Below are 115,343 nucleotides of genomic sequence, written 5' to 3' on the forward strand. Positions count from 1 at the left end.
TGCGGTAACACGTGGGAGAGTAGGTCGGTGCCTAAACCTACAGCCCCCCTTCAGAAATGATCGGGGGCTTTTTTGTGAACCAAAAAATCGGAGAACAGCGGAATGGAAGACAGTGTGCTAAACATTCGCACTGGCTGTTTCTCTACTTCAAAATCGGGTAATAAGTCTATTTATTTGTTTTTGGACTTAAATAGTTAGCTTAAAATTTGATTTTCATCATTATTTAATATTAAAATTCTGTAATTAAATGGATAGATTCCTCTATGCCATATAATTTGGTTATCTTTGTAGATTATAAATCATATACACATAGATGAGTTTTTTTGTTGAAAAGAGAAGGGAAGTAATGCAGCATATTGAGAAATATATGCTAGAAATGATGCCTGAATATCTAAAGCCTATTGATGAAATTTGGCAACCGTCTGATTTTTTGCCAGATGCTAGCAAAGAGGATTTTTTCAATAAAGTAAAAGACTTACAACAAAGTGCAAGTGAATTATCTTATGATTTGGTTGCAGTGTTAATTGGTGATACAATTACTGAGGAAGCCTTACCTACATATGAATCATGGTTAGCTATGGTTGATGGTGTAAGTAGAGACGAAGAAGGCGGTTGGATGAAGTGGAACCGTCACTGGACAGCTGAGGAAAATAGACACGGAGATTTATTGAATAAGTATCTTTATTTATCTGGCCGTGTTGATATGCGCCAAATGGAGATGTCTACTCAGTATTTGATTGCTGATGGTTTTGATATTGGTACAGGTCACGATCCTTATAGGAATTTCATTTACACATCTTTTCAAGAAATGGCTACAAATGTTTCTCATAGACGTGTAGCTTCTTTAGCAAAGAAAGATGGTGATACTTTACTATCTAAAATGTGTGGAGTAATTGCTTCTGATGAAGCTAGGCATGCTAAAGCTTATAAAGATTTCATTAAGCAGATTTTTGCAGTAGATGCAAATGAAGCAATGCTAGCTTTTGATGATATGATGAAGAAGAAAATTGTGATGCCAGCTCATTTCTTAAGAGAAGTTGGTTTGCCTATTGGACAAGTTTTTGGTCATTTTACGGATGCAGCGCAACGTTTAGGAGTTTACACAGCTGTTGATTACGTGGATATCTTAAAACAATTAATCGTTGATTGGAATATAGAAGGGGTAAGGGAATTAAATGAAGCTGGAGAGAAGGCTAGAGATTATATCATGAAACTTCCAGACCGATTATTGAGAGTTGCTGAAAGAATGAAAAATCCAACTATCGATTACAAGTTCAAGTGGATTTTAGCATAAGATACTAACAAGAAAGCCTCGAGATTTATTCGAGGCTTTCTTGTTAGTAATAAGATTTTCCTTGTTCGGCCACATTAAATTTTTGTCGCAATGTATGCCTTTTCGCTTCTAATTGCCTCATTAACGGATTGGTATGATTAAAGTGGATGAAATGTATTTTACGCGTAATTGCTTCACCCTCGTTTTTAAATAATTGAATTGTTTCCGAAACAAATGGATGTGGAACTTCAGCGATTGGCCTATTGTTTAGTTCTTTGTTATCAAAAAAAGTTGCGTCTAAAAAGGCATAATTAACTTTCTTAACTTCTTCAATTATACTTTTATTCCATTTGCTCCATTTATCTATATCTGGTATAAACAACACTTTTTTATCATTTAAATCTATATTAAAGCCAACTGTTTCAGAGTATTCATCACGATGTGGTACTGTTAGTGCAGTAAATTGGATGTTATCTAAGTTTATTGGAGTACCATTAGTAAGTTCTACTAAATTGATGTTTTTTAAGTTTACCAATTGACTCCAAGGGCCATTCGTTTCCAAAAACTTTTTGAATTTTGGCATTACATAAACTTTTAACTGTTTTGTATTCATCACTTCTTTACCAAAGTGCATTAAACCAGTATAATGACCCATGTGTGCATGAGTCAGAAAAACTCCTTCTGGTAGATATGGATACTGGTTATCAGTAAGCCTTTGGAAATCATTTAACTGAAATTTAATATCTGGAGTTGCTTCTAATAACCACCATTTTTTAGAAGAAGGGTTTACAACTGCTAGGGCGGTAACATTTTTTCTAAGTTTTAAACTTGACCAAGCTTGCGTGCAACATACTTTTTGGCAACCAAGGTGAGGATATCCGCCATCTTGTGCCACACCTAAAACTATAATATACGGTTTGGTCATTTGTGCATAGATACACGTGACGAAAGCAAAAAATAAAAGAAGGGTATATGTGATTTTTTTCATATTACATATTACGTCTGTATTGCCCACCAACTTCATATAACGCATTGCTGATTTGACCTAATGAGCAAATCTTGCAGACTTCCATTAGTGTTTCGAAAATGTTCTCGCCAGCTATGGCAGCTCTTTGTAGATTTTTTAAGGCTTCTGACGCTTGATCATTATTTCTCTTTTGAAATGCTTCTAGTGTGGCTATCTGAAATTGTTTTTCATCCTCTGTAGCCCGAATAACTTCGCCTGGTACAATAGTAGGAGAACCGTTTTTATTCAGAAATGTGTTTACACCAACAATTGGAAATTCTCCCGTATGCTTTAGTGTTTCGTAATAAAGACTTTCCTCTTGAATCTTACCACGTTGGTACATGGTTTCCATAGCTCCTAAAACACCACCTCTGTCGTTAATTCGTTTAAATTCTGCCAATACAGCATCTTCTACCAAATCAGTTAGTTCTTCGATAATAAAGGCACCCTGTAAAGGATTTTCATTCTTTGCTAAGCCTAGTTCCCTATTAATAATCAGTTGTATGGCCATCGCCCTGCGAACAGATTCTTCTGTTGGCGTGGTAATGGCTTCGTCATAAGCGTTAGTGTGTAATGAATTGCAATTGTCGTAGATGGCATAAAGTGCCTGTAAGGTAGTTCTGATATCATTGAAATCGATCTCTTGAGCGTGTAACGAACGGCCAGAAGTTTGAATATGGTATTTCAGTTTCTGTGACCTGTCATTTCCTTTGTACTTATTCTTGATTGCTTTTGCCCAAATTCTTCGTGCTACGCGACCAATAACAGCATATTCCGGGTCGATTCCATTGCTGAAGAAAAATGATAAGTTTGGTGCAAAATCATCGATATGCATTCCTCTACTTAAATAATATTCTACGAAAGTGAACCCATTACTTAATGTAAAAGCTAATTGTGAAATTGGATTTGCTCCAGCTTCTGCAATATGATAACCAGAAATAGAAACTGAATAGAAATTTCGAACTTTCTCTGTGATGAAGTATTGCTGAATATCGCCCATCATCCTCAATGCAAACTCTGTAGAGAAAATACACGTGTTTTGAGCCTGATCTTCTTTTAAAATATCTGCTTGGACTGTACCACGAACGGAACTTATTGCCTTTGCTTTAATTTGTTCGTAAATATCTTGCGAAAGGACTTGGTCACCAGTTACACCCAAAAGAAATAAACCTAAGCCATTATTTCCTTCGGGAAGTGCTCCGTTGTAGCTAGGTCTAGTAATTCCCTTTGTTTGGTATATTTTATTGATTTTATCATTAACTTCTTGTTGTAAGCTATTTTCGATGATGTATTTCTCACATTGTTGGTCTATGGCGGCGTTCATGAAAAATCCTAATAGCATTGGTGCAGGTCCATTAATGGTCATAGATACCGAAGTACTTGCAGCGCAAAGATCAAAACCTGAATAGAGTTTCTTTGCGTCATCTAAAGTGGCAATACTTACACCAGAATTACCAATTTTACCGTAAATATCAGGACGTAAATGTGGATCTTCTCCATATAAAGTCACAGAATCGAAAGCAGTAGATAAGCGATGGGCTGGTTGACCTAAAGACACATAGTGAAATCTTTTGTTGGTTCTTTCAGGTCCACCTTCGCCAGCAAACATACGGGTAGGATCTTCACCATCACGTTTCAATGGGAATACGCCCGCAGCATACGGAAATTCTCCTGGTAAGTTTTCTGTAAGTAACCATTTTAAAATATCTCCCCAATCTTCGTATCGAGGCAAGGCAACCTTCGGAATTCGTAATTTAGAAAGAGATTCGTAAAATAAGGGTTGTTTAATTTCTTTGTCTCTTACTTTATAAATGAAATTATCTTGTTGATACTGATGTTTTGTGTTGGGCCATTCACGCAACAATCTTCTGCATTCACCATCTAATTGTTCTTCTTGATAATTATAATGTTGTTCTAGGTTTTCAATACTTGAGTTTTCATCTTTTAACAATTGAATTACGCCTCGCAATTGATACATTTTACGAGCTATACTCACTTGCTTTTCTACCCATTCATTGTATTGCTCGCTTGCTTCAGCAATTTCTGAAAGGTATCTTGTTCTCTCCGGTGGAATAATGTAAATTTTCTCAGATTGACTTGAAGTCATCTCCATTTTAGCAGCGAAATCTACTGTTGTTTTTTCTTGGATTTTATTGATCAAAGCAACAAACAGGTTATTCATTCCGGGGTCATTGAACTGAGATGCCATAGTTCCGTAAACCGGAATTTCTTCATCTTTGGCATCGAAGATGTTATGATTACGTTTATATTGCTTTCTTACATCGCGTAGTGCATCCAAAGCGCCTCGTTTATCAAACTTATTGATTGCAACTAGATCAGCAAAGTCTAGCATATCAATTTTTTCCAATTGAGTTGCTGCACCAAATTCTGGCGTCATTACGTACAACGAAACATCGCAGTGTTCTGTAATTTCAGTATCTGATTGTCCGATACCAGAAGTTTCTACAATCACTAAATCAAAACCGGCAGCTTTACAGATATCAATGCTTTCTTGAACATTTTTAGAAAGGGCTAAATTTGCCTGACGAGTAGCTAACGAACGCATATAAACTCTAGGATTATTAATTGCGTTCATCCTAATCCTGTCGCCAAGTAGTGCGCCACCAGTCTTCCTCTTCGAAGGATCTACTGAAATAATGGCAATGCTTTTATCTTTAACTTCAATGAGAAATCGTCTAACCAACTCATCTACTAACGAAGATTTACCTGCGCCACCTGTACCTGTAATTCCCAAAACAGGAGGATTGAATTTTTGATTTTTCTGTAATTCTTTAAGTACGTTGTCAAAATCTTCTGCATTGTTTTCTGCAGAAGATATCAGTCTAGCTATTTTTCTATTCTCTTTTTTTATCAGATTTTCTTTCTCATCACTCAAACCCTTTACAGTTATGAAATCGGTTTTTGCAAGCATATCGTTAATCATTCCTTGCAAACCCATCTTTCTACCGTCGTCTGGTGAATAGATTTTTGAAATGCCGTATTTCTCTAATTCCTTAATTTCATCAGGCAAAATTACACCACCACCGCCAGCAAAAATCTTGATATGACCGGCATTACGTTCCTGTAGCAAATCGTACATATACTTAAAGTACTCTATATGGCCACCTTGATAAGATGTCATTGCGATACCTTGAACATCTTCCTGTATCGCACAATTTACTACTTCGTCTACAGAACGGTTGTGTCCTAAATGAATAACCTCAGCGCCGCTTGATTGCAAAATTCTGCGCATAATGTTAATTGTAGCGTCATGACCATCAAACAATGCAGCAGCAGTTACAAAGCGTATTTTATGATTAGGTTTATATATTTCGATTTTATCCATATAGATCAGATTTCCAAAAGGAAACTATTTAAAAACAATGTTGGTTAGCGTATCAAAGGTAATATTTTGGTACTTCAAAAGGCGATACTCGAAAGTAAAAATAGCGTGGTGTTGTTGTGAAAATCGTATAAAAAAAGCTTGAAAAATAAAAAATCCTCAATTCGACTTATTGAATTGAGGATTTTTTATTGATTTGGTAAATCTATTTCATGAGTTCGGTAATTACCTTGCCGATAGCACCACTAGGTTGTTGGATGCGCAATAAGGCAGACACCGTAGGAGCAATATCAGTCATGTAATATTCTTTGTTGGTTTTGCCAGGTTTAACACCCCATCCCATAAATACATTAGGGATATGACTATCGTAAGGATTCCACGCAGCGTGGCCAGTTCCTGGATTTAAAGTTGGATACCATCCTGCATCTAAAATGATATAAACATCTCCGCTTCTACGTGCATTGTAACCATTTACAATTTTCATCTTTAAATCGTGAGGAAGGCTTGCATTACCTAAGTTTTTTATATCAACTGCGTTTAAAACACCTTCTTGTTTTACTAAATAATCGATACTGAATTGTTTGATTTTGCTATAATCTGCATTTGCTGCTTTAATCGCTTCATTATCAAAAATCAGCTGGTTATTCATTAAAGTAAAAATGGCATCTTTAACTTTAAACTCTTTTAAAATCAAACTATCTAGTTCATTTTTATATTTTCTGGGGTTTAAACCGCCAGCTGGCAATTTATTTTCTTTCGAAAAACCAGGTACATGAGTTACACCATGGTCGGCAGTTAAGAAAAATAAATAGTTTCCTTTGCCAATAGTTTTATCCAAGTAGTTAAAGAAGTCTTCTAAATCTTTATCTAATCTTAAATAAGTATCTTCTAATTCAATAGAGTTTGGTCCAAACTGGTGACCAACATAATCTGTTGATGATAAGCTTACTGCCAAGAAGTCTGTATTTCCAGATAGGCCTAGTTTTTCTGCTGGGATGGCGGCCTTTGCAAATTCCAAAGTAAATGTGTTACCTTGAGGCATGCTACTCATCATCGAATAATTTTTGTTGGCGTATTGTTTAAATAGATGTGGGAAAACTGAGGCTTTCTCATCTTTAAACAAGCGCTCATAGGACTTATCATCAGCTGTGCTTTCTGTGTAAGTTGCGATTGGGTATAAGGTATTCCAATCTTCTGCAAAATACTTATTTGGTAGTTTTCTGGCGTTGAAATCGTTTACCCAGCTTGGCAATTGTCGCATATAGTGCGTGCTGGTAATGAAGCTGCCAGTAGAACCATCGTACCAATAAGAACCGTTTGATGTATGCCCGCCCGGAAGTACTGCACCTCTATCTTTTAGGGAAATGCTAATAACCTTACTTCTGAAATTGGTGGCCATCCTTAACTCATCTGTTACCGTGGTTACCAATAGATTTTTAGGCGACATTAAGCCCGCTTTACTGCTACTGCCAACTGTACTCACACTTTTATCTTCTACACAATAAACATCTCTACCCAGTTGAGGATCGAACCAATTGTTACCAATGATACCATTTATGGCGGGAACTGTACCTGTATAAATAGCAGAGTGACCGCAAGCTGTTAGCGTTGGTGTATAGGGGATTAGGGTGTTTTCGGCGGAAAAACCTTCGTTAACTAGACGTTTGAAACCTCCTTGCCCGTAGCGATTGTAAAAACGATAAAGATAATCCCAACGCATTTGATCTACCACCATACCAACTACTAATTTTGGTCGGGCTATAGTTTGGGGATAAGCAGATGAAGGAGTATTATTTTTTTTCGCTTTTTGAGCATCTACATTATTAGCGAACAAAATTGCTAATGAGAGGTATAAAAATCTAACTTTCATTATGTGTTTGATATGTTTTTGTAAAGGTATTAAATGGATGTTAAGATAATGAGGCGCTATTGTAAATATTCTATATAATTTCGGCAACAACAAAGGTACTTCCGCCTACAAAAATCAAGTCGTCATCTTTAGCATGAATTTTTGCGGAAGAAAGTGCTTCCTCAACGGTATTAAATGTTTCTCCTTTAAGTTGAAAATTACTTGCTTGTTCTGCTAATTCGGTTACAGATAATGCTCTTTCTAGATTTGGCTGACAGAAATAATACATGGCATTTTTCGGAAGTAGCGCTAATACAGCACTGATATCCTTATCCTTCACCATACCTATTACCATATGTAGATTTGAGTATTCAGTCTGTTCGATATTTTGAACGACTTCGCTAATTCCGGCTTTGTTATGACCTGTATCACAAATTATTAAAGGCTTTTTAGCTAATGTTTGCCATCTGCCTTGTAAGCCAGTCAGTTTTTTTACGTTTTTTAAGGCTTGATAAATAGCTTCATCAGGTATTTGATAACCAATTTTCCTCAATTCTTGCACGGTTTCCATCACCGTGAGGATATTTTTTAGCTGATAGGTTCCGGTTAAATCTAATAGTAAACTTTTGAGTAATACCCGGCCTTTTTGGAGGATATCTAGCTTTAAAGTATTGGCTAATTTTGAAATATGATTTGCGCTCAACTCATCTTCCGCAAATACCAAATGAGCATTTTGCTCCTTCGCCTTTTTGATAAAAACAGGATCGGTCTCTGGATGACGTTCTCCAATAACTACAGGTGTGTTTTGTTTAATGATACCTGCTTTCTCGAACGCAATTTCGCCAAAAGTATTCCCTAGCATATTGGTATGATCTAGGCTGATATTGGTAATTACAGATAAGTCTGGATGGATGATGTTGGTAGAGTCTAGTCTACCGCCCAAACCCACTTCGATAACTGCGACGTCTACTTGCGCTTGTTCGAAGTACGAAAAAGCCATTCCAACGGTTACTTCAAAGAATGATGGTTCTATTTTGCTAATTAACTGTTCTTGTTGCTTTACAAAATCGATCACAAATTTTTTAGAAACCATTTTACCGTTTACACGAATACGTTCTCTAAAATCTTTGAGGTGAGGGGAGGTGTATAAGCCCGTTTTATATCCAGCTTTTTGTAAAATAGCAGCTAACATGTGCGATGTTGAGCCCTTCCCATTTGTACCACCAATATGGATGGTTTTGTATTTGTTTTGAGGATTGTCTAAAGCGTTGCAAAGTGCAAGGGTATTATCTAAATCTTTTTTAAATGCAGAAGCACCAATGCGAGTAAACATTGGCAATTTACTATATAAGAAGTCGAGTGTTTTTTGATAGGTCATTTTGTATGCAATATTCGCTAATTTTTTGGCTTTCTTGGTTCAAAATTTTCAGGTAGCATTGTAGAGAGATTATAGAAATCTGAGAAAAATCCTTCAAGACCAATTCCAGCGTTTACGCTATTAATGGTTGGATTTATAACATAAGCCACATTTGACTTTAATTTGAAAACTGATTTTACGTAACCTTCTTTCGTCTTAAAATTTCTACTGAAGCGATCAATTACATTGGCTAAAGGCTGTTTATAAATTACAGAAAACAACGAGTCTTTAGAAGACAAGATCACCTGTCCATTTTTGTTCGTGGCCTTTAAGTCTTCTGCCTTAACGATATCTTTTGATATGATATCGGTATCTGGCTTTAAGATTACAGCTCTAATATGTGAACTAGAATCTCCAAAAAGGCTATTATCTTTATTAATTATGAAGTTTCTTAGTTTATTGTCACCTATTTTTTCACTATCTAATACTTTCAAATATCTCTTTTTCTCAGGGTTTACATCACGTAAAATGCTTCTAATTTCAAAACCTTCTGGTTCTAAATTATTATGATAGAGGGATCTTAAAAAATGTATTATCGAACCATAATAGGCTGCTTCTCTCAGCTTAATTTTTGAGTTGGAAGGTTGCTTCTGTTCTAATTCTGTGAAAAAGGCTTTCCCAAAATACTTTCTATTGAAACCTTTCGCTTCGTAAAATTGCAGATCGTATGCTATAACGTATCCCAGTGCCTGATTTACAATAATGATTGGATTTTTAGCAACCGCATTTAATACAGGTACTTCTCCATGTCGTTCAAACAATCGCAGCTCAATATCCTCTTTGTTTTTTATGATACAACGGTCTGAAAAAGGAGTGATTCCAATGAAAGTTCTCAAAAATGTATTCCAATATTGAGGGTCGTTAGAGACAACTTTGTATCCGCCTTTTATTACAATCTCATTGAGCTGCTTTGATTTTGGTTTGAGTCTAAAATCAATTTTTAAAGGTAACTGAGTAGAGGAGAACGAATAAGAAATTGTTTCATAGCCAACATAACTTATTACTAATTCTTGTTTTCCAATAGGAATATTTGAGATATAAAATAGTCCATCTTTATTAGATGGACTTCCTATGGTTGTGTTGTTGATATAAACATTTGCACCAATGATAAGCTCACCTGTTTCGTTGTCAGTAATTTTTCCAGAAATGGCATTTTGAGCAAATACAACATTACAGAAGCTACTGAATACAACTAAAATAAGAACTCTAACCAAAGTCATAAGAAGTGTATTGATACTTGCGAAGTTACGTTCTGTTAACCTTATTTTACTGTAAACTTAAATGGTACGTAAAAAATGCGAATATCTGGACCTTTTGTGATGGGATTTAAAGAAGCGTTAAGCATAGACCTTTCACATTTATCTTCTAAAGCATTGTTTCTAAACGTACTCCCTCTAGCCCCAGCTTCTGCATTTATGATTCTTCCAGATTTATTCACTTGAATCTTTACCATAATAGTTCCAGTTTCCTGACCATCATCATCGGGTTTTACCAAATTTCTGAAGTTGCTCAATGGCAGCGGTTTATTTCCAAATCCAGAACCTCCTTCACCGTAAAAAGGTGCCAAAGGATCTCCATCTGGATCACCTTGGTTGCCTGGAGTGCTACCTGTACCATCGCCGCCACCAGTTGCGTTGTTCTTTTTGCCCTTGTAAAGTGCATTCGGATTTACAGCTGGCTGTTCAACCTTGTTATCTTGTGTACTGCTTGGGTTAGCATTACTTTTGGTTTCCTTGGTATTTACACTTACTGCTTCTTCGCTATCTTGGGTGGTTAAGTTCTTATCGCTAAGTTGCGATTGGGTACTTTTTGTAGTAGGATCTGGCGTAATCTGGTCAGGTCTTTTGTTGTTGGCATCTGGAGCCATCGAAGGTTCTTCAACACTGGTATAATCAGTTCCCATGCCTTCAACAGAAGTACCATAATTTACCACCATTCCACCCATTCCCAACTCTTCGTTAGGTTCAAACTGCCCAATTATCCATAAAAAACTAAGTGCAATAAATGCACCCATTAGTCCGGTAGAAATGGCTAATGCTTTTGGATAATTATTTTCTTCTTGATGGTTTTGTGCCATGTTTATTTCATCTGTGTATAATATGTTTTTATGGGTCAGATGGCTCTTACCATAATTAAAAATTATGGACGGGTCTTTTGCTCTACAGCCAGAACAACTTTCAATTTCAATTTGTTAGCTACGTCAAACACCTTCATCGTATTTTCTATAGATACACCTCTGGCTACGTACAATACAATAGTTAAATCAGTATCTTGTTGAATTTGACTTTCGATCTGACTTTCCATTGCTTCTAAGCTTACAGGTTTTTTGTCTACGAAATAATTCAAATTTTCATCGATACTTACTGTAATAGATTTTTGGTTATTAGCCTGTTGGCCAGAAGAGGAGCGAGGCAATAACAACTTTACTACTTGCGGATTTACCACAGCAGAAGCCAAGAGGAAAAACAGCATCAAGAAAAACATGATGTCGTTTAAAGCTGCCGTATGCACCTCTACATGACCCTTTTTTCTGTTTTTTAAATTCATTATTTCCCTGGTTCTTCTAATAGATCGATAAAATCAATTGCTTCGGTTTCCATTTTCAGGATGATTTTCTCTACCATCATATTTAAGATATGATAAAGTACATAAGCCATAATACCGATAATTAATCCGGTTGCCGATGTAATCATTTTGGTGTAAAGACCGTCGGAAATTGTACCGATTTCGATAGCTCCTTCTGCAGCCACACGTTGGAAGATTGTAATTACACCAATAATAGTACCCACGAAACCAAGCATTGGTGCAATACCAGCAATGATACCTAAGATGCCGATGTTTTTCTCCAGTTTTGCTACTTCTAGTTTTCCTGTATTTTCAATAGCGCCTTCTATATCTTTAATTGGGCGGCCAATACGTTTTAAGCCTTTCTCTAACATACGAGCCAAGGGAGAAGGCGTATTTTTACACAAAGCGATGGCATTTTCCAATCTACCGTCCTTGATGTTCTGTCTAATTTGGAAAAGTAAATTGGTATCGTCTTTAGATGCCTTACGAACTGTTAAATATCTTTCGGTAAAAATTACCAACGCCAAAAAAGCTAGAAGTGCTAATGGGATCATTACCCAGCCACCTCTAAAAAGTAAATCAATAAAGTGGATTTGCTCTTGCGTTTTAACTGCGGTAGTAGTAACAGCTTGTGCCGTGTCGATCAAATTTTGAGCGGTGTCTTGTAAATTGGCCTGTAATAATATCATTGTGTGTTAGTTGTTTTTAATTTTTTGGACGTAGATTTTAGTGTTTTTAAGCTGCTTGCGAAATTTAACAACGTTCTTTTCTGCAGAATCTATATTGTTGTAAGAAGCAATGCTAATTTTTTTATAAATTTTGCCTGGCATGTTCGCTATTTTAGCATCAAAGCCTCTGCTTTTCATGTAGGCAATATACTCGTCTACTTCAGATTGCTTTGCAAAAGCGGCCGCAATAATGTCGTAGGTGATGGCTGGTTTTGCTTCTGTCTTAGTAGTAGTTACCTTTAAAGTATCTTTTGCGGGTTTTACATCTAAACCAACCTTTTCAGCAGTTTCCATAATGCTATCCGCAAAATCTAAAGAGTCTTGCTGTGTTTTGAGGTTACTGCGTTCAATGGGCACTGCTATTTTCTGATCAGGATTTGTGGTGTTTCTACTGAAGTCTTCAAACAACTCTGGTTTAGCTACATAAGCTATTGCTAATCCTGTCAACAGAATAGCTAAACCAATTAATAACTTTTGATAAAAAGGCATTTTCCTTTCATCTTCTGCGTCATTCGCTATTTCATTCTGATCAAATTCGTTTACTAAAATAGGTTCTTCCTTGATCTTTTCGTTTTTGACGCTGTCGAAATTCCAATCGTGTGTGGTAGAAGTTAGTGTGAAATCTTCAGCAGCTTTGCTAGGAGTATGTTCAGGATCAACTGTATCTTCAGTTTCTTCTTCATTTTTCTCTGGTTCCTGTACATCTTCTTCCGAAACCACGTTTTCTCCATCAAAATCCCAGGTATCGTTGTTGTCTTTCTGCTGTTCAGGCTCAGCTTCAACGCTAGTAGTTGCTGCATTTACTTCCGAAATTTCTTCGAAAACTTCTTCTTCAGTAGCTTCTGGTTGGCTTTCCTCTTGGTTGTTTTCAGAGGTATTATCTACCAGCTCCTCGTTAGTTTCTTCGTTTGTATCGGCTGTGCTTACTTCTGTGATCTCTTCAAAAACTTCCTCTTCAGCAGTTTCAGGCTGGCTTTCGATTTCCTTGTTCTCCGAAACCTCATCTTCAACTATGTTGTCCTCAATTACTTTCTCCGTAAGTTCTTCTTCAACCGCAATTTCTTCTTCAGCAGATTGATTAACTCTACCAATCTCCTGCTCAAATTCTGGAACTTGTACTTGTTCTATCTGAGGCTCTTCCGCTACATTTGGTTGCTCGTTAGTTTCTTCTTTGTTTTGTACAGGTTTTTCAACTTTCGGTAACTCTGCATTTACCGCTGGTAGTGCAAAAAAGTCGAATCCTGTGTTGATATTTTGGTTAGGCGTAAAACTTAATTGATCGTTTACTTTAGCTAATACACCTAAATTTTCTAGAGTGTATTCGCCTTGTTTTAAACCATTATGAATTTCGCCAACAAATTGACTAATAAAATACTTGGCAGAGTCTTCCGAAATACCCCTTTTGTTTTGGATATATTGTACCAGATTGGTATGCTCCAAAACATCATCAGTAAATTCTAATGTATAGCTAGGAGGCAAAAACGAATGTGTCTCTGCATCGTACCTTCCTGGGGTTTTCTTTTTATATAAAGTACCTAAGCCTTCAATTCCAATTTGCTTACGGGTTTTTAAAAGCTCTATCAGGTATTGTAATATATCCATTTGGTAAAATTATAAAATCTAACCTTTTAAAAAGAATAGGTTAAACCGCCAAAGATATTAAATCCATTTAGACGATAATATAAAAATCTGCTGTAATTGGTGTTTAAAATATTATTTGCTTTGGCAAAGGCCGAAAATTTGTTGTTGATTTTGTAATTGGCCCCAATACCTAAATCTACAAAACCTTTTACATTCACGATAGTTTCGTTTGCAAAGTTTGGCGTAGCTGGATAAGTGCCATCTGGGTTTAATGGGTCAGCAGTAAATACTTTTGCTTTGCTATCGTCTTGTATAGCAACAGAAGCATCAAAAGTGAATTTCTTATTAAACACGTACATAAAGTTAGAGCTTACACGCATTTGTGGTCTAAAGTAGCTTTCTCTTTCGGCTCCAGCTTCGTAATCTTCCATGTTTAATTTACCAGTCCATTTTAGGTTGTCGCTTACTTGCACACTTAATTCACCTTCTAAACCTATTACTTTGGTAGTTCCGAAATCGTATATCACATCAAATTTATTAAACGATGCAAAGTTGTTCACGAACAAAGGCATATCCGTAATTTGTTTGCTGTAGAAACGAGCTTTGTAGCCGAAACCTGGTCCGCCAGTACCTTTAATACCACCGCTGATACTTAGTTTTTCTATGCTGTTTTTGATGAAGATGTTATTGTTCAAGAATGGGTTTTCGTCTGTTAAATCTTTCAAAGTATTTCTATTAACGTCACCTTTAACTTCGCCAAATACCTGTAGAAAATCTGGGATAAGCGTAAAATCTGCAGTTACAGCTGGGAAAATTCTGGTACTTGTATTGCTGCCGAATTCTTGTGCAATGTTAGCACCTGCAATAATTTTTACACCACCAGCTTGTATTTTAATGTAAGGATTTACCCTCAGCAAATTGTTTGAAACACTGGTGTTTCTATCTTTAGTACTTCCTAGTTCAGCCGAAGCAGCCAAACCTAAGTTGAAAGTTCTGATACGTTTATTAAGGTAGCCAGTTAATGTTAACGAGTTTTCTTTGGCGCTAAACCTGTCGTTAAACAAATAACCATTCACTTTTGCGGCATAGCTTAAAGCATCTGGATCTGGACTAAATTTGCTGATAGCTTCTCCTTCAACCTCAAAAAAGTTAAGTACTTGCCTTTCAGGATTTGGGTTTAAGCTCAAGTCATTTTCATTGATGCCATAAAAGTACAAGCCGTGTCTTTGGTAGTTTAATTTACCGTTTAAAGTAGCTCTATCGCCAATGCTACGGGCAAAAACATTTAACTGCTGACGGTTTTCATCTTGTTTGTTCAGCTTACCAGATTGCCCAAAGTGCCTAAAGAACGCACCTGCTTGCAAAGCCGGATCTTGACCCATGCCTACATAAGCTTCTGCCAAGAATGTACCTAAATTTCCAAATCCGCCTTTTGCGTAATTGTTCAATAATTCTGTTTTACGTTCATCAGCAACTTTTTGTGCCTGTAACTTTTGTATGTCGGTGTTCAGCTCAAGCTTTCTATCTGTAATTTGATAATTGAATTTAGCCTTGTACGTTTTAATGTTATCTAAATCAGGGCTTCTTCTCAATTTAACCGCCTCAGCCAAAACTGGCTTGTAAGGACGAACAATTTCAATTTCCTCACTTACAGTTTTTTCCGTTTTCTCTGGCGGTTTCACTTCTTGTGCACTTAAATAAGTTGCACCAAAAACTAAGGCAAGCGTTAAATATGTTGTTTTATGTAGTGTCATTGTGTGTTTTCTAGTTGATTTTTGCCAATTTCTCTTTTGCCGTTGGTACAATATCGTCGTTTCCTTCGTAGTTGTCTATGATACTTAACAAGGTGCTTTTCGCTTGCATCTTATCTTTTAAAGCCAAATAATTATCAGCTAAAAGGATGAAAGATTTTGCCACCCAATAATCGTAAGAAGGCATATTGTTAATTAAATCAAAACAAGTTTTTTGTGATGTTTTGTAATCGCCTTTGGCATATTGTAAAAATGCTAGGTTGTACTTGGCCTCTGCGGCAGCTAAAGTTTTTGTTTTGGCTACAACATTATTAAATGCTTTAACAGCCGATGTAGTATCTGCTTTTAGCAAGAATGCTTTTCCAGCATACAAATCAGAGCTGTTTTTCTCTTCTTCCGATGCTTTGTCAGATGTTTTGATCATGTCGGCATACTTCAACATATCATCTGGCATGTTCAGCTCATTGTAAGCTTTAATCAAATTATTGATAGCGTAGCTATGGTGAGCTTTGTAATCTGCAGTAGTTTCTAACCTCTTCAAATAAACTACAGCTTCGTTGTATTTCTTTTCTTGCATTAGCACCTTAGAAACACTCATCAAAGAGCGTTCGGTGTATTCGCTGGTCCAGTCGTTCAAAATGTAATCGTAATCTTGGATCGCTTCTGCCGAACGGCCCAATTTCACCAAAGATTCTGCTCTAATAAATTTAGCTTCCTTGTCGTGAATTGGTTTAGGGAACTTATCTAAATATGCATTGATCGCTTCATAAGCGCCTTTTGCATCGCTACGTAAGTAAATGTTATGCGCCGATTGGAACATGATGTTGTCCTGCTCACTTAACGAGTAATTGCCCAATGGCGTAGTTGCAGCATAGCTGATGAAACCTGTAGCATCACCACGATCTACATAAATGTTTTTGATCGACTCTAACGATTGTTTTGCCTCTGGGGTACTTGGATAATCTCTAATTACTTTCTTGAAAGATTCTAAAGCCAATTCATCCTGGTCTTGATTGTACTGCACCAAACCGATGGTTAATAAAGCTTTTGGAACATAACTACTTCTCGGATATTTAGCAATTAAGCCAACCAAATCTGTTTTAGACTTTTCGTGGTCACCTTTGTTGAAATAGGTATAAGCAGTTTCGAAACCAGCATCATCTGCGTAGTTAGAATTAGGGAATTGTTTCAACAAGTCTTGCATCGTTGCAATTTTAGCATCATCCTGTTTTTGCAAACCCTGTATCATGCCACGTTGGAAAAGTGCATAATCCTCGCCAGTTTGTCTATTAGCGATGATACGATTGTAGTACACTAAAGCATCCCCGTAATTTTTATTTACGAAATATGAATCTGCCAAACGTATCACAGCATCATTTACTGTTTTCGCATCTTTATCGGCACCTCTTAAGAAACGTTCGAAGTAGTTGGCAGCTTTTGCATATTTTTCATCTTCAAAAGCAGCGTAGCCTAAAGCATAATTTGCGAAGTTGTACACATCTGTTTGTTTCGCTTCTTCCATTCCTAAGAATTTCTCGAAAGTGCTTACCGCCTCACCAAATTTACGTAACTCGTAAGCAGCTTCGGCTCTCCAATAGGTGCTCAATGCATAAATTTCTTTATCTTCCTTAAAATTTTCAGAACGAAGAAACATTGATAAAGCGTTAGGAAATGCTCTTTCGTTGTAAAACTCTAATCCACGGAAATAAGTTACTTTTTGATAAGCAGCTTTGGCTTCTGGCGTTTTATTTGGTATTGGCTCTAAAATGTCAATAGCAGCTTGATAGTTTTTGCTGGTCAATAAAATTTCACCTAACAAGGTTTTAGCTTCATTAATTCTTCTAGAATTAGGGAAGGTTTTAAGGAAGTTTTGAGTTGCCTCTAGCGCTTGTTGGTTAAATTCCAATTCGTAGCTCAGCTTTGCATAGCTCATCCAAGCTTCTTCCTGTAAATTCTTGTCAAAATCTAATCGAGACGCTCTGAAAAACGCACTTCTAGCTTTTTCCTTTAGGTTAAGTTTTAATGCCGCTTTACCTAAAGTGAACATACCGTTTTGTAGATAAACGTCGTCTGTATTTAATTTTTCTAATACATTAACGGCTTCTTTGTTTTTCCCATTTTGGAAAAGCGAATAACCATACTGGTATACAAAAAGATTGTTTTTTACCTGATTTTTGTCTTTCTCATAATAGGCAGCAAAATATTTTTCAGCATTTTTAAATTCCGATTTTGAGAAATAGGAAGCAGCAACCAAGCTCAGCATTTCTGGTTCATATTTTTGCTTGGTTTTTTCCATCATCGGGATAGCGTAGTCAATTACATCATCATAACGCTCATCCAAATAATACATAGAAGTAATATAATATGGATAACTAGCTTCGTAAGTTGGCGAACCTTTTAACTTTTCGAAGTTGGCCAAAGCAGTTTTATATTCCTTATTTAGATAGTTGATGTAGGCAAAGTAGTAAGTAGCACTTTCCTTAAATGGCGAATCTTCTTTTTTAACCGCTTCAAATAATGGTTCTGCTTTATCAAAATCGTTCTGCTCAAAATAGGCATATCCTTGTTTAAACTGATATTCTAAACGTTGTTTGCCCGATAATGAAGTAGGGTCTGCTTGGTTAAACCATTCTAATGCCTTGGTATAGTTTTTCTGCCCAAAATAAGCCTTACCCATATAAAAGTAAGCTAATTTTGTATTTGGGTTTAAAGGATATTCCCTGATAAACTCTTGGAAAAGCGCTTCCGAATCGTCGTTGCCCAATTCTATAGCACAAACAGCTGCATAAAACTTTGCATTTTCTTTAAGTGTAGTGAGTTCGGCATTGCTTAATTGTTGCGTGCTGGGTTTATTTCTAAACTGCTCAACCATTTTAAACTGTTGTGCCGCGGCAACATATTTCTCGTTTTCTAACAGCTCTAGGCCACTTTGGTAATTTTGGTTTAACTTTACCAACGGACTAATTTGAGCATAGCCAAAACCATAACCACTGGCAACAAATAGGGGAACCAATAAGTATTTTCTCTTCATTTGTGTATATTCTCTTTTAAGTAGCCTTACAGCATTACTCTAAATAAAGCCCTGCCGAAACTTATGTGTGCGTTAGTTTCAGATTGGGTTGGTACTAAAATAGAATTAATGCAATTAGCTATCAACATAAGAAATTAACATCTGTTGATAACAGACATTTAACGAAGCGGATATCAGCTTGGTATGAAGTGCTTTAAAAGTTTTAAGGGTGATGCATAAAAATCATTTAAAACGCATACGTTGTTTTAAATTACGTTCAGCAGACAATTAAATAAAAGATATTTTTGTCTTTTATTTGAAAATGCATTTACTTTGCTGTGTAAAAGAATTAACCATGTTTTCAAAAACTTGCGAGTACGCTATTAGAGCAATGATTTATATCGCCCATAGATCGAAAGACGGAAGTAGGGTAGGTATAAAAGAAATAGCGCAGGGGATTGATTCTCCAGAACATTTTATCGCGAAGATTTTGCAAGATCTAGGTAGGAGAGGACTGGTTCAATCTGCTAAGGGACCAACTGGAGGGTTTTATCACGATCAGTATTCGTTAAAAAGATCTTTGGCAGATGTTGTAAAAGCTATTGATGGAGATAAGATTTTTACAGGTTGTGGACTTGGTTTAAAAGAGTGTTCAGAAGATCATCCTTGTCCAATTCATAATCAATTTAAAAAAATTAGAGGCGAGATGAAATTGATGTTGGAAAATGCCAAAATGGGAGAACTTTCTGAAGAACTAGAACAAAGTTTAACCTTTTTAAAACGATAATTTTTTACAACAATAAAAGATAAAAAGGTATTTATATCTTAAAAATATTAATCAATTAAAATAGAGTACAATGAACATTACAGAACAAACCATTGTAGGCGATTTGGTAGCAAAAGACTACCGCACTGCATCAGTATTTAAAAAACAAGGTATAGATTTTTGCTGCGCTGGAAATAGAACCATCGCAGAAGCTTGCGCTAAGAAATCGATTGATCCAGCTTTGGTAATTGAAAACCTAGAGGAAGTGACAAATAAGGTTGGCAGTGTGGTAGCCGACTATAACACGTGGCCGTTAGATTTACTGGCAGATTACGTTGAAAAGAAACATCACAGGTATGTGCAGGAAAAGATTGTGGAGATTGTACCGTTTTTAAATAAGGTGGCAAGCGTACATGGCGGCAGTCACCCAGAGTTGTTGGAAGTGCAAGATCTATTTAGAGGTTGTGTAGAAGAACTTACAGCGCACATGCAAAAAGAGGAGCAGATTTTATTTCCGTTTGTACGTAAAATGGCTGCTGGAGATACTGTTGCTGCACCGTTTGGAACTGTTCAAAATCCGATTAACATGATGATGCACGAGCATACCGCAGAAGGCGAGCGTTTTAGAAGGATTGCAGAATTAACCAATGATTATACACCACCTGTAGATGCTTGCAATACGTACAGAGTTACGTTGGCGTTTTTACAAGAATTTGAGGAAGATTTGCATTTGCACATCCATTTAGAGAATAATATCATGTTCCCTAGAGCTATTGCGATGGAAGTAAAAAATAGTGGTGCAAATCGTATTGCTACAGTTTAAGTAAGTCATAATTCACACATTAAAAACAAAAAATAAAACAATGAAAAAAGTAATCTATTTATTAGCAGCTGCAGCTTTTACGGTTGCTAGTTGTACAAGTAATGAAAAGCAAACTGAAGACACAGCTACTACAGCTCCGGTTGAAGAAACTACGCCTGCAGCATCAGAAGAAAATGCAAATGAAGCTGTAATTACACTTAACGCCGGCGATGACATGAAGTTTGACCTGTCAGAAATTAAAGTGAAAGAAGGACAAACTGTGAAGTTGACTTTAACGCACACTGGTAAAATGGCCAAAACTGCGATGGGACATAACTTCGTATTGTTAGCGCAAGGTGTTGTTTTAGCAGACTTTGCTGGTAAAGCCATTGCTGCTTCGGGCACGGACTATATCCCGGCAGGTAGTGAAAAAGAGGTAATTGCGCATACCAAATTAATTGGTGGTGGCGAAAGCGATACCATTGAATTTACTGCTCCAGCTAAAGGTTCATACGAATTCTTATGTTCGTTCGCTGGTCACTCTGCTTTGATGAAAGGTACTTTTATCGTAGAGTAAAATTCTAGAAAACTTGCGAAGTTTCATGAGACTTCGCAAGTCTTAAATAACAATCTCAAAATCATTCTTATGCACATCGATTACGATATTTTGATTACCTATGGAGGCGTAGCTAGAAAATTTGCCAAAGGCGATTTCCTTTTCTATGAAGATACCATGCCTTACTATTATTATCAGTTGGTTTCTGGAGATGTGCGTATGTTTTCTACCAATGCCGAGGGAAAAGAATTGATACAGGGAGTTTTTAAAGCTGGCGAAAGTTTTGGCGAACCTCCCTTATTATTGGGCAAGGTTTATCCGAGTACTGCACAGGCAAATACCGATGGTGTTTTGGTGAAAATTAGGAAAGAGCATTATCTAAGCATTATTCACGATTATCCGGAGTATTTAGAAAGAATGATGTACACTTTTGCCGAACGTATTTATAAAAAGGCTTCGGCTGTGCAGGTTTGGGTGCAACAAACTCCTGAAGAAAAAATAGCACAGTTCTTAAACAACAACAAGGCTAATTTTAGCGATTGTGTTAACGAACCATTGCCTTATACCAGGCAGCAAATCGCAGATTTTACTGGCTTGCGGGTAGAAACGGTCATCCGCACATTGACAAGGATGAGTAAAGATGGGAAAGTGAAAATTATCAACCATAAACTTTATTATCATTAATGGACAGCAGCATTAAAAGGTGGTTGGGTTGGGGCTTATTCAATTTGGTGATTGTAGCACTTTATGGCGTGGTAATGCGCTATAAAATTGCATTCGATTTTCCTTTTTTTGACCAAAAGAATTTGCTTCACGCCCATTCTCATTTTGCTTTTAGCGGCTGGATTAGCCAAGTTTTATACGCAGGGCTGATGTGGATTAGCTTCCCATATTTAAACGAAATTAAGTGCAAAAAATATCATTGGTTAATGGCTCTAAACCTAATTGCTTCCTTTGGGATGTTGATTGCGTTTACGGCACAAGGCTATAAAGCAATTTCCATCTCATTTTCTACATTATCTATTTTCATCGCAGTAGCTTTCGCCATTGTTTTTATTAAAGATTTGAAGTATTTGCCTAAGCCACATCCTGCAAAACGATGGGCAACAATGGGCTTGCTTTTAAATGTGGTATCTGCTGTAGGACCATTGTTTCTAGCCTACATGATGGCCAGCAAGAACATTGACCATAATTATTATTTGGGTTCTGTTTATTATTATTTGCACTTTCAATATAGCGGTTGGTTTTTCTTTGGTAGCATGGCTATCATGGTTAATTATTTGCCAGCCAATTTTCCATCGTTAAATAAATATTTTAATGTGTTTACAGTAACTGTAATCCCAACTTTCTTTCTATCCATTCTATGGGGTAAGCTTCCTGTTTGGGTGTATGCTGTTACGGTTTTGGCTACTTTTTTACAGCTAATTACCTGGCTGATTTTGCTACTGCAGTTATTCAGATATTTTAAACCTTTAGCTAAATCTGCTGCTTGGTTTAAATGGTTTTTCTACGTTGCGGCTTTGGCATTAACACTCAAATTTACTTTGCAAGCAGTTTCTGTGGTGCCTTCTTTAAGTCAGCTGGTTTTTGGTTTTAGGCCAATTGTGATTGCCTATTTACATTTGGTATTGTTGGGCGTTTATTCGCTTTTCCTTCTGGGATTTTTATTTGAACAAAAGGTAGTTCAACCTACAAAACAAGCAAAGCTGATGGCTTTTGTGTTTATGTTTGGGGTTCTGTTTAACGAATTCTTTTTAGGCATACAAGGTGTGGCATCTTTTGCTTATATCGCCGTTCCTCTAATTAATGAACTACTTTTTGGCGCAGCTGTTGTTTTATTGCTCGGTGCTGCGGGAATGTTTGTAGCAAAGGTTGCCCAACGAAAATCTCTGAATTAAATTCCTCCGTATCTCACAAAAGAGCCTAACACCAACATTGTTACGCCAATTAAGGTTACGGCGATGACATGTACTGCCATTTCAATTAGCTTTTTAGGGTTGCTTTTAAGTTTTGGGATTACCCTAGTTTGTGCACTAATGGCTAGCAGAAAGGTGCTGAAAAGTAGTAGTAGTTTGGTAGAGGTCACTTTTTCTATCGGATTGGAGAACGAAAACCATTGGTCTAACGAAATTCCAAATTGTAAGGTCATCCAGATTCCGGTAATTATCAATAAAGCCAATGCGCTCATTCCAAGAGGTTCGTAGCTTTTCTCCATCGCTAAAAGTTCAGTGCAATCTTTTGATTTTAAAATCTTCGGCAAAACACGGATGGCGATGTATAAATGTCCGCCAACCCAAATTGTTGCTGCTAATAGGTGGATGATGAGGAGTAGGTGGTGGTTCATTTATCAGTATTTAAGGATTTTCTGGATTGATTACTTCTAATGTTGGCGTGCCCGCCAACCACAACACAAAGCTTTTAAACTACAACTTCTGCATCATCACCGTAGCAATAGATTTAGAATGTGCTTTCATCTTTTCTGCGTTTGCACCTGCAAAAAGTTCATCAACTGTTTCGTCAAAAAGCTCCATCCATTTATTAAAATGTTGGTTTGTAGTGGCATGTTGTTGGTTAAGCTTTCGATGTGTGACAATCGGATTTCCTTCATATTCGCCAGTAAAAAGCAATACGTTTTCCCAAAAAGCACACATTTTGGGTAGGTGCTTATCCCAATCAATTTTGATTACTTCCGAGAAGAAGAAGCCTATGGTTTCATCAGTTTTTACTTTCTCATAGAATGATGTCACAATCAATTCTATATCTTCTTTGGTTGAAATATCTTGTTTCATATTATTGGTTTGGGTTAATAGAAAATAGCTTGGGATTTTTATGTGGTTCAGTCAATTACAAATCTTTGCTTTTAAATTTTCTAAGTGAAAGGTAAAACGGCACCAGTGCCCAAAATGCTAGCAAGGCAAAGGAGAAAACCAGGCCCCAGTCGCTACCGAAAGAGTTTTTAAAGACTGCTCCAGTGTAACCCAGCATAGCCGATACATCTAATTTCAGTAGAATTAAAATCCTTGATAAATCGATAGGACTTAATGCACTCAGAAAAACCACCGCTTTTTCAATGGGATAATCGGCAAATTGGAAGAAGAGAAACAATACCAATCCATCGAATAACAAAGCAAAATACAGCCACAACATAATTGAGGTACCAATACCTTTAGCTTTATCTCTTGTAATGATGCTACTTAAAAATGCAATGGCTACAAATATTACCGATAGGAGAGAACCTACGGCAATCGTCATTAGGGCAATATCCCCTTCGGCAAAAAGAAACAAAGGAATTCCCGCACCAAAGACATAAGCCGCTACCATGGCCAGCGATAAACCAATGAAAAGTGCTTTCCAGATTTTGCTCCGTTTAATGGGATGGCTTAACAATAATTCTATAAATTCGCTACTATTGTAAACATAAATAGTTGCAAACAAAACTGACATTAAAGGCACAGTAAGCAATACGATATTTAGTACCGTTAACAAACCTTTTGCAGCGTTATCTTCCAAGCCAAAAGCGCTCCAAGAAAAAAGTGCAAGCATAATGGCGTAGGCGATAATGATTTTGTTCTTGATGATATCGAGTGCTACGTATTTTAAAATTCGCATCATAACGTTTCGGTTTTAAGGAGATGAACAATAGAGCGGGCAATGGTTTGCTGACCAGTGGTTGCTTTCAATTCTTCCGCATTTTTGTGAAGAATTAAATTTCCTTCCTGCATGAAAATAATTTGGCTTACAATATCTTCCAGCTCACTTAACAAGTGCGAAGTAATGAGGATTAGGCAACCTCGTTCTTTTGCATCAATAATTTTTGCTTTCAGTATTTCGGCAGCGATAGGGTCTAATCCAGCTGTAGGTTCATCTAAAATGAGCACTTGCGGTTTAAACAGAAATGCCAAGGTAGCGCTCACTTTTTGTGTTGTTCCGCCACTTAAGGTGCGCATCTTTTTATCGAGCATTTTTTCAATATTGAAGTGTTCGTAAAGGTCGTGGTCTAAAACTCGGTTGCTATTTCTGATGCCTTTAATCATGTCGATTACCTGTCCAATGGTCATATTTTCTGGGTAACGACCAATCTGCGGCATATAGCCGATATTGCTTCGGTAATCGTTGTCGTTTTTGATGCTTTTGCCGTTAAACAAAATCTCGCCGCTACTTGGCAAAACCATACCCAAAATAGATTTAATGAGCGTAGTTTTTCCACAACCATTTGGACCAATCAAAGCAATACATTCTCCTTTGTTTAGCTCCAAGTTTAAGCCATTTAAAGCCTTCAACTTTCCAAAATTCTTCGTTATGTTCTTTATCTCAATCATAAGTTATAAGGGCTCATTCTAGGTTTGTTATCAACGAAATTTTCGGGTGTTAAGCTGGGTAGTACTTTTTCCGATTTATCTAAAAGGCTAATCATAAAGCTTCGGTAAAGTAACATTGCCGGCGGATTTTTCTCTACAATTACCGCATACAAGCTGAGTGGATGATAAGGTACATCGCCAATTTTATCTTTATCCAAATCGTAACCTTCGTATTTATCCCAGTAGTTTTCGAAAAATTGATTAAGTGTGAGCGAACCGTTGGTAGTAACGTCGAAAGTGTTGCCCATAAAGTTGTTGTGCGATATGGTAATGTCTACACAATTTGCTTGCATTCGCATACCCCAACCGTTTCCTTTAAACAAATTACGTTCGGCGGTAATGCGGTTACTGCCATCGAAATATATGCCGGTTGTGTTTTTAATGAAGCGATTTCCCGAGAGGTAGCAGTCAGACAATTCTTTAAACAGTACACCATAAGTTGCATCGCCCCAGTTTTCTTCAAAGGTGTTGTTCATCATCACTACTTTTTTGGTAAACATTACCGCCACGCCAGCACCATTGTGTTTGAAGTAGTTGGTGATGTAAGCATTGTTGTGCGAAAACATGAAGTGCAAGCCATAGCGAAGGTTGTTCTTAGCAATGTTTCTCCAAATGACCGAGTGGGTAACGAACTCAAAATAAATACCGTCGCGATGTCCTTCTATCTTATTGCCAATAATTTGCAAACTGTCACTTTTCCAACAATGCACACCGTTGCCAGATTGGTTTTCTTCTTTTTGCGAAGCTTTGATAACGTTGTTTTTGATGACACAATTTGCGGCGTACTGTAGATAAATTCCGAAGTAATTGTTGGTCAAAATGTTTTTTTCGATGGTTACGGTTTTCGCGTCGTAAACTTTTATGCCGCCTGGGTCGCTCATTGCCGTTCTGCCCGAGTTCTGGATGCGAAAACCACTGACGCTAACATTATCACTCTTTATCGAGATAATTTCATGTTTAAGTTCGCCATCTAACGTTGGATAATCTTTTCCTACAAAGTGTAAAGGTTTATCAATAATGATGTTTCCTTCTTTGTAAATCCCTGCGTTTACAATAATCGTATCTCCACTTTGTGCAGCAGATAAGGCTTTTTTTATGCTAGTAAATACCTTTCCATTACCCACATAAATGGTTTTTGCAAAGCTATTTTCGGTGGTGAGAAATAGGATGCAAGCAATAAAAAAAATGAAACGATAATTAATGCGAATGTCCATGATGAGAATTCCCTTCTGCTGGTGCTGCTTTAGCTAAATCTTTCCACTCTATAATCTCCACTTGGTTTTTGCTAGCGTAATCTGCGGCTGTTTTCTGTGTAGTAAATGCAGCAGTATTTCCACCCATCGGACTACGTACACTTTCATGTTTTACGAAAAATGCAGTAGTGGCATCAACGAGTTTGCCATCCTCCAAAAAGCTGCCAACGTAATAGTTTTTTACCGCTACTTCTTTGTTGCTAGCATCATATTGTAAAAGGCATTGCAAGTCGTCGAATTTGTAAGCTCGACCTTTAACCGTTATTAATTCGGCAGCAAAGCGACTTTCTGAGATAGACATCTTACAGAAATCGCAAGCATCTTTATTGTAATTGATAGGTTCTGGTCCGCTATTTCCACAAGAGCTGAAAAACAGAACGATGGCGAAGATTGCTACAAATGTTTTCATATTATTTACGAGCTTTTTTAATTTCGATATAAGACGCAGCAACTAGTAATAAACCAGCTCCTACAAACAACCAACCCCCAATATTTGGAATAGAGTATGCTCCGAAATTCAATAATTGTTTAAAGCCAATTAATGGAGGTTGATAAGCCATTCCGGGTACTTTTATAGCTGCATTTGGGTCTAAGTTGTGCCCATAATCGTACTCCCATAACCAGAAATCTACCATGGCGGCAATGCCGAATACGATAAATGCAGCTAGTACGAAGTAGAGGAATTTTCTCTTCGCCACTTTGGCTGCAAAAAGAAACAATAAAGCATAGGCGCTAATGATGTAGGGTAGCAGGGTAAACTCTATAAAATCTTCGGTATGTAGCGTTTTCATACCAATGTAGTGGTTCAAACCATTAATAATATCTACATCGCCAGCTATTTTATTAGCCCAAATCTTCAAACTTAAGCCTTCGGGATACTGAGGCGCATCTAAGTAAATACTCCAAATTGGAACAAAAAGAGAGATGATAAGAAAAACGGCCGCAATAATTAGCAGCGATTTTGAAAGAGGAGTGATGGTGTTATTTTTCACTAGCATAACATTTTGTTTTTTAAGATGAAGCTGCCTAACTATCGGATAGCTCCACGAAATTTTACTATTCTAGGTAAGTAATAGGTACTAGCAAAGGTATTGGGCGTAATCATAAAGCTTTATGATTTCAGTCATAAAGAGCGTCAAAATCATCCACTAGATTTGTCCCAGTAAACTAAAATCAATTTGTTAGGATGTCGGTGTTACGTAGAATAGTTGCTTTGCTTTTGCTTTTTGTGATGATGTTTTGCATCACGAAAAACAGCGTTTTGCATACATTTTACATACTAAACACTGATGGTTTCATTTCTCTATTTTGTGAGAACGTAGAAAAACCGGCGTTAAAATGTAATGGTAAATGCCAGCTTTCTAAAATGGCAAAAGAGCAGCAGAAAGAACAAGCTGAGAAAATGCTGTTAAATTTGCAGCAAGAAGTGTTTTTGTGCCATCAAATTAATTGCACCGAAGATTTTTCGTTAGCATTTGTAAGTCAAATTACTATTGCAGCCACAATGTTTCCAAAAAACCATTACGCTTATCTGTACTATTTTAGGAATGATAAACCACCTCAATTTTTAAGCTGATTTTCATTTAATTAATGCATTCCGTCACCTCGTGTCGAATGCTATCGTATTTAATCGCTTAAAAAAATAATCATGAATTTTCTAAAATACACCAGCATTTTTATGCTGATAGTTCTTGCTATGTCTTGTAAAAAAGATAGTCCGATAGATAATACTGCCGAAACTGCAGGCTTAACCTTAGTAAAAACTGTAGCTAGCGGCTCGCACAATATTAAAATTTATACCGAAAATGGTAAGCTGCAAACTGGCTATAACAAAATTTATCTTCAGCTAACAAATGCTGATGGTAGCTTGATTAACAATGCTCAATTGACTTGGAAACCGCTAATGCATATGATGAGTATGCAACACGCTTGTCCGTATTCTCCAATTACTAAAGTTGCCGATAAAAATACTTTGTACGAAGGTTACATTGTTTTCCAAATGGCAGGCAACGCTTCAGAATATTGGGAACTGCAATTTGATTACACCGTTGGCAACACTACTTACACTGCTAGCTCGAAAATAGATGTTACTGCAGCCGCAAAGCGAAATTTGGTATCCTTTACGGGAACAGATAATACTCGATACGTTATTGCGATGGTAACGCCAACTACACCTAAAGTTGCAATAAATGATATGCAAGCAATGGTTTTTAAAATGCAGGATATGATGACCTTTCCAATAGTTGATGGTTATACAGTTAAAATAGACCCACGTATGCCAGGAATGGGAAATCACGGTTCGCCTAACAATGTGCATTTAACTCAAAACAGTGCCAATAAAATTTATCAGGGTAAGCTTAGTCTAACTATGACTGGTTATTGGAAAATCAACTTGCAATTGGCAAATGCTGCGGGGACGGTTGTTAAGGGCGAAGAAGTTACAAACAGTAATGAAGGCAGTTCAATTTATTTCGAGGTAGAGTTTTAATCAGTCGCTATCCTCTTATTCAAACTAAGTTATATCGTCATTTCGACCGCAGGGAGAAATCTATTTTTGAGTACTATTGAACTTAAAGATTTCTCCTCCTCGTAAACTCGTTGTCGAAATGACGACCGACTTGGTGTTTCACAAACTTACTTATCCTTATGAACAGATTTTCAAAATTTGCGTTCGTATTTATATTAGCGCCCTTCGGTGTTTACGCACAAAATTCTCAACCAGATAGCCTGAAACAAATACAGCTTTCTAGCGTGGTAATTATTGGGCATCAACGTGTTATCAATAAAAACATTAAAGTTTTATCTTCATTAGATAGCTATTTAGAAACCAATAGCGCCATCAATATGATAAAACGTGGCGCTTATGCTTGGGAACCAATGCTTAACGGAATGGCAACCGAACGTTCGATGGTTACTATCGATGGAATGCGTATTTACGGTGCCTGTACCGACAAAATGGACCCGATAACTTCTTATGTGGAAGTCACCAATTTAAGTCAGGCTAATATTCACAGCGGACAAGCAGGTGGTGCCAACGGAGCTACCATTGCCGGAAGTATTGATTTGATTAGACGACAATCGGGTTTTGGTGGTAAACCTTTTGCAGGAAGTATTTTTCCGGGCTTAGAGAGTGCCAATTTCCAGAAAATTGCAGGTGCTACTTTGCAGCATAGCTCGGCGAATTTCTTTGCAGATGTAGATTTTACCTATCGGGATGCCGATAATTACAAAGCTGGTGGCGGTAAAGAAATATTGTATTCTCAGTTTACCAAGTATAATTTTTCTACAACTGTAGGATATCAGCTAGACCCGCACCAACAACTAAAAGCATCTCTTATTTACGACAAAGCAACAGATGTAGGTTACCCAGCCTTGCCAATGGATGTTTCTAAGGCAGAAGCTTTTATTGGTTCGCTCCAGTACGATAAACACATAGGCTCTTCCTTGGTTGATTATTGGCAAACCAAACTTTACTACAACAAGGTTACGCACATAATGGATGACACCAAACGCCCAGATGTACCCCTTAGAATGGATATGCCGGGTTGGACAAATACAGGTGGTTTTTATTCTAAATTAAATGGAGAAATAAACAATCATAAATGGACGGCAAACCTTTCTGGACATTACAATACATCGATGGCAGAAATGACAATGTTTTCTAATAATCCAAACGAGAAAGATATGTTTATGCTTACTTGGCCAGGCGTTCATACTTTATATACGGGGCTGTTTTTAGAAGATAAAATCAGCCTAAACAAACAATGGACAGCATCAGTTTTGCTAGGTTCTGCATTACATCACAATGTGGTTAAAGATGATTTTGGCTATGAAAGTTTAAAGATATTTTATCCTGATATGCAGCGTAATAAATCGAGATGGTTGAAAAATACGGCTGTTAAAATGAGTTACCATAAGGAGAAATGGCAATTTGATTTTGGTACAGGTTACGGCGAGCGGGCTCCATCTGTTTCAGAAGGTTATGGATTTTATTTGTTTAACAGCGCTGATAAATATGATTATGTTGGAAATCCAGAAATGCCAAACGAGAAATCTTTGGAGTTTAATGCTTCGGCTGCGGTCAGCAAAGCTGATTTTTCTATAAAAGCCCAATTGAATTATTTTAGGATTTACGATTACATCATCGGCTTTAACCGAACTGATTTTATTCCCATGACTATTGGTGCAAGTGGTATAAGAATGTACGGACAATTGCCAGTTGCTAATATATTTAATGCTGGCTTGTCCCTCGGTTATAACATCACAGAACACTTACAATGGTCGGGAAATATGGCTTACCGAAGAGGTAATTCTGGCGATTTAAACCTGCCGCAAATACAACCATTTAGTTATGGTAGTGCTTTTAAATACACCAACAAAACTTTGATAGCAGAAGTAAGTGCAAACGGAGCTACAAAACAAACTGCCTTCGGTACCGCATTTGGAGAAGTTCCTGCCGCTGCCTACACAGTTTTTAACTTTGCAGCTTCTAAACAGTTCGATTTATCAAAGCAGAAAATCGTGGTAAAAGCTGGTGTGGAAAATGTTTTTGATAAGTATTACAGCACTTTCGCAGATTGGAATAGAATACCAAGAATGGGAAGGAATGTTTTTGTGAATGTGGTTTTTGGGTTTTGATGCTCAAGCTTTGCGGAAATGCTCAATTAAAGCGCTTCAGCTCCGCTTTAACTTCGTTGAGCTCGCAAGCTCGGTTTAGCAAACCTTTGTTGTACGATGTTTTTTAATCCCACCAAAGAAAAAAGCTTTTCGTTTCTTTAAATGTTTTCTCAAGTTCTTTTAAGCTTCCAACTCCTTGATCAACAATATCGGGGCAAAATTCATACATTTCTTTTGCGAATTCTCGAACATCGTTCGGTTGATTTTTAAATTCCCCAGAAACAAAATCAAATCCAACTCCGTATAATTCTATTCCATATTTTGATTCCCAAGTTTTTAACTTTTCTATTATTTGTGGAGTATAAATATCATAATTTACAGCATTTGTAGCTTCAAATAACAATGGCTCATAATTATTTTCTGATTGAAGAATAGTAATAACATCATCTTCATTTCCATAGTTTTCAGCAGATTTGTATATAATTAATTTCTTTGTTTTCAGCTGTTTTCTGAATTTTTCAATAATTTGATTTGCATTTTCAGCTTTTGCATTTATTTTTATTGCTTTGGGAAGATTTTCAGCGTAATTTTTTAGATTTTCAAAGTCTTCAAAAAGCATTTGTCTATCTTTATGACCTGTTGATACTTCAAAATTTCCTGTAGCGTTTTGTTTTATTTTTTCGGCGGTTTCTTGGTCTAAATTTATTTCTTTTATCAATCTAATTTCTTCTACATTTAGTTTTTCAGTTTGTCCATTACAAGAAATTAATCCTAAGAAACAAAGTATGGAAGTAAAAATATTTTTCATTTGCGTATAGTCTGTTAAAAATGCCGCCTAACTCTCAAATATACGCAACTCATCAACGTATTTGTAGAATATCATAATCTTAAATGTTTATGTTTAGTGTGCTATTTGCATGTATTTAAAATGCGCAACTCCCCCATTACTTTTCAAATAACCTATAGTCTCATTAATTAACAAAAAAGCAGCACACTTTTACATGCACTGCCTTCACTTATCTAATTTGGCTTTATTGCTATTTTGCTGCTTTAGGTTTTTCGCCTAAGCTAAATTTAATTGGCACATTACTGTTTTTAGGAGATACCCTAACATATCCAGACATTTCCTGGTGTAATGCAGAACAGAAATCTGTACAATAAATAGGGAACATTCCAATACGGTCTGGTACCCATTTCAACGTTAAGGTTTCGCCTGGCATAATTAGTAACTCTCCGTTATTGGCCCCTTTAACACCAAAACCATGAGGTACATCCCAGTCTTGCTCTAAGTTGGTTACGTGGAAATAAACTTCATCACCTAATTTCACACCCTCAATGTTATCTGGAGCAAAGTGAGAACGGATAGAAGTCATGTAAACATGCACTTGGTTTCCTTTTCTTTCCACTCTAGCTTCAGCTTCGCTTTTCGTAGCAAATGGATGCTTGTTCTTGTTAATGTCGTAGAATTTCAGTTGTTTATCTTTTATCAGCTCTGCTGGAATAGCTTGTGCATAATGCGGCTCGCCGATAGTTGGGAAGTCTAAAATCATCTCCATTTTCTCACCACTAATATCATACAACTGTGCACTTTGAGACAATTCCGGACCAGTTGGTAAGTAACGGTCTTTAGTGATTTTGTTGTAAGCCACTAAGTACTTGCCGAAAGGTTTTTTAGTGTTACCGCCTGGTATCATTAAGTGACCAACCGAGTAATAAGTAGGTTTGCGGTCAATAATTTTCAAATCTTTGATGTTCCATTTCACGATTTCAGAAGAAACGAAGAAAGAGGTATAAGCATTTCCTTTGTCATCAAATTCGGTGTGTAAGGGACCTAAACCTGGTTTTTGAACTTCGCCATAAAGTGCAGCTTCGTATTTAATTACAGGTAAACCCGCATATTTTTCTTTCTCGAAGTTTTTATCAGCAATAGCTTTTTGGATTTTATCGAAGCTAAACACAGGCAACAACGCAGCTAATTTGCCACTACCTACAATAAATTCTCCTGTTGGGTCTACGTCGGTACCGTGTGGCGATTTAGGACAAGGAATAAAATAAACTAAATCTGGATACTCGGTGATGTCTAAAACTGTTACTTCGTTTTTCATGGTAGAAGTAGCATTATGCGTTTCTTCGTTGTATTTGTTGTGCGCATATTTTACCTTCTGCTTTTTGCCTTTTCCAGCTTTCACATATTCCTCAGCTTTTTTCCAGTTTACCGCCATGATAAAATCTTTATCTTTTTGCGATGCGTTTACTTCTAGCAAAGTGTTAGCTTGCTCAGAGTTATAGCAGCTAAAGAAGAACCAGCCAGCAGATTTGCCTTTACCAGCACGAGCTAAATCGAAATTAATACCTGGAGTTTTTAGTTGGAAAGCCAAGTTCATTTCTCCGTTATTTTTATCGATGCTCACAAAGCTAAGGTGACCTTTGAAGTTTTGTTTGTAAGTGTCAATTGGCACATCGCCGGCATCGCCATCTTCTGGAACACTAAAACGTGTACCTGCAACAATGTATTCAGAATTTTCTGTACCAAATGGCGAACTGTGGTTACCCGCACTGTTAGGTAATTCAATAATCTCCGCAGTACGGAATGTTGTCAAATCTACACGAGCTAGGCGAGGGGTATTGTTTCCGTTTACGAAAACCCATTTTCCATCGGCTACGCCATTATTCATAGACATTTCTACATGGTGCAAATCGTCCCAAGGCACAAAACCGTGAGAGGTATTTAGCATAGGCTTGGTTTCTTCGCTATAGCCCCAACCTTTTTCTGGGTCTACAGAAAATACAGGGATTACACGTAACAAACGACCACTTGGTAAGCCATAAACACTTAACTGTCCGCTGAAACCTCCCGAAACGAAGTTATAAAACTCATCGTACTTGCCAGGAGCAACATAGGTTTTTGCTGCTGCATCGCCACTTACGGCACTACCAGCACCTTTTGGTTTACATGAGCCGAGCTGTAAAGCGGCTACCGCTAATATGCCGACTGCAATTCTTTTACTTATCATATATTTAAGAATTAATTGATGTTCTAACTGTACGAATTATTTAGCACCGTCGTTTTTACGCATGTACTCTACCACTGCTCTCGCTTCTTCTTCAGAAAGGTTCTGATTTGGCATACGAACCAAGCAAAGTTCCAATTGAGCCTGTACTTCAGGGTCTTTGTCAATCATTGGGTCTGGGTTGGTAATGAAGTTCATAATCCAGTGTGGGGTTCTGCGTTCGGTTACACCTTTCCAACCTGGTCCAACTAATTTCTCATCAGTGGTTTTGTGGCAAGAGAAGCATTTAGTACTCGAAATTCCATCTCCTTTTGTAGCCATAGCTGCATCTAAAGCACCTACTACAATGTTGCTTTCGTCATATTTTCCTTCACCACGTTTAGGGTCGTAAGAAGAAGCTTCGGCAGTAGCGCCAGCAGGTTGGTCTGTTTGTTGGGTTCCGGTAGAAGATTGGTCTCCACCACCACAAGCGCCAATAAAAATGGCAGCTGACAAGCATAGTGTTGTAATGACTTTATTTTTCATCATAATATAATTTTTTAAAGGTTATGAAGCTGTCATGAGTTCGGCTTGTGCTGTGAATGTAAACTCATGATAGTTTCATTCTGTAATCGTTTTGTTAGTTCAAATGTAGCCCAAGCACAACGCTGCTGTTTATGATTGAAATCATACAGTCAAAAATTTTTGAAGAAAAATTAAAAAGGAAAAATCGTCCTAAAAAGGGAAGAAATTAGAACTAAAAAGGGAGGTGATAAGCGTGCGAACTATTGCAATTTGTTAGCGTTTTTACGCAGAATGCTCCAATACTTGCCTTCGTTATAGTTCCAATTGGTAAAACCAGAGCCCATAATAATCAGTACAGAAAGTATAAGAAGATTTAAAAGAAAAGTAAAAAGGTGGGTAAAAGTGAAAAACGTATATTCAGTATCGCCAATAATAAAGTAATTCACTAAATCAATCAGAATAGCAATTGGTAAAACAATGGTAACAAAAGTTTGGTAAGTGTGCTTTTTCCAGCTCCACTTTTTCCGCTTTTCTGTCCAGTAATCTACAAATTGTTTTTCCTGTGGGGTCATTGTTATTTATCGTTCTGGCTCGCCAAAAGATAAAGCACAGCCATTCTTACCGCTACTCCGTTTTCTACCTGATTTAAAATGATAGACTGTTTGCTATCCGCTACATCACTTGTAATCTCTACACCACGGTTAATTGGTCCTGGGTGCATCACCACAATTTCTTTGTCTAAACTGTCAAGTATTTGCTTGTTCAAACCGTACATCATCGAGTACTCTCTACCCGTAGGGAAATACTTGATATCCATACGCTCTAGCTGGATACGCAACATATTTGCCACATCACACCAGTTTAAAGCTTTCATTAAATCATGCTCTACTTTAACACCAAGCGCAGCAATATGTTTCGGAATTAAGGTTGTAGGACCACAAACCATCACTTCTGCTCCCAATTTTTGCAAGCAAAGAATGTTCGAGATAGCCACACGAGAGTGCAAAATATCACCCACAATTACCACTTTTTTACCAGCTACGTCGCCCAATTTCTCACGGATAGAGAAAGCATCTAGCAAAGCCTGTGTTGGGTGTTCGTGAGCGCCGTCGCCAGCGTTCACAATTTGTGCGTTAATATGTCTGCTCAAAAACTGACCCGCACCAGCGTAAGGATGACGCATCACCACCATATCAACTTTCATCGCTAAAATGTTGTTTACGGTATCAATTAGCGTCTCGCCTTTACTTACTGAGGAAGAAGAAGCTGCAAAGTTGACCACATCTGCCGAAAGCCTTTTTTCGGCCAGTTCAAAAGATAATTTGGTACGAGTAGAATTTTCGAAGAAGATGTTCGCAATGGTAATATCTCTTAAAGAAGGCACCTTTTTAATCGGGCGGTTAATCACTTCCTTAAAATTATCAGCAGTTTCGAAAATCAATTCAATATCATTCAGGTTAATATCTTTAATGCCTAAAAGATGTCGGGTTGATAATTTGTCTGCTGCCATTTTACTGTTTATCTGTTAATAAAATTACTTTGTCTTCGCCTTCGTTTTCTTTCCAGCTTACTTTTACTTTCTGCGAATCTACAGAGTCTACCTGTAAACCAATGTAGTTAGCTTCAATAGGTAAATGTCTCGAAAATCTGCGGTCAATTAGCGCCATAAGCTCTACGCTTTCTGGTCTGCCGTAAGCCAAAAGTGCATCCATTGCCGCACGTATGGTACGTCCAGTCCAAAGCACGTCATCAATTAAAATAACCTGCTTGCCTTCAATAATAAAATCAATGGTATTACTGCTGGCTGTAACCAAACCATCTTTACGTCTAAAATCATCCCTAAAAAAAGTAATGTCTAAATGACCTTTTTTAATGTTGTCGGTTTTTAAAATTTCCGAAAGCTCCTGATGAACCCTATCAGCAAAAAACGTTCCCCTTGGCTGTATGCCAATTAAAACGGTATTACTAAAATCGATATGGTTCTCAATTAGCTGATGACAAAGTCGCTTAATTGTGATTTGAAGTTTTTGGCCGCTGAGTAGAGTTCTCTTTTGCATTGCACTTGGATTGCACAAATATAGATAAATGTTTTAAGGTTGTAAAGTTGAAACGTTGGAAATTTGATGTCGGTTAATCGTTTAACTGTTTAATTGGTTAATTGTCAGTTCATACCGTTTAAAGGAAATATTTTAATGCGTTTTAATATTTGGAAAAGCAACCGCCTGCTAAAATTGACGTTAGTCCCGCTATACGCTACAATCTTTTTGTGTTCTTGTGCCGTCATTTCGAACGTAGAGAGAAATCTAAAAGATAAACGCATCTATGTAACAGATTTCTCCTCGTTCCTCGTCGAAATGACGCATCAAAAAGTATTTCCGCTGCTATCGGGTTTATGAAACTCAAACTTTTGCACAGCACTTGCATTTTAAACCCGACATAAGCGAGCACGTAGTGGTAAACCTATGTGTTTACCATGTAGTAAAGCGTTTGGCGGGGCTTGCATAAATAGCAATTCGAGCCTTGCCTTTCTAATAATTATTAATCATAGCCAACAATTGCTCACTTAAAGCAGTTGTGATTTTTCCAGGTTTGCCATCACCTATTGCTTTGCCGTCTAAACTTAAAACAGGTAAAATATTTTTGGTAGAGCTGCTGATAAAAGCCTCATCAGCATTTGCAAGTTCCTCTAAACTAAAATCCTGTTCTTTAATGCTAAGGCCATCGAGTTTAATGCTCAAGATTTTGCTACGAGTAATTCCACGTAAAATATCCGTGTTCGGCGTAAAAACTTCATTGTCTTTTACCATGAAAATGTTAGCTCTTGGGCATTCTCTCACTTCGCCATTATTGTGGTACAATAAGTCGTCGGCTTGTTTCAGTTTAAGTAACGGCTGCAAACGAATAGCTTGTAGGTAATCGATGGTTTTAACCGTTGGCAACTGCCTTTGGTAACTGTGCGATAGTAAATTTAATCCCTTGCTGAAACTAGATTTATCGTACTCGAAAGGAGCTTGCACAATCACTAAATTCGGTTTTGCAATTTGATAACCATCGTCAGAATAGCCGCCAGTTAGAATAATCTTTAAGCTTGCATTGGCGATGCTGTTCTTTTCTAAAAGCGAGTTGATGGCTTTCAATAATTCAGTCCTATCCAAGCCGATATCTAAGTGCATCTCGTTTGCCGAGTTGTAGAAACGGTTAAAATAATCTTCAATAAAAATGGGCTTACCGTTTATCGTTTTCAGGAAATCGAAAATGCCGTAACCACGCTGTACCGCTAAATCGGTTACTAAAAGTTTAGCATCGCTATCTGAAACTATCTGACCGTTAATATAAGTGTATCTATTGCTCATTTTATTATTATTTATCTCTAGAGTTTTGCAAACGCGAAAAGGACCGAATGTTCTAACCAAAGTTTGAAATAAAAAATAAAAGAATGAAACTAGATTGATAATTTTTTTAATGACAGCTTTATCAAATTGCCTAACTTGCACTATGCCAAAAGAGGATGTCATATTTTTTGATGGAGTTTGCAATTTATGCAATGGCGCTGTGCAATTTGTAATTGAACGCGACCCTAAAAATCGTTTCAAATTTGCGGCGTTGCAGAGCGATTTTGCAAAAAATCAGCTTTCTAATTACCAGTTAGAGGTAAAGCAAGGAGACAGCTTTGTGCTTTTAGAAAATGGAAAAGTGTACGAGCAATCTACCGCTGCGTTACGTGTGGCGAGAAAACTCAATGGTTTATGGCCTTTGCTGTACGGTTTTATAATTGTTCCGCCATTTATTAGAAATGCGGTTTACAAGTTCATTGCCCGTAATAGATATAAATGGTTTGGCAAGCAAGAAAGTTGCTGGGTGCCAACACCAGAATTGAAGAAGAAATTTTTGGGTTAAAGATTTGCTGGTTTCAACATAATCGTTTAATTTACAATGCCAAACAAACTAAACGTCTCTTATGGGAAATCTGTCAGAAGATTTAGCGAGCCAAGAGTTTAAAAACGCTGCTCGTAAAGCAATTTTTGCAATTGTATTTTTTATCATCTCTTATTTTGTACTTCTGTTATTTGCTATCGGCCTAGCTGTGTTATGCGGATTTTTAGGCATTGCATTAATCGAATTTCAGGCGCATTGGATTACATTATTAATAGGTTTAGGCTTAATAGGTATGGGCCTTTTGGTAGTATTTTTTTTAGTGAAGTTTATTTTTAAGCGTCACAAGGTTGATCGTTCGCATTTAATTGCACTAAAGGAAACAGATGCACCATTGCTTTATCAGGAAATTAGGGAAATTGTAGCGAAAGTGCAGACAGATTTCCCGAAAAAGATATTTGTGTCTCATGAAGTAAACGCTTCGGTGTTTTACGACTCTACGTTTTGGAGCATGATTTTTCCGGTGAAGAAGAATTTGCAGATTGGTCTGGCTTTGGTAAACAGCGTTTCTAAAAACGAATTGAAAGCCATTTTAGCACATGAGTTTGGCCATTTCTCTCAGCGATCTATGAAGGTGGGCAGTTATGTTTACACTGTAAATCAGATCATCTACAATATGCTATATGATAACGAAGGCTATGGAAAGCTGATACAACAGTTTGCAAACATTAGCAATTTCTTCGCATTTTTTGCTACGTTGGGTATAAAGATTATTGAAGGCGTGCAATGGGTATTAAAAAAACTTTACGATCTGGTTAATCTACAGCACTTGAAGCTTTCTAGAGAAATGGAATTTCATGCTGACGCCATAGCTGCAAATACTGTAGGCAAAAAGCCGTTTATCACTTCGATGATGAGGCTAGACTTATCGAACAATGCATTTGACAGGACGATAGGCTATTATGAACAGAAAATTGATTTGAATGTAAAACCTGAAAATATTTATCCGCAACATCGCTTTGTAATGAATATTCTTGCGCAAGATGCGGGAATTGAGTTTGTGAACGGTTTTCCAAACGTGACTAATGAATATATTAATAGGTACAACAAATCTAAGTTGGTAATCAAAAACCAATGGGCTAGTCACCCGAGTACCGAAGATAGAATTGCTGCAGTTGTCATGGGGGATTTTCCAGAAGGGGAAGACGACGGAGAACCTGCAACAGTTTTGTTTGCCGATGGTGCGGCCATGCAAGCAACCGTCACTTCGCTTTTATTTAGCAATGTTGAATATAAAGGTGAAGTAAGATCTGACAATATTGATTTGTTCAAAAAAACTTATGAAGATGATTTTAAAGCAAATGGTTTTCCAGCAATTTTTAACGGCTACTATGATAATCACAATCCAATAAAGGTTGACTTGGAGCAGTCGACCGTAAACGATACTCCGATAACTTTTGATCAGCTTTATGCCTATGATAAGACAGATATGCTCTATATTGCCTCGTCACTCGAATTAGATATTCATAGCTTAAAGCAGATACAAACTCAAGAAACTGACATTAAATCTTTTGAGTACGATGGTAAGAAGTACCAAAAATGGGAAATTGCTGAACTGCTACCTAAGTTAGAACTTGAACTGGAAGAGTTAAAAGCTTCGATAGCTGTAAATGATTCTGTAATTCATGATTATTTTAGGAAGGTAGCATTGAACAATGGCAGCGCTGATGTATATTTAGAGAAATACCGTACACTTATTGCTTTCGATAAAACTTATGAGGAGGTGATAGAGGTGTACTCTAGGGCAGTTGAACAAACCCAATTTATACAGTATACTACGCCTTTTGCCGAAATCACAGCAAATTTTGAAGATTTTGCTCGTACGGAGATTAAGCTTAGGGAACATATACAAACGTTGCTCGCCCTGCCGCTTAGTGTGAAGGTTAGTTCACAAGCAAAAGAAAAGTTAGAAAAGTATCTTTCGAAGGAAAAGCCATTATATTTTCTAGTAGATGAATATATTAACAGTGAACTCGAAATACTTTTCGATGCTTTAAACGCTACAAGAGATATGATGTACACATTGTACTTCGAATCTAAAAAAGCGCTATTGGAAGAAATGGAGTGCTTAAAACTAAACGGCAGCAAGGAAGTAGTGGCGTAACTTACCTGTTTTAAGAATCTCGTTTTGGATGTGCATTGTTGCCAACACTTTTGTTGTAGCCCTTACTTGAGTTCTTGAAAAATGCGCCGTAAACAATAATTAAAACGACGATTAATGCCCCCAAAAGTAGGAGAGTGTAGCCACTTTTAACAATCTGGTCTATACTTACAATGTAGATACCCCAAATTCTTAAAATTAAAATGCCAATTAGCGATACGCTGAGCAAAACAATAAGCGCTCCTATAAAATTTTTCATCTTATTCGTTTTAAAATTTACTTAACCATTCTTTTTTCTTCGCGTCAAATTCTTCTTGCGTAATGATACCTTCGTTTAGCAACAATTTAAGCTGTTGTAATTTGGTAACTGTATCTTCGGCAGGTGCATTTAATTGTTCCTGCTTAGCAAGGTCAAATGTTTTTCCAAGTTCCATGCCTACGCCCAAATGCAAGCCTGCGCCTGCAAGCCCACCTTCGTTACGAGCAGCATCTCTCAAAGCTTTTAGTTTTTCAAGCTCTACGTAAGTTAAACCGCCCTCGCTTGCAGCCATAGTATCTGCGGTGATATCAGATACTCTGTCAATTCTTTCCTTCGTGCTTTCGTCAAATATGGTTCCGTTAACTTTAAAATCCGTTAATGCTAAACCTAAATTTGCTGCTTCTTCATTTAACAGTTTTTTTACGTTAGTGGCGATAGTTGGCAACTGCGCATCAATTTGTTGGTAAGATAAGGCACTTGTGGCCAAAACCGAAGCAATTCCCTGTGGAAAACGACTTTGCAACAGTTGCTTCGCTTCGTTAACGGTGTAGGTATCTTTAGAGCCAATAATGTTGGTAAACAAATGTAGCGGGTCAGCAATTTTAAAAGAAAAGCTGCCATTTGCACCTAGTTCTATCGGTATTTTATAAACTGGGTCCATGTACTTTATAGCTTGCGATGTTCCCCAATGTAAGTTTACATTTTCGGCAGTTCTGTAAAAATAAACTCTCAGTTTGTGCTCACTTTCAAAATTGGTACGCAGTTTTAATAGCGTGGTAATAAAGGGATGATTATCCGATTCGATATCGTAAATCCCATTCTCCGTAATATGGTCCGCCACCTTGCCTTCGTAAATTAAAATTGCTGCCTGGCCAGGAGATACAATCAATTTACTTGCGTTTTTCAACTCGTCATTACTAGATGGAAATTTGTAGACCAATACATTTGTGTCCTGGTTTTTCCATTCTATTACTTGCGATAACTGTCTTTTAAAAAAATCTCCTAATCCCATGTTAATCTAATTTATAGGTGCTTTTTACGTTGCCTTTTTCATCAAATAAGGTAAGTTCGTTAGAGTTGTTAACACCTACATAACCTTCTTTATATTTTAGCAACGTTTTAATTTTTTTACCATCGTTCGTATTCACCGTCCACTCTGCTATACCCGTTTGTTTGTTTAGCTTCTGTAATTTAAAGGCACTTTTGGTATTCGCATCGGCTCTAAATTGTATCAATAAATCCGTACTGTCATCAAGTGCAACTGAAGGCTCAAAGTACAGCCTGTCTGGAGTAAGGTCTTTCCAATCTAAAATTCTAGAGGTTTCTTTCTCCCATTTTGATATCAAGACTTTTCTATAGGGGTCTCTATCTGTGAAAATGCCCGAGCCACCAAAATCTTTTCCCCAAGATAATCTATCTGCAACATCTTTAGGCCCAGCACCATTATCTTTATAAGTGAGCTTAATTAATTGCAATTTGTCTTCAGGATAATCGGAACTCTGAGAAGTGAAAACGTAGATGGTTTTGTCTTTCGCAGTAGGTAGCAAATTGTTAAAACCTCTTTTGGCATTGTTGTACTCCTTTTCTGTATATAGCTTTTGTATTAAAGGATAATAATATCGTTTCTTGCCATCGTTTGTTAAAAGAAGTAAGCCATCTCCATAATCATCATAAACAAACTCTATAGTGGCAACGCCAATTTGCAGTTCATTATTCGCTTCAAAAAATCCTTTCCCAACATCTTCAGTCTTTAAGGTTTCTTTGTTTAATCTAAGTAATGATGTTTTATTATTGAGGATGTAAATGTGGCCATCAGAAAAGGTTCTGAATTTTACATCAGATGAAGAAAGGGATTCATCACTTAATTTATCTTCGGCTATCATTTCCTTTTTTATTGGATTGTAATAGGCTAAATAAGTTCCTGTTTTACTCTCATGAGCATTTGAGTAATATCTTCTGCTTTCTAAGGTCATTACTACAGGCTGATTGCTTGGCTGTAGAAATATAAGGTAACTGTACCTACTTGCACTAAATCTTTCGTCATCGTCTTCCTTAGGCGCAGTGTAGGTATTATAGTTTTTTGAGGTTGATTTATTGCTTTTGAAAAGACCTGTAATAACAGACATGAGTACAAAAAAACCAATAATACAGCCAATAACAATAGCAACAGTTTTTATGGTTTTACTATCAAACTGGTTGTTGTTATTAAAATTGTGGTTGTAATTGATATTGATATCATTGTCATCCAAGAAATATTCGGTTTCGCAGCTGCTGCATTTGTAGAAATGTGGTTTTAGTTCTACTTTATTTACACTACCACAGTTTGGACATTTGATAACCTTAATCTCTTTTGCCATTTAAGTATGCTAGAAAATCGATGAATTGAAAGGGTTAATTAATTTGCTTGTGTTTAAGTTTTAACAAGTGCAAAATTCATGCTAAACTCATAAAATAGAGCTTTGCTGTTTGCTTTACACTAATAACGATTACATTAACCTACTGTTTTAAGAAAGTTGCATATTAACGACCGCTATTAATAAAGCAGAATTTAGATTTTAGGCAAACGGAGTTTGGGAGTAGCGTGAGATTTAGCCGTAAATGATCTTAGATTGCTAAGTATAAGGCGATTTTACAGTCGCTGCACTATTTTTCTGCTAGTGCTACATAGAATAGCCTTTCAACTTCATCACCAGCCTTGCTTCTAATTCTCTCAGTAAACGAGCTGATATCAATAATTTTAAATCCAGCTATATCAGCTAATTTATAAATACGCTCTTTGCTGTACAAATCAAAACCGTAGGCAGTAAAAGGTAAGCTTTCCATGAAATCCTTATCGGCAAATCCAATAGCAAAACGGCCTTGGGGTTTTAATACACGATAAATTTCTTGAATAAAAGCTTCGGGGTTTTCCCAAAAATAGATGGTGTTAACAGTTAAAATTTTGTCAAAAGTATTTTCTGAAAATGAAATGGTATTGCCATTATACAAATGAAACGAGGCTCTATTGCTTTGTATAGCTGCAACATTATTTTCTGCAGCTTGCTTTTTCATCAGTTCTGAGATTTCTAAACCATAATAAGAAGTGTTTTCTGCTTGGTTTAAAATTTCTGAAAGATGCTTGCAATTGCCATGACCTAGTTCTAAAATTAAATCACCTTTGGTAATATTTAAAGCAGCAATTGTTTTTCTGGTCATGCCGATATTGCTATCGTGCATCATGTTTGCAACTTCAATGCCTTCTTCATTTTGCGGGCAGCTGAGTTGAGTAGCAAGTTTTTTTAGATGTTCATTATCTTGGTTCATCATTTTCTAATTTAGATTTAGGACGCCATAACCAGAAGTTTAAAATTAGCAATGGAATTACAATACTGAGACTGGCTAATTTCAAAAAGTCTCTGTTTTTTGCAATATCGGCTTGCGACGTTGTGAAGATAAAGATTGTCTCTTTGATTAACCACAACGTAATAATTGTAACTATCGCAGCTATGATCTTACGCAACATATTCGAAAATAATTTGAACTCAAATATTAGGCTTTTCTGCGGATTTTGCTAATAAAATTGAAAAGAGGATGCTGTAATGAGAATTAGATGGATTTGAAATTAGCCACAGATGCACAGATTTTATCGCTTTTTATCGGTGTATCTGTGGCTAACAGATAATTATTCAGCTATTTGCAGCACAATTCTGCCGTCTATTTCGCCTTTTTTCATTTGTTCGAAAACGTCATTAACATCTTCTAACTTAGCTGCGGTAACATTGGCTTTTACCTTGCCTTCTACCGCAAATTCAATGGCTTCAATCATATCTTTACGTGTGCCAACTATAGAACCTCTAATGGTAGTTCCGTTTAGTACGGTATCGAAAATAGAAAGGTCGAATGTGCCAGGAGGCAAACCGTTTAGCACCATCGTACCCTTTCTACGCATGGTTTGTAAGCCTTGTTTAAATGCAATAGGAGAAACTGCAGTAATTAAAGAGCCGTGTACTCCACCAGTTTCTTTTTTGATCACTGATGCTGGATCTTCATTTTTGGCGTTAACAACAATATCAGCTCCTAATCTTTTTGCTAGAGCTAGCTTATCATCTGCGATGTCGATTGCAGCTACGTTCATTCCCATCGCTTTTGCATATTGAACCGCTACGTGACCTAAACCGCCAATTCCAGAAATGGCCACCCATTCTCCTGGTTTAACTTCAGTTTGTTTTAAGCCTTTGTAAACGGTAACCCCAGCACAAAGTATGGGTGCCATTTGTAAGAAATTAGTGTTTACAGGTAGTTTTCCAACATATCTAGCATCAGCGATAACATATTCAGCAAAGCCTCCATCTACACTGTAGCCACCGTTTTGTTGGCTTTCGCAAAGTGTTTCCCAACCAGTAATACAATGGTCGCAGCAACCACAAGCGCTATATAGCCAAGGCACCCCAACGGCATCTCCTTCTTTAACATTCTGTACATCTGGGCCAACAGCAACCACGTAGCCTACACCTTCGTGTCCTGGAATTAGCGGCATTTTTGGTTTAACTGGCCAATCGCCTTCTACAGCATGTAGGTCTGTATGACATACGCCACTGGCAATAACTTTTACTAAAATTTGATTTCTGCCAGGTCTCTTTACCTCAACTTCTTCGATTTGCAGCGGCTTTCCGAATTCGCGAACAACGGCTGCTTTCATGGTGTTTGGAAGCATAATGATTAATTTAGTGAACGGATTATTGAGTTAATTTAAAGATAGATGAATGCGATAGGTGATAGTGTGATGCGTATCAGGTTAAAATGAGATACTGACTACAACTGTTGGTTTTAAAAAGAAAGCCAGCAAGCCAAAGCGGCTCACTGGCAAATCAAACCAAAATATAAACTAAGATTATTGTGCTGTAGTTATAGGCTCTAGATTATTCAGTTCCTCTTCGGTAAATAATCTATAATGTATTTTAAAGGTTTTGCCAAGAGGAGTTTCTAACGAAAATCCCCCGACACCAAACCCATCTAATACATCGAGCGTAAAATGCGAGTATTTCCAGTATTCGAATAGATCTTTGTCTACCCAAAACTCACAATCTTCTATGGTTCCTAGTAGGATATCGTTCATGCGAACATAAAAGCCTCCCTTTTCGAAACATTGTGGTTGGGTGCCTTCGCAGCAGCCGCCAGCTTGATAGAACATCAATTCGCCATGTTGCGCTTTCAGTTCTTTAATCAAGTCTTTTGCTGTTTCTGTACTATCTAATCGCTTAACCATTTTTCCTCCTTTCGTTTTTAAGTTTAACAGATCTTTCGCTGTGCTCAGGATGACAAACTGGTTATGTTAAAAGAAGCCTAATTTGTTTTTGTTGTACGAGATTAACATATTTTTCGACTGGCGATAGTGACCTAACATCATTTTATGATTTTCTCTACCTACACCAGATTGTTTGTAGCCTCCAAACGGTGCACCCGCTGGATAAGCATGGTATTGGTTTACCCAAATTCTACCAGCTTGGATAGCTCTCGGTACTTGATAAAGTTCGTGTGCATCTCTAGTCCAAACACCTGCTCCTAAACCGTACAAAGTATCGTTGGCAATTTCAATAGCTTCTTCTACGGTTTTAAAAGTAGTTACTGCCAATACTGGCCCAAAAATTTCTTCTTGGAAAATGCGCATTTTATTGTGCCCTTTAAAGATAGTTGGTTTAATGTAGTAGCCACCGCCAAGTTCATCAGACAATTGATTAATATCGCCACCAGTTAATACTTCTGCACCTTCTTGCTTCCCTAATTCGATGTAAGATTTAATTTTCTCGAACTGAATTTTAGAAGCTTGTGCACCCATCATCACTGTTTTATCAAGAGGGCTTCCAACTTTAATGGCGTTAGTTCTTTCAATTACTTTAGCGATGAATTTGTCATAAATATCTTCTTGTACCAATAACCTCGATGGGCAAGTACAGATTTCACCTTGGTTCAACGCAAATAAAACAGCGCCTTCAATGGCTTTGTCCAAGAAAGCATCATCTTCATCCATTACGGAATTAAAGAAAATGTTCGGAGACTTACCACCTAACTCTAAAGTTACTGGAATGATGTTCTCTGTAGCATATTGCATCACCAAACGTCCCGTTGGAGTAGAACCTGTAAATGCAGCTTTGTTAACTTTCGGGTTAGTTACCAAATGACGACCCAATTCTGCTCCAAATCCATTCACAACATTTACTACTCCTGGAGGCAATAGGTCGCCAATTAGTTCCATTAAAACTATGATAGAAGTAGGGGTGCTTTCGGCAGGTTTTAGCACTACAGTATTTCCAGCGGCTAAAGCTGGCGCCAGTTTCCAAATCCCCATCAATAAAGGAAAATTCCAAGGGATAATTTGAGCTACTACACCAATTGGCTCATGCACAATTAGAGAAACAGTATGTTCGTCTAACTCTGTGTGAGAACCTTCTTCGGCGCGTATTACACCAGCAAAATATCTGAAGTGATCGATACCCAAAGGTAAATCGGCATTCAAGGTTTCGCGTATCGCTTTTCCGTTATCAATGGTTTCTACTGTAGCCAAATATTCTAGATTGTCTTCCATACGTTGGGCAATCTTGTTCAAAATAATGCTTCTTTCGGTAGATGATGTTTTGCTCCAAGTTTTGAAAGCTTCCGCCGCTGCGTTAACTGCCAATTCTAAATCTTCTTTTGAAGAATGTGCAGCTTTGGTGAATACTTTTCCATCGATAGGAGAGATGTTGTCGAAGTATTTTCCATTTACCGGTGCTACAAACTGACCGTTAATATAATTGTCGTAGTGAGATTTAAACTCTGGTCTTTTTACTATTTGTTCCATGATTTTAAAATTTGGTTATTACAAACCTATGATTCATAGAAGCTAGACGATAGTAAAATAGTTGCAAATGATAGCATTATCGTTGCAAGCAATGTAATAGATTTGAAATAATTCTATCTTTACTTTAACAACATAGTGGAATATTACGTTATTTAACCAAAGCATAAAATGATGAACCACAAATTGGATTTGGTAAGCCTTAGCAACGAATCTAAGTTGCAAACTCTAGTCGAAAATAGAACTTCGTACACTTTGGAGCGTTGCGAGTTAAACGTGTTTGAAACCTATACGCAATCTTACAAAGTGCCATTAACTTTCGATGATTTTGTAATTACAAGCATGTTGCGTGGTAAAAAGGTGATGCATTTGAACGAGAAGAAGGAGTTTGAATATTTGCCTGGCGAAACGGTAATTGTTCCTCCATCTGAAACCATGCGCATCGATTTTCCAGAGGCTACAGATTTAAATCCAACGCAGTGTATCGCTTTAGCAATTGATAACGGACAGATTAAACAAACCATCAGGTATTTGAACGAGTATTTCCCAAAAGAGAGCAACGACGAGGAGTGGAAGTTGAATTACGATGAATATCATTTTTATAACAACGAAGAGATAGCTTATTTAATTAACAAAGTGATAAAAGTTTGTTCTGATACCTCAAGAGAAAAAGATGTATTGGCAGATTTAACTTTAAAAGAGTTGTTGGTGAGGATTATGCAAACTCAAAACCTAAATCTTTTACAGAGCGAAACACTAAATAACAATCCTTTAGCTTATGTAATTGGCTATATCAAATCTAATCTCAATGAGAAAATAAGCATAGAAAGTTTGAGCGACAAAGCTTGTATGAGTAAAGCTACGTTCTATAGATTGTTTAAACGTGAATTAGGGGTTAGTCCGAATGATTTTATATTGGCAGAGAAGATGAAAAAAGCCAAGGAGATGTTACTTAAACCGGGAATAAAGATTGCGGCAATTAGTTATGAGTTAGGTTTTAGCGATGCCAATTATTTTACCAGAGCCTTTAAAAAGATAGTAGGCATCACTCCAGGTGCTTTTCAATCGCAAGGAATGATGCCGAGGTTGGTTTTGTAGATAAAGGCCAAGTAGCAGTAGTTTTGTATTTCGTCATACCCAACTTGATTGGGTATCGTAATGCTTTGGTAAATCAATTAAACTTTTTTTGCTTTACGATTCCCGCCTACGCGGGAATGACGAGCTATTAATACTATGTGCCTATGTGGTTCTATCATCAGCAAATTCCCCAATCTTTGCCTTCAAACTTTCAATTTGCTTTTTGAAAATGCTGCGGTTCATCAAATTGCCCAACAAGATAACCAATATCCCCAACGGTAATAATAAGGCTAAGTGCAAGTAAATGTTTGGTAACTCAAACACGTTAGCAAAGCTTTTGTGGACAGTTAGTTTATAACACAAAAATCCAATTGGCCCAGCTAAGGGGGCGGTTATGTATCCCCAAATATTTTCTATCGAAAGAATTTTAGTGATTGCTTTTAAATTGCTCTCTAACACTTCTTTTGTGCTAGAGGAGTAATCTACACTGGTTTTAATTTTCTGGAATTCCTTTGCGCCAAACCATCTTGAAATCTCATAGAGTGCAAAAACACCTAGCAATAAAATCTTCAAATCTCTGTCTGCAAATAAGGCAATGGCTAAAATTGGCAGATCAATGATTCTTACCCATCTTAACTTCCATTTCAGTTTAAATATCAAATCTTGAAGCAGATCTTTAGATTGTACATCTAGGTTGAATTTCGAAACTTGGGCACTTTGCTCGGAGTTCATCAGCTCTGCCGACATATTTTGCCATTCTTGTTGTAAATCCATTTTATTTTTTGTTTAAAATAGTAGTGAGTTGTTGTTTAATACGATGCAGTTTAACGTTAGTATTCCCTTTAGATAAGCCTGTAATTTCGCTAATCTCTGTATTGTCGAAACCATCCAAATGCAACATGATGATACTCCGGTCAACTTCTGCCAGTTGCTTAATTGCTCTGTACAAAAAGTCTGCTCTTTCCGATAGTTCTTTTGGTTCGTAGCTAATTTCTGCATGACTACTTTGCTTAATGTTTGTTGCTTTCTTCTGCTTATTTAAAAAAGTGAGCGCAACGTTTAGGCTAATTCTGTAAAGCCAAGTAGAAAATTTCGAGTTGCCTTCAAACCGATGATAGGCACTCCAACTTTGTAATACAATTTCTTGATACAGGTCTTTTCTGTCTTCCAAATCATCGGCATAAAGGTTCACCACTTTAAGGATGATACCTTTATGCTCTTCAATTTTTTGGAGATAGATTTTTTCTGTCATTATTTATTGGCCTTGTCTTTTTTTGCTTGTGCTATTTGTTTGGTGGCATCTTTTGCAAAACCAAAAAGTAAGTAAAGAAATGCAGAAATCGATATTACTAGCAAAGTATATTTTAAATATGGAGGGACATCTCTAGTACCAATGACCATAAAGGCCATTCCAATAATCATTAAAATGCTGTTTTTAATTTGGTTGGTTGTTGTTTCTTGAGTTTTCATAGTTGATTTTTTAATGAATTGATTTTGATGATGAACGATTTTCCTTAAACTCATGGTACAGATGAACCGCCACAATAATAAAAGAAATAGTTGCGATGGCCAACATTGGATATTTCAACAATGGAGGCATTTCTGTAGTAGAAAGAATAAGAATGAGAAAAGCGGTAGTCGCTATACTTACGGTTGGTTTTTTTTCTGTCTTGCTCATTTTTAAACTGTTTATTTGTACAGTTAGTAAGCAAAGGCTCCGGAAAATTACAGGGAAGTAGAAATATTTTTTAGAAATATAAAAGCCACAGATGCACAGATATGTTTTTCATAAAATCTGTGCATCTGTGGCAAATAATAACCTGCTTATAAAGGGAAATTTTTTAGGGGGTTGCAGTCAAATATCGCTTGCTATAAGTAATCCCCATTAAATCGTAGCGCTTAAATTGCGTCTTTAATCTGTTGAGAAAATCTGGGTAGTTTTTTTGAGCTTTTGGCGACCATTGAATTTCGCTCAGTGCATCCATACGAGGAAAAATCATATACTCCACTTTAGCTGGGTTGCCAATGTATTCTGACCATAGATTTCCCTGTGCTCCCCAAATGTACTTCCCTTGTTCAGCATTTAATTCTGCAGGTACAGGCTCGTAATTGTAAACCGTTTCCAGAGGTAAGAATTTATTGGCAGCCAAGCTATCATCTTTCATAAATTGCTTATGGTTAAGGTATAGCTTTTCTTCTGGCGACATAATTACTCTTTGTTTAACCTTTGCTGCGGCAATGCCACCTTTTTCGCCACGCCAGCTCATTACAATGGCATTTGGCGCTAATCCGCCATCTAAAATCTCGTCCCAGCCAATAATGGTTTTGCCTTTGCTGTTTACAAATTTTTCGATACGATGAATGAAATAACTTTGTAAGGCAACTTCATCTTTAATGCCTTTTTCCTTCATAATTTTCTGCGTCTCGGCAGATTGCTTCCACCAAATTTTAGAAGCTTCGTCGCCACCGATGTGAACGTATGGGGAAGGGAATAAATCCATTACTTCTGTCAGTACATCTTCTAAGAAGCCAAAGCTCTTGTCAGTCGGTTGAAAAACATTGTTGTATTTGTTCATCATTCCCCAAGTTTCGGCTACTTTGTAACCACTTTTTGAGTCTGTACCAAACTCAGGGTAAGCTGCCAAAGCTGCCATGCTATGAGCAGGCATTTCAATTTCAGGAATTACAGTGATGTATCTATCGGCTGCGTATTTAATTACTTCTTTCACTTCGTCTTGTGTATAAAAACCACCGTGACGAATGCCATCTGTTTTAACTACTGCACCAGCTGGTGTAATTTTTACATCGTTTGGTAAAACCTGATATTTGATGTGCTCGTTCCCTTTTCCTGGCCATAAACCTACAATACTGCCATTTCTCCAAGCACCAACTTCCGTTAGTTTCGGGTATTTTTTGATTTCAATTCTCCATCCATGGTCATCAGTTAAATGCCAATGGAAGTAGTTCATTTTATGCAATGCCATGTAGTCAATGTATTGCTTAATAAAAGCAACGTCAAAAAAATGGCGACTTACATCTAAGTGCATGCCACGGTAATCGAAACGGGGGTAATCGTTAATGGTAACGGCGGGAATAATTAACTCATTGCTTTTTTTGGTTGGAAGTAGTTGAATTAATGATTGCACACCATGAAAGACACTAGGTTTAGACGTGCCAGCTATAGAGATGTTTTTTGAAGAGCTATTTAGTAAATAAACATTACTAAATTCGCTTATGCGAGTATTAACAACTAAGTAGATGTAGTTCTCTGATGGCTTAACGTTAGTTATGGTAAGCTTAAACTGAAGATATTTCTCTAAATAATTATTGAAGAAAACTGCTGAATTTTTCAACGAATCATTTTCTATAACGATTTTGGTTTGCGTGTTAATAGTAAAACCTTTTTGCTGTGCTTCTTCTTTTAAATACACAGGCTTTGGAATGATGTTGATTTGAGCTATTGAAAATAAGGTAGAGCTTATCAATAATGCTGTGATTACAAATTTCTTCATATCCAAAAATAGCATTTATTTATAAAGCTCGCAATTACAATATGAATGTTCTTGAGTTTTTATGCTGTTTTTTGCGTTAATTATTTTTGTTAATAGACTTAAGAAGTTTCAAAAACTTCATAAATCTTAATTGGATATGTTTTAATTGCCAAGAAACACATTACGTTATTAACTAAACCTGATTGAGCGGATTAGCCCACAGGTGGAGTGTAACGAAACCGAGGACTATAAGCGAAAGCAGGGCAGGAGTTACCGATGAGAGCTTACTTTCGTTTTCAAATTATTGAACCATGTAAGGTATTTAAGTAAATATAAGTTAAGGCTTCAATGGACTTATACGGTTGAAAAAGAAATTGCTTCGTCATTCTTCCTCGCAATGACGAGTGTATAACAAAAAAAATCCCGATAACTTGCGCTATCGGGATTTAATATTTGGAATAAGAATTAAGGATTAACCTTTTTTCTCATTGCTTTCCATTTGTGACTTCAATTGAGCTAACACATCAAGATCTCCTAATGTTGATTTCTCTACTGAATCTTTCACTTTTTTAACTGCTGAGCTAGCTGCTTTCGCATCTTTTTTCTTAGTTGCTCTTTCTTCAGCTACTACTTCAGCTTTAGCCTCTTCCCAGATACGGGCGTGAGAAACAACGATACGCTTAGCATCTTTGTTAAACTCGATGATTTTGAAATCAGCAGTTTCGTCAGCTTTTAAAGTAGTACCATCTTCTTTAGCCATGTGTTTTGTTGGTACAAAACCTTCAACGCCATATGGTAATGCAATTACAGCACCTTTATCAGTTACTTTAATTACTGTACCTTGGTGAATTGAATCTAAAGTGAAAACAGTTTCGAAAGTATCCCAAGGGTTTTCTTCCAATTGTTTGTGACCTAAAGATAATTTGCGGTTATCAACATCAAGTTCTAACACAACAACATCTAAAGTATCGCCAACTTTGGTGAACTCGTTAGGGTGGTTAACTTTTTTGCTCCAAGAAAGATCAGAAATGTGGATTAATCCGTCAATTCCTTCTTCAATTTCAACAAATACACCGAAGTTAGTCATGTTTTTAACAACAGCTTGGTGTTTGCTTCCAACTGGATATTTCTCTGCAACGCCGCCCCAAGGATCTTGAGTTAATTGTTTGATACCCAAGCTCATTTTGCGCTCGTCTCTATCTAAAGTTAAAACTTCAGCTTCGATTTCATCACCAACTTTTAAGAACTCTTGTGGAGAACGTAAGTTTTGTGACCAGCTCATTTCTGAAACGTGGATTAAACCTTCAACACCAGGGATGATTTCTAAGAAAGCACCGTAATCTGCAACAGTTACGATTTTACCTTTTACTTTAGAACCAACAGCTAAGTTAGCATCTAAATTCTCCCAAGGGTGAGCAGTTAATTGTTTTAAGCCTAATGCGATACGTTTTTTCTCATCATCAAAATCTAAAACAACAACATTGATTTTTTGATCTAATGCCAATACTTCTTTTGGATGCTCTATGCGGCCCCAAGAAATATCAGTGATGTGTAATAAACCGTCTACGCCACCAAGATCGATGAATACACCGAAATCAGTAATATTTTTAACAGTACCTTCAAGTACTTGTCCTTTTTCTAATTTAGAAACGATTTCAACTTTTTGCGACTCTAAATCGTCCTCGATCAATACTTTGTGTGATACAACAACGTTTTTGAACTCATGGTTAATTTTAACCACTTTGAATTCCATTGTTTTACCAACATAAACATCGTAATCGCGAATTGGTTTAATGTCGATTTGAGAACCTGGCAAGAACGCCTCAACACCCATAATGTCAACAATAAGACCACCTTTAGTACGGCTCTTAACGAAACCGTTAATGATTGTGTCATTGTCAAGCGCAGCGTTGATAGTTTCCCAAGAACGTTGAGTTTTTGCTCTCTTACGAGATAAAATTAACTGGCCATTTGCATCTTCAGGTGCTTCTACAAACACGTCAACTGAATCGCCAATTTTCAACTCAGGAAGGTCACGGAACTCAGAAGCAGAAACTAAACCGTCAGATTTGAAACCTACGTTTAATACTACGTCTTTGTTGTTAATTGATACTACAGTACCAGAAATGATCTCACCTTGAGTGATTTGATTGAAAGTATCAGTATACATTGCTTCAAACTTTTTACGGTCTTCGTCATTGTAGTTACCAAAAACTTTGTCGTCTGCATCCCAGTCAAAATCTTGATCTGGTGTTGCTAATTGTGATTTGATCTGTTCGATCGATACTGAATCAGCTTCTGACTCAATAGTTTCCTTTTGGTTCAAACGGGCGTCTGCACCTTGCAATTCGGCTTCTTTAGCCTTTAGTTCTTTTTCTGCAACTTGTTTTTTTGCCATTAATTAATTATCTCCTTTTTCCCTGTTTAGGGACGGCAAAGGTACGGATAATATTAAAAAAACAAAACTATTTTTAAATAAATATCGCTGATATTTAATGGGTTGAATTTTGGTTTAGTGTTTTTTTTATAAGCTCCCTGTCATCTTGAGGGCAGCGAAGTATCTATTACAAACTTAGTAGGTGTTCTTTTAAATATGGAGAACGTTGGTGATTTTTTATATTTTGGAAAAGAACGATTGTGCAACATGGTAAATGCGGCCCCGCTATCTGCTACTCCCGATAAATCGGGATCCGCTACTATCGGGTTTAATTAACCTAAACCTGAGCAAAATACCTACTTTGCGACCTTTGCGTAACTCTTATTTCATCTTTGCGGTTAAAGTTTGGCGAACCGCAAAGGATTTGAAGTAATCGCAAAGAACGCGAAGGCTTGTATGTTAACTTTGCCAATCTTGTATAAGATATCTAGTTAAGATTGACAAAGTTTAATATTCTTTTCGGGAATAATTAAGGTTTGTAAGGATTAATTTCAAAAAAAACGGTTAGTTTGCCTTTATTAATTTCTCTAACTCGAGCCAATCTTTTCCAATCGAATATGCGATTAAAATAATCCGTTATTTTAACTTTCAAAGCCTTATCATCTTTAGTAAGAAAGAATATTTTTTTGATTTTTCCTTCTTCACCTAACCTAACGCCAACAATACTAAAATAATTGATAGAAGCTAAATTGCTTGTTCTCAAAAAGTCTGACGGATAAATTGCCGCTTCGTTGTAAATTATGATGGTGTGCTTCTGGGCAGAGCGTTTTAAAACATTTAGTTTTTCCTCAATTTGGTCTCTTTTATAGTACGATTGTTGAGGTTTGTAGTGTGAAGTGCATAAATAAGTAGTGACTAACTTTTCTGCATTAACTTTTCCAAAGACAAGTCGTATTTCTCCTTCACTTATAAATGTACCGCAAGAGCTGTATGACTTGCCGCCATTTTCGCCAAGTACATACAAGTTTTTTATAGCCTTGCCTTTGTACAAATTTAATACTTCAACATCCGCCCTGTAATATTGATTTGTATCAGGATAGTTCTTATGGTTTTTTAAAATTTTAACTACGCCAACAAAATCCGAAGTTTGATAGTAGCTGGTGATTGTAGATGATAATGAGCAGCTACACGCAAAGGCACTTATTGATAATGATATCAGAAGTAAGATGATAAAAATTCTTTTCATAAATTGAAGATGTCTGTGTTAAATAAATTCCATACTATTCCTTCCTCAATCTCTCCAAAACCTTCTCCAACTTTTTCTCATCCTTTGCATAAGGCTGCAAATCAAAAAGTTTTACGGTTCTAAACTCAATAGGGTGACTTTCACTTTGTAAAGCAATATATCCGCCAGTTAAGCGCTTACCATCTTCTTTAACTTTAGAATTAAAATTAGCCACATTGCCACCATCAATTTTAGGTTTGGTGTAAGTTAAAACCGTGTCTTTATTAATGATGTGCTTAATCACCGAATCACCTAGGACTAAAAACTCTGCCGTAACCCACTGGTCGCCATGATAAGTTTTAGAGGTGCTATTTAAGCAATGCGGAGTAAATAAATTGTCTTTGATTTCTATCGTAGTTCCTGGCGTGCAAACATTGCCAGTTGGTCTTTCATCTTTACCATTACCCCCTAAAAACTGTGCTTCTACAGAAATAGGGAAGTCTTGGTCTTTCAACATGGTAGCTGGATCTTGACAATGCAACATGGCCCCGCTGTTTCTTAATGCCCAACCTTCGCCACCTTTGGCTTGTTCGCCTACAAATCGGTATTCTACTTTTAATAAGTAATAAGAGAAAGGTTTTTTATAGAAAATATGCCCGTATTGTTGGTCAAACTTTTCGTATCCGTCGTACTTAACCTTCATTAAGCCGTTTTCTACATAAAAGGTATTGCCGTAATTTTCATTGTAATTATGTTTGGCAATTTTGATATTCCAATCCTTTAAATCTTTGCCATTGAAAAGGTTAATCCATCCTTTTTGGGCAAAGCTATTTAAGTTAAGTATGATAAGGGCTAAAAATAGTGCTGTCTTACGAATGTTCATTATCTATAAAAGTGTATAGATAAAACTAGGAATTTTTTTAGAATTACCAACTACCACCGGCACCGCCACCGCTGCTGCGGCCGCCGCCCCAACTACCCGATGAGGATGAAGATGATGAAGACGACGAAGAAGAAGAACTGCTACTACTGGTAGTTCTAACCAACTTGCTAAGTACGACCATTCCTAATGAAATTCGATGATTGCAAAATTCACAGCTTTGATAGCGCTCTGCTTGGCCTGCACTGCTGTAAGTAGCCTGACTGATGGTTTTTAACTTGGGTTTGGTCATTGTGCTGAAATGACATTTCTCACATTCAGAAAAATCAGCACTACTTTCGCCCGGCCATGCCACAATTTGAATTTCATCAGCTTTGCTGCCTTTCCATATCTGGTAGGTTTTGGCTTCTAAACGCTCTTCCTTAATTTGACCACTGTTTAAATAAGGTTTACCATCCTTATTAGTGCTTCTGTCTATTCGATGATAATGTTCAAATCCTACTGGTGCGACCAACTGTTTGCTGAGGCGCTTGTTTTCGAAGTATTGCTTTAATATACCAATCACAGTTAATGGAGCAAAAGGCACAAATAGAGCAGTTTTTCCTAAATAACTTTTTACTGCAGATAGATAGCTAGCAACATCGCTGTATTCCTTTTTAATGGCTCGCCGTCTTGTATTAATTTGCATTGTTAGAAATAACGAAGCTACGGCTGCAATGGTCCAAGGTAAATATTCTGGTTCAATAATATTGATGTTGAATAAACTTGCCGCAAAAACGCCAAAGAAAATTCCGAAAAACATAATACCACATCCTACTAGAATATTTTTTTCTAGTCCATCGTTTTTCTTTTTAGAACTTGCTTTATTGTTTTTTCCAAAACGTTTGAAGAGTTTGAATACGCCGAAATAGGCTAAAATAGTTGCTAAAGCAATAAGGAGATGATTGCTGTTTTTTTCTATAAAGGTCTTTTCCCTAGGAATTAGTGTATTTAATTCTGCAATACCATCTGGAGATCCTAGGGTTTTTTCAATTACAGATGCAGCGTTCACAATGCCTTTGCCATAATTTCCTTCCTTAAATGCAGGTACCAAAACCCGCTCTCCAATTTGTTTTAACCTGATATCTGGCAGCAAGCCTTCTATGCCAGAGCCGGTAATGAAACGATATCTTCGCCTATCTTTTGCCACTAAAAGCAACAACCCGTTATCTGCATCTTTTTTGCCAATTTCCCAAGCATTAAACAACGCATAAGCAAAAGTGAAATCATCATCTTCTTGGGTGAAATCATTAATCACCACCACGGCAAATTCCACTTTTCCAGTAGCTTCAATTTGTTTGGCTATTTGGTTAAGTTCATCAACTTCCGAGCTTGATAGGATACCATCAGGATTACTGACAAAATAGTCCTGCCCTTGCTTTTTAGGATCTGGAATGGAAGAAATGCTGTGCTGCCTAGCGCTAACAGTTGTAAAGCTGACGAAGCTTAAAATTATGATCGAAAGGATTTTTATTCTAAGCATCATCATTAGGTTTTAGACGTGTAAAAATGGCTCTACTTTCTCTAACGCAAAAGCCAGTTGTTCTGTTTCAGTAATATCAGTATTGTCTAATATAATCGCATCTTCTGCTCGAGTAAGAGGACTTTCTTCTCTGGTTGTATCGGCGTAATCGCGGTGCGCTAAATTTTCGAATACTTCTTCTAAAGTAATGGTATTATCGCCTTTGGCTACCATTTCTTTGTGTCTGCGTTCTGCTCTGATTTTTGGATCAGCAGTCATGAAAAATTTTACCTGTGCATCTGGGAAAACAGCGGTACCAATGTCACGGCCATCCATCACAATGTTTTTAGACTTGCCCATACGCTGTTGCTGTTTTACCATTTCTTTGCGCACTTCTTTAATGGCAGAAACAGGACTTACAGCTTCCGAAACAGGCATTAACCTAATTTCATCAGAAACTTCTTCTCCGTTTAGAGTAATGTGAGATTCGTAATCTTTAGAATGAAAATTCAGTTCGATTTGTTGTAGTGCTTCTTCAATCGCTTCGTGATTTTCTAAATCAACGTTGTTACGCAAAAAATATAAGGTAATTGCTCTGTACATAGCGCCACTATCGATATAGATAAAACCTAACTTTTTCGCTAATGCCTTTGCCAACGTACTTTTTCCGCAAGATGAGTAACCGTCTATCGCTACCACTATATTTTTTCTCATACGCGGCAAATATAATACAGTTAGGGAGACATAATGAAATAAAAACTACATTTGTGTATGTTGCCAGATCAATCGGAATTATTAAAAGCAGTTAGCTTTAAAACCTCAAGAAGTGGGGGCAAGGGCGGGCAAAATGTGAACAAAGTTTCTAGTAAAGTAGAACTGATTTTTAATATTGATGATGCGTCATTTTTTAGTGAGGATGAAAAAGCCCGTTTGAAAGAAAAATTAGCTTCGAGGTTAGATAGTGAAGGCTTGCTTCATGTTGTTTCGCAGGAAGATAGGAGTCAGCTCTTGAATAAACAGAGAACGGTTCTAAAGTTGATGGCAATTTTAAAAGCTGGTTTGGAAGTGCAAAAAGCAAGAAAGGCGAGTAAAATTCCTAAGGCGGTTAAAGAAAAACGTTTGGCTAATAAGGCTGCAAATGCGGAGAAGAAGAAAAATAGAAGGTTCTCAGATTTTTAAAAATCTAAATTTTATACCCAACAAATCTTTTACTTGGCAATGTGTGAGATTAGGTTTTGAAGTTTATATTTGTTATTACACACAAATGAAACGATAGTATGAAAAAAACGCTTATGTTCATGGCACTCATCGCCATAATGGCTTCTTGTAAAAAGAATGAAGCCAATCTGCCAACGCCCGCAGTGAAATTGTCAGAAGATATTCTATTTTCCGTAAAAGGGGCTACTCAAGAAAGTCAACCTTTACATCAGCCATCTAAAAAATATGATTTTTTAGGCTATGGGTACGATGTAACAGATCGATTTAATGATCAAGCTTCTATTAGGGCAAACATAATAGATATTCCATTGTATGCTGCTAGTGGCACTTCTAGAGTGAATTCTAGTGGAGGAACGGAGGGTTCTTGGACCACTTTTCAAGCTAAAGATGCAGTCGCATTATCAGAAAAGTTTTCTAATTCATTTGAGGCTACTAAGGGAAATAAGCTTTTTGGAAGTACAATTATACATGCTTTCACAGAAACTGTTGCCGATGATAAGAAGTATGTTTACGGGTAATATTCTAATTATATGATTTGGAAAAGATACACCATCTATTATGAACAAGAAGTGAATAATTATTTAACAACCGATTTTAAAAGAGATATCACTTTGTTAAATGCTCAAGAACTAGTCAGTAAATATGGAACACACGTTCTGACACGTATAAAAATTGGTTCAAAATTCGATGTAGTTTATCAAGCTGCTGCTCCTAGCGAAGATGAGAACAGGGAAGCTATTAGCATGGAAGGATTACGTTACACTTTAAAAAGAACGTTTGGCTTGATGACAGGATACTCAGATGATCCGAATTTAAAGAACTTAAATGCGAATTCTTCTGCAAAGATTTACTATAGTTCCGTTGGTGGTAAATTTAGTGAGTTGAAGACTGAAACTATAAATAATCGATTGATCTTGAATCTTAATAACTGGAGAGCTTCTACTACAGAGGACAAGGCTAGATTTATTGGTCCTTCAAACAATGGCTTAGAGCCTCTTCATAAGTTTATCGATAACGCCGCTAAAAAGGAATTGGTTAAAAACTATATCGAACAATATTTTACAGCTAAATCTGTTAAGCTAAAAAACTAATATCATCTATTCAAGTTCATAAAAAGGTCGGGATTAATTATTCCGAACTTTTTATGAATAGCTTTTTGCAAAAGTTCTCTAGTTTTCTAAGGCCTAATCTCAATCTTCGCATTAGGCACAACAGCAGTATAAAGCTCATCAATTTCACCATCGGTAATTGCAATGCAACCATTCGTCCAATTAGCTAAGCGGTGCAACTTTTTGATAATCCCAAAACCACCATTTTTTAAACCGTGTATTTTAATATCGCCGCCTGGCGATTTGCCTAGAGCCTTTGCTTTTTCTCTGTCGGTATCATTTGGATAGGATACGCCTAAATTTTTGTGGTAGTCGCTATTCGGATTTCTATCATTGATACTGTAAATGCCTTCTGGAGTTTTTTGGTCGCCTTCAAAAACTTTATGACCAATTGAGTTTTTACCCACAGTAATTTTGTACGTTTTAAGTAACTGCTTGCCTTGATAAGCTTTCATAGTCTGCTCAGACTTTTCTACCAACAGGTAATCGATTTTTGAGTTTTCTGCAAGTCGTTTTTCTGGCCAAAGATTATAAATAGCGCAACTGGTAAAAACTATCAATATGAAATAAAGACATAGAATTGCAGCTTTCTTCATCGCCTATTAATTAAAACGATAGTACATAGAAATACTACCATATTGGTGCGCCCTGGCATTACTCTTAATCTCCTTAGATAAAAAGATCAAGCTGTAATCGATAGTGAAACGCGGAGAGCTGTAGTTGAAGCCCATTGTCTGCGAAAAAACTATAGGCTTTACTCCAAACGTAACAGGACTATAAGTATCATAAAGCAGGCTTCCTTGAATTGTAGCATCATAAGCTACGTAGTTTAACTGAGGCTTAGCATAGAAATAAAACTCTTTCTTTTTCAGTTTTTCCGTTTTACTGCCATTGCTGATGCTGCCATTATAGTGAACAGAATTGAAGAGTTGGTTAATATCTCCAGCCCTAAAAACTACAGCAACTCCCGCTCCATTATAAATTGTGCCTAGATTGGCATAGCCATCTAATGTAAAATCCAATACATTATCACTACTTCTATGCAAAAGCTTTGCATATTTTGCGTTTGCATTAACAGCAAAATCATTGGCAATTTGGTAATCCCAGCCCTGCACTTTGTAAAATCCAACAATGCTATGTAGTAGATCTTGTGCTTCTTTGCCTAGGGCATTGGGGCCAACTGTACCAACATCTAATCCAATTTTAACTACACTTTCGTTTTTGTGGAATAAGCCAACTTTAAAACCACCGTATAAATATCCGGCAAATGGTCTGTCGTGGGTTGCAGGATCTGGTCTAAAGCCAGAAAGAGGGTTAAACATTTTTTGCCCTACGGATATTTCATAAGTGAGCTTTTCGATATCCATAGCTTCGTTTTCGGGTATTTTCATGGCCCGTCTAAAATAGACAAACAGACCATTGGTGTAATAACGGTCTTGTCCGTACCAAAGATAGGCATCGTTATCACTTTTAAAACCAAACTCGTTCTTGTACTCTTGCGCATAAGAACCATAAACAATAGCTAAAATGGCAAGGGTAGCCAGAACGAGTTTCTTGTACATCTATTTATCGGTACTAGGTTTTGTTTTTATCGTTAAATCAATCGGATTTTTAACCTTATCCTTTGTTAATGCTAAGTTAATCACTTCTTGCATTTCTGTCACATAGTGGAATTTTAAATCCTTAATGTAATCTTCCTTAATTTCTAAAATATCCTTGCGGTTCGATTTACATAGAATGATTTCTTTGATGTTGGCACGTTTGGCAGCCAAGATTTTTTCCTTAATTCCACCAACAGGCAATACTTTTCCACGAAGTGTAATTTCACCAGTCATCGCTAAATTTTGTTTCACTTTACGTTGTGTAAATGCCGAAACTAAAGCCGTTAACATGGTAATACCCGCAGAAGGTCCGTCTTTTGGCGTAGCACCTGCCGGAACGTGAACGTGTAAATCGAAGTTGTCGAACAATTCGTGGTTAATGCCAAATTGCGAAGCATGTGCTCTAATGTATGCCAGAGCAATTACTGCAGACTCTTTCATCACATCACCTAAATTACCTGTTAAGGTCAATTTACCTTTACCCGGACTTAAACTCGCTTCGATGAAGAGGATATCGCCACCAACTTGTGTCCAGGCTAAACCTGTAACTACACCAGCTACTTCATTGCCTTCGTAAGCATCTTTATCGAAAATAGGAGCCCCTAAAATTCGTTCTACATCGTCATTGCTCAATGTTGGCTCGTAAGCTTCTTCCATGGCAATTTTAGTAGCAATGCCACGTACCAAAGAACCAATTTTTTTCTCCAAACCACGTACACCACTTTCCCTCGTGTAATCTTCAATTACTTTCTCAATTAATGAATTTTTAAGCGTGATTTGTTTGTTGTCTAATCCGTGTACCTCTTTTTGCTTAGGTAACAGATATTTTTTAGCGATTTCGATTTTCTCCTCAATCGTATATCCATTTACCTCGATAATTTCCATACGATCTAACAAAGCAGGTTGTATGGTGCTCAAAGAGTTTGCCGTAGCGATAAAAAGAACATTAGAAAGATCATATTCTGCCTCTACGTAGTGATCGTTAAACGCATTATTTTGCTCAGGGTCTAAAACTTCAAGCAAAGCTGATGAAGGGTCTCCTCTAAAATCAGAACCTACTTTATCAATCTCATCCAAAACAAACACAGGGTTGTCTGCGCCTGCTTTCTTGATAGATTGAATAATACGGCCTGGCATTGCTCCAATGTAAGTTTTACGATGTCCACGGATTTCCGCTTCGTCTCTTACACCACCCAAAGCCATACGCACATATTTACGGTTCAAAGCCTTTGCAATAGATTTACCTAAGGATGTTTTACCAACTCCCGGAGGACCTACTAGGCACAAAATAGGTGCTTTCATATCACGTTTTAGCTTTAAAACAGCCAAATATTCGATGATACGTTGCTTAACTTTCTCTAAACCAAAGTGATCTTTATCTAGAACCCTCTGCGCTCTTTTTAAGTCGAAATTGTCTTTTGTAAATTCATTCCAAGGTAACTCTAAAAGCAACTCCAGATAGTTCATTTGAATTGAATAATCTGGAGCAGCAGGGTTCATTCTGCCTAATTTTTCTAGTTCTTTATTGAAATGCTCTTTAACTTCAACCTTCCATTTTTTCTTTTTACCTCTGTTTTGTAAGGCTTCAAATTCTAAATCGGTAGAGTTTCCAAGTTCTTCTTGGATCGTTTTTAATTGCTGATTTAAGAAGTAATCGCGTTGTTGCTTATCTAGATCAGTCCTAACCTTAGATTGAATTTGATTTTTCAACTCCAACATTTGCAACTCTTGCGTTAGCAAATCCATCACCATTTCTGCACGCTTGCGCAAATTGCCCATCTCTAGCATTTTCTGCTTGTCGGCCATTTCAGCGTTCATGTTCGATGAAATGAAATTAATCAGAAATGAAGTGCTTTCGATGTTCTTTAGGGCAATTCCAGCTTCACTAGGTATGTTTGGAGAAAGCTGTATAATTTGGCTCGACATCTCTTTGATTGCCGCTACCAAGTTTTTAAATTCTTTATCGTTTTTATGCTTTGTTTCGGTAAACTTAGCCACAACTGCCTTAATAAATGGCTCGTTTTGTACCTCATCTACCAATTGGAAACGTTGCTTACCCTGAATAATTACGGTAGTATTACCATCAGGCATTTGTAGCATCTTGATGATGTGTGCAACAGTACCAACATTGTGCAACTGCTCAAAAGTAGGATCTTCAATAGAAACATCTTTCTGCGCAACAACGCCAATTACGCGGTCTCCTTTGTAGGCATCCTTAATCAATTTAATTGACTTATCTCTGCCAACAGTAATTGGAATTACTACACCAGGAAAAAGTACTGTATTTCTTAAAGGAAGTATAGATAATATTTCTGGAGTTTCTTCGCTATTCATTTCATCCTCGTCTTGCTGAGACATTAGCGGAAAAAACTCGGTATCTTCATTTATGATTGGTAGTGTATTAAAATCAAATGGGTCTTGTTTGCTCATTCAGTTTTGTATTTATAAGGTAGGCGACAATATGACAGCATTGCCGCTATAAGTTTATGAAATAATTATGCAGCTTGTAATTTCAACTCCTATGCCAAAAATCATTTTTAAACGGTAGTGGAAACTTGATCTGCTTAATTTCGCTGATTATCTTTAATTAGAGCCTAAAGAGGCTATTTTTTAAATTCAAATTAATCGGCCTTGTTATTGAAACACTTTCAGACAAAATAGGTTTTCGGTAAAAACGTCATATAAATAATCGTTTGCTAAAATCATATTTGCAAATATTATGCGTTAACTTGTATAATTGCACATAAAAGGTAAATTAGCGTTTACATTTTGATTAAAGAAATGTGTAAGTTTATATAAAAACATTTTTAATGAAATTTCTTAGCAAATCTTATTTAGTATTATTAGCTATTTCAGTTAGTTTACAGGTTCAGGCACAGAGTAATTTTGAGAAACAAGGTACGCAAGCATGGATGAAAGGTGACTTTAAAACTGCAGTGGTACAACTTGAAAAAGCAGAAGCTAAAGATCCAAGTAATGCAAATGTATTAAAGATGTTGGGCTATTCTTATTTCCAAAATGGAGATTTTGAAAATGCAATTGCCGCTTATACTCGTTTAATTGCACAAAAACCTGCTGATTATTCGGCCTACTATTATCGTGGTAAAGCCAGATTAAATATTGCCAATGCACCAAAAGAATCTTTAAACCAAATGCGTGATAGTTTTTACAGCACGGCAATTAAGGATTTTTCGAAAGCTATGGAAATTAGTGGTGAAGAGGATATCCAAATCTTACAAAATAGGGGAGTTGCCTACAAGGATTATGGGATTTTCAAATCTTATAAAGCAAAGAAATCTGTAGATAAAAATGCTTGTATTGCTTTGTTCAACAACTCAATCGCTGATTTTCAGAAAATTTTAACCATGCAACCGCTGAGGAAAGATGTAATGTCGTTGATTGATTATGTGAAGGCGCAGTCTGCAAGTATGAAATAGCAGTAAGAACTACTACTTTAACTTTCCGATGATCTTATAGTTTTTTGAACTTAATAGTTTAACCTTCTGCTGGTTTTGGATAAAGTATAAACTGTCGGGATAGTAAAGTAGCGTATCTGTAGAATTGTAAAGGTAATTCTCGGTCGCTTTGAAAATCTTTATTCCAGTAATTTTTTCACCAGCTTTAGTTATTTCTATTTTTTTAACGGGTATTTTCGGATTTTCAGTGCTATAGCTGGTAACAGTGCCATTTTGTATAACTGTAAATTCTCCTGCCCATGCCGCTTTGTTAATATCTGAATTACTAAAGCTTACCAACTCGGTTTTCCAGTCGCTTATCGTTGTTGACCTTTTTTCGGCTTTACCTACAGCAATTACATCCTTAATAATAGTTGGATTTGTTTTTTGCAAACGATTAGCCTCGTTTGTAAAATATCCTGTAATATCAAAATAAGTAGGCGCATTTGCCTTTTTACTTTCCTGCTGAGCGCAAGAAAATAGAAATAAGACAAATACACCTAAAATAAGTTGTTTCATTATACTAAACAGTTTCCTGTCATAATAGCAGGAGCTTCTAAGCCCATAATTTTTAAAACGGTTGGTCCAATATCACCTAATTTGCCATCAGCAATAGTTTTGTAGTCTTTATCAACCAAAATACATGGTACAAGGTTAGTAGTATGGGCAGTGTTTACAGAGCCGTCAGCGTTTAGCATAAATTCGGCATTGCCATGATCTGCCAAGATAATAAATGAATAACCGTTCGCAATTCCAGTTTCTACTACCTTGCGTGCACAACTATCAACTGTTTCTACCGCTTTAACTACTGCTTCAAACACGCCAGTGTGTCCTACCATATCTGGGTTAGCAAAGTTTAGGCAGACGAAATCTGGCCATTTGCTTTCTAACTCCTTCACTATAGCTTCTGTAATTCCTGCAGCACTCATTTCTGGCTGTAAATCGTAAGTAGCTACTTTTGGTGAAGGCACCAATATTCGTTTCTCATTAAAAAATTCTTTCTCTCTTCCGCCAGAAAAGAAAAAAGTAACATGCGGATATTTCTCCGTTTCGGCAATTCTGATCTGGTTTTTATTGTTTGCTTCCAAAACTTCGCCTAATGTGTTGCTCAGATCATCTTTTGTGAAAATTACGTTTACATTTTCGAAACTTTCATCATAGCTTGTCATGGTAACGTAGTACAAAGGAAGTTTGCACATTCCTTGCTCTGGAAAATCTTTTTGGCAAAGCGCTTGGGTAATTTCTCTACCTCTATCTGTACGGTAATTGAAACAGATGACCACATCTCCTTCCTTTATCGTAGCCGTTGGGTTGCCTTGATCATCAGTAATTACAATTGGTTTAACAAACTCATCAGTAATTCCCTGAGAGTAAGAATGCTGTATGGCAAGTTCAGGACTGCTAAATTTTTCACCAATGCCGTTCACCATTACATCATAAGCCAGTTTTACCCTTTCCCAACGATTATCTCTGTCCATAGCATAATACCTACCCACCAAACTTGCAACTTTACCTGCTGAACTTGCAAGATGCTCATCCAATGCGGCAATGTAAGCTAAACCTCCATTTGGGTCTGTATCTCTGCCGTCTAAAAAAGCATGAATAAACACATCTTTCAGTTCATTTTCTTTGGCAATATCGCAAAGTGCCTTTAAATGGCTGATGTGTGCGTGTACACCACCATCGGAAACTAATCCAATAAGGTGCACAGGTTTATTGTTCTGTTTTGCATAAGCAAATGCTTCGAGCAAAGTAGTATTTGTATTCAAAAACTTCTCAGTAATGGAGTTATTGATGCGTCCCAGTTCTTGGTAAACTACTCTTCCAGCACCTAAATTCATATGTCCCACTTCCGAATTACCCATTTGTCCCGCAGGTAAACCTACTGCTTCGCCTGAAGCCTCTAGTTTTGAGTTAGGATAATTAGCTAATAATGAATCGAAAAAAGGAGTATGGGCAGCGTAGGCGGCATCAGAATTATCTTTTTTGCCGTAACCCCAACCATCAAGAATTAGTAGTACCAATTTTTTAGCTTCCATCTGATATAATTTTGTTGTGTTTTGTATTACGTTATTTGCAAATATACGCTAAATTAAGCCCTAAACCCAATATTTTAGATTTAAAAATAGGTAAATGGCATAGTTTTGGCTGTAAGTTTGCTTTAGCTTTTAAGGATCATGTTTAAATCTATACTTGCGCTCATGGTTATGTTTCTGCATTTTACGCCTCAACAGGCTATGCAGGTAGATATTGCCGATGATTTAGCGACAAATTTTCGACAAGGAAACTCTAAAGAAATTGCTAAAAGTTTTGCGCCGTCTATAGAACTAATCATCATAGATCAAGAAGATGTATATAATAGAGCACAGGCTGAACAAATTCTTAAAGATTTTTTTCTGAAAAACCAGCCAAGTAAAACAAGTATTATTCATAAGCTCAGTAATAGTCCAAATTATAGGCTCACTATTCTCTCTTTAACAACTAAAACAGAAAAATTTAGGGTTACCGTTACAATGAAAAAAACTGGTAATGCTTTTTTAATCACTGAGTTAAGGATAGAACCTGAGAGATAATTCCATATTGATGCGCATTTTGCTATTTTTGTGGCAAATTATATCGCATTGGATAAGCAAATCATAGATCAATTTATTAAAAATGCAATTGCCGAAGATGTTGGCGATGGAGATCATACTTCATTGTCTACCATACCTGAGGGCACGCAAGGAAAAGCGAAGTTAATTGTAAAAGAAAAAGGTATTTTAGCAGGGGTAGAACTTGCATTAGAGATTTTTCATCAAGTAGATCCGCTTCTTAAAGTAGATGTTCTTCTAAATGACGGACAAGAAGTAAATCCTGGAGATATTGCGCTCACTGTTCACGGTAGTACACATGCAATATTGCTGGCAGAGCGTTTGGTCTTAAACTGTATGCAGCGTATGAGTGGTATCGCCACTAAAACAAATCGTATTGTAAAGAGTTTAGAAGGGTATAAAACTAAAGTGCTTGATACTCGCAAAACTACGCCAGGATTAAGATATCTTGAAAAATGGGCAGTTAGAATTGGTGGCGGCGTTAATCATCGAATTGGTTTGTACGATATGATCTTAATTAAAGACAATCATGTAGATTATGCAGGTGGTATCCATAATGCAATCAATCAAGCTAAAAGTTATTTGAAAGATACTGGTAAGCAATTACAAATTGAGATAGAAGTACGTAACTTAGAGGAGCTGCAACAGGTTTTATCAATTGGCGGAGTAGACAGAATTATGTTAGATAATTTTGAGCTACCACGTTTGAAACAAGCTGTTGAAATGATTGATGGAAAGTTTGTAACTGAAGCTTCAGGAGGCATTATTGAAGAGAATGTTACTGATTATGCTGCTTGTGGAGTAGATTACATTTCAATGGGTGCATTAACACATTCGGTAAAAAGCCTAGATTTAAGTTTAAAAGCTTTTTAATAACCATAATTTACGAAACCGTTTTTTTTATTATCATTGTAGCTAAATGATTTCAATTTATTCCATTTCTGCGCTAATTGCAGCTTATCTTCTGGGGTCTATTCCTACAGCAGTGTGGCTAGGGCAGGCATTCTACGGTATTGATGTGAGGGAGTACGGAAGTGGAAACGCTGGAGCTACCAACACATTTAGGGTTTTAGGTAAAAAGCCAGGTATTATTGTAATGACCATCGATATTATGAAGGGATTTACAGCTACCAAATTAGCATATCTAATAGGACTTTCTGTTACAGGACCAAAATATTCTGCACAATTTGTAAACTACGAGCTTGCACTTGGCGTAATTGCCGTAATGGGTCACTTATTCCCAATTTTTGCTGGTTTTAGAGGTGGAAAGGGAGTGGCTACTTTGTTCGGTATGGTGCTCGCTGTTAATCCTTTGGCAGCGCTTTTATGTGTAAGCGTTTTTGTAACTGTACTTCTCGTTTCTAAATATGTTTCCTTAAGTTCTATCTGTGCCGGATTTACTTTTCCGTTGGGCACAGTTTTTGTTTTTCAATCGTCTGTAAAAGCGGAAGTGCTCTACAGCATTTGTGTATGCGTTCTGATCTTGGTAACGCATCAGAAAAATATAGAGCGTCTGCTAAAAGGAAAAGAATCTAAAGTGTATCTATTTAAGAAAAAACAAGCTTAGCACAAAACTGCAAACAAATTTGCTTGCAAAATAGTTATGTGTTGGGTGATAAATTTACAATGATGAAAAAAACAATGATTTTTGGTCTGGCAACTGCATTACTTGCCATTTCCTCGTGTTCAACTGTTCCATTAACTGGGCGTAGCAGGTTAAGTTTGGTAGACGATAGCCAGCTGCAACAGCAAGCAGCAATTGGTTATGCTCAATTGTTAAGCGATCCGCAAACTAAAGTGGTATCTTCAAGCAATGCCAATGCTGCTATGGTAAAACGTGTAGGACAAAAAATTGCTACTGCCGTTACTCAGTATATGAACCAAAATGGCTATGGAGATCAAATTGCCAACTATAAATGGGAATACAATTTAATTGATAGTAAGGAAATTAACGCTTGGTGTATGCCAGGTGGTAAAATTGCGGTTTATACGGGTATATTGCCCGTTACAAAAGACGAAGCTGGTTTGGCTACTGTAATGGGACACGAAGTGGCTCACGCCATTGCGCAACACTCAGCAGAAAGAGCGTCGCAAATGACAGTTGCTCAGGGCGTTGGTACTGCGGTGGGTGTGGCTAGTGCAAACTCTAAATATGCCCAGTATATCAATACCGCTTATGGTATTGGCGGGCAGTTAGCTATTTTGAGCTATGGCAGAAATCAGGAATTGGAAGCTGATAAAATGGGATTAGCATTTATGGCAATGGCAGGATATAATCCAAACAACGCTATTGGATTTTGGCAGAGAATGGCACAAGCGAGCTCTGGTTCTCAAAAACCACCAGCATTTTTAAGCACCCACCCTTCAGATCAATCTCGTATTGCTCAAATACAAAAAGCATTGCCAGAGGCGATGAAATATTATAAAGGGAAATAACCCTTAGCCCCTAAATGGGAGTTTTTTTGAAATAGTGCTTTGTAAGATTTTTGCAAAGCATTATTTTTTTGCTCCAAATTCGGAAGTCCCTTTAGGGGGTTGGGGTTAATACGCTCATGATTGCTGAGGCTTTCACTAGGCATTCTTCATATTCCTTTTCCGGATCAGATTCATAAGTGATAGCGCCACCTACTTGGAACGATAAATAAGCACTTTCTTCATTATAAAGAATACTTCTAATGATTACGTTAAAATCAAAATCACCGTTCGGGTTGATGTAGCCAAAAGAACCAGAATAGGCACCTCTCTTACTTCTTTCATATTCATCAATAAGTTGCATGGCACGTAATTTTGGTGCGCCGGTCATAGATCCCATTGGGAAGGTATTCTTGATAGCATCTATAAAATGCACATCCGGAGATAATTCACAACTAATGCTAGAGATCATTTGGTGTACTTGTGGAAAAGTATAAATTCCAAACAACTCATCTACTTTTACCGTACCTTTTACCGCACTTTTCGTCAAGTCGTTTCTCACCAAATCTACAATCATTACATTTTCTGCTTGTTCTTTTTTGCTGTTTTTTAAATCCGCTTTGATGCGTAAATCTTCGTCAATATCAATGCTTCTTTTAGCTGTTCCTTTAATCGGTTGCGAAGTCAGGATATTTCCACGCTTAGATAAAAACCTTTCTGGCGTAGCCGATAATATATACTTGTTGCCAATTTTGAAAAAACCTGCAAATGGAGTAGGGGAAATAGCAGTTAAATGATGATAAACTGCCAATGGATTAATCATTGCATTTTCTGAAAAAAACTCTTGGCAAAAATTCATTTCATACACGTCGCCGCGTTTAATGTGCTCTTTAACCTTTTCAATACTAGCTACATAATCTTCACGAGTAAACTTCTGTTCGATATGTATATCTAAAGTAACTGTATTGTTTTCTAAACTTATTTGATCAATTTTTTTAAGGATATCTTTATCACCTTTTAAAACTTGAATCTCATTGCCTTTAATAGCTATTAAGCTATAAGGAACAAAAAAATAAAGATCTGGAAAGTATAATTTATCACTTTTTGAATTCGGAATATCCTCCATTTCACCTTTTAAATCATAAGTGAATAGACCAAACATCCAAGTTTTGTTCTCGTCAACAAATGGTTTCAGGAGTTTAAATGCATTGCCAGTAGAAGCAGTAAGCTCTTGGTCTTTTCCAAAAGCAATTAAACAATCGTGCTTGCCATACTTGTCTTCGTATTTGTGAGAATCTAAATAACAACAAACCTCGAAGCTTGAAGCGTACTGTAATGCTTTTTGTTTAAAATTAGAGATCTGCTGGTGGGTCATTTTATTACAAGACAAAGGTAAAAAAATGTAATAGAAGCAATCTTATAATTTATATCTTTCCAACTTAATTATTAATCATTTTTATGAAGAAAAATATCTTAACGCTTTGCTTGCTAATTGGAAGTTGTTTTGTAGCAAATGCCCAGAAATCGGCAAAAGCCAGCTATAGCGAATTTATGGGTTACAGAACAGGCAAGGGAGATGAGAGTAAAATTAAGAAAATCACAGCTCTGCTAGAACAGAAAGATCAGTTGTCGGTAAAGCAGGTAGCTAATCTTGAATTTCAATTGGGAAGGATGTACGAAGACATTAAAGATCCTGAAAATGCATTGTTACATTATTTAGAGTCAATTAAAGGCGAACCAAATTATACGGTGATCCATCGAGCAATGGGTTTTATTTATCTGGACAAAACTAAGCCCATTATAGCTGAGATGAATGAAGCTAAAGCAACAAAAAATGCTGTAGCAAATGCAAAAGCTTTTGAGAAATATAAGGCAATGGTAAAAAAGGCTTTGCCTCATTTCGAAAAATATCAAGCTTGTGAGACAGATGAGGAGACACAAACCATGATTTCTAATCTTTACAAAAGCATTAAGGAACCACAGGCAATCACCACTTTACCAAATCGTTTGAAACCTCTAGCACAAAATTGTGTAACGTTGTTAGAAGACGAATAAAAGTAAAAAAGCTCCGAAAATTTTTCGGAGCTTTTTATTTATCTAAGCTTTGTTTATTTCAAAGTCAAAGTTTGTGTTCTGTCTGGACCAACCGATAAAAATTTGATTGGCACTTCTAGCTCTTTTTCCAAGAATTCGATATAAGCATTTAACTGTGCAGGGATTTGATCAGTGGAAGTGATGCCAGTTAAATCAGTTTTCCAGCCTTCAATAGCTTTTAAAACTGGTTTCGGCGCTACTGTGATGATATCGTAAGGCATATAATCGATCGTTTGACCATCGTGCTCATAATGAGTACAAGCGTAAATAGTGTCGAAACCATCCAATACGTCAGCTTTCATCATAATTAATTCGGTAACACCATTTAACATGATGGCATATTTCAATGCTGGAAGATCAATCCATCCGCAACGACGAGCTCTACCTGTAGTTGCTCCGAACTCGTGACCCACAGCACGTAATGTTTCTCCAGTTTCGTCGAATAATTCAGTGGGGAATGGACCACCACCAACTCTAGTGCAATACGCTTTGAAGATACCATAAACATCACCAACTTTATTAGGAGCAATACCTAAACCGGTACAAGCGCCAGCAGTGGTTGTGTTAGATGAAGTTACAAATGGGTAAGAACCAAAATCAACATCTAACAATGCACCTTGAGCACCTTCTGCCAAAACCTTTTTGCCTTCTTTTAGGTAGCCATTTACAAAATGCTCACTATCTACATGAGGAATAGATTTGATGAACTCGATAGCTTCAAAAAATGCCGCTTCTTTCTCCGTTAAATCATATTCAAACTCGTAGTGAGATAGGATTTCTTTATGTTTCTGTACTAATTTTTCGTATCTCTCTTTAAAGTCTGGCAGCGTAGTGTCTCCAACACGGATACCGTTTCTGCCAGTTTTGTCCATATAAGTTGGACCAATACCTTTTAATGTAGAACCAATTTTACCAGCACCCATTTTTTGCTCGTTAGCGGCATCTAATAATTGGTGAGTAGGTAAAATTAAGTGCGCTTTACGTGCCAAAACTAGTTTTTGTTTACCAACAGGATCGTGGCCAGCAGCTCTTAAATTATCTAATTCTCTTTTTAAAATGATCGGGTCAATTACAACACCATTTCCTATAAGGTTCATGGTTTTTTCGTTAAAAATGCCTGATGGAATAGTGTTAAGTACGAATTTTTTGCCATCGAACTCTAGGGTGTGCCCAGCATTTGGACCGCCTTGAAAACGAGCTATTAAATCGTATTGAGGACTAAGAACGTCAACGATTTTTCCTTTACCTTCATCGCCCCATTGTAGGCCTAGTAGTACATCTACTTGCGTCATTATTTTAAATTAAGAGAATATTGGTTTTATAAATAATTAGTGTGCTTTGTTTTTAATGGTTGCTGCGGCGCTGCAATCGAAACATACTCCATAAAGGTTTAAAGAGTGATGTTTGATGTCGAATTTTAGTAAATCGCCCACCATATTTTGGATTTGACCAATACGAGGATCGCAAAACTCTACCACTTTACCACAATCTATACAAATAACGTGGTCGTGTTGGTGATAGCCGTACGATTTTTCGAACTGTGCCATGTTCTTGCCGAATTGGTGTTTTGTTACCAAATCACAAGAAACTAGAAGCTCTAGCGTGTTATAAACGGTAGCCCTACTTACACGGTATTTTTGATTTTTCATGTGTATGTAAAGGGTCTCTACGTCAAAGTGATCATCTCTTGAGTAGATTTCTTCTAAAATAGCAAAACGCTCAGGGGTTTTTCTTAAGTTTTTGTTTTCGAGATAGGCTTCGAATATCTTTCTAACCAACTCACTTGTGTTCTGTTCAGACATAGTTTTAAACTCCAACCAAAGGTAGTTAAATGATTACAGAGATTAAAGAACTAGACAGTTTTATGTTGATAAAATGATAGATTGTTGAATTGTTTTATGGTAGACTTACAAAGTTTTTAAAACTTCGTAAGTCTAGGTAGTAGGTTATGCATCAAACCTAGTCACACCAGTGATGCCTTTTACTGCTAAAAGATTTTTAATCAAATTATCTAGATGTTCCTTATCGTTTACGAAAACTTTAATTGAGCCGTCAAAAATTCCATCATCGGTATCGATAGTAATTGAGCGAATATTAACCTTAAAATCGTTTGAAATTACTTTGGTTAAACTATTGATTAAACCTACATCGTCAATTCCTACTATTCTTAATCCTGTTAAGAAACTTAATTCTTGTTGCTTGTTCCATTTTGCTTTAACCACACGGTAGCCATAATTGGCCATCAGCTGTGCTGCATTAGGGCAATTAGTTCTATGTATCTTAATACCTTCGTTTACGGTCACAAAGCCAAAAACGTCATCTCCCGGAATTGGGTTACAGCAGGCAGCTAACGTGTAGTCTATCTTTTGTAGATCTTCGCCAATTAAAAGTACATCAGATTCTGGACCCTTAACTTTTTTAAGTAATGCATCTATGCGGTCATTGTCCGAACCTCTTTCGTTACCACGATTTTCGATCTCTTTTTCGCCAGCGAGGTACTCTTTTAAATCTTTCAATTCTATTTTACCTGTGGCAACAGAAATGAATAGATCTTGCGTAGATTGCAGTTTAAAGAAATAACTTAGTTTGTTAAGATTATCGGTATTGTAGGTGATTTTAAGGGATTTTAGTTTACGTTCTAAAATTTCCTTTCCTTCTTCTGCAATTTTTCGTTTTTCTTCTTTTAAGGATGACTTGATCTTAGATTTCGCTTTGGCCGTCATCACAATATTCAGCCAATCTTCTTTCGGTGTTTGCTTGCTAGATGTAATGATCTCTACCTGATCGCCATTTTGAAGCTTATAAGAAAGTGGCACTAATTTGTGATTTACTTTAGCGCCAATACATTTTGCACCAATATCGGTATGGATCTCAAATGCAAAATCTAACGCAGTTGCACCTAAAGGTAATTGCAATAAAGCACCTTTTGGGGTAAAAATGAAAATCTCATCAGAGAAAAGGTTCATTTTGAAATCATCCAAGAAGTCTAAAGCATTAGACTCAGGGTTGCTCAGCATTTCCCTTACTTTCTGGATCCATTGGTCAAGACCATTATCATTACTGCTTTCTTTGTATTTCCAGTGTGCGGCAAAACCTTTTTCAGCAATTTCGTTCATTCTTTGCGTTCGAATTTGCACTTCTACCCATTGCCCTTTTGGCCCCATCACGGTAGTATGTAAAGATTCGTAACCATTTCCTTTTGGCGATGAAACCCAGTCACGCAAACGATCGGGATTTGGCCGGTACAAATCGGTAACTATAGAATAAGCTTTCCAACAATCCGCTTTTTCACTTTCTGGAGCACTGTCTAATATAATTCTGATAGCAAAAAGATCGTATACCTCTTCAAAAGGTATGTTCTTTTTCTTCATCTTATTCCATATTGAATGGATAGATTTCGGACGACCGTAAATGTTGGCTATTAATCCCTGCTCAGCTAAAATATCATTGATAGGCTCGACAAAAGCCTTTATAAAAGCATTTCTTTCAGCTTTTTTCTCGTTAAGTTGTGTGGCGATGTATTTGTAGGTGTCTGGTTCCAAATACTTCATAGACAAATCTTCTAGTTCAGATTTGATAGCATATAAACCTAATCTGTGGGCTAGTGGTGCGTACAAATAAATGGTTTCTGATGCTATTTTCAGTTGTTTGTGACGAGGCATAAAATCCATCGTACGCATATTGTGCAACCTATCTGCCAGCTTAATTAAAATTACCCTTACATCATCTGCTAGGGTAAGTAACATTTTTCTAAAATTCTCTGCCTGTAAAGAACTGTTAGTGTCAAATACGCCAGATATCTTGGTTAAACCATCGATAATTTTAGCGGTTTTTTTGCCAAACTCACGCTCAATATCTTCCAAAGTAATGTCGGTGTCCTCAACCACATCGTGCAGCAAAGCACATACAATCGATGTGGTACCTAATCCAATTTCTTCGGCAGCAATTTGTGCAACTGCAATTGGATGGTAAATGTAAGGTTCGCCAGACTTACGGCGCATATCTTTGTGGCTCTCCAAAGCCATGTCAAATGCCTTACGTATTTCTTTTTTATCTCCTCTTTGTAACGTTGATTTACAGGCACGTAGCAAAGCCCGATACCTTTTTAGTATTTCCTTTTTCTCGACTTCCAGATCTATAACTAAAGTATTCTTCATTTGTATTTTCTAGGTAAAATTATAGTAATATTAAACTATAAAGTATTATATTAGGTTTGTAGTTAAAACGAATATATAAAAATAGCGCTAACTTTGAATAGGCATAAATTTATGAATTTTTATCGTCTTTTTGCTCTTTCAATTGTCATGATTGCTGGTTTTTGTGCCCAAGCACAAGACAGCACATCTAAAGCTATTTGGCCAAATTTAGGCAAAAATGATACCATTCGTGTAGCCGCCACGGTAGATGGAGGCTTTATGATTCCATGGATTGGTTTAAGGGAGGTAGTGATCTACGGTCAACGGATTTGGAAGTCGCCACAAGAGCAAGCTGCCTATAACAGGCTGAGATATAATGTGCTGAAAGTGATGCCTTATGCGTTGTTTGCGAAGCGTAGATACGAGCAATTAGAGCGTGAGCTAGCTTTGGTATCAGATAAAAAGGAACAAAAGCGCTTAGTAAAGCAATGCGATAATGAAATTAAGAAAATGTTCAACACTGAAATTAAGGAGTTGACCATTACACAAGGACAAATACTAACTAAATTAATTGATAGGGAAGTTGGGCGAACAACGTACGATATTGTGAAGGAAACAAAAGGTAAATTTGCCGCTTTTTCCTATCAACTGGTCGCTAGAGTGGTTGGTCATAACTTAAAAAGCACGTACAGCGTTCAGGAAGATAGAGATATCGAATCGATCATTAAGGGGTCTGGCTACTATCAGTAAGGTTAAAATATGAATGTAACTCCAACAGTGTATCCATTTAAGGCTCGCCTTATTAATGGAACAGAAAAAAACTTGGCCGATTACAAAGGCAAAGTATTGTTGATCGTAAACACAGCTTCTGGTTGTGGTTTTACACCCCAGTTGAAAGAACTACAACAAATCAGAGAAGAATTTTCTGCACAAGGTTTCGAAATTTTAGGTTTTCCTTCTAATGATTTTGGTAAGCAAGAACCTTTGGATGGCAAAGCCATCAATGAGTTTTGCGAAGTAAATTATGGTGTGAATTTCCCAATTTTCGATAAGGTAATGATTAGGGGAAAGGAAGCTCATCCCTTATTTAAATTTTTGGCAGATAAGAAGCAAAATGGAAATTTGACTTCTACACCCCGTTGGAATTTCCATAAATACCTGATCAATAAAAAAGGCGAAGTGGTTGAATACTTTTTCCCGTTCACGAAGCCAACTTCATCTAAAGTGAAGAAAAAAATACTACGTCTCTTACAAGAAAATGTCTAAATTATAAAGCACAAAGACACCAGGAGCACAGAATAAAATCGCTTTGTGCTGTTAGTGTCTTTGTGGTAAAATTAAGGTACGAATGAAATTAGATTTATTGGTTTTAGCAGTTCATCCTGATGATGCAGAATTAGGCTGTTCGGGTACTATTATCAAACATATTGCGCAAGGTAAAAAAGTAGGAATTGTAGATTTTACCAGAGGCGAACTTGGAACTCGCGGTACGGCTGAAACTCGTGCAGAAGAGTCGAAAAATGCTTCTGCTATCATGGGTATACACGCTAGAGAAAACATTGGCATAAGAGACGGATTTTTCAAAAACGATGAAGCACATCAGCTAGAAGTGGTGAAGATGATCCGCAAATACCAGCCTGAGATTGTGCTTACTAATGCGCTATACGATCGTCATCCTGATCATGGTAGAGCTTCGGATTTGGCTAACGACGCAATTTTTCTTTCTGGATTAAGGAGGATTGAAACGGAGCTGGATAGTATAAAACAAGAACCTTGGCGACCACGTTTAACGCTGCAGTATATCCAAGACACCTATATCAAACCGGATATTATCATCGATATTTCTGAGCAAATGGAGCAAAAAATAGAGGCCATCAAAGCTTTTAAAACCCAATTTGATAGCCCAGATGAAAACGAACCTCAAACCTATATTTCTACGCCTGCTTTTCTACAATCTGTAATTGCCAGAGCTAGGGAAATGGGTAAGAACATTGGTGCCGAATATGGCGAAGGCTTTACATCTAGGAAACTTTTGGGTGTAGAAAGTTTGTTTGATTTGAGGTAGAAATCTTCCAAAAGCCAACAATTTAGGGGATTTCTTGTTTTGTATGGAGGTAACGAGGTCTTGCAATAGTAGGACTTCAAACTTTTACATTAAAACATATCCCATCTATGGCTAATCTATTTTCCTCTTTAAAAAACGCTTATCAATTATTTAAAAGTGTAGATTTTCAGAAACTGGATGCACTTTCTAAGAAAGTTGATCTACCTAAAATGGTAGAAACAATTTCTAGTCTCGACGAAAAGCAATTACAAGGTATGATGAAAATGATGGGCGGAAATTCTCGTAAGAAAGAATTGCCACCTATTGAAGGAGATTTTTATCAACTTGGAGAAGAAGCCTTAAACGAAGAAGACCGAGCTTTACAGTTAAAAGTGAGAGCTTTCTTGGAAAAGGAAGTAAAACCAATTGTTAACGATTATTGGTTGCGAGCTGAGTTTCCCCACGAAATTATACCAAAAATTGCTGAACTGAATGTTTGTGGTTTGGTTTACAAAGGTTACGGTTGCGCAGGCAAATCTAACCTCATGGAGGGTATTTTAGCCATGGAGTTGGCTCGTATTGATACATCTATGTCTACTTTTTTTGGCGTACAGAGCGGTTTAGCCATGGGTAGCATTTACCTGTGCGGTTCCGAAGAGCAAAAGCAAGAATGGTTGCCGTCTATGCAACAATTTAAAACTATTGGAGCTTTTGGATTGACAGAACCAGAAGTTGGTTCTGGCGCCGCTGGAGGATTGACGACCACCGTTAAACGCAAAGGAAATAAATGGATTATTAATGGGCAAAAGAAGTGGATTGGCAATGCTACGTTTGCTGACGTAACTATTATTTGGGCCCGAGATTTAGATGATAACCAAGTAAAAGGTTTCTTGGTAAGGAAAGGTACACCTGGAATATCTGTAGAAAAAATGCAGGATAAAATGGCTTTGCGTATTGTGCAAAACGGTTTAATTACGCTTAATAATTGCGAAGTAGACGAGGCAGACAGGTTACAAAATGCTAATTCTTTTAAAGATACCGCTAAGGTTTTGCAAATGACTAGGGCTGGAGTTGCTTGGCAGGCAGTAGGTTGTGCAAGAGGAGCTTACGAGGCAGCTTTGGCCTATACACAAAAGCGTAAGCAATTTGGTAGGCCTATCTCATCTTTTCAGTTGATCCAAAATCATTTGGTAGAGATGTTATCTAACCTAACTGCCATGCAGACTTTGTGTTTCCGGTTGTCGCAACTGCAAGATCAAAATTTATTGACCGATGAGCATGCCTCTTTGGCCAAAGTTTTCTGTTCTATGCGCACCCGCGATGTGGTGAGTAGAGCAAGAGAGGTGATGGGTGGTAATGGCATTTTGTTAGAGTATGATGTGGCTCGCTTTGTAGCAGATGCCGAGGCAATTTACTCTTACGAAGGCACGAAGGAAATCAACACCTTAATTGTGGGTAGGGCAATTACCGGTCATTCGGCGTTTGTTTAGAAAATTTATTTGGAAAAGAATGGAGGTAGCTTTTGGCCTTTGTAGTCCTGCTTTTTGTTGCTCCCGATAAGACCTGTTTAAGATTAACGGCAGTGAGTTAAATCGGGAACCACTTCAATCAGGTTTAATTAACTACCTGCATTGCTAAAAACTACCTTCTTTAGCCTGTGCTTAGGCTAACAATCTTCGATAGATGTACGTTTGTTGCCAACTAGCCCCGGTTGTAGCGCTTACCCTGCAGCGAGGAAGTATGACGAAGCGAAGCGTAAAAGCGAAAAACGGGACTGCAGTTATTGTTTTGCAGAAATTTGCGCTTCTAAAAGTTATTTGAACGGCCATTTAAGCAAGCCTACGTTGCCCATAGCACTCTTCTCATAAAGTGCAAAACAGTTGGTGTTGTATTGAGCATCAAAATTAATATCGCCTGGTACTAATTGTGATGGAGCACCTTTGCCTTCAAAAAAGTAATAAACCTTGGTGTTGCCATACTTGGTATGCGGCATTAAATCGCCATATTCTTTGAGTTGTGCGGCGGTGGTATCTTTAACCGTAACAGCGTAAATGCGCTGTACAGGGCCAGTATTATTTTCGTTTCTATAGTTGGCAATTTCGGTAAAACCACCCTTCAAATCTTCAATTCCAGATTGCGTGAAAGTATCTTTTAGCATCCAGCCAATTAAAGCAATAGCCAATAGTGCTAGTCCAATTTTTTTCATGTTTCGAAGTTAATGCAAATTGACTTTCGGTTTGTAGGAGCGAAGTAAAGAAATAGAAAAACCATTAAGAATTAAGCTTTAAATAGCCTTAAACTCTTAATGGTTTAAAAATTAATATGCCGTTTTGGCGAAGCTTATTACAGCGTAGGCAATATTTTGTGCATTATTTCTATTCCCTCGTCAATATGTTTTTTCTCTATGCAAAGTGCTGGTCTAAAACGGATGGTTTGGTTGCCGCAACCTAGAAACATTACGTTGTTTTCCATTCCTTTCTCTACAAACTTGTTTCTCATATCCTTATCAGGAAAATCAAAAGAGCAAAGTAAGCCTCTTCCACGAACATTGCTCATTTTGTCGTATTTGTTAGCTAATTCGTGCAGTTGGTTTTTTAAGTATTCGCCAACATTAGCTGCATTTTCACAAAGTTGGTCTTCTGCTACGATGCTTAAAATTTGGGTAGAACGTACCATGTCTACCAAATTGCCGCCCCAAGTTGAGTTAATTCGAGAAGGAACTTTGAATACGTTGCCATCAACTTCATTAACCTTATTGCCTACTAGAATGCCACATATCTGCATTTTTTTACCAAAAGTTAAAATGTCTGGTCTAGCTTGCTCATTAAAATGTTGGTGGCACCAGAATTTTCCTGTTAAACCAACGCCCGTTTGAATTTCGTCGTAAATCAACATCGCATCGTTTTCATCTGCCAGTTGGCGTAGCTTTACTAAAAATTCTTCACGAATATGGTTGTCGCCACCTTCAGATTGAATTGGCTCGATGATAATGGCACAAACGTCGTCCTTGTTATCTGCAAAGGCCTGCTTAATTTGAGCTAAAGAAGCGGCTTCAGTTTGTGCTGCAACTTTTAGGTTTTCTTCATTTAAAGGAAACTTTAGCTGCGGCGTACTTACTCTAGGCCAGTCAAACTTGGCAAACCATTTGGTTTTATCTGGTAAGGTGTTGGTTAAACTAAGGGTGTAGCCACTTCTGCCATGAAATGCTTTCTCAAAATGGATTACCTTAAAGCCTTTTTCTTCTTTGTAACCTTTAGCAAAGTTTTTTTGAACCTTCCAATCCATTGCTACTTTAAGTGCATTTTCTACGGCTAATGCGCCGCCAGCAATAAAGAAGGCATGCGGTAAATAATCTGGAATACCAACACGAGAAAATGTATTTACAAACTCTGCATACTGTTGTGTGTAAACATCTGAGTTTGATGGATTAGCCAGTGCAGCTAGTAGCAGGTTATGTTTAAAGGCTTCATCGTTTACCATTTTTGGATGATTGTAACCTAAAGGAACGGAAGCAAAGCAGGTGAAAAAGTCTAAAAGTTTGCGATTGTATTTCGAATCGTAAATATAAGCGCCGTTACTTTTTTCCATGTCGTAGGTAAGGTCGTAACCATCGGCAAGAATGTGTTTTTTTAGCGCTTGTGAAACTTGGTCTGCAGCAACATTTAATTGATACATAAATTTGAGTTTTGGTTGAAATCAAATTTATATAAATGTGCCAAAATATCAAATTTAGAGGGTTTTTGAACTCGGAGTTCAAAAACTAGGTTTAAAACGTTTAAAGTTGGATTTTGCCTAAAACTTTGACAGCTTTTAAAAAATGTGGAAAAATATTTTGATTGATTTGTGTAAAAATGCCTCTTTTTTTCGGGGAAAATCAAATCATTTAGATTGAAAAATTGATACTGAAGCTGATTATTGATGAGTGGCCCGATGTAAAACATTCATTACATTTCTCGAAAAGTAAAACGCAAACGTTTGCGTTTTAGAACATCCTTCAGTTGCTAATTTCTTTTAACTATTTTTATTGAAAGGGCATTTTAACTGTTGCCTGTTTTTAGCTGTAAAGCAACATACATAGTTCGCATATAAATATATCCCAGATAATGAATAGAAAAGAGTTTCTAAAGGCTTCATCCATATTTACGGCAGCTACTTTCGTGCCTCTTAATCATGTTTTTGCAATTCAAAGTGAGAAGGAAATTCGAGTGGGCCTTATTGGGGTAAATGGAATGGGATGGTCCAATTTGAATGCTATTTTGAAAAATACTCGAGTAGTATGTACTGCCCTATGCGATGTAGATGAAAATGTATTAAATAAGCGTAAAACAGAATTGGCTGATAGAGGGATTAAGGTGAAGACATTCATTTCCTATCAAGAAATGTTAAATGGAGATTTGGTAGATGCTGTTATTGTTGCTACACCAGATCATTGGCATTGCTTACAATTGGTAGATTCAGTGAAAGCTGGAAAGCATGTGTACGTCGAAAAACCGATAGGCAACTCCATAAAAGAATGTGATGTAATGGTAAGTGCTGTTAAAAATAGCGCAAGCATTGTGCAGGTTGGGCAATGGCAACGTAGTCAGCAGCATTTTCTGGATGCTATAGATTTTGTGCATTCTGGTAAACTAGGTAAGATAAGAACGGTAAAGGCTTGGTCTTATTTAGATTGGAAAAAGACAATTGTAAATAAACCAGATGCTGCGGTACCAAAAGGTGTAAATTATGATTTATGGTTGGGACCAGCAGAAAAAAAACCATTTAACCCGAATAGATTTCATTTTGAATTTCGCTGGTTTTGGGATTACGCAGGAGGTTTAATGACAGATTGGGGAGTACACCTCTTGGATTATGCATTGCTCGGAATGAAAGTTTCTGACCCAATTTCTGTGCTGGCGTCTGGTGGAAAGTTTGCAGACCCGAATGGAGCCGCAGAAACACCAGATACTTTAAATGTAATCTATGAATTTGATGATTTTAGCGTACAATGGGAGCATGCCATAGGAATTGGACTTGGTTTGTACGGCAGAAGTAACGGCGTTGCATTTATTGGAAATAATGGCACGTTGGTGCTTAATAGAAATGGCTGGGAAGTTATTTCGGAGAGAGGTAGAATGGAAGCGGTTTCTTTACAAAAGTCTAACAATAGAGGACTAGAGCTACACATGGAAAATTTTGTTGAAGCCATCACTAAAAAAGATAGCTCAATACTAAAAGCTCCCATCCAAGTTGGCGCCAACATCGCTGCATTTTCTCAGATGGGAAACATAGCCTATCGCACAGGCAAAAAGCTTTATTGGGATCGTAGCAAGCGTAAATTTACAGATAGAGAAGCTAATAAATATCTCGCTGCGAAATACCTTAACGGATATAAAATGCCGAACATATAAAACGATTACCAATTATTCTAACAAATAAACAAACCAAATCTCCAATACAAACCACCGTAAATCTGCGTGTAAATCAGTGATAATCTGCGGGAATATTTATAAATAATCAAATACTTAACAACCAACAATCCTAACCAAAATATAATATGAGAACTACTATTTCAAAAATTTTTACGACACTAGCCATTGGGTTTATTTTCTATCAGCCAATGCAAACATTCGCTCAGTCACCAAAAGGTAATTGGATCAGTCTGTTTGATGGCAAAAGTTTAAAAGGCTGGAAAAAACTGGGTGGTAATGCACCTTATACCATTGAACAAGGAGCAATAGTTGGAACGATGACGAAGGGAACACCAAACTCGTTCTTGGTAACCGAAAAAGAATATGGCGATTTTATCTTGGAAATAGATATTAAGTTAGAGGGTAATGAAACCAATTCGGGCGTTCAAACCAGAAGTCAATATGATGCAGAAAAACAGCGGGTTTTTGGCAGGCAAGTAGAAGTGGATCCTACAGCAAGAGCATGGACTGGTGGTATTTATGACGAAGCTAGAAGAGGATGGCTATACCCGTTAGATCTTAATGAAACTGCAAAATCTGCCTATAAACCTAATGAATATAATCGCATCCGTATAGAGGCCATTGGCGATGAATTGCGTACTTGGGTTAATCAGGTTCCAGTATCTTATGTAATAGATACACTAGATAAAAGTGGATTTATTGGTCTACAGGTGCATAGTATTCCCGATAAATTAGACGGCAAAAAAGTGTATTTTAAAAATATTCGAATCCAAACGAATAATCTAAAACCTCAAGCATTTTCGAAGGATGTTTTTGTAGTTAACCTAAAACCCAATGTATTGAGCTCGGCAGAGAAAGCGGCTGGTTTTTCGTTATTGTTTGATGGTGATAAAGCGGACCAATGGAGAAGCGTTCGCGGAAATTCCTTCCCAGAAAAAGGCTGGAAAGTAGGTAAAGGAGAAATGACTGTGTTAAAATCGGATGGTGGCGAATCTACTAATGGAGGTGACATTATCACACGAGATCAGTATAGTGTGTTCGATTTATCATTCGAATTTAAGCTTAGTCCTGGAGCCAATAGCGGTGTTAAATATTTCGTAACGCTAAAAGAAAAAACGCAAGGCTCTGCTATAGGACTAGAGTATCAGATACTGGATGATAAACTACATCCAGATGCTAAAATGGGTCGCGATGGTAATCGAACCTTAGCATCTTTGTATGATTTGATTACTTCTAATAAAGATCCGAGAGCTCGTCGACCTATTGGCGAATGGAATAGAGGAAGGGTTGTAGTTTCGGCAGATAACACGGTAACGCATTACCTAAATGGAATTAAAGTGGTTCAATATCAACGCGGATCTCAAGATTTTCGTGATTTGGTTGCTAAAAGCAAGTATAAAGATTGGGAACGTTTTGGAGAAGCTGCCGAAGGTCACATTCTTTTGCAAGACCATGGAGATCATGTTTCCTTCAGAAACATCAAAATTAAGAAATTGAAATAACGATAATCACTAAACCAAAAAATATGAACCATTATCTTTCTCGTCGTAGTTTCATTAGCCGAACTGTTATGGCAGGTGGCGGTGTGATGCTCTCAAATAGCCTTTTAGGAAAAATACCTTTTGCCTCTGCAAACGAAAGGGTCAATTTGGCTTGTGTTGGTGTAGGTAATAGGGCCGGAGAAATTATTAGAGATTTGTACAAAACGGGTCTTTGTAATATAGTTGCGTTTTGCGATGTGGACATGGAAGCAGAACATACGCAGAAGATTTTGAAGATGTTCCCCGATGTTCCTCGATTTAAGGACTTTAGGCAAATGTTTGATAAAATGGCAAATCAAATAGATGCCGTAGCTGTAGGCACACCAGATTTTGCGCATTTTGCTGTTACCATGCAAGCGCTAGATTTAGGTAAGCACGTTTATGTAGAAAAACCCATGGCGCAAACCTTTTGGGAAGTTGAACTGATGATGCAGAAAGCGAAAAAAAATCCTAAAGTGGTTACGCAAATGGGCAATCAGGGGCATTCTGAAGCAAATTATTTTCAGTTTAAAGCTTGGAAAGATGCAGGGATTATTAAGGATGTTACCCAAATAGATGCACACATGAACATGGCCCGGAGGTGGCACAGTTGGAATCCTAAAATGAAGAATTTTCCGCCAGCTGAAACAATACCAACTACTTTAGATTGGGAGTTGTGGCAAATGCAAACACTTGGACACGATTATAATAAAGATTTTGTGAACGGACAATGGCGTTGCTGGTTCGATTTTGGTATGGGTGCTTTAGGCGATTGGGGCGCACATATTCTAGATACTGCACACGAATTTTTAGAGCTCGGTTTGCCCACACAAGTGGAAGCAAAATATTTGAAAGATCATAATTCTTTCTTCTTCCCAATGTCTTCTACTATTAATTTCCATTTTGCAAAGAGAAAAGGTATGCCTCCGGTAAATATTACTTGGTACGATGGATTAGATAATCTGCCGAAAATCCCAGAAGGTTATGGCGTATCTGGTTTAGACCCCAACATTCCATCTCCAAGTACAGGTAGTATTCAGCCCGCTAAGTTAAATCCTGGGAAAATTATCTATAGCAAAGATTTAGTTTTTAAGGGAGGTTCACATGCTAGTACCTTAGAAATTATTCCAGAATCAAAAGCCAATGATTTGAAGAATAAAATGCCAGAGGTTCCGCTATCTCCATCCAACCATTTTGCCAACTTCTTGAAAGCTTGTAAGGGAGAAGAAAAGACACGATCTCCATTTAGCATTGCCGGACCATTAAGTCAGGTATTTTGCTTAGGGGTAATTACGCAACGACTTAATACTAAAATCAATTTCGATCCTGTCAAAAAAGAAATTGTTAACGATAAGTTCGCAAATGCACTTTTGGCTGGTCCGCCACCAGCAAAAGGTTGGGAGCAATATTACAATGTATAAACTGTTTAAAGGCGCCTAAAAAATATGTTATTTTTAGGTGCCTTTTAAAATTCATCGAGTTTTCCCAAAATTCCAAATAATCCGCCGGTATGTATTGCTAGTATTTTGGCTTCTTTTGGAAACTGTTTTTTCTCAAGCAAATCATTAATAGCGTAAAACATTTTTCCGGTGTAAATAGGATCTAAAAGTACACCAGTTTTTGAGGTGAAATCTTTAATAAAAGAAATGAGTTGAGGATTAGTTTTTGCATAACCACCGAAATGGTAATCGCAATGTAGTTGTAGCTTGTCTATGTTTGTTTCGTAATGAGCTATTTCATCCTTAATAAAATCTCCGCCTTTTAATATTGGAATTACATGGAGTTGCGTATTTAAATCAAGTTTGTTGATGCTTTTTAATAAGCCTGCCGCCGTTGTTCCTGTACCTGCAGCACAAAAAATATGATCAAAATGTACTGTCAGTTCTGTGATAATTTCTGCACAGCCAATTGTAGCTGCTTCACTTGCGCCACCTTCATCTATGAAATAGGTGTTTTGATCATTTCTGTAGTGCTTTTCGAATAAACTTTGCTTGTTCCTATAACATTCTCTGTCTACAAAGTTCAACTGCATGCCGAATAACTTACACAGTGTAAGCATTGGGTTCTCAACTTCCTCGCCTCTCACAAATGCAGTAACTTTTAATTGGTGTTTGGCCGCTGCAGCTGCGGTGGCTAGCAAATGATTAGAATAAGCTCCTCCAAAGGTTACAAGATGATTTTTGTTTTTGGCGGCTGCATCTAGCAGGATGTACTTAAGTTTTCGCCATTTATTACCAGATACAAACGGATCTATCAAGTCATCTCGTTTAATCGAAATACTGTAACCGTTATAAGAAACATGATTGATAGGACTAGGTAACTGCATAAAAAAAGCTCCTCCAAAGAGAAGCTTTTTTAAGCGTTTTTGAAAATTTTATTTTCCGATGCCTAAGCCTATACCAGCGTTTAGGTAGCCATATTTAGCTTGGGTGTAAGAGGTGTAAAGTCTAAAGAACCCTAAATGTAGTTGGAAACCAGCAGAGGCTCTCATACCATTTACATCATCTCTTTTAATCTGAAATGGATCTTTATGTACTTCTCCATCAAAATTATATGTGCCCAAGGCTCTAATATCTGTGTTAGATTTGTTGTAGCCTACGCTGAAAAAAGGCGTGAATACAGATAATCTTTTTGAAATGATGACATCAGTACTAAAGCCAGATAGTTTAATATCGATATTTTGATTAGGATCTGGGTTGGTGCCTACTTCGAGAGGAATATTCCAAGTTAATTGGGTATAACCAAAAGCTACAGCCAAATCAAATGGTAATAATTTCTCCTTTTTACCCAAAATTATCGGTAAAAGTTCAACTTTAGCACCAACTCCAAATAAGTTAACTTTACCAACATCATCAAGATCTATTGTTGGCAAGTAGCGGAATGACACGTCAATATTTTTTGGCAAACCAACAGTAAGTTGTACCTGTGGAGATGGTATGATGTTCAATCCAACTCCGTCGGGTAAATTAAACTGCTGTCCATTTCTATTTACCTGCATTTTGGCTCCGTCTACTTCCGGACCTGCTACGGTAGGAGTAACAGAACTTCCTACAGCCGACATACTAGTTAGACCTAGTTTCGCTACATCAAAGTTTTTGTCTTTGTTTGGAACGAATGCGGCCGTACCAGTTATACGTAAATCGAAACGTAAAGTTCCTTTGGCTTTTGCTGATGTATACCATCCAGAGTTTAAGCCTAAACCAAAACCAGTGGTTGCAGGAAGCAAGTAAGCACCAGCTAGTTTAGCTGCATCCTGAGGGTCTCCTCTAAAAACACCCCCAACTTCATCTTGTGCCATTAAACTTAACGGCATAAAAAAAGCGCTAAGCAACACCATGTTCCTCAACGCCCTAAATTTAATTTCCATGTTTATTTGTTTGATTTTCAGACACGAAAATATATCTTTCTAATCAAATAAGGAAAAAAATTCATTACAATCCTAAAATTTTGGGAGAAGTTTTTCATACACACATCATTAATTCGTCAACTACACTACAACAAATAAGCCAAATTGTTTTTTAGGAATATCATTTTTGATGAATTACTTTTGCAACATGGAAAATTTCGCAATAGGCCAAGAAGAAGAGGAACAAGATTTATTTGAACATTTTAATATCGTAGTAGATAAAGGACAGTCTTTGTTGCGAATTGACAAGTTTTTGATGCACCGTATAGAAAATGCGTCACGTAACAGAATACAGAATGCCATTGATGCAGGAAACGTTCTGGTTAATAAACAGCAAATTAAAGCGAGCTACAAGGTGAAGCCGTTCGATGAAATTTCGATCGTTTATGCGCAGCCTCCGCGTGATACAGAAGTGTATCCAGAAGATATTCCAATTGATATTGTTTACGAAGACGATGATTTGCTAGTGGTAAACAAGCCAGCAGGAATGGTAGTTCATCCGGGTTTTAATAATTATACCGGAACTTTGGTAAATGCACTAGCGTTCCATTTTGAGCAATTACCTACGCTACCTGGAAACGATGGCCGCCCCGGTTTGGTGCATCGCATAGATAAAGATACCTCTGGACTGCTACTCATCAGTAAAAACGAAATCACCATGACTAAATTGGCAAAGCAGTTTTTTGATCACAGTATTACCCGTAAATATTTAGCATTAGCCTGGGGTGATATCGAAAATGATGGAAGAATTGAGGGGTACATCGGGCGAAGCCTAAAAAATAGAATTATCCAAGATGTGTATGATGATGAAGAGAAGGGCAAGTGGTCGGTAACTAATTACAAAGTTTTAGAGCGTTTAAACTACGTTACTTTAGTAAGCTGCCAGTTAGAAACTGGTCGTACACATCAAATCAGGGCACACATGAAACACATCGGTCATCCGCTTTTTAGCGATGCAACCTATGGTGGCGATAAGATTTTAAAAGGAACTACGTTCTCTAAATACAAGCAATTTGTTGCCAATTGTTTCGAATTGATGCCACGTCAGGCCTTACATGCGCAAACATTGGGTTTTATTCATCCAACAACACAACAATATATGGAGTTCGAGGCGCCGATGCCAGCAGATTTTGAAGCAGTTTTAAATAAATGGCGTAACTATATCGCATAAATGTCGCAATACATATTATTTAACGACCAGTTTTTTACCAGCGACACTGCTATATTGCAAGCTACAAACCGAGCTTTTAAGTTTGGCGACGGCTTTTTTGAAACTATGCGTATGTGTAGCGGCAAGTTGAAATTTCCAGAACTACACGCCGATAGAATTAAGGCTACAATGAAAGCCTTAAAAATGGACGGCTACAATTTACTCGACGGCTATTTTTTAAAGCAAAAAACAGCCGAACTAGCACGTAAGAATAAAATTAATGGCAATGCCCGTTTTCGCCTAACCATTTACAGGCAGGGCGAAGGGCTTTACACCCCAGAAACCAATAAGGTTGGCTATTTACTAGAAGTTAAACCTTTAGAAACGGCTAGCTACGAGCTAAACAAAAAAGGCATTATTGTAGATGTTTACGATGAAATAGCTAAGCCTATCAACAAACTCTCAAATTATAAGACTACCAATTCGCTGCCCTTTGTAATGGCTGCAATTTATCAAAAACAACATCGCTTAGATGAAGTTTTATTACTTAACCAAAACGGATTTTTGTGCGAAAGCACAAGTTCTAACCTCTTTGTAGTTTATCAGAACCAAATTTACACACCTGCACTTTCTGAAGGCTGTGTGAGTGGTGTAATGCGTAATGTGGTGATGCAGCTAGCGAAAAAACATCAGTTGCCGTTAATTGAGGCACAGATTAATCCACAGATTTTAAACGAAGCCGAAGAAGTGTTTTTAACCAACGCTATTGGCGGTGTAAGGTGGGTAATGGGCTACGGACGCAAACGCTATTTTAACGAAGTTGCAAGAGCGTTTAGTGCTTGGTTAAATGAGTCGGCCTAATTGCTGAAAATTACACAATCTTAAAGCGTTATATAATTTGAAAAGCAATGTTCTATGCGTTTCGGCAATTGAAGTCCTTCTTTCCGCTATAATCTTTTTGTTTAGGCTTCCTGTCATTCCGAGGAAGGTGGAATCTATTTTAAAACTGCTAGGAGAAACGGGTTCTTCGCTGCGCTCAGAATGACATTTAAGACAAAAAGTATTTCCGCTTCAATAAGGTTTAGTTAATCCAGTGCGGTAGTTCTTTTGCAAAACCGCCATTCACCCTCCATCGAACGGAAAATCATCCAATCTAAATTTGGTGCTGTAATTAAAATATCCTCCATCGGAAAATCATATAATTGTTCCGCAGAAGCGATAATGTCATTTAGTTTTACTTTCAGCACAGGTGAATAATAGAGATATGTCAAGTAAACATCTTCTTCTAAATCAATCGATAGCTTTTTAGCAAAGTCTGTAATAATTAAATCAGGCTTATCCGAAACCAACAATGGAACGGTATCGCTAGGCATATATCTTAACGGATAGGTAGAAGGATAAGCATCATGAATTTGAGCGTAAATATTTTTCTGATCTTCGGTGTTGAGTAGTCGCAGATCAAAGTTGAATTTAGCAAATGGTGGCTTTTGTAGCACTGTTTCCCAAAAAACAATCTCCTCTTCTGCTACGTTCGCCAATTGCACCAGCTCATGGTCAACATTGCAAGACAAGATAGTTTCATAAATTTCAAGCCAATTTAATAAGTGTCTATCTATAAACTCATCAACCCTAATACGCAAGTGAATTTGATGTTTTTTAGCCTCTAAAATACTTTTTTGATCTGCATCCATCTAATAAAAAAATAATGACCAAATAATCAATAAACAATTACCAAAAATGAATAATCAAAGTAGGAAACAATAACCTGCGTACATCAAAGAGCTAAAAGGCAATCTCATATTTTGAGGCAAAAAAACTAATGAACAAATGAGCCAATGAACAAATTATAATCTTACACCTCTCAGAAATTCATCAACCTGCATACGTTTTTTGCCTTCCAGTTGCAATTCCAATAATTTAATATAGCCGTTGTTGGTAGCAAATTTTAAGAAAGTTTTACCATCTGTTTCAAAACTTCCGGCTTCAACTGTTGGATTTACATCTTCCTTTTCAACTTTAAACACCTTCAATGTTTTTTCGTTCAAAAAAGTAAACGCAGTAGGGTAAGGGCTCAAACCTCTAATGTGATTATAAGCCACTTGATTGTCCTGTTTCCAGTTAATCTCGCAAAAATCCTTGAAAATTTTTGGTGCAGCTTTTAGTTCGGTATCCATTGGTTGTGGTACTTCTGTGTAGTTACCTTCTTCAATAGATTTAACCGTTTTCATAATCAGCTCTGCACCAATATTCATTAGCTTATCGTGAAGTGTACCTGCTGTATCTTCTTCCGTAATTGGCGTACTTGCAGATAAAATCACATCTCCAGTGTCAATCTCCTGTTTTAAAAAGAAGGTAGTTACGCCACTTTCTTTTTCTCCATTAATAATAGCATGGTTAATAGGTGCAGCACCTCTATATTGTGGTAACAACGATCCGTGTAGATTAATAGTTCCTTTCGGTGGCATATTCCAAACAACTTCTGGCAACATCCTAAAAGCAACTACCACCTGTAAATCTGCATTCAATGATTGTAGTTCGGCAATAAACTCTGAGTCTTTTAATTTTAAAGGTTGTAGAACTTTTAATCCATTTTCTACAGCATATTTCTTAACCGCACTTTCATTTAACTTTTGCCCACGTCCCGCAGGTTTATCAGCAGCTGTAACCACTCCAACAATATCAAATCCCGCGTTCTTCAGCGCATTTAATGATGCTACTGCGAAATCGGGCGTACCCATAAAAACTATTTTCATAAATTAATTTTGAATGAGTAAATGACTAAATGAGTAAGTATTTTTATGACAGTCGAATAATTTTCTCATTTATCAATTTACTCAATTTCTCTTTTAAAATTTCATCGCTCTATCCAACTCACGTTTGCCATCTCTTTCTTTGATGCTATCACGTTTGTCGAATTCTTTTTTACCTTGTCCTAATGCAATTTCAATTTTAGCAAAACCTCTTTCATTGATAAAAATACGAAGCGGTACAATGGTAAAACCTTTCTCTTCGCCTTTTATTTTTAGTTTCCTAAGTTCTTTCTTCTGCAAAAGGAGCACGCGGTCTCTCTTAATATCATGATGATAGAATGAGCTATGGCTATATTCTGAAATATGAAGATTTCTTACATAAAGGCTACTGCCTATAAAAGTGCAAAATGCATCGGTTATATTTGCTTTTCCTTGTCTTATAGATTTTATTTCTGTGCCAAGTAACGCAATTCCAGCTACATATTTATCTGAAATGTGGTAATCAAAATAGGCTCTCTTATTCTTTATCTGTATATCGTTAGGCATATTGCAAAGATAGGTTAATTGCTGAATTGTTTAATTGCGAAATTGTTGAAAAAGTACGGTATGTATAATCACTAAAGATTTTTATTGACAACGAAATTTTTGACGGTTTGTTTTAATGCAATTTAGTTGCGTTTTAGTTTCTGATTTCTATTTTTGCAATAAAGTTGCGTTAATGATATGATTTTATATTTTCAATTCAATTTTATTTATATTTCTAAATTTATTTTTAGATTTGTCTAAATTTATATTTTTGTATAGCTAATTAAATGAAAAGGATATTATTTGTCTTCAGTTTCTTGATACTTTCATTAACTACTTTTGCTCAAGATCTAGTCTTCAAAGGAAAGGTGGAAAGTAACGGAATTGCAGTTCCAAAAGCTAATTTGCGTATTGTAGAACTGCAACGCTCAACACAAACCAATGCCGATGGAGAGTTTGGTTTCGTTGCTTTAAACGCAGGACGCTATCAAATCCGCATTACAGCGGTGGGGTACAAACCACAAATAAATAGAATTGAAGTCTCTTCGGATACGATCATCACTTTTAATTTAATTGAGCAAAAGGAAGATTTGAGAGAGGTGGTTATTACTGGAACACAGAAGGAGGTAAACAGGTTAGAAAGTCCGGTGCCGGTAGAGATTTATACAGCTAAGTTTTTTCAGAAAAATCCAACACCGAGTATTTTTGATGCCTTACAAAATATTAACGGTGTGCGCCCGCAGTTAAACTGCAATATTTGTAATACTGGAGATATTCATATCAATGGCCTAGAAGGCCCTTACACTATGGTAATGATTGACGGGATGCCAATTGTGAGCAGTCTTTCCACCGTTTATGGGCTGTCTGGAATTCCAAATTCTTTGGTAGAAAGGGTAGAAGTGGTGAAAGGTCCGGCTTCTTCTTTGTATGGGAGTGAGGCAGTTGGTGGTCTAATTAATATCATCACTAAAGATGTGAATAAAGCTTCTGCGCTAAGTGTTGATTTGATGACGACAAGTTATTTAGAGCACAATCTTGATGTAGGATTAAAAACGAAGATCCATCCTAAAATAAATGTATTAACAGGATTGAATTACTTTAAATATGGTAACAAAGTAGATCATAACCATGATAATTTCACCGATGTCACTTTGCAAGATCGTATTTCAGTTTTTCAAAAGTGGAATTTTCAAAGAAAGGAAAATCGTTTGTTTTCTTTAGCAGGGCGGTTTTTATATGAAGATAGATGGGGTGGAGAAATGAACTGGACAAAAGCCGATAGAGGTGGTGATGAAGTTTATGGCGAAAGTATTTACACCAAACGTTTCGAGTTGTTGGGGAATTATCAGCTGCCAGTTAAGGAGAAAATGTTCCTTGCATTTTCACTGACCAGCCACAATCAGGATAGTCGCTACGGAATTACTTCTTACATTGCACGACAGAACATTGCTTTCTCTCAACTTACTTGGGATAAGAAAATCGATAACCACGATTTGCTTTTTGGTACTGCTTTTCGTTATACTTATTACGATGACAACACACCAGCAACTTTTTCGCAGGTTAACGGCAATACACCCGAAAATACATACTTGCCTGGAATATTCGTACAAGATGAAATCAAGCTAGCTCAAAAGCACTCAGTGTTGCTAGGGATACGTTACGATTATAATTCTAACCACGGGAGTATTTTTACACCACGTTTCGCTTATAAAATCAATTTTGATGAAACGAGTATTTTAAGATTAAACGCCGGAACTGGTTTTAGGGTAGTCAACATTTTTACAGAAGACCATGCTGCGTTAACTGGAGCTAGAGATGTAATCATAGAAAACGACTTAAAGCCAGAAAAAACTTATAACTTGAATCTGAATTACTTGAAGAAACTTTATGCCACCAATGGAAACATTTTTACGTTCGATGTGTCCGCCTTTTATACGCACTTCACTAATAGGATTGTGGCAGATTACGAAACCAATACTAATCAGATTAGGTATGATAATTTGAGTGGCTACGCAGTTAGTAAAGGCTTAACTGGTAATTTGGATGTAGTGTTGAATTTCGGCTTAAAATTGAACGCTGGTATTACTTTGCAGGATGTTGGATTGATAGAAGACGGTGTGAAAACTCAGCAAATACTTACCGAGAAATGGATGGGAACTTGGTCAGTTTCGTATCTCATTAATAAACTGAATTTAGGAATTGATTATACTGGCAATATTTACGGGCCAATGCGTTTGCCTTTGTTAAATGAGTTGGATCCACGACAGCCAAATTCTCCAGTTTGGAGTTTGCAGAATGTTCAGTTTACTTATCGTGGGTTTAAAAACTTGGAAGTGTATGGTGGCGTAAAAAACTTGCTCAACTTTAAGCCAACTAGAAATAATCCTTTTATTATCGCTAGAGCTAATGATCCTTTTGATAAGCAAGTGCAATTTGATGCTAATGGAAATGCGGTTGCAACGCCAAACAATCCCTACGGTTTAACTTTTGATCCAAGTTATATGTATGCGCCAAATCAAGGCATTAGAGGTTTCTTTGGATTGAGGTATAATTTGAGGTAATTGAATAGAACTATGGATTGTCTCTTCCAATAAATCTGTTTTTACCTAACAAAAAGCCAATTGCTTTTTCGATATTCTCTTCAATGCTTTTTTCAGATTTCAAGAAGGAGATATATTTAATGATTTCTTTTTGTTTTGATGGAGTTAGCTGCTCAAATATAACTTTAGCCGGTTGATTTTCGTTTAATGCTCTTGCTAGTTTTGGGTGAGGCGATATCGCTCTGCTTGTTGTGTCGATTTGAATTTCAATGCTAATTTCTTCTCCAATTAATTTAGGTGAGTTTTTTAACATTGTGGTATTGATATACAAGCGCCATTCGCCTTTATATTTCAATAATGTTTGTGTGTATCGCTTTTTATTGATGATACCACAAACTGGTATGTGTCCCTTGTCTTTTCCGTGCTCAGAAAAAAGTTGCTTCAATATCTCATCTGGAATAAATACAAATGGATTTATGCCGATAATTTCTAAAACTGCTGTGAAATGATGTGTCAATTTTGAATTAGTATGAACCAAACTTATTAATTTTTGAGCAGTGTTTTTTGTTTTCTAAATCCGATTGAAGTGGATGCCGATTTTATCGGCAGAAGCAAAAAGCGGGACTATCAGTAAATAGTAGTACTAAAATTGCTTTCCAAAATAAATTATCTCACAATTAAAACCGGAATATCCACTTTGTGCCTTACCGAATCTACGGTAGTGCCAAATATCAAATCTTTTAAACCTTTGTGACCATGTGCGCCCATCACTAACAGTTCCAATTGATTTGAGTTACTGATGTCGGCGATGGCTTTAGCTGTTCCTCCAAAACCAATATGTGGTGTGGCTTGGTATCCCAAGTCTGCTAGGTTTTCTTGATATTTTTTGAGGTTATCAATATCCGACTGTGTTTCGTGATCCATTGCTGTTTTGCCGTGATAACGAGCGGCTGCGGTTTCTACCACGTGAATTAGGTAATAATGTGCATCTTTTCCACCTTGTATGAGCGCATGTCGAATAGTTTTCCTATCGTTCTCTGAAAAATCTACGGTGATGCCAATGCGTTCGTAATTGATTTTTTCTATGTTTCCAATTGCCAATGCATCGCCGTGAGGTACATTGCCGATGCGTTGTTTCTTGTTAACAAAAGGATAGATGAAAATATACGCTAATAATAAAGCAATGAGAACAGATGCCGGCAATACAATTACGTAAATATACCAAGCGTTGGATTCTGACATCCAACCGCCCATTTCTTCTATCACTAATTTGATATTGAGTGCCACAATTACAGCAGCACTTAGCCAAGCCAAAATCTTTACCCAAAGTTTAATCGTAAACTCCTTCATTTCCTTTTTGTCGGAGTTAAGGTGGATTAAAGGGATTATAGCAAAGCCTAGTTGTAAACTTAGCACCACCTGACTTAAAATCAACAGTCCGCCGAGGGCATCATCGCCAAAATAAAGAATGGTAAAAAACGCAGGAACAATAGCCAGTAAACGGGTAATTAATCGGCGTAGCCAAGGTTGAATTCTTAAATTTAAGTGACCTTCCATTACGATTTGTCCGGCAAGTGTGCCTGTTACGGTAGAACTCTGTCCAGCAGCAATTAAGGCGATGGCAAATAGGGCAGGAGCTACATTTCCGAAAATATTAGTCAGCAATTCGTGGGCATCTTGTATCTCTGCAACTTCGTGGAAACCATTTTTGTAGAATGCTGCGGCTGCTAAAATTAAAATGGCTGCATTAACGAAAAATGCCAAATTGAGGGCAACTGCAGTATCTATAAAGTTAAATTTAATGGCTTCTTTAATTCCTTTGCTGTCTCTTTCGAACTTTCGGGTTTGTACTAAGGATGAGTGGAGGTACAAATTGTGTGGCATTACCGTGGCTCCAATAATACCAATGGCGATGTAAAGTGCTTCTCCACCCAACATTGACGGTTCAAAACCTTTGGCGATTTCTTTTAAGGATGGTTCTACAATGAACATCTCTACCAAGAAAGAAAGCCCCACGATAAAAACCATAGAGACAATGAAAGCCTCCATTTTACGCATGCCTTTGTTGAGCAAGAAAAGTAAGAGGACGGTATCGAAGATAGTGATGGAAATACCCCAAATCAACGGCAGTCCGAAAAGGAGGTTTAAACCAATGGCCATCCCGATGATTTCTGCCAAATCACAAGCAATGATAGCTGTTTGCGCTAATACAAATAATGGAAAATTAACCCATTTAGGATAGGTGTTCCTGGAAGCTTGTGCCAAATCCAATCCTCTTACAATACCTAAACGAGCACTTAAAGATTGCAGAAGTAGGGCAATAAGATTAGACATCAACAGCACCCAAATGAGCTGATAACCAAATTTACTACCGCCAGCAATGTCTGTAGCCCAGTTTCCTGGATCCATGTAACCTACACTTACCAAGTACGCTGGACCTAAGAAAGCTAATATCCTTCGCCAACCTTTTTTCTGGTTGGTAGCTACACTTTGATGTACTTCGCTTAAGGACTGCTTCTCTGCCATTAGTTTTTGGTAATTAAAATGTGCTTAGCTACTTCTCTGCTGATGTTCGTTTTTTGTTGTTCTACCAAAAGTTCAACAGAACCATCAAACTCTAAAACTTCAATAATCTCGACGCGTTTGCCTAAGGTTAGCCCCAGTTTTTCTAAGTGTTTGAGAAAAGCCGAAGAGTGTTCACTTACGCCAGTGATAGTTCCTTTATCTTTAGCGTTAAGTTTACTCAATTTGAAAAAAGAAAGATCGGCGAAGTTGCCGTGCTTATCTGGAATGAGGTCGCCGTGAGGATCTACTTTTGGGAAATCTAAGAACTGGTCTAAACGTTCTATCAATAAATTAGATTGGATGTGCTCTAACTCTTCAGCTACTTCATGCACTTCATCCCACTTAAAATTAAGCTTGTCTACCAAAAATACCTCCCATAATCTGTGCTTTCTAACAATATTAATGGCTGTAAGTTTGCCTTTTTCTGTTAGCGTTACACCTTGATACTTTACATAGTTTACCAATTCCTTTTCCGAAAGCTTTTTAATCATATCAGTTACAGACGCCGCTTTAGTTTGAATACGCTCTGCAATAGCGTTAGTTAGCACCGGATTGCTAATTTCCGACAGGTGATAAATGATTTTTAAGTAATTCTCTTCGGTATATGACTGCATTTTTGGTTTTCTAATTCATTATTTAGACAAATCTAAAAATTTTAACATAAAATATTCGCTAAATTTTTACATTAATTTTAGAATAAAATTTTGTGTGTTAAGCTTCCTGTTATATCTTTGGTCAATTCAAATTATAAAGTATGGCACTCGAACTAGATAAAATCGATTTCAAAATTTTAAAATTATTGCAAGAAAATGGTAGAATTACCAATCTACTGCTTTCGCAAGAAATTGGTTTATCGCCGGCACCAACTTTAGAACGTGTGCGTAAGCTGGAAATGTCAGGCTACATCAAAAGTTATCATGCTTTAGTTGATGAAGAAAAATTAGGTTTGGGCATTAAGACTTTCATCCAGATTCAACTTGATTTCCATAAAAACAATACCATTCAAATCTTTTTGGACGAAGTAAATCAAATCAAAGAAGTAACAGAATGTCACCATGTAACTGGTCAGGCAGATTTCTTGTTGAAGGTTTATGTAAGTGATATTAAATCTTACGAGCGCTTAATTATGGATAAAATCAGTAAGATTTCTGTAGTGAAGACTTTTCAAACGATGATGATCATGTCTACTACAAAGAAGGAACCGATTGTGCCTCTTGAGTATTAATTAATGTTCAGGTATCAGGAGTTAGGTATTAGTTAGCTTTGAATTCTGCCAATCGTAATTCGTAAATTAGGTAACATGCCAGTTAATTTCTTCTTTTCCTTGTTTTTTAAGGATTTCGTTAGTCTTAGAAAAAGGCTTTGAGCCAAAGAAACCATTATAGGCCGAGAAAGGTGACGGGTGAGCAGAACTGATAATGAAATGCTTACTTTTGTCGATTAAAGCTTCCTTCTGTTTGGCATAATTGCCCCACAAAATAAACACTAAACCTGTTTTTTTAGCAGAAAGTTCGGTAATTACTTTATCTGTAAATTGTTCCCACCCCCGTTTCTGATGCGAGCCAGCGGTATGTGCTCTAACCGTTAATGTTGCATTTAACAATAAAACTCCCTGATCTGCCCATGCAGTTAATTCGCCATGGTTTGGTGCTTTAAAATCAGGAAATTCATCCGCTAGTTCTTTGTAGATGTTTTTAAGAGAAGGTGGCGGAACAACACCTTTTTGTACGGAAAAAGAAAGTCCGTGAGCTTGCCCAACGTTGTGATAAGGATCTTGTCCTAAAATAATAACTTTTACTTGGTCAAACGGTGTATGTTTAAAGGCATTAAAAATATCTGAGCCTTTAGGGAACACTGTAAAACCAGCTTGTTTTTCTTCTTGTAGGAAGTTTTTTAACGATTTCATGTAAGGCTGATCAAACTCGCCTTCCAATACTTTAAGCCAACCTGGTTCTAAATCTACAGCCATTTTTTAAGTTAAAAGTATAAAGTTTAAAGTGAAAATTTTACTTCTGCTTTTTAACAGATAAAATATCAATCAAATCTAGTTCGATACTTTTTTTAGGATTTTCTACAATACGACCAATTTCCTTACCTTTTTTATCTAAAACAATAAAAGTTGGTACACGTTGAATATCTAGACCATCTAACAAACCATTTTCAGCTTTTTTAGCACCATCTACAGCAACAAAAGTTACATCGCTTTCTTTAACTTTTACCGCATCGGTTACTTTTAAAAAGTTGGGTACTTGATATTTGCTATCTCCACACCAAGTGCCTAAAACTACTTTAATTTTTTTGCCTTTAATTAACTTTTCTAACTGCGGAATAGATGTAGAATCTACTTTGTAGTTTTCGTAATTGGCATCATAGCTAGCTTTAAATTCTGGGAATTCTACCAAACCCTCCCTTGAGCATTCATTTAACATGATTTCTTTATGTTTTATTTGATCTTCTAACTTTTTATTAATTTCTTGGGCGTTTGATGTCATAAAAAACAATCCAATTATAAAGGTGAATAGGTATTTCATTTTGTCTAATTTTTGTTGAAATTATAAATTAAATCGCTATTTTCTGCTATAGAAAACCGATATTTGCAGAAATATTGAAAAACTATGTCAAATTTAGTACGTCTAATTATAGGCTTTGCTTTACTGGGTGCAGCAGTTGCACTTTTTATCTTTGGTCACTGGGGTTGGGGAATTCCAACTGTTTTTATTAGCATATTCGTTTTCGTTACGTACTTCTACAACGAGAACATGCTCATAGCACAATGGTATTTACGTAAAGACAATATGCCAAAAGCCGAAGTGTTTTTGTCGAGAATAACCAACTACGAAAAGCAATTGAACAAAATGCAATTTGGTTATTACAACCTTTTGTTAGGTTTAATGGAATCTAGAAAAGCACCCATGAAATCTGAAAAATATTTCAAGGCAGCTCTAAGTTTCGGTCTACATATGGATCATAACGTTGCTTTAGCTAAATTAAGTTTGGCAGGTATTGCCATGGGAAAACGTAATAAACGCGAAGCCCAAATGTATTTAACGGAAGCTAAGAAAGCAGATAAAAACAAATTATTAGCTGATCAGATTAAGCAAATGAAAGATCAGCTGGGCATGTTAGATAGACAACAACAAGTGCGCTACAGCCACAGATAAGGTAAAAAAATAAAAAGAGCTAATTGCTACAAAGCGATTAGCTCTTTTTATTTGTCGCATAAACGATCAAAATTCTCTTCGTAAGCAGCATCTGTTCTGCTCAACAAGTCATCCTCTTCTTCTCTTCTTTTCTTACTGAAAAAAAGCTCTTCTGCTTGGATACGTTTAATTAACTGACGAATAAGTGATAAGTCAAAAGTGTCTTTGCTTAACTTGATGCAATATTCGTTTTCCGTGATTTCGATACTTGAACTATTCATTTTGTTTAAACTTTAGTACGGTACTAAAATAAAAAAGGCTTGTTACTGTAATTGCAACAAGCTTTTAACTTTCTGTTATGTTTGTGTTAACTAGTTCTTTAAGCTAACTACAGTAACATTCTTTCCTAGCGTTTTAAAACGAACTCCATTTTCTTGAATAACTGTTATAGTTAAATTTCCAGTTTTGCTAATGTTTAAATCTGTTGCTGTACCTGATTTACCCTTATGTGTGCCAGCAATTACTTGACAAAAATCGCCATCTTTAAGTTCTGTTTTGTCCATAAAGTTGATTGGTTTTGTATTAAAGTTAAGAAATTCGGGCAAAAAAAATCCCCAGTTAAAAACTGAGGACTTAAGATGTTTAGATGTATTAATTCTATTTATGCTCTAAAAACAAACCGTCATCAGTTTTACTAACTTTCAGTACATTTTTGCCAGTTAAACCTTTTAAAGTAGTATCCCACTTTTTATTGCTCCAATCGGCTAATTGCGCTTTAATATCGCTTAGCAATTGTTGTTCACCTTCTTTTACCAAAGCATACAATTCAGCTTCTTCAGCAGAAAGCTCGATTTTCTTTTTCTCTGGGCGCATTTGAGGGAAGAACAATACTTCTTGAATAGTCGACTGGTCGGTCATTAACATCACCAATCTATCAATACCGATACCTAAACCAGAAGTAGGAGGCATACCATATTCCAAAGCACGAACGAAATCATCATCCATTGCCATTGCTTCATCATCGCCTCTGGCAGCTAATTTCAATTGATCTTCGAAACGCTCCTTTTGGTCAATTGGATCATTCAATTCAGAATAAGCGTTGCCAATTTCTTTACCCATCACAAAAAGCTCGAAACGCTCTACCAAACCTTCTTTGCTACGGTGTTTCTTAGCTAAAGGTGTCATCTCGATAGGGTAGTCGGTAATATAAGTAGGCTGAATTAAGTTAGCTTCCACTTTCTCACTGAAAAGTTCATCCACCAATTTACCACGCCCCATGCTGTCATCGATCTCGATACCTAGATCTTTACAAGTTTGAGCCAACTGCTCTTCGCTCATCTCAGAAACATCAATACCCGTATATTTTTGGATTGATTCGTACATCGTTAATTTCTCGTATGGACCAGCAAAATCAATTTCATGTCCACCAACTTTCACCACAGGCGAACCGTGGATAGCTACAGCGATTTTCTCCAAACACTCTTCCACCATACCCATCATCCAAACGTAGTCTTTGTAAGCTACATAGATTTCCATTGAAGTAAACTCAGGATTGTGCGTTCTGTCCATTCCCTCGTTACGGAACATTTTACCGAACTCGTAAACGCCATCAAAACCAGCAACAATTAATCTTTTTAGGTAAAGCTCATTAGCGATACGCAAGAACAAAGGCATATCTAAAGTGTTGTGGTGTGTCGCAAACGGACGAGCCGCCGCACCACCGTGCACCGCCTGTAAAATTGGCGTTTCTACTTCCATCCAGCCTTGGCTGTCGAAGTAATTACGCATGGTATTGATAACCTTAGAACGGTTAATGAAGATTTGTTTGTAATCGGGGTTTACCGTTAAATCTACGTAACGCATTCTGTAACGCAATTCAGGGTTGGTGAAACCATCGAAAACATTTCCTTCGTCATCGCGTTTTACAATTGGCAACGGACGTAAAGATTTAGAAAGTACCGTTAATTTGCTTACGTGTACCGAAATCTCGCCAGTTTGAGTAGTAAAAACATAACCCTCCACACCAACAAAATCGCCGATATCTAATAGTTTCTTGAATACAGTATTGTACAAAGTCTTATCATCACCAGGGCAAAGCTCGTCACGCTTCAAATAAATTTGGATACGACCAGTAGCGTCCTGAAGTTCGGCGAAAGAAGCCGCTCCCATGATATTACGGCCCATAATTCTGCCCGCAATGCTAATTGTCTTGTATGCTGTTTTATCTTTTTCGTAGTTAGCTAAAATGTCTGCTGCATTAGCATTTATTTCGTACGCCTCTGCAGGATATGGGTTAATACCCAGTTCGCGAAGCTGTTTTAACGAATCGCGACGCAATATTTCCTGTTCTGATAATCCTATACTCATTAATTGTATTTTTTGCAAAAGTAGTAAAATACTTCGTTATTGCCGCCTGCACAAGCCTTTAATATCGCGTCATGCTGAATTTTTCAGTAGTTCATAATTGATTTTGCCTTCAATAGAGCTTCGCTGTTTATTTCAGCATCTGTTAGTCTATTTACTTTTTAGAAAAGCAACCTATTACAACTATTAAAGTAAGCTGGGCTATACACTGCAATCTTTTTGTTTATGCATCCTGTCATTCCGAGGAACGAGGAATCTATTTCTCTAGTGCTTTATAACTTACAGATCCTTCAAGTAAGAAACAAAAAGTATTTCCGCTGCTATCCCGTTTAGTCAACAAAGGCTTATTCAAATAACTTACAAACCATCAAACTTAAAAACTGTATTCAATCGAAGAAAATTTATATTTTTAACGAAAAACTTATGAAACTCTCTAAATTATTACTTCTCGCTATTTTTTTTCTTTCAGTAACACTGTCGTGTAAAAAGGAAGAAGATGAAGTAGTTAAAGAAAAAGTTAAATTGTACATTACAGCGGATACTGGTATATATTTAACTGCTTTTCCTTTGGTCTTGCAACTTTCGGGAACTAACATCGAAACACAAAACAATATCAAAAGTGCGCATGTTATGCAAGTGGAGTATAATAAGGGCGAAGTGCAAACTTTAAATTTGAAGGTTGTATCTGGAAAAATAGAAACAGCAATGACGCTTGAAGTAGCCACATCATTGTATCAAAGTGAAAAGAATAGAGTGGCTTATAAAGTTAGTACTAGTGGAGATATCTCGCTAACGTTTACCCCTTAGTCACACACATTGAGCATTGCTCTTCAAGATTTTTAGCAAATGCTCTTCGGAGTTTACAACTTCTAGGCCTTCTCAAGTATTTTTAATCCGAGTATAAACGTTATATTGGAATTATAGGAAGTTAGATTGCGGCTGCGAACAATTTGGGATTTCATTGCCGTCTGTTTTAGCAGACGGTTTAAAGATGTTAAATAGTTGGCTTTAACCACAAATGTGGCTTTGGCTAAAGTCTAGAATAGGTTGTTCTTATTCCGTTGGCTAAAGCCGAACGGTAATGAAAATGCAATTGGATTTATAATTCTAAAGCATATATATAAGGAATTACAAATTCCACTGTAGGTAGTTCGACATTACAAATGTCGAACAGCAGGTTACAAATCCCGACTAGGGAGGATTGCCTACTAGTGGAACTTATTTTCATAACTATTTTAAATATACCTTATGTCTAATGTAATTTAACTTTAGTAAAATGCAAAAAACGACGGTTAAGCTTATTAATCTATTTAATTTTTGACTGGAATGTCCAATATGACATAAAACAAAAGCAAGTATTACAGCAAGAATAAATCCTGTTAAATAGCCATTTACGAATTTTATTAAAAATTCATAGTTATCCTTTTTTTGAATGAACACTTTCGTGTAATAGTTTATGAATGCTAAAAAGCAAAATAAAAGTAATCCTAAGAGTGTAAACATCAATATTGTAAGACCTATGATACTAAAGTTTGTCTGATTTGAATTTATAAAGTCGAACATTTGAAAGAAAATTACAGATTTAAACTTCTTACTTGCTTTTGTCTTCACAATTTTAACTACTCCACCTCAGCACTATCCTTTGCATACATTTCCGCAATTGCAGGTGCATATTTCTTCTCTACAATTCTACGCTTCACTTTCATTGTTGGCGTAATTTCGCCTTCATCAATGCTAAACGGATTACGTTTAACAATAAAATGCTTGATGCGTTCAAATTTGGCTAGTTCGTTAGAAATTTTCTTAATGTCTTGGCCAATCCAATCGCTAATTTCTTTTTCTTGAATAAAATCGCCCTCACGTTGGAAAAACTCTTCTTTTAAATTAAAGGTTTCCTGTAAAGTTTCTCTGTTAGGGATAATGATAGCCGTAATGTATTCCTTCTTATCCCCAATTAAAAATAATTGCTCAATCTTTGGACTTTTAAGGTAAATGTTTTCTACTGGTGTTGGATAAACATTCTTGCCGTAAGCATTCACAATCATGTTTTTTAGTCGGTCGGTAATTTGTAGGTTGCCTTTGTAAAAGCGACCAATATCTCCCGTGTGGAACCATTTATCTTTATCAATTGCTTCGGCAGTTTCCGCAGGTTTATTAAAATATCCTTTCATCACACAATGACCTCTAACAATGATTTCGCCCTCTTCGCAATCAAATTCTTCGTTAAAAGTATCGTGAGTTTGGATATTGATGATTTGCTTCGTTTCTACATTCTGAATTCCAATTTCAATGCCCGGAATTACACGACCAACAGTGCCATAAACTTGTCTGTGGTATTCAGTTACGGCCATTACCGGCGAAGTTTCTGTTAAACCAAAGCCTTCCAATATTTTGATGCCCAAATTTCCGAAAAACTCACCCACGTTTTTAGGTAGGGCAGCACCACCAGAAATCATGAACTTTAAACGCCCCCCCGTTTTCTCCTTAATCTTGCTGAACACCAATTTCTCAGCTATTGCTTTCTTACCGCTTAAAATCAATCCAGGGTTTTTACCGGCTTCTTTTTTCTCACGGTAAGCACTACCTGTTTCAATAGCCCAAGTGAATATTTTTGCTTTCATGCCGCCTGCTGCGGTACCAGATTTAATCGCCTTATCGTGTATGCGTTCTAATAAACGAGGTACGCAAGACATCACCGTTGGTCTAACCTCGCCCATGTTTTTAGCGAGCAATTCTAAACTTTGTGCAAAGGCAATTTTACATCCTTGTGCACAGCAAACGTGGTAAGTTGCAGTACGCTCAAATACGTGAGATAATGGCAAGAACGATAAAAACGTTTCTGTTTCATCAATTACTGGGATTTGCTGTAAACAAACCTCTACGTTTTTTACGAAGTTATAATGGGTTAGCATTACACCTTTTGGCGTTCCTGTAGTTCCGGAAGTATAAATCAACGAAGAAACATCATTCGGTTGAACTTCAGCTCTTCTTTTATCAATTTCGACAGTTTCTTCGGCAGATACAGGTCTATCTAATATCGTGTTGTAATCAATTACTTCAATATTTAAACCTTCTGGTATCACAATCTTTCCAAAATCAGCAAATGCTGGAATAATATATTTTAACTCCTGGCAATTATCAGCCACCTTTAACACTTTTCTAAAAAGGAAAGGATTGCCAACCAAAATTGCTTTAATACCAGAGTCATTGATAATATAAGCTACTTCCTGCTCGGAAAGGGTAGGGTAGATAGAAACATTGATTACACCAATTTGCTGTATGCCTTGGTCGTAATAAACATATTCTGGTGAATTTTCCATCATCAAACCTAGTCTGTCGCCTTTAACAATGCCTTTTTCTAGAAAGAAAGCAGCAACTGCATCAGCTTTAGCCAATGTTTCCTTAAAAGATATTTCTTCCCAATTAGCCCCTTTTTTGTGGATTAGAAAGGTTTCTTCCGGTTTATGGATATTTTTAACGACGTTACGTAAAAGCGTAGGTACGGTAGAAAATTCGTTGAATGATACCATGTTACATTTATGTTTGGTGATGTTTTGAACCAACAATGATAAAGCATTGTAATTAATAATACAAAATGAATGAATAAATGTTGGTAAAAATGAGAATAATGCCTTTATAAAATAATTGATACGATAATATTTGTGGAACTAATTTAGCTACATTGCTTTACACACAAATAAAAACTTGAAATATGAAAAATGTTGTATTAAAGCTATTCTTCCATAAGTGGCAGGGCTTAAAGGCTGTCGTTGTAGTACTCCTTTGCCTATCTAGTGTAGAGTTAACCTTTGCTCAAGAAAAGGTTCTTTTAGGTAGTTTTTTAAAAGGTAAGAAATCAAATAACTACACTTATCGAAAAGATATTTTTGGAAATACCGAAATTATTGATGGACGGCATCATGTAGTTGGAAAGATTAAAAAAAATATTTTTGGCGACGATGTGCTGGAGGATGAAAAAGGCCAAACGCTATTAAAGCTCAGAAAGGATATTTTCGGTAACACAGTTTTGGAAGATGGAAGAGGGCAACAAGTGGGTAAATATTCGAAGGATATTTTTGGAAATACGGTGGTTGAAAGTTCAACGAACAATGTGGTAAGGAAACATCGGAAAGATATATTTGGTAATGATGTAGTAGAAGATGGGAAAGGAAATACAATTGCCAAATTTAAAACTGATATTTTCGGTAACGAAGTAGTAGAAGATGGAAAAGGCAAGGTGGTAACTAAATTCAGAAAAGATATTTTTGGCAACGAAATTATTGAAGGTAGAAATGGCGAAGTAAAGCTAGTGCGTAAGAAAGATATCTTTGGTAATCTTATTGTAGAAGATGGAAACCGTAATGTAATAGGGAAATATAAGACAGATATTTTTGGAAATGAAGTTGTCGAAGATAGTAGCGGTAATGTGATTAGACGTTATAAAAAAGACATCTTCGGTAATCAAATAGTAGAAGATGGAAATGGAAACAAGATTGGAACTTATAAGGTAGACAGTTTTGGAAATAAAATTTTTGAGGCTAATTAGCAAAAAGAAAAGTCCCGACTTAACCTCGGGACTTTTTAATATCTAATTGTCTAACTTCCTTGAAGAATTTTCGTTTTTTCTGCATTAAATTCTTCTTGCGTTAAAATTCCAGCGTCTAACAATTCTTTTAGATCTAACAAAGCTTGTTTTTTATCTACTGCGTTAGTCGGTTTTTGTTCAGGTTTGCTGTCCGTTTGCGGTGCTTTGGCAGCTGCACTAGCTGGTCCATACTTAATCAGCAGTTCTGTAATTTCGTTAAAGCCTTTGATATTGGCGTAATCAATTGCTTTTTGCTCTTTGGTATTTACTACTGTTGGGTCGGCCTGGTTTTCCAATAGAATTGCCACCATATCTTTTTTGCCATTGGCAGCAGCGTAATGAAGTGGCGTATTTCCACTTTCATCTTGTACGTTTACATTGGCACCTTTAGTCAACAGTAATTTAATCATGCTAATGTGACCACTCTTAGCTGCAACATGCATTAAACTTTCACCACCGTAGCTGTATGCGTTATTTAAGGAGAAGCTTGCTTCGTTACTTAAGTTGGTTGCAGTTTCAACCCAATCTAAGTAAGACGACATAGAATTATCTGAAGAAATTACTGGTTTTGCATAATTTATATCTACACCGTTATCTAAAAAGAGTTCTACCACTTCTTTCTGATTATGAGCGCAAGCGTACCAGATAGGCGACAAGCCATTTTTGTTGGTCGTCAATACATCGGCTCCATTTTCTACCAAAAGCTTAATCATCATTCTATTGGTATCATAGCAAGCTAGTAGAAGTGAATTTTCTCCATTATGATTACTGTGGTTTATATCTGCTCCGTTTTGTAATAGCAGTTCTACCATGGGCGAATTTTTAGATGCAACCGCGATCAATAGTGGCGAATTGCCTTGCTTATCGGTAGCATTTACATTGGTACCATTATTTAAAAGGACTTCTGCAATTTGTCGGTTTCTAGTTCCAGCGGCCAAAAGTAAAGCAGTTTCTGAAAGATTGTTTTCAGTGTCTGCCGATAGGCCATTTTCCAGTAATTTATTCAAAATCTCTATCTGACCATAAAGCGCAGCGAGATGTATTAAGCTATTGCCTTTATGATCTCTAATTTCTGTACTAGCTCCGTTTTCTATAAGATACAACGCAGTTTGCTTCTGTTTTTGTAAAAGCGCAAAATACAGAGGTGTTTCACCTGCCTGATCTTCGTAATTTACATCAGCTCCGCTATTGAGTAGCATTTTTACCAGATCTAAGAAGCCATGGTGGGCAGCGTAATGAAGTGCAGTTCTTCCTCGTTCATCGGTATATTTTGAATCTGCCTCTCCGTTGGTGAGTAGTAATTCAGCTATTTTTCGTTTTCCTGATTCGCAGGCAAGTATAAATGACATTGACATAAATGGGAATGTTAAATGATGATTAATTGTTCATTAGTTCACTAGCTCATTGGTTCATTTTACTTCATCAGCAATTCTACTGTTTTGATTTTTAAATTATCATCGCTGGCTAGCGCTAAAGCAGTTTGGTCTTTATTGTTAGTGATGTCTTTATCAGCACCATTTTCGAGTAATAGTTTTACTTTTCTGTAAGTCTCTTTTGCTTTTTCGGCCTCGTAATTTACGTTGTAGGCGCATACTTTATGTAAAAGTGTATTGCCTTCATCATCCTGTCTATTGATGTCGATATTTCCATTTTCAAGAATGGTTTGTAGCATCTCAGATTTTTTCTCTGCAAGTAAATCTAATGGAGTAGTTTCTCTTCCGTAGTGAGAATTGATTTGATATAAATCTGCGCCATCCTTTAAAAGTTCAGCTAACAATTGCAGTTCCCTGTCCGATCCACTATAACTAATTCTCACATATTCGAAAAATAAGCTTACTCCATCCTTCGTTAAAGTGTCAAAATCTGGGCTGCCATATTCTTTTAACAATTGATACATGTCAGGATCAAGTTTTTCAGCTATCGCCAAATAAAAACTACTTTTTCCATTCTTGTTTAATTGATTTGGATCAGCACCTGCTTTTAATAACGGCTCAATAAATTCTTTTCTATTAAGATCAATAGCCTGATGTAATGGGGTTTGTAAAACTACGTTTCCTGAATTAACATCCAATCCTTGTTCAACCAAAAATTCGATATAACTGGTTAATAAATCGGTATTTCTTGTATAAGTTTTGGCAACTTGATGCAGGTAGCTTTCTTCCGCATTATTTTTAAAGTTGATATCTGCGCCAGCATCAACTAATTTAGATATAAATGCTAATGGCACTTCTTTTTCAAAAAAATAAGAGAGTAGTGTTTTGCCAGCAACTTCGTCATTAATATTGTCAACTTTCGAAAAGAAATCGTCCAGAAAAACCAACGAATCTTCATCAGTATTTAAGCTGTATAAGATCCTGTCGAAAATAGTGTTGTTAAAACTGTCGAGTTCGTAAATGTCTAGCTCTATAGCTTTATTTTCGAAGAGAAGCTGTAAGATTTCGAACTGTTTTTCTTTAAGTAAAGTGTCGAAAATTTGGCTTTTGGTGTAGATGTTTACCGAGGGATCTAGTTTTTCACCGGCTTGTAGTAATTGTTTTGCTTCGTCAAAATTCTTGGATTGTATCGCTTGTAAAATCATGGGCAAGGGCTTTTTTATTGAATTAGCTCAATTTTTATACCAAGCATTGCCCTTAGTTGTATTTTTTGTCGGATTTAAATAGGAGATCAAACAAAAAAGGCACCGCTATAAAGCAGTGCCTTTGTATAATATTATTTGAAAAACTATACAGAAAAACTTTCTCCGCAACCGCAAGTACGGCTAGCGTTAGGGTTTACGAAATTAAAGCCTTTGCCGTTTAAGCCATCAGTGAAGTCTAATTCTGTTCCTGCTAGATACAAGAAAGATTTCATATCCAACGCAATTCTAATTCCTTGATCTTCGAAAAACTGATCGCCTTTTTGCTCTTCGTTATCGAAATCTAAGTTATAAGACAAACCAGAGCAACCACCACCTTTTACCGAAACACGTAAGAAGTAGTCAGAACCCATTTCAGAATCCTGCATTAGTTCGTCGATTTTGCTTTTTGCTTTATCTGTTATAGTGATCATGATATTTTAGTATTGCGTACTGCGATAAGCGTATTGAGTCTCAATACTCACTACTCATATCTCAATACTAATTAGTGGTGCGATTTAGGCAATTCTAATGCTTCCATTCCGTTTTTAACACGGTAATCGTTAATTGCAGATTTGATAGCATCTTCAGCTAATACCGAACAGTGGATTTTCACTGGAGGTAAAGCCAATTCTTCTACTAAATCCATGTTATCGATAGCCAAAGCCTCGTCAATAGATTTACCTTTTAACCACTCTGTAGCTAAAGATGAAGAAGCGATCGCAGAGCCACATCCAAAAGTTTTGAATTTAGCATCTGTAATCATGTTGTTATCATCAACTTCAATTTGTAAACGCATTACGTCGCCACACTCTGGAGCACCTACTAAACCAGTACCCACGTTTTTATTGTCTTTATTTAAAGTACCAACGTTTCTAGGATTGGTATAGTGATCAATTACTTTTTCTGAATATGCCATGATATTTTAGATTTTAGATTTGCGATTTTAGATTTCCTGCCACCGTAAATTGTTGTATTCTTAATTTATTTAATGATCGTCTATTTCAAATCGTAATTCGTAAATCTACAATCGTAACTCGTCTTAGTGTTCTGCCCACTCAATTTTGCTCAAGTCGATACCTTCTTTAAACATTTCCCAAAGAGGAGAAAGATCTCTTAAGTGGTTTACTGCTTTTTTAGTGTTTTCTATTGCGTAATCAACTTCTTCTTCCGTAGTAAATCTACCTAAACCAAAACGTATCGAAGAGTGTGCCAAATCATCAGAAAGACCTAAAGATTTTAACACATAAGATGGTTCTAATGAAGCAGATGTACAAGCAGAGCCAGAAGAAACTGCTAAATCTTTCATTGCCATCATTAAGCCTTCACCCTCAACATATTTGAAAGAAATATTAGCTACGTGAGGTAAACGATGTTGTACGTTACCATTTACATAACTTTCTTCCAATACCGTTAAAGCACTTTCTAACTTATCACGCAAAGCGGATAAACGTTTAGCTTCTTCGTCCATCTCTAAACGACAAAGCTCACAAGCTTTACCTAAACCAACAATACCAGGTACGTTTAGTGTTCCCGAACGCATGCCACGCTCATGACCACCGCCATCCATTTGTGAAGTCACCTTAACTCTTGGATTTTTTCTACGTACATATAAAGCACCAACACCTTTTGGTCCGTACATTTTGTGCGCACTAAAAGCCATTAAGTCAATGCCATCAGCGTTTACATCTACAGGAATTTTACCTACTGCTTGTGTAGCATCAGTAAAAAATAAAGCACCGTGTTTGTGAGCAATAGCAGAAATTTCTTTAATCGGTTGAATTACACCAATCTCATTATTTCCGTACATGATGGTTACCAAAATGGTTTCTGGCGTCATTGCAGCTTCTAATTCAGCTAAATCAATTAAACCATCTTCTTTTACATTTAAATAAGTAACTCTTGCACCTTGTTTTTCTAAGTGTTTGCAAGTATCTAAAACAGCTTTGTGCTCTGTAGTAGCAGTAATGATGTGATTACCTTTATCAGCATACATTTCGAAAACACCTTTGATCGCCAAGTTATCAGCCTCGGTAGCACCAGAAGTAAAGATGATTTCTTTTTCTGTACAGCCAATCAATTTTGCAACTTGTTCACGGGCATAGTCTACACCTTCTTCAGCAACCCATCCAAAAGCGTGGTTACGGCTAGCTGCATTACCAAATTTGTTGGTGAAGTAAGGCAACATTGCTTCTAATACTCTTGGGTCTAGAGGTGTTGTAGCGTTATTATCTAAATAAATAGGAAGTTCCATCTAATCTTGTTTTTTAAAATTTTAGCTGAGCGCTTAACACTTTTCAGCCTTTAACACTACAAAGATACGAAAAAACTTTGCGAACAATTATAAATAATGGCTATGAAGCTATAGATAAAACCTGCATTTTTACATTCTGATAACCTTAAATCTATGAACAAGATAGAACACATTGGGATAGCGGTAGCCGATTTGCAAAAAGCATCTAATTTGTACGAGCAATTGTTAGGTACAAGTTGCTATAAAACAGAGCGAGTAGAGAGTGAAAACGTGGATACTGCGTTTTTCAAAACTGGAGAAAATAAAATAGAATTATTAGCTAGCACAGCTGATGATAGCGCTATTGCCAAGTTTATTGCTAAAAAAGGAGAGGGAATACATCACATTGCTTTTGATGTGGATGATATTTATGCAGAAATGGAAAGGTTAAAGAAGGAGGGTTTTGTGTTGCTGAATGAAGAACCTAAAAAAGGTGCGGATAACAAGTTGATTTGCTTCGTGCATCCAAAGACAACGAATGGGGTATTGATAGAACTTTGTCAGGAGATTAGATGAGCGGAATGTCGTTAGCGAAAATGGTAGGTAAAGACTTTGAATTACCAGAAGATATATCGGAAAACCAATTGCGAGAGGCTTTAATAAAAGCTTTTGAATATCTAGTGGAAGATGATTTTTCTAAACTGGTACAAATTCTTTATCGTGCCGATGTAGACCAAGATAAATTGAAGCAGTTACTGGAAAGTGCCGAAAATTCAAGCTCTGGAGAAGTAATTGCAGATGCTTACATTACTAGGCAAAAAGCAAAATTGGAGATTTGGAATAAGTATTCGAAGTGATGGTTAGCGAAAGACTTACGAAGTTTTTGATACTTCGTAAGTCTAAAAATAACTGTGCTAAAAATTATTCTTCCTCTTTAGAAAGTGCTTTAGTTGCAACCTTTCCAACGCTCAAACCTTGTACAATAATTGAGAAAACTACGATAAAGTAAGTGATTGCTAAAATTACTGGCTTATGCGGGCCTTCATCAATAGATAAGGCCAAGGCAATAGAAACACCACCTCTTAAACCTCCCCAAACCAAAACTTTGATAGTTCCATTACTAAATTTATTCTTAAACGGGATTAACTTCACTGGTACGTAAATCGAAACAAATCTAGCAAACAGCACAATTACGATACTGATACCGCCCATGATCCAGTAATTGGTAATGTTAGGGATAATCAATAATTCAAAGCCAATGAATAAGAATAAGATTGCATTGAAAATTTCGTCAATTAGCTCCCAAAATTTATTCAGATAATCTTTTGTTGTAGCCGACATTGCGGTTCTTTTGCCATAATTGCCAATTACAATACCTGCAGCAACCATGGTTAACGGACCAGAGATGTGCATTCCTCGGGCAATTAAATAACCACCCATTACTACAGATAAGGTGATCAATACCGATACTTTATAATCATCTATTTTACGCATGGCATTGGATGCACCAAGACCTAATAAAGCACCAACTATAAATCCGCCAGCAGCTTCTTTGATTAATAACCAAGAAATGTTGCCAAAGGAAATATCCATATCGCTGCTTTGTGTTAACTGCAAAATAACCGCAAAAACCACAACTGCAACACCATCATTAAACAATGATTCTCCGGCAACTTTGGTCTCTAGTGATTTTTTTACTTTGGCTTCCTTTAAAACACCCATTACCGCAATTGGGTCGGTAGGAGATATCAAAGCTCCAAATAACAAACAGTATAAAAATGGCATTTCTAGTCCCAAAAGAGGAGCTACGTAAAATACAATTCCAGCTA

At 36.9% G+C, this 115,343-nt stretch carries 109 protein-coding genes (1 of these 109 running past the window's edge); 36 read left to right on the forward strand and 73 right to left on the reverse strand.

Annotated features, from left to right (window positions below; translation table 11 throughout):
- Positions 1-313 precede the first annotated feature (313 nt).
- Positions 314-1,294, forward strand: a complete 981-nt coding sequence (locus AC23ME_RS13580; protein WP_487728319.1) for an acyl-ACP desaturase — start codon at positions 314-316, stop codon at positions 1,292-1,294.
- Between the two features lie 43 nt (positions 1,295-1,337).
- On the opposite strand, the gene AC23ME_RS13585 is transcribed toward AC23ME_RS13580, so the two are convergent.
- The 11 genes from AC23ME_RS13585 to AC23ME_RS13635 form a co-directional block, all read right to left on the reverse strand.
- A complete protein-coding gene (locus tag AC23ME_RS13585; RefSeq protein WP_487728320.1) occupies positions 1,338-2,261 on the reverse strand; it encodes an MBL fold metallo-hydrolase in 924 nt (307 codons plus the stop codon).
- A gap of 1 nt (position 2,262) precedes the next feature.
- A complete protein-coding gene (locus tag AC23ME_RS13590) occupies positions 2,263-5,625 on the reverse strand; it encodes a methylmalonyl-CoA mutase family protein (protein ID WP_487728321.1) in 3,363 nt (1,120 codons plus the stop codon).
- Between the two features lie 202 nt (positions 5,626-5,827).
- The gene (pafA, locus tag AC23ME_RS13595) at positions 5,828-7,492 is read right to left on the reverse strand and encodes an alkaline phosphatase PafA (protein ID WP_487728322.1); all 1,665 of its coding nucleotides are present in this window, start codon (positions 7,490-7,492) and stop codon (positions 5,828-5,830) included.
- Positions 7,493-7,562: 70 nt separating this feature from the next.
- Positions 7,563-8,849, reverse strand: coding sequence for a bifunctional folylpolyglutamate synthase/dihydrofolate synthase (locus AC23ME_RS13600; RefSeq protein ID WP_487728323.1), 1,287 nt, complete (start codon positions 8,847-8,849; stop codon positions 7,563-7,565).
- A 17-nt stretch (positions 8,850-8,866) separates the two neighbouring features.
- The gene (locus AC23ME_RS13605; RefSeq protein WP_487728324.1) at positions 8,867-10,108 is read right to left on the reverse strand and encodes a carboxypeptidase-like regulatory domain-containing protein; all 1,242 of its coding nucleotides are present in this window, start codon (positions 10,106-10,108) and stop codon (positions 8,867-8,869) included.
- A gap of 41 nt (positions 10,109-10,149) precedes the next feature.
- Positions 10,150-10,965: an energy transducer TonB family protein gene (locus AC23ME_RS13610; RefSeq protein ID WP_487728325.1), complete on the reverse strand. Its 816-nt coding sequence runs from the start codon at positions 10,963-10,965 to the stop codon at positions 10,150-10,152.
- Positions 10,966-11,027: 62 nt separating this feature from the next.
- Positions 11,028-11,435 carry an ExbD/TolR family protein gene (locus tag AC23ME_RS13615; protein ID WP_487728326.1) on the reverse strand — a complete coding sequence of 136 codons (408 nt, stop codon included), beginning with the start codon at positions 11,433-11,435 and terminating at the stop codon, positions 11,028-11,030.
- Positions 11,435-12,145, reverse strand: coding sequence for a MotA/TolQ/ExbB proton channel family protein (locus AC23ME_RS13620; RefSeq protein WP_487728327.1), 711 nt, complete (start codon positions 12,143-12,145; stop codon positions 11,435-11,437). The genes AC23ME_RS13615 and AC23ME_RS13620 overlap by 1 nt, the downstream gene beginning before the upstream one ends.
- 6 nt (positions 12,146-12,151) lie before the next feature.
- Positions 12,152-13,786 (reverse strand): hypothetical protein, encoded by a 1,635-nt coding sequence (locus tag AC23ME_RS13625; RefSeq protein ID WP_487728328.1) that lies wholly within the window; start codon positions 13,784-13,786, stop codon positions 12,152-12,154.
- Positions 13,787-13,812: 26 nt separating this feature from the next.
- Positions 13,813-15,519, reverse strand: a complete 1,707-nt coding sequence (locus AC23ME_RS13630; protein ID WP_487728329.1) for a hypothetical protein — start codon at positions 15,517-15,519, stop codon at positions 13,813-13,815.
- 10 nt (positions 15,520-15,529) lie between these two features.
- Positions 15,530-18,547: a tetratricopeptide repeat protein gene (locus AC23ME_RS13635; protein WP_487728330.1), complete on the reverse strand. Its 3,018-nt coding sequence runs from the start codon at positions 18,545-18,547 to the stop codon at positions 15,530-15,532.
- 334 nt (positions 18,548-18,881) lie between these two features.
- On the opposite strand from AC23ME_RS13635, the gene AC23ME_RS13640 reads away from it, so the two are divergent.
- The 5 genes from AC23ME_RS13640 to AC23ME_RS13660 all read left to right on the forward strand — a co-directional run bounded on the left by AC23ME_RS13640 (position 18,882) and on the right by AC23ME_RS13660 (position 22,548).
- Positions 18,882-19,313 (forward strand): RrF2 family transcriptional regulator, encoded by a 432-nt coding sequence (locus AC23ME_RS13640; protein ID WP_487728331.1) that lies wholly within the window; start codon positions 18,882-18,884, stop codon positions 19,311-19,313.
- 70 nt (positions 19,314-19,383) lie between these two features.
- Positions 19,384-20,115 (forward strand): iron-sulfur cluster repair di-iron protein, encoded by a 732-nt coding sequence (ric, locus tag AC23ME_RS13645; RefSeq protein ID WP_487728332.1) that lies wholly within the window; start codon positions 19,384-19,386, stop codon positions 20,113-20,115.
- A 40-nt stretch (positions 20,116-20,155) separates the two neighbouring features.
- Complete coding sequence (gene azu / locus AC23ME_RS13650) at positions 20,156-20,671, forward strand: azurin (protein ID WP_487728333.1); 516 nt, start codon at positions 20,156-20,158, stop codon at positions 20,669-20,671.
- A 69-nt stretch (positions 20,672-20,740) separates the two neighbouring features.
- Positions 20,741-21,334, forward strand: a complete 594-nt coding sequence (locus AC23ME_RS13655) for a Crp/Fnr family transcriptional regulator (RefSeq protein WP_487728334.1) — start codon at positions 20,741-20,743, stop codon at positions 21,332-21,334.
- Positions 21,334-22,548 carry a hypothetical protein gene (locus AC23ME_RS13660; RefSeq protein WP_487728335.1) on the forward strand — a complete coding sequence of 405 codons (1,215 nt, stop codon included), beginning with the start codon at positions 21,334-21,336 and terminating at the stop codon, positions 22,546-22,548. Before AC23ME_RS13655 ends, AC23ME_RS13660 begins: the two co-directional genes overlap by 1 nt.
- Here the strand turns inward: AC23ME_RS13660 and AC23ME_RS13665 are convergent.
- The 7 genes from AC23ME_RS13665 to AC23ME_RS13695 form a co-directional block, all read right to left on the reverse strand.
- On the reverse strand, positions 22,545-22,994 hold the full coding sequence (locus AC23ME_RS13665; RefSeq protein WP_487728336.1) for a copper resistance protein CopD: 450 nt from the start codon (positions 22,992-22,994) through the stop codon (positions 22,545-22,547). The two genes, AC23ME_RS13660 and AC23ME_RS13665, sit on opposite strands and share 4 nt — an antisense overlap.
- A gap of 79 nt (positions 22,995-23,073) precedes the next feature.
- Positions 23,074-23,439: a group III truncated hemoglobin gene (locus AC23ME_RS13670; RefSeq protein WP_487728337.1), complete on the reverse strand. Its 366-nt coding sequence runs from the start codon at positions 23,437-23,439 to the stop codon at positions 23,074-23,076.
- A gap of 55 nt (positions 23,440-23,494) precedes the next feature.
- A complete protein-coding gene (locus tag AC23ME_RS13675; protein ID WP_487728338.1) occupies positions 23,495-24,262 on the reverse strand; it encodes an ABC transporter permease subunit in 768 nt (255 codons plus the stop codon).
- Complete coding sequence (locus tag AC23ME_RS13680; RefSeq protein ID WP_487728339.1) at positions 24,259-24,969, reverse strand: ABC transporter ATP-binding protein; 711 nt, start codon at positions 24,967-24,969, stop codon at positions 24,259-24,261. The genes AC23ME_RS13675 and AC23ME_RS13680 overlap by 4 nt, the downstream gene beginning before the upstream one ends.
- Complete coding sequence (locus AC23ME_RS13685; protein WP_487728340.1) at positions 24,966-26,222, reverse strand: nitrous oxide reductase family maturation protein NosD; 1,257 nt, start codon at positions 26,220-26,222, stop codon at positions 24,966-24,968. Before AC23ME_RS13685 ends, AC23ME_RS13680 begins: the two co-directional genes overlap by 4 nt.
- Positions 26,206-26,670, reverse strand: coding sequence for a nitrous oxide reductase accessory protein NosL (locus tag AC23ME_RS13690; RefSeq protein WP_487728341.1), 465 nt, complete (start codon positions 26,668-26,670; stop codon positions 26,206-26,208). The genes AC23ME_RS13685 and AC23ME_RS13690 overlap by 17 nt, the downstream gene beginning before the upstream one ends.
- Before the next feature lies 1 nt (position 26,671).
- Positions 26,672-27,259 carry a hypothetical protein gene (locus AC23ME_RS13695; RefSeq protein ID WP_487728342.1) on the reverse strand — a complete coding sequence of 196 codons (588 nt, stop codon included), beginning with the start codon at positions 27,257-27,259 and terminating at the stop codon, positions 26,672-26,674.
- A 650-nt stretch (positions 27,260-27,909) separates the two neighbouring features.
- On the opposite strand from AC23ME_RS13695, the gene AC23ME_RS13700 reads away from it, so the two are divergent.
- Both AC23ME_RS13700 and AC23ME_RS13705 read left to right on the forward strand, forming a co-directional pair.
- Positions 27,910-28,749 carry a hypothetical protein gene (locus AC23ME_RS13700; protein WP_487728343.1) on the forward strand — a complete coding sequence of 280 codons (840 nt, stop codon included), beginning with the start codon at positions 27,910-27,912 and terminating at the stop codon, positions 28,747-28,749.
- Positions 28,750-28,907: 158 nt separating this feature from the next.
- The gene (locus AC23ME_RS13705; protein ID WP_487728344.1) at positions 28,908-30,899 is read left to right on the forward strand and encodes a TonB-dependent receptor plug domain-containing protein; all 1,992 of its coding nucleotides are present in this window, start codon (positions 28,908-28,910) and stop codon (positions 30,897-30,899) included.
- A 103-nt stretch (positions 30,900-31,002) separates the two neighbouring features.
- On the opposite strand, the gene AC23ME_RS13710 is transcribed toward AC23ME_RS13705, so the two are convergent.
- The 7 genes from AC23ME_RS13710 to AC23ME_RS13740 form a co-directional block, all read right to left on the reverse strand.
- Positions 31,003-31,686: a DUF4253 domain-containing protein gene (locus AC23ME_RS13710; protein ID WP_487728345.1), complete on the reverse strand. Its 684-nt coding sequence runs from the start codon at positions 31,684-31,686 to the stop codon at positions 31,003-31,005.
- A gap of 229 nt (positions 31,687-31,915) precedes the next feature.
- Positions 31,916-33,892, reverse strand: a complete 1,977-nt coding sequence (gene nosZ, locus AC23ME_RS13715) for a Sec-dependent nitrous-oxide reductase (protein WP_487728346.1) — start codon at positions 33,890-33,892, stop codon at positions 31,916-31,918.
- 36 nt (positions 33,893-33,928) lie between these two features.
- Positions 33,929-34,417: a c-type cytochrome gene (locus tag AC23ME_RS13720; RefSeq protein ID WP_487728347.1), complete on the reverse strand. Its 489-nt coding sequence runs from the start codon at positions 34,415-34,417 to the stop codon at positions 33,929-33,931.
- A 236-nt stretch (positions 34,418-34,653) separates the two neighbouring features.
- Positions 34,654-34,965, reverse strand: coding sequence for a hypothetical protein (locus tag AC23ME_RS13725; RefSeq protein ID WP_487728348.1), 312 nt, complete (start codon positions 34,963-34,965; stop codon positions 34,654-34,656).
- Positions 34,966-34,967: 2 nt separating this feature from the next.
- On the reverse strand, positions 34,968-35,903 hold the full coding sequence (locus tag AC23ME_RS13730; protein ID WP_171047790.1) for an aspartate carbamoyltransferase catalytic subunit: 936 nt from the start codon (positions 35,901-35,903) through the stop codon (positions 34,968-34,970).
- A gap of 1 nt (position 35,904) precedes the next feature.
- Complete coding sequence (gene pyrR, locus AC23ME_RS13735; RefSeq protein WP_487728349.1) at positions 35,905-36,450, reverse strand: bifunctional pyr operon transcriptional regulator/uracil phosphoribosyltransferase PyrR; 546 nt, start codon at positions 36,448-36,450, stop codon at positions 35,905-35,907.
- Between the two features lie 471 nt (positions 36,451-36,921).
- Positions 36,922-37,746, reverse strand: a complete 825-nt coding sequence (locus AC23ME_RS13740; RefSeq protein ID WP_487728350.1) for an aminotransferase class IV — start codon at positions 37,744-37,746, stop codon at positions 36,922-36,924.
- A 142-nt stretch (positions 37,747-37,888) separates the two neighbouring features.
- Between AC23ME_RS13740 and AC23ME_RS13745 the strand changes: the two genes are divergently transcribed.
- Together AC23ME_RS13745 and AC23ME_RS13750 are read left to right on the forward strand one after the other, a co-directional pair.
- Entirely contained in the window at positions 37,889-38,290 is a 402-nt protein-coding gene (locus AC23ME_RS13745) for a thiol-disulfide oxidoreductase DCC family protein (RefSeq protein WP_487728351.1), read from the forward strand.
- A gap of 61 nt (positions 38,291-38,351) precedes the next feature.
- Positions 38,352-40,430, forward strand: coding sequence for a M48 family metalloprotease (locus tag AC23ME_RS13750; RefSeq protein WP_487728352.1), 2,079 nt, complete (start codon positions 38,352-38,354; stop codon positions 40,428-40,430).
- A 10-nt stretch (positions 40,431-40,440) separates the two neighbouring features.
- Here AC23ME_RS13750 and AC23ME_RS13755 read toward each other — a convergent pair whose 3' ends face one another.
- From AC23ME_RS13755 to AC23ME_RS13785, 7 genes are all read right to left on the reverse strand, one after another.
- Positions 40,441-40,686 (reverse strand): hypothetical protein, encoded by a 246-nt coding sequence (locus AC23ME_RS13755; protein WP_487728353.1) that lies wholly within the window; start codon positions 40,684-40,686, stop codon positions 40,441-40,443.
- 10 nt (positions 40,687-40,696) lie between these two features.
- Entirely contained in the window at positions 40,697-41,698 is a 1,002-nt protein-coding gene (locus AC23ME_RS13760; RefSeq protein WP_487728354.1) for an SPFH domain-containing protein, read from the reverse strand.
- 1 nt (position 41,699) lies between these two features.
- On the reverse strand, positions 41,700-43,043 hold the full coding sequence (locus AC23ME_RS13765) for a hypothetical protein (RefSeq protein ID WP_487728355.1): 1,344 nt from the start codon (positions 43,041-43,043) through the stop codon (positions 41,700-41,702).
- 286 nt (positions 43,044-43,329) lie between these two features.
- Positions 43,330-43,992 carry a class I SAM-dependent methyltransferase gene (locus AC23ME_RS13770; protein WP_487728356.1) on the reverse strand — a complete coding sequence of 221 codons (663 nt, stop codon included), beginning with the start codon at positions 43,990-43,992 and terminating at the stop codon, positions 43,330-43,332.
- A gap of 355 nt (positions 43,993-44,347) precedes the next feature.
- Positions 44,348-45,379 (reverse strand): alcohol dehydrogenase AdhP, encoded by a 1,032-nt coding sequence (gene adhP, locus AC23ME_RS13775; protein ID WP_487728357.1) that lies wholly within the window; start codon positions 45,377-45,379, stop codon positions 44,348-44,350.
- A gap of 177 nt (positions 45,380-45,556) precedes the next feature.
- Positions 45,557-45,931 (reverse strand): DUF779 domain-containing protein, encoded by a 375-nt coding sequence (locus AC23ME_RS13780; protein WP_487728358.1) that lies wholly within the window; start codon positions 45,929-45,931, stop codon positions 45,557-45,559.
- A 66-nt stretch (positions 45,932-45,997) separates the two neighbouring features.
- Positions 45,998-47,503 (reverse strand): aldehyde dehydrogenase family protein, encoded by a 1,506-nt coding sequence (locus AC23ME_RS13785; RefSeq protein ID WP_487728359.1) that lies wholly within the window; start codon positions 47,501-47,503, stop codon positions 45,998-46,000.
- Positions 47,504-47,671: 168 nt separating this feature from the next.
- Here AC23ME_RS13785 and AC23ME_RS13790 point away from each other — a divergent pair, with 168 nt between their 5' ends.
- Positions 47,672-48,598 (forward strand): AraC family transcriptional regulator, encoded by a 927-nt coding sequence (locus AC23ME_RS13790; RefSeq protein ID WP_487728360.1) that lies wholly within the window; start codon positions 47,672-47,674, stop codon positions 48,596-48,598.
- Positions 48,599-48,739: 141 nt separating this feature from the next.
- On the opposite strand, the gene AC23ME_RS13795 is transcribed toward AC23ME_RS13790, so the two are convergent.
- The 10 genes from AC23ME_RS13795 to cmk all read right to left on the reverse strand — a co-directional run bounded on the left by AC23ME_RS13795 (position 48,740) and on the right by cmk (position 58,765).
- On the reverse strand, positions 48,740-49,351 hold the full coding sequence (locus AC23ME_RS13795; protein ID WP_487728361.1) for a hypothetical protein: 612 nt from the start codon (positions 49,349-49,351) through the stop codon (positions 48,740-48,742).
- A 1-nt stretch (position 49,352) separates the two neighbouring features.
- A complete protein-coding gene (locus tag AC23ME_RS13800) occupies positions 49,353-49,829 on the reverse strand; it encodes an RNA polymerase sigma factor (RefSeq protein WP_487728362.1) in 477 nt (158 codons plus the stop codon).
- Positions 49,829-50,047: a hypothetical protein gene (locus AC23ME_RS13805; RefSeq protein ID WP_487728363.1), complete on the reverse strand. Its 219-nt coding sequence runs from the start codon at positions 50,045-50,047 to the stop codon at positions 49,829-49,831. The genes AC23ME_RS13800 and AC23ME_RS13805 overlap by 1 nt, the downstream gene beginning before the upstream one ends.
- A 10-nt stretch (positions 50,048-50,057) precedes the next feature.
- Positions 50,058-50,255, reverse strand: a complete 198-nt coding sequence (locus AC23ME_RS13810) for a hypothetical protein (protein ID WP_487728364.1) — start codon at positions 50,253-50,255, stop codon at positions 50,058-50,060.
- A gap of 163 nt (positions 50,256-50,418) precedes the next feature.
- Positions 50,419-52,089: a beta-N-acetylhexosaminidase gene (locus tag AC23ME_RS13815; RefSeq protein ID WP_487728365.1), complete on the reverse strand. Its 1,671-nt coding sequence runs from the start codon at positions 52,087-52,089 to the stop codon at positions 50,419-50,421.
- Positions 52,090-52,540: 451 nt separating this feature from the next.
- On the reverse strand, positions 52,541-54,466 hold the full coding sequence (rpsA, locus tag AC23ME_RS13820; RefSeq protein WP_487728366.1) for a 30S ribosomal protein S1: 1,926 nt from the start codon (positions 54,464-54,466) through the stop codon (positions 52,541-52,543).
- 508 nt (positions 54,467-54,974) lie between these two features.
- A complete protein-coding gene (locus AC23ME_RS13825; protein ID WP_487728367.1) occupies positions 54,975-55,691 on the reverse strand; it encodes a hypothetical protein in 717 nt (238 codons plus the stop codon).
- Between the two features lie 34 nt (positions 55,692-55,725).
- On the reverse strand, positions 55,726-56,553 hold the full coding sequence (locus AC23ME_RS13830) for a 3-keto-disaccharide hydrolase (RefSeq protein ID WP_487728368.1): 828 nt from the start codon (positions 56,551-56,553) through the stop codon (positions 55,726-55,728).
- A 43-nt stretch (positions 56,554-56,596) separates the two neighbouring features.
- On the reverse strand, positions 56,597-58,072 hold the full coding sequence (locus AC23ME_RS13835; RefSeq protein ID WP_487728369.1) for a TPM domain-containing protein: 1,476 nt from the start codon (positions 58,070-58,072) through the stop codon (positions 56,597-56,599).
- Positions 58,073-58,084: 12 nt separating this feature from the next.
- Positions 58,085-58,765 (reverse strand): (d)CMP kinase, encoded by a 681-nt coding sequence (cmk, locus tag AC23ME_RS13840; protein WP_487728370.1) that lies wholly within the window; start codon positions 58,763-58,765, stop codon positions 58,085-58,087.
- Positions 58,766-58,822: 57 nt separating this feature from the next.
- Between cmk and arfB the strand changes: the two genes are divergently transcribed.
- The 3 genes from arfB (at position 58,823) to AC23ME_RS13855 (ending at position 60,360) form a co-directional block, all read left to right on the forward strand.
- Entirely contained in the window at positions 58,823-59,230 is a 408-nt protein-coding gene (arfB, locus tag AC23ME_RS13845) for an alternative ribosome rescue aminoacyl-tRNA hydrolase ArfB (RefSeq protein ID WP_487728371.1), read from the forward strand.
- Positions 59,231-59,328: 98 nt separating this feature from the next.
- Positions 59,329-59,787 carry a hypothetical protein gene (locus AC23ME_RS13850; RefSeq protein ID WP_487728372.1) on the forward strand — a complete coding sequence of 153 codons (459 nt, stop codon included), beginning with the start codon at positions 59,329-59,331 and terminating at the stop codon, positions 59,785-59,787.
- Positions 59,788-59,799: 12 nt separating this feature from the next.
- A complete protein-coding gene (locus tag AC23ME_RS13855) occupies positions 59,800-60,360 on the forward strand; it encodes an MAC/perforin domain-containing protein (RefSeq protein WP_487728373.1) in 561 nt (186 codons plus the stop codon).
- Positions 60,361-60,446: 86 nt separating this feature from the next.
- Here AC23ME_RS13855 and AC23ME_RS13860 read toward each other — a convergent pair whose 3' ends face one another.
- From AC23ME_RS13860 to lon, 3 genes are read right to left on the reverse strand one after another with little or no spacing between them, the layout of a single operon-like run.
- On the reverse strand, positions 60,447-60,974 hold the full coding sequence (locus tag AC23ME_RS13860) for a L,D-transpeptidase family protein (RefSeq protein WP_487728374.1): 528 nt from the start codon (positions 60,972-60,974) through the stop codon (positions 60,447-60,449).
- A gap of 6 nt (positions 60,975-60,980) precedes the next feature.
- Positions 60,981-61,940, reverse strand: coding sequence for a lipid A deacylase LpxR family protein (locus AC23ME_RS13865; RefSeq protein ID WP_487728375.1), 960 nt, complete (start codon positions 61,938-61,940; stop codon positions 60,981-60,983).
- Entirely contained in the window at positions 61,941-64,409 is a 2,469-nt protein-coding gene (lon, locus tag AC23ME_RS13870; RefSeq protein ID WP_487728376.1) for an endopeptidase La, read from the reverse strand.
- A gap of 380 nt (positions 64,410-64,789) precedes the next feature.
- Here lon and AC23ME_RS13875 point away from each other — a divergent pair, with 380 nt between their 5' ends.
- Positions 64,790-65,416 carry a tetratricopeptide repeat protein gene (locus tag AC23ME_RS13875; protein ID WP_487728377.1) on the forward strand — a complete coding sequence of 209 codons (627 nt, stop codon included), beginning with the start codon at positions 64,790-64,792 and terminating at the stop codon, positions 65,414-65,416.
- Between the two features lie 12 nt (positions 65,417-65,428).
- Here AC23ME_RS13875 and AC23ME_RS13880 read toward each other — a convergent pair whose 3' ends face one another.
- Positions 65,429-65,953: a hypothetical protein gene (locus AC23ME_RS13880; protein WP_487728378.1), complete on the reverse strand. Its 525-nt coding sequence runs from the start codon at positions 65,951-65,953 to the stop codon at positions 65,429-65,431.
- Positions 65,953-67,473, reverse strand: a complete 1,521-nt coding sequence (gpmI, locus tag AC23ME_RS13885) for a 2,3-bisphosphoglycerate-independent phosphoglycerate mutase (protein WP_487728379.1) — start codon at positions 67,471-67,473, stop codon at positions 65,953-65,955. The genes AC23ME_RS13880 and gpmI overlap by 1 nt, the downstream gene beginning before the upstream one ends.
- Before the next feature lie 138 nt (positions 67,474-67,611).
- On the opposite strand from gpmI, the gene AC23ME_RS13890 reads away from it, so the two are divergent.
- The 4 genes from AC23ME_RS13890 to AC23ME_RS13905 all read left to right on the forward strand — a co-directional run bounded on the left by AC23ME_RS13890 (position 67,612) and on the right by AC23ME_RS13905 (position 70,461).
- Entirely contained in the window at positions 67,612-68,007 is a 396-nt protein-coding gene (locus tag AC23ME_RS13890) for a DUF4783 domain-containing protein (RefSeq protein ID WP_487728380.1), read from the forward strand.
- 48 nt (positions 68,008-68,055) lie between these two features.
- On the forward strand, positions 68,056-68,898 hold the full coding sequence (nadC, locus tag AC23ME_RS13895; RefSeq protein ID WP_487728381.1) for a carboxylating nicotinate-nucleotide diphosphorylase: 843 nt from the start codon (positions 68,056-68,058) through the stop codon (positions 68,896-68,898).
- A 46-nt stretch (positions 68,899-68,944) separates the two neighbouring features.
- Positions 68,945-69,592 (forward strand): glycerol-3-phosphate 1-O-acyltransferase PlsY, encoded by a 648-nt coding sequence (gene plsY / locus AC23ME_RS13900; RefSeq protein ID WP_308851484.1) that lies wholly within the window; start codon positions 68,945-68,947, stop codon positions 69,590-69,592.
- Positions 69,593-69,654: 62 nt separating this feature from the next.
- On the forward strand, positions 69,655-70,461 hold the full coding sequence (locus AC23ME_RS13905) for a M48 family metallopeptidase (protein ID WP_308851506.1): 807 nt from the start codon (positions 69,655-69,657) through the stop codon (positions 70,459-70,461).
- 91 nt (positions 70,462-70,552) lie between these two features.
- Here AC23ME_RS13905 and AC23ME_RS13910 read toward each other — a convergent pair whose 3' ends face one another.
- A complete protein-coding gene (locus AC23ME_RS13910) occupies positions 70,553-71,812 on the reverse strand; it encodes an anthranilate synthase component I family protein (protein ID WP_487728382.1) in 1,260 nt (419 codons plus the stop codon).
- Positions 71,813-71,895: 83 nt separating this feature from the next.
- Between AC23ME_RS13910 and AC23ME_RS13915 the strand changes: the two genes are divergently transcribed.
- Positions 71,896-72,492, forward strand: coding sequence for a hypothetical protein (locus AC23ME_RS13915; protein ID WP_487728383.1), 597 nt, complete (start codon positions 71,896-71,898; stop codon positions 72,490-72,492).
- Between the two features lie 53 nt (positions 72,493-72,545).
- Here the strand turns inward: AC23ME_RS13915 and AC23ME_RS13920 are convergent, their stop codons facing one another.
- From AC23ME_RS13920 to AC23ME_RS13930, 3 genes are all read right to left on the reverse strand, one after another.
- Positions 72,546-73,823 (reverse strand): adenylosuccinate synthase, encoded by a 1,278-nt coding sequence (locus AC23ME_RS13920; protein WP_487728384.1) that lies wholly within the window; start codon positions 73,821-73,823, stop codon positions 72,546-72,548.
- A 36-nt stretch (positions 73,824-73,859) separates the two neighbouring features.
- The gene (locus AC23ME_RS13925; RefSeq protein ID WP_308851481.1) at positions 73,860-74,333 is read right to left on the reverse strand and encodes a Fur family transcriptional regulator; all 474 of its coding nucleotides are present in this window, start codon (positions 74,331-74,333) and stop codon (positions 73,860-73,862) included.
- A gap of 144 nt (positions 74,334-74,477) precedes the next feature.
- Positions 74,478-76,688: a RelA/SpoT family protein gene (locus AC23ME_RS13930; RefSeq protein WP_487728385.1), complete on the reverse strand. Its 2,211-nt coding sequence runs from the start codon at positions 76,686-76,688 to the stop codon at positions 74,478-74,480.
- 111 nt (positions 76,689-76,799) lie between these two features.
- Between AC23ME_RS13930 and AC23ME_RS13935 the strand changes: the two genes are divergently transcribed.
- The 4 genes from AC23ME_RS13935 (at position 76,800) to AC23ME_RS13950 (ending at position 80,201) form a co-directional block, all read left to right on the forward strand.
- The gene (locus tag AC23ME_RS13935; RefSeq protein ID WP_487728386.1) at positions 76,800-77,417 is read left to right on the forward strand and encodes a DUF4294 domain-containing protein; all 618 of its coding nucleotides are present in this window, start codon (positions 76,800-76,802) and stop codon (positions 77,415-77,417) included.
- 9 nt (positions 77,418-77,426) lie between these two features.
- Positions 77,427-77,933: a glutathione peroxidase gene (locus AC23ME_RS13940; RefSeq protein ID WP_487728387.1), complete on the forward strand. Its 507-nt coding sequence runs from the start codon at positions 77,427-77,429 to the stop codon at positions 77,931-77,933.
- Positions 77,934-78,015: 82 nt separating this feature from the next.
- The gene (bshB1, locus tag AC23ME_RS13945; protein WP_487728388.1) at positions 78,016-78,732 is read left to right on the forward strand and encodes a bacillithiol biosynthesis deacetylase BshB1; all 717 of its coding nucleotides are present in this window, start codon (positions 78,016-78,018) and stop codon (positions 78,730-78,732) included.
- 107 nt (positions 78,733-78,839) lie between these two features.
- Positions 78,840-80,201, forward strand: a complete 1,362-nt coding sequence (locus AC23ME_RS13950; protein WP_487728389.1) for an acyl-CoA dehydrogenase family protein — start codon at positions 78,840-78,842, stop codon at positions 80,199-80,201.
- A gap of 323 nt (positions 80,202-80,524) precedes the next feature.
- Here AC23ME_RS13950 and AC23ME_RS13955 read toward each other — a convergent pair whose 3' ends face one another.
- Together AC23ME_RS13955 and lat are read right to left on the reverse strand one after the other, a co-directional pair.
- On the reverse strand, positions 80,525-80,917 hold the full coding sequence (locus tag AC23ME_RS13955; RefSeq protein WP_487728390.1) for a hypothetical protein: 393 nt from the start codon (positions 80,915-80,917) through the stop codon (positions 80,525-80,527).
- Positions 80,918-81,054: 137 nt separating this feature from the next.
- A complete protein-coding gene (gene lat, locus AC23ME_RS13960; protein ID WP_487728391.1) occupies positions 81,055-82,386 on the reverse strand; it encodes an L-lysine 6-transaminase in 1,332 nt (443 codons plus the stop codon).
- Positions 82,387-82,814: 428 nt separating this feature from the next.
- On the opposite strand from lat, the gene AC23ME_RS13965 reads away from it, so the two are divergent.
- The 3 genes from AC23ME_RS13965 to AC23ME_RS13975 all read left to right on the forward strand — a co-directional run bounded on the left by AC23ME_RS13965 (position 82,815) and on the right by AC23ME_RS13975 (position 87,063).
- Positions 82,815-84,101, forward strand: coding sequence for a Gfo/Idh/MocA family protein (locus tag AC23ME_RS13965; RefSeq protein WP_487728392.1), 1,287 nt, complete (start codon positions 82,815-82,817; stop codon positions 84,099-84,101).
- 146 nt (positions 84,102-84,247) lie between these two features.
- The gene (locus tag AC23ME_RS13970; RefSeq protein WP_487728393.1) at positions 84,248-85,624 is read left to right on the forward strand and encodes a 3-keto-disaccharide hydrolase; all 1,377 of its coding nucleotides are present in this window, start codon (positions 84,248-84,250) and stop codon (positions 85,622-85,624) included.
- A 23-nt stretch (positions 85,625-85,647) separates the two neighbouring features.
- Positions 85,648-87,063 carry a Gfo/Idh/MocA family oxidoreductase gene (locus AC23ME_RS13975; protein ID WP_487728394.1) on the forward strand — a complete coding sequence of 472 codons (1,416 nt, stop codon included), beginning with the start codon at positions 85,648-85,650 and terminating at the stop codon, positions 87,061-87,063.
- Positions 87,064-87,107: 44 nt separating this feature from the next.
- On the opposite strand, the gene AC23ME_RS13980 is transcribed toward AC23ME_RS13975, so the two are convergent.
- Together AC23ME_RS13980 and AC23ME_RS13985 are read right to left on the reverse strand one after the other, a co-directional pair.
- Complete coding sequence (locus tag AC23ME_RS13980) at positions 87,108-87,968, reverse strand: 1-aminocyclopropane-1-carboxylate deaminase/D-cysteine desulfhydrase (protein WP_487728395.1); 861 nt, start codon at positions 87,966-87,968, stop codon at positions 87,108-87,110.
- Between the two features lie 48 nt (positions 87,969-88,016).
- The gene (locus AC23ME_RS13985) at positions 88,017-89,009 is read right to left on the reverse strand and encodes a DUF6588 family protein (RefSeq protein ID WP_487728396.1); all 993 of its coding nucleotides are present in this window, start codon (positions 89,007-89,009) and stop codon (positions 88,017-88,019) included.
- A gap of 187 nt (positions 89,010-89,196) precedes the next feature.
- Between AC23ME_RS13985 and AC23ME_RS13990 the strand changes: the two genes are divergently transcribed.
- Together AC23ME_RS13990 and AC23ME_RS13995 are read left to right on the forward strand one after the other, a co-directional pair.
- The gene (locus AC23ME_RS13990) at positions 89,197-90,219 is read left to right on the forward strand and encodes an RluA family pseudouridine synthase (protein WP_487728397.1); all 1,023 of its coding nucleotides are present in this window, start codon (positions 89,197-89,199) and stop codon (positions 90,217-90,219) included.
- Positions 90,220-91,059, forward strand: coding sequence for an aminotransferase class IV (locus AC23ME_RS13995; RefSeq protein ID WP_487728398.1), 840 nt, complete (start codon positions 90,220-90,222; stop codon positions 91,057-91,059). It abuts the gene before it with no gap.
- A 224-nt stretch (positions 91,060-91,283) separates the two neighbouring features.
- Here AC23ME_RS13995 and AC23ME_RS14000 read toward each other — a convergent pair whose 3' ends face one another.
- From AC23ME_RS14000 to smpB, 3 genes are all read right to left on the reverse strand, one after another.
- Positions 91,284-91,889, reverse strand: a complete 606-nt coding sequence (locus tag AC23ME_RS14000) for a hypothetical protein (RefSeq protein ID WP_487728399.1) — start codon at positions 91,887-91,889, stop codon at positions 91,284-91,286.
- Between the two features lie 153 nt (positions 91,890-92,042).
- Positions 92,043-92,951 carry a methionyl-tRNA formyltransferase gene (gene fmt / locus AC23ME_RS14005; protein ID WP_487728400.1) on the reverse strand — a complete coding sequence of 303 codons (909 nt, stop codon included), beginning with the start codon at positions 92,949-92,951 and terminating at the stop codon, positions 92,043-92,045.
- A gap of 93 nt (positions 92,952-93,044) precedes the next feature.
- The gene (gene smpB, locus AC23ME_RS14010; protein WP_487728401.1) at positions 93,045-93,494 is read right to left on the reverse strand and encodes an SsrA-binding protein SmpB; all 450 of its coding nucleotides are present in this window, start codon (positions 93,492-93,494) and stop codon (positions 93,045-93,047) included.
- 266 nt (positions 93,495-93,760) lie between these two features.
- Here smpB and AC23ME_RS14015 point away from each other — a divergent pair, with 266 nt between their 5' ends.
- A complete protein-coding gene (locus AC23ME_RS14015) occupies positions 93,761-96,034 on the forward strand; it encodes a TonB-dependent receptor (RefSeq protein ID WP_487728402.1) in 2,274 nt (757 codons plus the stop codon).
- Positions 96,035-96,044: 10 nt separating this feature from the next.
- Here AC23ME_RS14015 and AC23ME_RS14020 read toward each other — a convergent pair whose 3' ends face one another.
- The 3 genes from AC23ME_RS14020 to AC23ME_RS14030 form a co-directional block, all read right to left on the reverse strand.
- Positions 96,045-96,530: a YdeI/OmpD-associated family protein gene (locus tag AC23ME_RS14020; RefSeq protein ID WP_487728403.1), complete on the reverse strand. Its 486-nt coding sequence runs from the start codon at positions 96,528-96,530 to the stop codon at positions 96,045-96,047.
- 149 nt (positions 96,531-96,679) lie between these two features.
- Positions 96,680-98,539: an Nramp family divalent metal transporter gene (locus AC23ME_RS14025; protein WP_487728404.1), complete on the reverse strand. Its 1,860-nt coding sequence runs from the start codon at positions 98,537-98,539 to the stop codon at positions 96,680-96,682.
- The gene (locus AC23ME_RS14030; RefSeq protein WP_487728405.1) at positions 98,539-99,192 is read right to left on the reverse strand and encodes a metal-dependent transcriptional regulator; all 654 of its coding nucleotides are present in this window, start codon (positions 99,190-99,192) and stop codon (positions 98,539-98,541) included. The genes AC23ME_RS14025 and AC23ME_RS14030 overlap by 1 nt, the downstream gene beginning before the upstream one ends.
- A 140-nt stretch (positions 99,193-99,332) precedes the next feature.
- Between AC23ME_RS14030 and AC23ME_RS14035 the strand changes: the two genes are divergently transcribed.
- A complete protein-coding gene (locus tag AC23ME_RS14035) occupies positions 99,333-99,803 on the forward strand; it encodes an Lrp/AsnC family transcriptional regulator (protein WP_097127375.1) in 471 nt (156 codons plus the stop codon).
- A gap of 66 nt (positions 99,804-99,869) precedes the next feature.
- Here the strand turns inward: AC23ME_RS14035 and ung are convergent, their stop codons facing one another.
- Both ung and AC23ME_RS14045 read right to left on the reverse strand, forming a co-directional pair.
- A complete protein-coding gene (gene ung, locus AC23ME_RS14040) occupies positions 99,870-100,547 on the reverse strand; it encodes a uracil-DNA glycosylase (protein WP_487728406.1) in 678 nt (225 codons plus the stop codon).
- Positions 100,548-100,584: 37 nt separating this feature from the next.
- A complete protein-coding gene (locus tag AC23ME_RS14045; protein ID WP_487728407.1) occupies positions 100,585-101,109 on the reverse strand; it encodes a TlpA family protein disulfide reductase in 525 nt (174 codons plus the stop codon).
- An 84-nt stretch (positions 101,110-101,193) separates the two neighbouring features.
- Between AC23ME_RS14045 and AC23ME_RS14050 the strand changes: the two genes are divergently transcribed.
- Complete coding sequence (locus tag AC23ME_RS14050) at positions 101,194-101,739, forward strand: DUF2892 domain-containing protein (protein WP_487728408.1); 546 nt, start codon at positions 101,194-101,196, stop codon at positions 101,737-101,739.
- 47 nt (positions 101,740-101,786) lie between these two features.
- On the opposite strand, the gene AC23ME_RS14055 is transcribed toward AC23ME_RS14050, so the two are convergent.
- The 3 genes from AC23ME_RS14055 to lysS all read right to left on the reverse strand — a co-directional run bounded on the left by AC23ME_RS14055 (position 101,787) and on the right by lysS (position 104,085).
- A complete protein-coding gene (locus AC23ME_RS14055) occupies positions 101,787-101,999 on the reverse strand; it encodes a hypothetical protein (RefSeq protein WP_487728409.1) in 213 nt (70 codons plus the stop codon).
- Positions 102,000-102,089: 90 nt separating this feature from the next.
- Positions 102,090-102,281 carry an RNA-binding protein gene (locus AC23ME_RS14060; protein WP_487728410.1) on the reverse strand — a complete coding sequence of 64 codons (192 nt, stop codon included), beginning with the start codon at positions 102,279-102,281 and terminating at the stop codon, positions 102,090-102,092.
- Positions 102,282-102,375: 94 nt separating this feature from the next.
- On the reverse strand, positions 102,376-104,085 hold the full coding sequence (gene lysS, locus AC23ME_RS14065) for a lysine--tRNA ligase (RefSeq protein WP_487728411.1): 1,710 nt from the start codon (positions 104,083-104,085) through the stop codon (positions 102,376-102,378).
- A gap of 420 nt (positions 104,086-104,505) precedes the next feature.
- On the opposite strand from lysS, the gene AC23ME_RS14070 reads away from it, so the two are divergent.
- Complete coding sequence (locus AC23ME_RS14070) at positions 104,506-104,889, forward strand: hypothetical protein (RefSeq protein WP_487728412.1); 384 nt, start codon at positions 104,506-104,508, stop codon at positions 104,887-104,889.
- Between the two features lie 812 nt (positions 104,890-105,701).
- On the opposite strand, the gene AC23ME_RS14075 is transcribed toward AC23ME_RS14070, so the two are convergent.
- Positions 105,702-107,612 carry an AMP-dependent synthetase/ligase gene (locus AC23ME_RS14075; RefSeq protein WP_487728413.1) on the reverse strand — a complete coding sequence of 637 codons (1,911 nt, stop codon included), beginning with the start codon at positions 107,610-107,612 and terminating at the stop codon, positions 105,702-105,704.
- A 182-nt stretch (positions 107,613-107,794) separates the two neighbouring features.
- Here AC23ME_RS14075 and AC23ME_RS14080 point away from each other — a divergent pair, with 182 nt between their 5' ends.
- Complete coding sequence (locus tag AC23ME_RS14080; RefSeq protein ID WP_487728414.1) at positions 107,795-108,628, forward strand: hypothetical protein; 834 nt, start codon at positions 107,795-107,797, stop codon at positions 108,626-108,628.
- Positions 108,629-108,678: 50 nt separating this feature from the next.
- Here AC23ME_RS14080 and AC23ME_RS14085 read toward each other — a convergent pair whose 3' ends face one another.
- The 5 genes from AC23ME_RS14085 to AC23ME_RS14105 form a co-directional block, all read right to left on the reverse strand.
- Positions 108,679-110,022 (reverse strand): ankyrin repeat domain-containing protein, encoded by a 1,344-nt coding sequence (locus tag AC23ME_RS14085; protein WP_487728415.1) that lies wholly within the window; start codon positions 110,020-110,022, stop codon positions 108,679-108,681.
- A 59-nt stretch (positions 110,023-110,081) separates the two neighbouring features.
- Positions 110,082-111,245 carry an ankyrin repeat domain-containing protein gene (locus AC23ME_RS14090; protein WP_487728416.1) on the reverse strand — a complete coding sequence of 388 codons (1,164 nt, stop codon included), beginning with the start codon at positions 111,243-111,245 and terminating at the stop codon, positions 110,082-110,084.
- Positions 111,246-111,388: 143 nt separating this feature from the next.
- Positions 111,389-111,715: a HesB/IscA family protein gene (locus tag AC23ME_RS14095; protein WP_308849108.1), complete on the reverse strand. Its 327-nt coding sequence runs from the start codon at positions 111,713-111,715 to the stop codon at positions 111,389-111,391.
- Between the two features lie 71 nt (positions 111,716-111,786).
- Positions 111,787-112,200 carry a Fe-S cluster assembly scaffold IscU gene (gene iscU / locus AC23ME_RS14100; RefSeq protein WP_097127405.1) on the reverse strand — a complete coding sequence of 138 codons (414 nt, stop codon included), beginning with the start codon at positions 112,198-112,200 and terminating at the stop codon, positions 111,787-111,789.
- Between the two features lie 123 nt (positions 112,201-112,323).
- Positions 112,324-113,535, reverse strand: a complete 1,212-nt coding sequence (locus AC23ME_RS14105; RefSeq protein ID WP_487728417.1) for an IscS subfamily cysteine desulfurase — start codon at positions 113,533-113,535, stop codon at positions 112,324-112,326.
- Positions 113,536-113,688: 153 nt separating this feature from the next.
- On the opposite strand from AC23ME_RS14105, the gene mce reads away from it, so the two are divergent.
- On the forward strand, positions 113,689-114,090 hold the full coding sequence (gene mce / locus AC23ME_RS14110) for a methylmalonyl-CoA epimerase (RefSeq protein WP_487728418.1): 402 nt from the start codon (positions 113,689-113,691) through the stop codon (positions 114,088-114,090).
- Between the two features lie 5 nt (positions 114,091-114,095).
- On the forward strand, positions 114,096-114,371 hold the full coding sequence (locus AC23ME_RS14115) for a hypothetical protein (RefSeq protein WP_487728419.1): 276 nt from the start codon (positions 114,096-114,098) through the stop codon (positions 114,369-114,371).
- A 64-nt stretch (positions 114,372-114,435) separates the two neighbouring features.
- Here AC23ME_RS14115 and AC23ME_RS14120 read toward each other — a convergent pair whose 3' ends face one another.
- On the reverse strand, positions 114,436-115,343 hold the 3' portion of the coding sequence (locus AC23ME_RS14120; protein WP_487728420.1) for a cation:proton antiporter. 340 nt of this gene lie beyond the right edge of the window; the window shows 908 of its 1,248 coding nt (coding positions 341-1,248); its start codon lies beyond the right edge, outside the window — the gene reads right to left on this strand; the stop codon is at positions 114,436-114,438.

The organism is Pedobacter sp. T50_32, assembly GCF_057652195.1.

What these genes read in the sequence shown, in the direction of transcription:
- AC23ME_RS13815 (WP_487728365.1), bottom strand. Translation starts at nt 52,089, where the DNA reads ATGAAGAAATTTGTAATCACAGCATTATTGATAAGCTCTACCTTATTT.
- AC23ME_RS14025 (WP_487728404.1), bottom strand. Translation starts at nt 98,539, where the DNA reads ATGGCAGAGAAGCAGTCCTTAAGCGAAGTACATCAAAGTGTAGCTACC.
- AC23ME_RS14050 (WP_487728408.1), top strand. Translation starts at nt 101,194, where the DNA reads ATGTCAAATTTAGTACGTCTAATTATAGGCTTTGCTTTACTGGGTGCA.
- ung (WP_487728406.1), bottom strand. Translation starts at nt 100,547, where the DNA reads ATGGCTGTAGATTTAGAACCAGGTTGGCTTAAAGTATTGGAAGGCGAG.
- AC23ME_RS13805 (WP_487728363.1), bottom strand. Translation starts at nt 50,047, where the DNA reads ATGAAAACTCAAGAAACAACAACCAACCAAATTAAAAACAGCATTTTA.
- AC23ME_RS13770 (WP_487728356.1), bottom strand. Translation starts at nt 43,992, where the DNA reads ATGATGAACCAAGATAATGAACATCTAAAAAAACTTGCTACTCAACTC.
- AC23ME_RS13665 (WP_487728336.1), bottom strand. Translation starts at nt 22,994, where the DNA reads ATGAACCACCACCTACTCCTCATCATCCACCTATTAGCAGCAACAATT.
- AC23ME_RS13865 (WP_487728375.1), bottom strand. Translation starts at nt 61,940, where the DNA reads ATGTACAAGAAACTCGTTCTGGCTACCCTTGCCATTTTAGCTATTGTT.
- AC23ME_RS13620 (WP_487728327.1), bottom strand. Translation starts at nt 12,145, where the DNA reads ATGATATTATTACAGGCCAATTTACAAGACACCGCTCAAAATTTGATC.
- AC23ME_RS13985 (WP_487728396.1), bottom strand. Translation starts at nt 89,009, where the DNA reads ATGGAAATTAAATTTAGGGCGTTGAGGAACATGGTGTTGCTTAGCGCT.
- AC23ME_RS13585 (WP_487728320.1), bottom strand. Translation starts at nt 2,261, where the DNA reads ATGAAAAAAATCACATATACCCTTCTTTTATTTTTTGCTTTCGTCACG.
- AC23ME_RS13940 (WP_487728387.1), top strand. Translation starts at nt 77,427, where the DNA reads ATGAATGTAACTCCAACAGTGTATCCATTTAAGGCTCGCCTTATTAAT.
- AC23ME_RS13970 (WP_487728393.1), top strand. Translation starts at nt 84,248, where the DNA reads ATGAGAACTACTATTTCAAAAATTTTTACGACACTAGCCATTGGGTTT.
- lon (WP_487728376.1), bottom strand. Translation starts at nt 64,409, where the DNA reads ATGAGCAAACAAGACCCATTTGATTTTAATACACTACCAATCATAAAT.
- AC23ME_RS13890 (WP_487728380.1), top strand. Translation starts at nt 67,612, where the DNA reads ATGTTTAAATCTATACTTGCGCTCATGGTTATGTTTCTGCATTTTACG.
- AC23ME_RS13765 (WP_487728355.1), bottom strand. Translation starts at nt 43,043, where the DNA reads ATGGCAAAAGAGATTAAGGTTATCAAATGTCCAAACTGTGGTAGTGTA.
- AC23ME_RS13705 (WP_487728344.1), top strand. Translation starts at nt 28,908, where the DNA reads ATGAACAGATTTTCAAAATTTGCGTTCGTATTTATATTAGCGCCCTTC.
- AC23ME_RS13830 (WP_487728368.1), bottom strand. Translation starts at nt 56,553, where the DNA reads ATGAACATTCGTAAGACAGCACTATTTTTAGCCCTTATCATACTTAAC.
- AC23ME_RS13955 (WP_487728390.1), bottom strand. Translation starts at nt 80,917, where the DNA reads ATGAAAAAAATTGGACTAGCACTATTGGCTATTGCTTTAATTGGCTGG.
- AC23ME_RS14115 (WP_487728419.1), top strand. Translation starts at nt 114,096, where the DNA reads ATGTCGTTAGCGAAAATGGTAGGTAAAGACTTTGAATTACCAGAAGAT.
- AC23ME_RS13605 (WP_487728324.1), bottom strand. Translation starts at nt 10,108, where the DNA reads ATGACTTTGGTTAGAGTTCTTATTTTAGTTGTATTCAGTAGCTTCTGT.
- AC23ME_RS14085 (WP_487728415.1), bottom strand. Translation starts at nt 110,022, where the DNA reads ATGTCAATGTCATTTATACTTGCCTGCGAATCAGGAAAACGAAAAATA.
- AC23ME_RS13965 (WP_487728392.1), top strand. Translation starts at nt 82,815, where the DNA reads ATGAATAGAAAAGAGTTTCTAAAGGCTTCATCCATATTTACGGCAGCT.
- AC23ME_RS13700 (WP_487728343.1), top strand. Translation starts at nt 27,910, where the DNA reads ATGAATTTTCTAAAATACACCAGCATTTTTATGCTGATAGTTCTTGCT.
- AC23ME_RS13640 (WP_487728331.1), top strand. Translation starts at nt 18,882, where the DNA reads ATGTTTTCAAAAACTTGCGAGTACGCTATTAGAGCAATGATTTATATC.
- iscU (WP_097127405.1), bottom strand. Translation starts at nt 112,200, where the DNA reads ATGGCATATTCAGAAAAAGTAATTGATCACTATACCAATCCTAGAAAC.
- AC23ME_RS13690 (WP_487728341.1), bottom strand. Translation starts at nt 26,670, where the DNA reads ATGAAAACATTTGTAGCAATCTTCGCCATCGTTCTGTTTTTCAGCTCT.
- AC23ME_RS13710 (WP_487728345.1), bottom strand. Translation starts at nt 31,686, where the DNA reads ATGAAAAATATTTTTACTTCCATACTTTGTTTCTTAGGATTAATTTCT.
- AC23ME_RS13835 (WP_487728369.1), bottom strand. Translation starts at nt 58,072, where the DNA reads ATGCTTAGAATAAAAATCCTTTCGATCATAATTTTAAGCTTCGTCAGC.
- AC23ME_RS13655 (WP_487728334.1), top strand. Translation starts at nt 20,741, where the DNA reads ATGCACATCGATTACGATATTTTGATTACCTATGGAGGCGTAGCTAGA.
- AC23ME_RS13675 (WP_487728338.1), bottom strand. Translation starts at nt 24,262, where the DNA reads ATGATGCGAATTTTAAAATACGTAGCACTCGATATCATCAAGAACAAA.
- AC23ME_RS14055 (WP_487728409.1), bottom strand. Translation starts at nt 101,999, where the DNA reads ATGAATAGTTCAAGTATCGAAATCACGGAAAACGAATATTGCATCAAG.
- AC23ME_RS14045 (WP_487728407.1), bottom strand. Translation starts at nt 101,109, where the DNA reads ATGAAATACCTATTCACCTTTATAATTGGATTGTTTTTTATGACATCA.
- AC23ME_RS14080 (WP_487728414.1), top strand. Translation starts at nt 107,795, where the DNA reads ATGAAAAATGTTGTATTAAAGCTATTCTTCCATAAGTGGCAGGGCTTA.
- AC23ME_RS14000 (WP_487728399.1), bottom strand. Translation starts at nt 91,889, where the DNA reads ATGGATGCAGATCAAAAAAGTATTTTAGAGGCTAAAAAACATCAAATT.
- AC23ME_RS13785 (WP_487728359.1), bottom strand. Translation starts at nt 47,503, where the DNA reads ATGGAACAAATAGTAAAAAGACCAGAGTTTAAATCTCACTACGACAAT.
- AC23ME_RS13680 (WP_487728339.1), bottom strand. Translation starts at nt 24,969, where the DNA reads ATGATTGAGATAAAGAACATAACGAAGAATTTTGGAAAGTTGAAGGCT.
- AC23ME_RS14105 (WP_487728417.1), bottom strand. Translation starts at nt 113,535, where the DNA reads ATGGAACTTCCTATTTATTTAGATAATAACGCTACAACACCTCTAGAC.
- AC23ME_RS13850 (WP_487728372.1), top strand. Translation starts at nt 59,329, where the DNA reads ATGAAAAAAACGCTTATGTTCATGGCACTCATCGCCATAATGGCTTCT.
- AC23ME_RS13790 (WP_487728360.1), top strand. Translation starts at nt 47,672, where the DNA reads ATGATGAACCACAAATTGGATTTGGTAAGCCTTAGCAACGAATCTAAG.
- AC23ME_RS14035 (WP_097127375.1), top strand. Translation starts at nt 99,333, where the DNA reads ATGGCACTCGAACTAGATAAAATCGATTTCAAAATTTTAAAATTATTG.
- ric (WP_487728332.1), top strand. Translation starts at nt 19,384, where the DNA reads ATGAACATTACAGAACAAACCATTGTAGGCGATTTGGTAGCAAAAGAC.
- AC23ME_RS14095 (WP_308849108.1), bottom strand. Translation starts at nt 111,715, where the DNA reads ATGATCACTATAACAGATAAAGCAAAAAGCAAAATCGACGAACTAATG.
- AC23ME_RS13750 (WP_487728352.1), top strand. Translation starts at nt 38,352, where the DNA reads ATGGGAAATCTGTCAGAAGATTTAGCGAGCCAAGAGTTTAAAAACGCT.
- AC23ME_RS13660 (WP_487728335.1), top strand. Translation starts at nt 21,334, where the DNA reads ATGGACAGCAGCATTAAAAGGTGGTTGGGTTGGGGCTTATTCAATTTG.
- rpsA (WP_487728366.1), bottom strand. Translation starts at nt 54,466, where the DNA reads ATGGCAAAAAAACAAGTTGCAGAAAAAGAACTAAAGGCTAAAGAAGCC.
- AC23ME_RS13590 (WP_487728321.1), bottom strand. Translation starts at nt 5,625, where the DNA reads ATGGATAAAATCGAAATATATAAACCTAATCATAAAATACGCTTTGTA.
- azu (WP_487728333.1), top strand. Translation starts at nt 20,156, where the DNA reads ATGAAAAAAGTAATCTATTTATTAGCAGCTGCAGCTTTTACGGTTGCT.
- AC23ME_RS13745 (WP_487728351.1), top strand. Translation starts at nt 37,889, where the DNA reads ATGCCAAAAGAGGATGTCATATTTTTTGATGGAGTTTGCAATTTATGC.
- AC23ME_RS13755 (WP_487728353.1), bottom strand. Translation starts at nt 40,686, where the DNA reads ATGAAAAATTTTATAGGAGCGCTTATTGTTTTGCTCAGCGTATCGCTA.
- fmt (WP_487728400.1), bottom strand. Translation starts at nt 92,951, where the DNA reads ATGAAAATAGTTTTTATGGGTACGCCCGATTTCGCAGTAGCATCATTA.
- AC23ME_RS13630 (WP_487728329.1), bottom strand. Translation starts at nt 15,519, where the DNA reads ATGACACTACATAAAACAACATATTTAACGCTTGCCTTAGTTTTTGGT.
- pyrR (WP_487728349.1), bottom strand. Translation starts at nt 36,450, where the DNA reads ATGCAAAAGAGAACTCTACTCAGCGGCCAAAAACTTCAAATCACAATT.
- AC23ME_RS13905 (WP_308851506.1), top strand. Translation starts at nt 69,655, where the DNA reads ATGAAAAAAACAATGATTTTTGGTCTGGCAACTGCATTACTTGCCATT.
- lat (WP_487728391.1), bottom strand. Translation starts at nt 82,386, where the DNA reads ATGTATCAATTAAATGTTGCTGCAGACCAAGTTTCACAAGCGCTAAAA.
- lysS (WP_487728411.1), bottom strand. Translation starts at nt 104,085, where the DNA reads ATGAGTATAGGATTATCAGAACAGGAAATATTGCGTCGCGATTCGTTA.
- AC23ME_RS13740 (WP_487728350.1), bottom strand. Translation starts at nt 37,746, where the DNA reads ATGAGCAATAGATACACTTATATTAACGGTCAGATAGTTTCAGATAGC.
- AC23ME_RS14075 (WP_487728413.1), bottom strand. Translation starts at nt 107,612, where the DNA reads ATGGTATCATTCAACGAATTTTCTACCGTACCTACGCTTTTACGTAAC.
- AC23ME_RS13875 (WP_487728377.1), top strand. Translation starts at nt 64,790, where the DNA reads ATGAAATTTCTTAGCAAATCTTATTTAGTATTATTAGCTATTTCAGTT.
- AC23ME_RS13950 (WP_487728389.1), top strand. Translation starts at nt 78,840, where the DNA reads ATGGCTAATCTATTTTCCTCTTTAAAAAACGCTTATCAATTATTTAAA.
- AC23ME_RS13825 (WP_487728367.1), bottom strand. Translation starts at nt 55,691, where the DNA reads ATGAAAAGAATTTTTATCATCTTACTTCTGATATCATTATCAATAAGT.
- plsY (WP_308851484.1), top strand. Translation starts at nt 68,945, where the DNA reads ATGATTTCAATTTATTCCATTTCTGCGCTAATTGCAGCTTATCTTCTG.
- AC23ME_RS13600 (WP_487728323.1), bottom strand. Translation starts at nt 8,849, where the DNA reads ATGACCTATCAAAAAACACTCGACTTCTTATATAGTAAATTGCCAATG.
- AC23ME_RS13925 (WP_308851481.1), bottom strand. Translation starts at nt 74,333, where the DNA reads ATGTCTGAACAGAACACAAGTGAGTTGGTTAGAAAGATATTCGAAGCC.
- AC23ME_RS13800 (WP_487728362.1), bottom strand. Translation starts at nt 49,829, where the DNA reads ATGACAGAAAAAATCTATCTCCAAAAAATTGAAGAGCATAAAGGTATC.
- AC23ME_RS13610 (WP_487728325.1), bottom strand. Translation starts at nt 10,965, where the DNA reads ATGGCACAAAACCATCAAGAAGAAAATAATTATCCAAAAGCATTAGCC.
- AC23ME_RS13990 (WP_487728397.1), top strand. Translation starts at nt 89,197, where the DNA reads ATGGAAAATTTCGCAATAGGCCAAGAAGAAGAGGAACAAGATTTATTT.
- AC23ME_RS13615 (WP_487728326.1), bottom strand. Translation starts at nt 11,435, where the DNA reads ATGAATTTAAAAAACAGAAAAAAGGGTCATGTAGAGGTGCATACGGCA.
- mce (WP_487728418.1), top strand. Translation starts at nt 113,689, where the DNA reads ATGAACAAGATAGAACACATTGGGATAGCGGTAGCCGATTTGCAAAAA.
- AC23ME_RS13975 (WP_487728394.1), top strand. Translation starts at nt 85,648, where the DNA reads ATGAACCATTATCTTTCTCGTCGTAGTTTCATTAGCCGAACTGTTATG.
- AC23ME_RS13915 (WP_487728383.1), top strand. Translation starts at nt 71,896, where the DNA reads ATGAAGAAAAATATCTTAACGCTTTGCTTGCTAATTGGAAGTTGTTTT.
- gpmI (WP_487728379.1), bottom strand. Translation starts at nt 67,473, where the DNA reads ATGGAAGCTAAAAAATTGGTACTACTAATTCTTGATGGTTGGGGTTAC.
- AC23ME_RS13980 (WP_487728395.1), bottom strand. Translation starts at nt 87,968, where the DNA reads ATGCAGTTACCTAGTCCTATCAATCATGTTTCTTATAACGGTTACAGT.
- smpB (WP_487728401.1), bottom strand. Translation starts at nt 93,494, where the DNA reads ATGCCTAACGATATACAGATAAAGAATAAGAGAGCCTATTTTGATTAC.
- AC23ME_RS13880 (WP_487728378.1), bottom strand. Translation starts at nt 65,953, where the DNA reads ATGAAACAACTTATTTTAGGTGTATTTGTCTTATTTCTATTTTCTTGC.
- AC23ME_RS13935 (WP_487728386.1), top strand. Translation starts at nt 76,800, where the DNA reads ATGAATTTTTATCGTCTTTTTGCTCTTTCAATTGTCATGATTGCTGGT.
- bshB1 (WP_487728388.1), top strand. Translation starts at nt 78,016, where the DNA reads ATGAAATTAGATTTATTGGTTTTAGCAGTTCATCCTGATGATGCAGAA.
- AC23ME_RS14060 (WP_487728410.1), bottom strand. Translation starts at nt 102,281, where the DNA reads ATGGACAAAACAGAACTTAAAGATGGCGATTTTTGTCAAGTAATTGCT.
- AC23ME_RS13795 (WP_487728361.1), bottom strand. Translation starts at nt 49,351, where the DNA reads ATGGATTTACAACAAGAATGGCAAAATATGTCGGCAGAGCTGATGAAC.
- AC23ME_RS13810 (WP_487728364.1), bottom strand. Translation starts at nt 50,255, where the DNA reads ATGAGCAAGACAGAAAAAAAACCAACCGTAAGTATAGCGACTACCGCT.
- arfB (WP_487728371.1), top strand. Translation starts at nt 58,823, where the DNA reads ATGTTGCCAGATCAATCGGAATTATTAAAAGCAGTTAGCTTTAAAACC.
- AC23ME_RS13695 (WP_487728342.1), bottom strand. Translation starts at nt 27,259, where the DNA reads ATGCTAGTGAAAAATAACACCATCACTCCTCTTTCAAAATCGCTGCTA.
- AC23ME_RS13760 (WP_487728354.1), bottom strand. Translation starts at nt 41,698, where the DNA reads ATGGGATTAGGAGATTTTTTTAAAAGACAGTTATCGCAAGTAATAGAA.
- AC23ME_RS14090 (WP_487728416.1), bottom strand. Translation starts at nt 111,245, where the DNA reads ATGATTTTACAAGCGATACAATCCAAGAATTTTGACGAAGCAAAACAA.
- AC23ME_RS13580 (WP_487728319.1), top strand. Translation starts at nt 314, where the DNA reads ATGAGTTTTTTTGTTGAAAAGAGAAGGGAAGTAATGCAGCATATTGAG.
- AC23ME_RS13855 (WP_487728373.1), top strand. Translation starts at nt 59,800, where the DNA reads ATGATTTGGAAAAGATACACCATCTATTATGAACAAGAAGTGAATAAT.
- AC23ME_RS13930 (WP_487728385.1), bottom strand. Translation starts at nt 76,688, where the DNA reads ATGAAGAATACTTTAGTTATAGATCTGGAAGTCGAGAAAAAGGAAATA.
- AC23ME_RS14030 (WP_487728405.1), bottom strand. Translation starts at nt 99,192, where the DNA reads ATGCAGTCATATACCGAAGAGAATTACTTAAAAATCATTTATCACCTG.
- AC23ME_RS13685 (WP_487728340.1), bottom strand. Translation starts at nt 26,222, where the DNA reads ATGGACATTCGCATTAATTATCGTTTCATTTTTTTTATTGCTTGCATC.
- AC23ME_RS13995 (WP_487728398.1), top strand. Translation starts at nt 90,220, where the DNA reads ATGTCGCAATACATATTATTTAACGACCAGTTTTTTACCAGCGACACT.
- AC23ME_RS13730 (WP_171047790.1), bottom strand. Translation starts at nt 35,903, where the DNA reads ATGGCAGCAGACAAATTATCAACCCGACATCTTTTAGGCATTAAAGAT.
- AC23ME_RS13780 (WP_487728358.1), bottom strand. Translation starts at nt 45,931, where the DNA reads ATGGTTAAGCGATTAGATAGTACAGAAACAGCAAAAGACTTGATTAAA.
- AC23ME_RS13625 (WP_487728328.1), bottom strand. Translation starts at nt 13,786, where the DNA reads ATGGATATATTACAATACCTGATAGAGCTTTTAAAAACCCGTAAGCAA.
- AC23ME_RS14015 (WP_487728402.1), top strand. Translation starts at nt 93,761, where the DNA reads ATGAAAAGGATATTATTTGTCTTCAGTTTCTTGATACTTTCATTAACT.
- AC23ME_RS14070 (WP_487728412.1), top strand. Translation starts at nt 104,506, where the DNA reads ATGAAACTCTCTAAATTATTACTTCTCGCTATTTTTTTTCTTTCAGTA.
- AC23ME_RS13670 (WP_487728337.1), bottom strand. Translation starts at nt 23,439, where the DNA reads ATGAAACAAGATATTTCAACCAAAGAAGATATAGAATTGATTGTGACA.
- AC23ME_RS13910 (WP_487728382.1), bottom strand. Translation starts at nt 71,812, where the DNA reads ATGACCCACCAGCAGATCTCTAATTTTAAACAAAAAGCATTACAGTAC.
- cmk (WP_487728370.1), bottom strand. Translation starts at nt 58,765, where the DNA reads ATGAGAAAAAATATAGTGGTAGCGATAGACGGTTACTCATCTTGCGGA.
- pafA (WP_487728322.1), bottom strand. Translation starts at nt 7,492, where the DNA reads ATGAAAGTTAGATTTTTATACCTCTCATTAGCAATTTTGTTCGCTAAT.
- AC23ME_RS13860 (WP_487728374.1), bottom strand. Translation starts at nt 60,974, where the DNA reads ATGAAGAAAGCTGCAATTCTATGTCTTTATTTCATATTGATAGTTTTT.
- adhP (WP_487728357.1), bottom strand. Translation starts at nt 45,379, where the DNA reads ATGCTTCCAAACACCATGAAAGCAGCCGTTGTTCGCGAATTCGGAAAG.
- AC23ME_RS13920 (WP_487728384.1), bottom strand. Translation starts at nt 73,823, where the DNA reads ATGACGCAAGTAGATGTACTACTAGGCCTACAATGGGGCGATGAAGGT.
- AC23ME_RS13635 (WP_487728330.1), bottom strand. Translation starts at nt 18,547, where the DNA reads ATGAAGAGAAAATACTTATTGGTTCCCCTATTTGTTGCCAGTGGTTAT.
- nosZ (WP_487728346.1), bottom strand. Translation starts at nt 33,892, where the DNA reads ATGATAAGTAAAAGAATTGCAGTCGGCATATTAGCGGTAGCCGCTTTA.
- AC23ME_RS13720 (WP_487728347.1), bottom strand. Translation starts at nt 34,417, where the DNA reads ATGATGAAAAATAAAGTCATTACAACACTATGCTTGTCAGCTGCCATT.
- AC23ME_RS13725 (WP_487728348.1), bottom strand. Translation starts at nt 34,965, where the DNA reads ATGACCCCACAGGAAAAACAATTTGTAGATTACTGGACAGAAAAGCGG.